Annotated in this window: 118 protein-coding genes (1 of these 118 cut by a window edge); 59 read left to right on the top strand and 59 right to left on the bottom strand. The window is 65.6% G+C overall.

Going from position 1 to position 110,051, the window contains the following annotated elements; translation table 11 throughout:
• From U1738_RS15340 to U1738_RS15330, 3 genes are all read left to right on the top strand, one after another.
• Nucleotides 1-60: the final stretch of a proton-translocating transhydrogenase family protein gene (locus tag U1738_RS15340; RefSeq protein ID WP_332789923.1), read on the top strand. The gene continues 246 nt to the left of window position 1, outside the view; 60 of the gene's 306 nt are visible here — the last part of the coding sequence; its start codon lies off the left edge, out of view; its stop codon occupies nt 58-60.
• Nucleotides 61-169: 109 nt separating this feature from the next.
• Nucleotides 170-1,651 (top strand): NAD(P)(+) transhydrogenase (Re/Si-specific) subunit beta, encoded by a 1,482-nt coding sequence (locus tag U1738_RS15335; protein ID WP_332789922.1) that lies wholly within the window; start codon nt 170-172, stop codon nt 1,649-1,651.
• A 159-nt stretch (nt 1,652-1,810) separates the two neighbouring features.
• Nucleotides 1,811-2,737 carry a winged helix DNA-binding protein gene (locus tag U1738_RS15330; RefSeq protein ID WP_332789921.1) on the top strand — a complete coding sequence of 309 codons (927 nt, stop codon included), beginning with the start codon at nt 1,811-1,813 and terminating at the stop codon, nt 2,735-2,737.
• 2 nt (nt 2,738-2,739) lie between these two features.
• Here the strand turns inward: U1738_RS15330 and U1738_RS15325 are convergent, their stop codons facing one another.
• The gene (locus tag U1738_RS15325; RefSeq protein ID WP_332789920.1) at nt 2,740-4,998 is read right to left on the bottom strand and encodes an NADP-dependent malic enzyme; all 2,259 of its coding nucleotides are present in this window, start codon (nt 4,996-4,998) and stop codon (nt 2,740-2,742) included.
• Nucleotides 4,999-5,149: 151 nt separating this feature from the next.
• Here U1738_RS15325 and mutS point away from each other — a divergent pair, with 151 nt between their 5' ends.
• Nucleotides 5,150-7,726: a DNA mismatch repair protein MutS gene (gene mutS, locus U1738_RS15320; RefSeq protein ID WP_332789919.1), complete on the top strand. Its 2,577-nt coding sequence runs from the start codon at nt 5,150-5,152 to the stop codon at nt 7,724-7,726.
• Between the two features lie 569 nt (nt 7,727-8,295).
• On the opposite strand, the gene U1738_RS15315 is transcribed toward mutS, so the two are convergent.
• Together U1738_RS15315 and U1738_RS15310 are read right to left on the bottom strand one after the other, a co-directional pair.
• On the bottom strand, nt 8,296-8,988 hold the full coding sequence (locus tag U1738_RS15315) for a GNAT family N-acetyltransferase (RefSeq protein WP_332789918.1): 693 nt from the start codon (nt 8,986-8,988) through the stop codon (nt 8,296-8,298).
• A 158-nt stretch (nt 8,989-9,146) separates the two neighbouring features.
• Nucleotides 9,147-9,722, bottom strand: a complete 576-nt coding sequence (locus tag U1738_RS15310; RefSeq protein ID WP_332789917.1) for a glycine zipper 2TM domain-containing protein — start codon at nt 9,720-9,722, stop codon at nt 9,147-9,149.
• 119 nt (nt 9,723-9,841) lie between these two features.
• On the opposite strand from U1738_RS15310, the gene U1738_RS15305 reads away from it, so the two are divergent.
• Both U1738_RS15305 and U1738_RS15300 read left to right on the top strand, forming a co-directional pair.
• A complete protein-coding gene (locus U1738_RS15305; RefSeq protein ID WP_332789916.1) occupies nt 9,842-12,586 on the top strand; it encodes a [protein-PII] uridylyltransferase in 2,745 nt (914 codons plus the stop codon).
• A 15-nt stretch (nt 12,587-12,601) separates the two neighbouring features.
• Nucleotides 12,602-12,988 (top strand): VOC family protein, encoded by a 387-nt coding sequence (locus tag U1738_RS15300; RefSeq protein ID WP_332789915.1) that lies wholly within the window; start codon nt 12,602-12,604, stop codon nt 12,986-12,988.
• Nucleotides 12,989-13,154: 166 nt separating this feature from the next.
• On the opposite strand, the gene U1738_RS15295 is transcribed toward U1738_RS15300, so the two are convergent.
• Nucleotides 13,155-15,920 (bottom strand): TonB-dependent receptor, encoded by a 2,766-nt coding sequence (locus U1738_RS15295; RefSeq protein ID WP_332789914.1) that lies wholly within the window; start codon nt 15,918-15,920, stop codon nt 13,155-13,157.
• 253 nt (nt 15,921-16,173) lie between these two features.
• Nucleotides 16,174-16,677 (bottom strand): translation initiation factor IF-3, encoded by a 504-nt coding sequence (gene infC, locus U1738_RS15290; RefSeq protein WP_055773958.1) that lies wholly within the window; start codon nt 16,675-16,677, stop codon nt 16,174-16,176.
• Between the two features lie 156 nt (nt 16,678-16,833).
• On the opposite strand from infC, the gene U1738_RS15285 reads away from it, so the two are divergent.
• Nucleotides 16,834-18,357 carry an ArnT family glycosyltransferase gene (locus tag U1738_RS15285; RefSeq protein ID WP_332789913.1) on the top strand — a complete coding sequence of 508 codons (1,524 nt, stop codon included), beginning with the start codon at nt 16,834-16,836 and terminating at the stop codon, nt 18,355-18,357.
• On the opposite strand, the gene thrS is transcribed toward U1738_RS15285, so the two are convergent.
• The 3 genes from thrS to U1738_RS15270 all read right to left on the bottom strand — a co-directional run bounded on the left by thrS (nt 18,358) and on the right by U1738_RS15270 (nt 21,870).
• Nucleotides 18,358-20,343 carry a threonine--tRNA ligase gene (thrS, locus tag U1738_RS15280; RefSeq protein ID WP_332789983.1) on the bottom strand — a complete coding sequence of 662 codons (1,986 nt, stop codon included), beginning with the start codon at nt 20,341-20,343 and terminating at the stop codon, nt 18,358-18,360. It lies immediately after the preceding gene.
• Between the two features lie 246 nt (nt 20,344-20,589).
• Nucleotides 20,590-21,003, bottom strand: coding sequence for a hypothetical protein (locus U1738_RS15275; RefSeq protein ID WP_332789912.1), 414 nt, complete (start codon nt 21,001-21,003; stop codon nt 20,590-20,592).
• 51 nt (nt 21,004-21,054) lie between these two features.
• The gene (locus U1738_RS15270) at nt 21,055-21,870 is read right to left on the bottom strand and encodes an LD-carboxypeptidase (protein WP_332789911.1); all 816 of its coding nucleotides are present in this window, start codon (nt 21,868-21,870) and stop codon (nt 21,055-21,057) included.
• A gap of 145 nt (nt 21,871-22,015) precedes the next feature.
• Here U1738_RS15270 and U1738_RS15265 point away from each other — a divergent pair, with 145 nt between their 5' ends.
• The 3 genes from U1738_RS15265 to U1738_RS15255 all read left to right on the top strand — a co-directional run bounded on the left by U1738_RS15265 (nt 22,016) and on the right by U1738_RS15255 (nt 24,432).
• Nucleotides 22,016-23,416 (top strand): glutamate ligase domain-containing protein, encoded by a 1,401-nt coding sequence (locus U1738_RS15265; protein ID WP_332789910.1) that lies wholly within the window; start codon nt 22,016-22,018, stop codon nt 23,414-23,416.
• A 53-nt stretch (nt 23,417-23,469) separates the two neighbouring features.
• Entirely contained in the window at nt 23,470-23,724 is a 255-nt protein-coding gene (locus U1738_RS15260) for a DUF6356 family protein (RefSeq protein ID WP_332789909.1), read from the top strand.
• 159 nt (nt 23,725-23,883) lie between these two features.
• Nucleotides 23,884-24,432, top strand: a complete 549-nt coding sequence (locus tag U1738_RS15255; RefSeq protein ID WP_332789908.1) for a CHAP domain-containing protein — start codon at nt 23,884-23,886, stop codon at nt 24,430-24,432.
• A 131-nt stretch (nt 24,433-24,563) separates the two neighbouring features.
• On the opposite strand, the gene msrB is transcribed toward U1738_RS15255, so the two are convergent.
• Complete coding sequence (gene msrB, locus U1738_RS15250; RefSeq protein WP_332789907.1) at nt 24,564-25,055, bottom strand: peptide-methionine (R)-S-oxide reductase MsrB; 492 nt, start codon at nt 25,053-25,055, stop codon at nt 24,564-24,566.
• A 177-nt stretch (nt 25,056-25,232) separates the two neighbouring features.
• Here msrB and U1738_RS15245 point away from each other — a divergent pair, with 177 nt between their 5' ends.
• Nucleotides 25,233-26,054 carry a hypothetical protein gene (locus tag U1738_RS15245; RefSeq protein WP_332789906.1) on the top strand — a complete coding sequence of 274 codons (822 nt, stop codon included), beginning with the start codon at nt 25,233-25,235 and terminating at the stop codon, nt 26,052-26,054.
• On the opposite strand, the gene U1738_RS15240 is transcribed toward U1738_RS15245, so the two are convergent.
• From U1738_RS15240 to U1738_RS15230, 3 genes are all read right to left on the bottom strand, one after another.
• The gene (locus tag U1738_RS15240) at nt 26,041-27,282 is read right to left on the bottom strand and encodes a cytochrome P450 (RefSeq protein ID WP_332789905.1); all 1,242 of its coding nucleotides are present in this window, start codon (nt 27,280-27,282) and stop codon (nt 26,041-26,043) included. The two genes, U1738_RS15245 and U1738_RS15240, sit on opposite strands and share 14 nt — an antisense overlap.
• Nucleotides 27,283-27,491: 209 nt before the next feature.
• Nucleotides 27,492-28,733 carry an ABC transporter permease gene (locus U1738_RS15235; protein ID WP_332789904.1) on the bottom strand — a complete coding sequence of 414 codons (1,242 nt, stop codon included), beginning with the start codon at nt 28,731-28,733 and terminating at the stop codon, nt 27,492-27,494.
• Entirely contained in the window at nt 28,730-29,668 is a 939-nt protein-coding gene (locus U1738_RS15230; protein WP_332789903.1) for an ABC transporter ATP-binding protein, read from the bottom strand. The genes U1738_RS15235 and U1738_RS15230 overlap by 4 nt, the downstream gene beginning before the upstream one ends.
• Before the next feature lie 42 nt (nt 29,669-29,710).
• On the opposite strand from U1738_RS15230, the gene queG reads away from it, so the two are divergent.
• Nucleotides 29,711-30,751 carry a tRNA epoxyqueuosine(34) reductase QueG gene (gene queG, locus U1738_RS15225; protein ID WP_332789902.1) on the top strand — a complete coding sequence of 347 codons (1,041 nt, stop codon included), beginning with the start codon at nt 29,711-29,713 and terminating at the stop codon, nt 30,749-30,751.
• 121 nt (nt 30,752-30,872) lie between these two features.
• Here queG and U1738_RS15220 read toward each other — a convergent pair whose 3' ends face one another.
• Both U1738_RS15220 and U1738_RS15215 read right to left on the bottom strand, forming a co-directional pair.
• Nucleotides 30,873-31,247 carry a hypothetical protein gene (locus U1738_RS15220; protein WP_332789901.1) on the bottom strand — a complete coding sequence of 125 codons (375 nt, stop codon included), beginning with the start codon at nt 31,245-31,247 and terminating at the stop codon, nt 30,873-30,875.
• On the bottom strand, nt 31,244-31,933 hold the full coding sequence (locus U1738_RS15215) for an EI24 domain-containing protein (protein ID WP_332789900.1): 690 nt from the start codon (nt 31,931-31,933) through the stop codon (nt 31,244-31,246). The genes U1738_RS15220 and U1738_RS15215 overlap by 4 nt, the downstream gene beginning before the upstream one ends.
• A gap of 180 nt (nt 31,934-32,113) precedes the next feature.
• Here U1738_RS15215 and U1738_RS15210 point away from each other — a divergent pair, with 180 nt between their 5' ends.
• Nucleotides 32,114-33,109 carry an adenosine kinase gene (locus U1738_RS15210; RefSeq protein ID WP_332789899.1) on the top strand — a complete coding sequence of 332 codons (996 nt, stop codon included), beginning with the start codon at nt 32,114-32,116 and terminating at the stop codon, nt 33,107-33,109.
• A gap of 155 nt (nt 33,110-33,264) precedes the next feature.
• On the opposite strand, the gene U1738_RS15205 is transcribed toward U1738_RS15210, so the two are convergent.
• The 9 genes from U1738_RS15205 to hisB all read right to left on the bottom strand — a co-directional run bounded on the left by U1738_RS15205 (nt 33,265) and on the right by hisB (nt 39,228).
• The gene (locus U1738_RS15205) at nt 33,265-34,836 is read right to left on the bottom strand and encodes an amino acid permease (RefSeq protein ID WP_332789898.1); all 1,572 of its coding nucleotides are present in this window, start codon (nt 34,834-34,836) and stop codon (nt 33,265-33,267) included.
• Between the two features lie 114 nt (nt 34,837-34,950).
• Nucleotides 34,951-35,331: a histidine triad nucleotide-binding protein gene (locus tag U1738_RS15200; protein WP_332789897.1), complete on the bottom strand. Its 381-nt coding sequence runs from the start codon at nt 35,329-35,331 to the stop codon at nt 34,951-34,953.
• 112 nt (nt 35,332-35,443) lie between these two features.
• Entirely contained in the window at nt 35,444-35,764 is a 321-nt protein-coding gene (locus U1738_RS15195) for a phosphoribosyl-ATP diphosphatase (RefSeq protein ID WP_332789896.1), read from the bottom strand.
• A gap of 31 nt (nt 35,765-35,795) precedes the next feature.
• Nucleotides 35,796-35,984, bottom strand: a complete 189-nt coding sequence (locus U1738_RS15190) for a hypothetical protein (RefSeq protein ID WP_332789895.1) — start codon at nt 35,982-35,984, stop codon at nt 35,796-35,798.
• 115 nt (nt 35,985-36,099) lie between these two features.
• Nucleotides 36,100-36,870, bottom strand: coding sequence for an imidazole glycerol phosphate synthase subunit HisF (hisF, locus tag U1738_RS15185; protein ID WP_332789894.1), 771 nt, complete (start codon nt 36,868-36,870; stop codon nt 36,100-36,102).
• A gap of 136 nt (nt 36,871-37,006) precedes the next feature.
• Nucleotides 37,007-37,744 carry a 1-(5-phosphoribosyl)-5-[(5-phosphoribosylamino)methylideneamino]imidazole-4-carboxamide isomerase gene (gene hisA / locus U1738_RS15180; RefSeq protein WP_332789893.1) on the bottom strand — a complete coding sequence of 246 codons (738 nt, stop codon included), beginning with the start codon at nt 37,742-37,744 and terminating at the stop codon, nt 37,007-37,009.
• Nucleotides 37,732-38,337, bottom strand: a complete 606-nt coding sequence (gene hisH / locus U1738_RS15175) for an imidazole glycerol phosphate synthase subunit HisH (protein ID WP_332789892.1) — start codon at nt 38,335-38,337, stop codon at nt 37,732-37,734. The genes hisA and hisH overlap by 13 nt, the downstream gene beginning before the upstream one ends.
• Nucleotides 38,334-38,639, bottom strand: a complete 306-nt coding sequence (locus tag U1738_RS15170; RefSeq protein ID WP_332789891.1) for a YciI family protein — start codon at nt 38,637-38,639, stop codon at nt 38,334-38,336. Before U1738_RS15170 ends, hisH begins: the two co-directional genes overlap by 4 nt.
• A gap of 1 nt (nt 38,640) precedes the next feature.
• Entirely contained in the window at nt 38,641-39,228 is a 588-nt protein-coding gene (gene hisB, locus U1738_RS15165) for an imidazoleglycerol-phosphate dehydratase HisB (RefSeq protein ID WP_332789890.1), read from the bottom strand.
• A 74-nt stretch (nt 39,229-39,302) separates the two neighbouring features.
• On the opposite strand from hisB, the gene U1738_RS15160 reads away from it, so the two are divergent.
• The 5 genes from U1738_RS15160 (at nt 39,303) to gmk (ending at nt 42,507) form a co-directional block, all read left to right on the top strand.
• Nucleotides 39,303-39,785 (top strand): SspB family protein, encoded by a 483-nt coding sequence (locus tag U1738_RS15160; RefSeq protein ID WP_055773918.1) that lies wholly within the window; start codon nt 39,303-39,305, stop codon nt 39,783-39,785.
• Between the two features lie 95 nt (nt 39,786-39,880).
• Nucleotides 39,881-41,266 (top strand): class II fumarate hydratase, encoded by a 1,386-nt coding sequence (fumC, locus tag U1738_RS15155; RefSeq protein WP_332789889.1) that lies wholly within the window; start codon nt 39,881-39,883, stop codon nt 41,264-41,266.
• Nucleotides 41,267-41,339: 73 nt separating this feature from the next.
• Complete coding sequence (locus U1738_RS15150) at nt 41,340-41,561, top strand: hypothetical protein (protein ID WP_332789888.1); 222 nt, start codon at nt 41,340-41,342, stop codon at nt 41,559-41,561.
• Nucleotides 41,558-41,758, top strand: coding sequence for a hypothetical protein (locus U1738_RS15145; protein WP_332789887.1), 201 nt, complete (start codon nt 41,558-41,560; stop codon nt 41,756-41,758). The genes U1738_RS15150 and U1738_RS15145 overlap by 4 nt, the downstream gene beginning before the upstream one ends.
• Nucleotides 41,759-41,844: 86 nt before the next feature.
• Nucleotides 41,845-42,507 (top strand): guanylate kinase, encoded by a 663-nt coding sequence (gene gmk / locus U1738_RS15140; protein WP_332789886.1) that lies wholly within the window; start codon nt 41,845-41,847, stop codon nt 42,505-42,507.
• Between the two features lie 101 nt (nt 42,508-42,608).
• Here gmk and U1738_RS15135 read toward each other — a convergent pair whose 3' ends face one another.
• The 8 genes from U1738_RS15135 to U1738_RS15100 form a co-directional block, all read right to left on the bottom strand.
• Nucleotides 42,609-43,352, bottom strand: coding sequence for a class I SAM-dependent methyltransferase (locus U1738_RS15135; protein ID WP_332789885.1), 744 nt, complete (start codon nt 43,350-43,352; stop codon nt 42,609-42,611).
• Between the two features lie 2 nt (nt 43,353-43,354).
• Nucleotides 43,355-44,038, bottom strand: a complete 684-nt coding sequence (locus tag U1738_RS15130) for an ATP12 family chaperone protein (RefSeq protein WP_332789884.1) — start codon at nt 44,036-44,038, stop codon at nt 43,355-43,357.
• Nucleotides 44,039-44,043: 5 nt separating this feature from the next.
• Nucleotides 44,044-44,265 carry a hypothetical protein gene (locus U1738_RS15125; protein ID WP_332789883.1) on the bottom strand — a complete coding sequence of 74 codons (222 nt, stop codon included), beginning with the start codon at nt 44,263-44,265 and terminating at the stop codon, nt 44,044-44,046.
• A 12-nt stretch (nt 44,266-44,277) separates the two neighbouring features.
• Nucleotides 44,278-44,946 carry an HAD-IA family hydrolase gene (locus U1738_RS15120; protein WP_332789882.1) on the bottom strand — a complete coding sequence of 223 codons (669 nt, stop codon included), beginning with the start codon at nt 44,944-44,946 and terminating at the stop codon, nt 44,278-44,280.
• Complete coding sequence (locus U1738_RS15115) at nt 44,943-45,545, bottom strand: FMN-binding negative transcriptional regulator (protein WP_332789881.1); 603 nt, start codon at nt 45,543-45,545, stop codon at nt 44,943-44,945. The genes U1738_RS15120 and U1738_RS15115 overlap by 4 nt, the downstream gene beginning before the upstream one ends.
• Nucleotides 45,545-46,747, bottom strand: a complete 1,203-nt coding sequence (locus tag U1738_RS15110; protein ID WP_332789880.1) for an RluA family pseudouridine synthase — start codon at nt 46,745-46,747, stop codon at nt 45,545-45,547. The genes U1738_RS15115 and U1738_RS15110 overlap by 1 nt, the downstream gene beginning before the upstream one ends.
• A complete protein-coding gene (gene crcB / locus U1738_RS15105; protein ID WP_332789879.1) occupies nt 46,744-47,121 on the bottom strand; it encodes a fluoride efflux transporter CrcB in 378 nt (125 codons plus the stop codon). Before crcB ends, U1738_RS15110 begins: the two co-directional genes overlap by 4 nt.
• A gap of 211 nt (nt 47,122-47,332) precedes the next feature.
• Nucleotides 47,333-48,100 (bottom strand): hypothetical protein, encoded by a 768-nt coding sequence (locus tag U1738_RS15100; RefSeq protein ID WP_332789878.1) that lies wholly within the window; start codon nt 48,098-48,100, stop codon nt 47,333-47,335.
• Nucleotides 48,101-48,325: 225 nt separating this feature from the next.
• On the opposite strand from U1738_RS15100, the gene U1738_RS15095 reads away from it, so the two are divergent.
• On the top strand, nt 48,326-48,547 hold the full coding sequence (locus tag U1738_RS15095; RefSeq protein ID WP_332789877.1) for a hypothetical protein: 222 nt from the start codon (nt 48,326-48,328) through the stop codon (nt 48,545-48,547).
• A gap of 64 nt (nt 48,548-48,611) precedes the next feature.
• Here U1738_RS15095 and U1738_RS15090 read toward each other — a convergent pair whose 3' ends face one another.
• Together U1738_RS15090 and U1738_RS15085 are read right to left on the bottom strand one after the other, a co-directional pair.
• A complete protein-coding gene (locus tag U1738_RS15090) occupies nt 48,612-49,208 on the bottom strand; it encodes a glycine zipper 2TM domain-containing protein (RefSeq protein ID WP_332789876.1) in 597 nt (198 codons plus the stop codon).
• Nucleotides 49,209-49,321: 113 nt separating this feature from the next.
• A complete protein-coding gene (locus U1738_RS15085; protein WP_332789875.1) occupies nt 49,322-49,750 on the bottom strand; it encodes an OsmC family protein in 429 nt (142 codons plus the stop codon).
• 684 nt (nt 49,751-50,434) lie between these two features.
• Here U1738_RS15085 and U1738_RS15080 point away from each other — a divergent pair.
• Nucleotides 50,435-51,064 carry a trimeric intracellular cation channel family protein gene (locus tag U1738_RS15080; protein WP_332789874.1) on the top strand — a complete coding sequence of 210 codons (630 nt, stop codon included), beginning with the start codon at nt 50,435-50,437 and terminating at the stop codon, nt 51,062-51,064.
• Between the two features lie 81 nt (nt 51,065-51,145).
• A complete protein-coding gene (locus tag U1738_RS15075; protein WP_332789873.1) occupies nt 51,146-51,844 on the top strand; it encodes a hypothetical protein in 699 nt (232 codons plus the stop codon).
• A 12-nt stretch (nt 51,845-51,856) separates the two neighbouring features.
• Here the strand turns inward: U1738_RS15075 and U1738_RS15070 are convergent, their stop codons facing one another.
• The 4 genes from U1738_RS15070 to sppA form a co-directional block, all read right to left on the bottom strand.
• Nucleotides 51,857-52,312, bottom strand: a complete 456-nt coding sequence (locus tag U1738_RS15070; protein WP_443027032.1) for a GNAT family N-acetyltransferase — start codon at nt 52,310-52,312, stop codon at nt 51,857-51,859.
• A 1-nt stretch (nt 52,313) separates the two neighbouring features.
• Entirely contained in the window at nt 52,314-52,568 is a 255-nt protein-coding gene (locus tag U1738_RS15065) for a hypothetical protein (protein ID WP_332789872.1), read from the bottom strand.
• Between the two features lie 89 nt (nt 52,569-52,657).
• Nucleotides 52,658-53,218 (bottom strand): GNAT family N-acetyltransferase, encoded by a 561-nt coding sequence (locus U1738_RS15060; RefSeq protein ID WP_332789871.1) that lies wholly within the window; start codon nt 53,216-53,218, stop codon nt 52,658-52,660.
• A complete protein-coding gene (gene sppA / locus U1738_RS15055) occupies nt 53,215-55,119 on the bottom strand; it encodes a signal peptide peptidase SppA (RefSeq protein WP_332789870.1) in 1,905 nt (634 codons plus the stop codon). Before sppA ends, U1738_RS15060 begins: the two co-directional genes overlap by 4 nt.
• A 214-nt stretch (nt 55,120-55,333) precedes the next feature.
• On the opposite strand from sppA, the gene U1738_RS15050 reads away from it, so the two are divergent.
• The 3 genes from U1738_RS15050 (at nt 55,334) to groL (ending at nt 58,941) form a co-directional block, all read left to right on the top strand.
• Nucleotides 55,334-56,752: an MATE family efflux transporter gene (locus tag U1738_RS15050; RefSeq protein ID WP_332789869.1), complete on the top strand. Its 1,419-nt coding sequence runs from the start codon at nt 55,334-55,336 to the stop codon at nt 56,750-56,752.
• A gap of 135 nt (nt 56,753-56,887) precedes the next feature.
• Nucleotides 56,888-57,175: a co-chaperone GroES gene (gene groES / locus U1738_RS15045; protein ID WP_332789868.1), complete on the top strand. Its 288-nt coding sequence runs from the start codon at nt 56,888-56,890 to the stop codon at nt 57,173-57,175.
• A gap of 119 nt (nt 57,176-57,294) precedes the next feature.
• Entirely contained in the window at nt 57,295-58,941 is a 1,647-nt protein-coding gene (groL, locus tag U1738_RS15040; protein WP_332789867.1) for a chaperonin GroEL, read from the top strand.
• Between the two features lie 333 nt (nt 58,942-59,274).
• Here the strand turns inward: groL and U1738_RS15035 are convergent, their stop codons facing one another.
• The 12 genes from U1738_RS15035 to coxB form a co-directional block, all read right to left on the bottom strand.
• Entirely contained in the window at nt 59,275-60,471 is a 1,197-nt protein-coding gene (locus tag U1738_RS15035; protein WP_332789866.1) for an acetyl-CoA C-acyltransferase, read from the bottom strand.
• Between the two features lie 60 nt (nt 60,472-60,531).
• Nucleotides 60,532-61,401 carry a class I SAM-dependent methyltransferase gene (locus U1738_RS15030; RefSeq protein WP_332789865.1) on the bottom strand — a complete coding sequence of 290 codons (870 nt, stop codon included), beginning with the start codon at nt 61,399-61,401 and terminating at the stop codon, nt 60,532-60,534.
• Nucleotides 61,398-62,795, bottom strand: coding sequence for a threonine synthase (gene thrC / locus U1738_RS15025; protein ID WP_332789864.1), 1,398 nt, complete (start codon nt 62,793-62,795; stop codon nt 61,398-61,400). The genes U1738_RS15030 and thrC overlap by 4 nt, the downstream gene beginning before the upstream one ends.
• A gap of 145 nt (nt 62,796-62,940) precedes the next feature.
• Nucleotides 62,941-63,576 (bottom strand): SURF1 family protein, encoded by a 636-nt coding sequence (locus U1738_RS15020; protein ID WP_332789863.1) that lies wholly within the window; start codon nt 63,574-63,576, stop codon nt 62,941-62,943.
• Nucleotides 63,577-63,580: 4 nt separating this feature from the next.
• A complete protein-coding gene (locus U1738_RS15015) occupies nt 63,581-63,937 on the bottom strand; it encodes a DUF983 domain-containing protein (RefSeq protein WP_332789981.1) in 357 nt (118 codons plus the stop codon).
• Nucleotides 63,938-64,005: 68 nt separating this feature from the next.
• Nucleotides 64,006-64,929: a cytochrome c oxidase subunit 3 gene (locus U1738_RS15010; RefSeq protein WP_332789862.1), complete on the bottom strand. Its 924-nt coding sequence runs from the start codon at nt 64,927-64,929 to the stop codon at nt 64,006-64,008.
• A gap of 34 nt (nt 64,930-64,963) precedes the next feature.
• Nucleotides 64,964-65,497: a cytochrome c oxidase assembly protein gene (locus tag U1738_RS15005; protein WP_332789861.1), complete on the bottom strand. Its 534-nt coding sequence runs from the start codon at nt 65,495-65,497 to the stop codon at nt 64,964-64,966.
• Nucleotides 65,498-65,508: 11 nt separating this feature from the next.
• Nucleotides 65,509-65,658 carry a cytochrome c oxidase system small membrane protein gene (locus U1738_RS15000; RefSeq protein WP_332789860.1) on the bottom strand — a complete coding sequence of 50 codons (150 nt, stop codon included), beginning with the start codon at nt 65,656-65,658 and terminating at the stop codon, nt 65,509-65,511.
• 5 nt (nt 65,659-65,663) lie between these two features.
• Complete coding sequence (locus U1738_RS14995) at nt 65,664-66,557, bottom strand: heme o synthase (protein WP_332789859.1); 894 nt, start codon at nt 66,555-66,557, stop codon at nt 65,664-65,666.
• A 64-nt stretch (nt 66,558-66,621) separates the two neighbouring features.
• Complete coding sequence (locus tag U1738_RS14990) at nt 66,622-67,548, bottom strand: phosphotransferase enzyme family protein (protein WP_332789858.1); 927 nt, start codon at nt 67,546-67,548, stop codon at nt 66,622-66,624.
• A gap of 267 nt (nt 67,549-67,815) precedes the next feature.
• Nucleotides 67,816-69,480: a cytochrome c oxidase subunit I gene (gene ctaD, locus U1738_RS14985; protein ID WP_332789857.1), complete on the bottom strand. Its 1,665-nt coding sequence runs from the start codon at nt 69,478-69,480 to the stop codon at nt 67,816-67,818.
• Nucleotides 69,481-69,483: 3 nt separating this feature from the next.
• The gene (coxB, locus tag U1738_RS14980; RefSeq protein ID WP_332789856.1) at nt 69,484-70,617 is read right to left on the bottom strand and encodes a cytochrome c oxidase subunit II; all 1,134 of its coding nucleotides are present in this window, start codon (nt 70,615-70,617) and stop codon (nt 69,484-69,486) included.
• Between the two features lie 199 nt (nt 70,618-70,816).
• Between coxB and pyrE the strand changes: the two genes are divergently transcribed.
• The 7 genes from pyrE to maiA are packed head-to-tail and all read left to right on the top strand — an operon-like array spanning nt 70,817 to nt 76,195.
• Nucleotides 70,817-71,398 (top strand): orotate phosphoribosyltransferase, encoded by a 582-nt coding sequence (pyrE, locus tag U1738_RS14975; RefSeq protein ID WP_332789855.1) that lies wholly within the window; start codon nt 70,817-70,819, stop codon nt 71,396-71,398.
• On the top strand, nt 71,395-72,393 hold the full coding sequence (locus U1738_RS14970) for a serine hydrolase domain-containing protein (protein WP_332789854.1): 999 nt from the start codon (nt 71,395-71,397) through the stop codon (nt 72,391-72,393). The genes pyrE and U1738_RS14970 overlap by 4 nt, the downstream gene beginning before the upstream one ends.
• Nucleotides 72,390-73,118: a pyridoxine 5'-phosphate synthase gene (locus U1738_RS14965; RefSeq protein ID WP_332789853.1), complete on the top strand. Its 729-nt coding sequence runs from the start codon at nt 72,390-72,392 to the stop codon at nt 73,116-73,118. The genes U1738_RS14970 and U1738_RS14965 overlap by 4 nt, the downstream gene beginning before the upstream one ends.
• A complete protein-coding gene (gene acpS, locus U1738_RS14960) occupies nt 73,115-73,519 on the top strand; it encodes a holo-ACP synthase (protein WP_332789852.1) in 405 nt (134 codons plus the stop codon). The genes U1738_RS14965 and acpS overlap by 4 nt, the downstream gene beginning before the upstream one ends.
• A 9-nt stretch (nt 73,520-73,528) precedes the next feature.
• Nucleotides 73,529-74,479, top strand: coding sequence for a signal peptidase I (gene lepB / locus U1738_RS14955; RefSeq protein ID WP_332789851.1), 951 nt, complete (start codon nt 73,529-73,531; stop codon nt 74,477-74,479).
• A complete protein-coding gene (locus U1738_RS14950) occupies nt 74,476-75,549 on the top strand; it encodes an AI-2E family transporter (RefSeq protein ID WP_332789850.1) in 1,074 nt (357 codons plus the stop codon). Before lepB ends, U1738_RS14950 begins: the two co-directional genes overlap by 4 nt.
• A gap of 10 nt (nt 75,550-75,559) precedes the next feature.
• Entirely contained in the window at nt 75,560-76,195 is a 636-nt protein-coding gene (gene maiA, locus U1738_RS14945; RefSeq protein ID WP_332789849.1) for a maleylacetoacetate isomerase, read from the top strand.
• Here the strand turns inward: maiA and U1738_RS14940 are convergent.
• Nucleotides 76,192-77,298 (bottom strand): glycosyltransferase, encoded by a 1,107-nt coding sequence (locus U1738_RS14940; protein WP_332789848.1) that lies wholly within the window; start codon nt 77,296-77,298, stop codon nt 76,192-76,194. The two genes, maiA and U1738_RS14940, sit on opposite strands and share 4 nt — an antisense overlap.
• A gap of 194 nt (nt 77,299-77,492) precedes the next feature.
• Here U1738_RS14940 and U1738_RS14935 point away from each other — a divergent pair, with 194 nt between their 5' ends.
• From U1738_RS14935 to U1738_RS14925, 3 genes are read left to right on the top strand one after another with little or no spacing between them, the layout of a single operon-like run.
• A complete protein-coding gene (locus U1738_RS14935; protein WP_332789847.1) occupies nt 77,493-78,425 on the top strand; it encodes a hypothetical protein in 933 nt (310 codons plus the stop codon).
• Nucleotides 78,422-78,943, top strand: a complete 522-nt coding sequence (locus U1738_RS14930; RefSeq protein WP_332789846.1) for a DUF2141 domain-containing protein — start codon at nt 78,422-78,424, stop codon at nt 78,941-78,943. The genes U1738_RS14935 and U1738_RS14930 overlap by 4 nt, the downstream gene beginning before the upstream one ends.
• Before the next feature lie 5 nt (nt 78,944-78,948).
• Nucleotides 78,949-80,151 (top strand): glycosyltransferase, encoded by a 1,203-nt coding sequence (locus U1738_RS14925; protein WP_332789845.1) that lies wholly within the window; start codon nt 78,949-78,951, stop codon nt 80,149-80,151.
• Nucleotides 80,152-80,262: 111 nt separating this feature from the next.
• Here U1738_RS14925 and U1738_RS14920 read toward each other — a convergent pair whose 3' ends face one another.
• The gene (locus tag U1738_RS14920; RefSeq protein ID WP_332789844.1) at nt 80,263-81,723 is read right to left on the bottom strand and encodes a glycosyltransferase family 39 protein; all 1,461 of its coding nucleotides are present in this window, start codon (nt 81,721-81,723) and stop codon (nt 80,263-80,265) included.
• A gap of 122 nt (nt 81,724-81,845) precedes the next feature.
• Between U1738_RS14920 and U1738_RS14915 the strand changes: the two genes are divergently transcribed.
• Nucleotides 81,846-83,471, top strand: a complete 1,626-nt coding sequence (locus U1738_RS14915) for an alkaline phosphatase D family protein (protein ID WP_332789843.1) — start codon at nt 81,846-81,848, stop codon at nt 83,469-83,471.
• Nucleotides 83,472-83,498: 27 nt separating this feature from the next.
• On the opposite strand, the gene ubiG is transcribed toward U1738_RS14915, so the two are convergent.
• Nucleotides 83,499-84,242: a bifunctional 2-polyprenyl-6-hydroxyphenol methylase/3-demethylubiquinol 3-O-methyltransferase UbiG gene (ubiG, locus tag U1738_RS14910; protein ID WP_332789980.1), complete on the bottom strand. Its 744-nt coding sequence runs from the start codon at nt 84,240-84,242 to the stop codon at nt 83,499-83,501.
• A gap of 58 nt (nt 84,243-84,300) precedes the next feature.
• Here ubiG and U1738_RS14905 point away from each other — a divergent pair, with 58 nt between their 5' ends.
• The 13 genes from U1738_RS14905 to U1738_RS14845 all read left to right on the top strand — a co-directional run bounded on the left by U1738_RS14905 (nt 84,301) and on the right by U1738_RS14845 (nt 93,582).
• On the top strand, nt 84,301-85,560 hold the full coding sequence (locus U1738_RS14905; RefSeq protein WP_332789842.1) for an aspartate kinase: 1,260 nt from the start codon (nt 84,301-84,303) through the stop codon (nt 85,558-85,560).
• Nucleotides 85,561-85,600: 40 nt separating this feature from the next.
• The gene (locus U1738_RS14900; protein ID WP_332789841.1) at nt 85,601-86,632 is read left to right on the top strand and encodes an NAD(P)H-dependent flavin oxidoreductase; all 1,032 of its coding nucleotides are present in this window, start codon (nt 85,601-85,603) and stop codon (nt 86,630-86,632) included.
• 37 nt (nt 86,633-86,669) lie between these two features.
• Entirely contained in the window at nt 86,670-86,906 is a 237-nt protein-coding gene (locus U1738_RS14895) for a FitA-like ribbon-helix-helix domain-containing protein (protein WP_332789840.1), read from the top strand.
• The gene (locus tag U1738_RS14890) at nt 86,903-87,331 is read left to right on the top strand and encodes a type II toxin-antitoxin system VapC family toxin (protein WP_332789839.1); all 429 of its coding nucleotides are present in this window, start codon (nt 86,903-86,905) and stop codon (nt 87,329-87,331) included. Before U1738_RS14895 ends, U1738_RS14890 begins: the two co-directional genes overlap by 4 nt.
• 67 nt (nt 87,332-87,398) lie before the next feature.
• Nucleotides 87,399-87,866, top strand: a complete 468-nt coding sequence (locus U1738_RS14885; RefSeq protein WP_332789838.1) for a YbgC/FadM family acyl-CoA thioesterase — start codon at nt 87,399-87,401, stop codon at nt 87,864-87,866.
• On the top strand, nt 87,866-88,564 hold the full coding sequence (gene tolQ / locus U1738_RS14880) for a protein TolQ (protein ID WP_443027031.1): 699 nt from the start codon (nt 87,866-87,868) through the stop codon (nt 88,562-88,564). Before U1738_RS14885 ends, tolQ begins: the two co-directional genes overlap by 1 nt.
• Before the next feature lie 10 nt (nt 88,565-88,574).
• Nucleotides 88,575-89,012 (top strand): protein TolR, encoded by a 438-nt coding sequence (gene tolR / locus U1738_RS14875; protein WP_332789836.1) that lies wholly within the window; start codon nt 88,575-88,577, stop codon nt 89,010-89,012.
• A gap of 16 nt (nt 89,013-89,028) precedes the next feature.
• On the top strand, nt 89,029-89,940 hold the full coding sequence (gene tolA, locus U1738_RS14870; protein WP_332789835.1) for a cell envelope integrity protein TolA: 912 nt from the start codon (nt 89,029-89,031) through the stop codon (nt 89,938-89,940).
• Between the two features lie 8 nt (nt 89,941-89,948).
• Nucleotides 89,949-91,352 carry a Tol-Pal system beta propeller repeat protein TolB gene (gene tolB / locus U1738_RS14865; RefSeq protein ID WP_332789834.1) on the top strand — a complete coding sequence of 468 codons (1,404 nt, stop codon included), beginning with the start codon at nt 89,949-89,951 and terminating at the stop codon, nt 91,350-91,352.
• 101 nt (nt 91,353-91,453) lie between these two features.
• Nucleotides 91,454-91,957 carry a peptidoglycan-associated lipoprotein Pal gene (gene pal / locus U1738_RS14860; protein WP_332789833.1) on the top strand — a complete coding sequence of 168 codons (504 nt, stop codon included), beginning with the start codon at nt 91,454-91,456 and terminating at the stop codon, nt 91,955-91,957.
• Between the two features lie 265 nt (nt 91,958-92,222).
• Nucleotides 92,223-93,125: an SPFH domain-containing protein gene (locus tag U1738_RS14855; protein WP_332789832.1), complete on the top strand. Its 903-nt coding sequence runs from the start codon at nt 92,223-92,225 to the stop codon at nt 93,123-93,125.
• Between the two features lie 9 nt (nt 93,126-93,134).
• Entirely contained in the window at nt 93,135-93,353 is a 219-nt protein-coding gene (locus U1738_RS14850; RefSeq protein ID WP_332789831.1) for a type II toxin-antitoxin system antitoxin, read from the top strand.
• Nucleotides 93,343-93,582 carry a hypothetical protein gene (locus U1738_RS14845; RefSeq protein ID WP_332789830.1) on the top strand — a complete coding sequence of 80 codons (240 nt, stop codon included), beginning with the start codon at nt 93,343-93,345 and terminating at the stop codon, nt 93,580-93,582. Before U1738_RS14850 ends, U1738_RS14845 begins: the two co-directional genes overlap by 11 nt.
• Before the next feature lie 297 nt (nt 93,583-93,879).
• Here the strand turns inward: U1738_RS14845 and U1738_RS14840 are convergent, their stop codons facing one another.
• The 3 genes from U1738_RS14840 to U1738_RS14830 form a co-directional block, all read right to left on the bottom strand.
• Nucleotides 93,880-94,725 (bottom strand): S1/P1 nuclease, encoded by an 846-nt coding sequence (locus U1738_RS14840; RefSeq protein WP_332789829.1) that lies wholly within the window; start codon nt 94,723-94,725, stop codon nt 93,880-93,882.
• 78 nt (nt 94,726-94,803) lie between these two features.
• Nucleotides 94,804-95,724, bottom strand: a complete 921-nt coding sequence (locus U1738_RS14835; protein ID WP_332789828.1) for an isoaspartyl peptidase/L-asparaginase family protein — start codon at nt 95,722-95,724, stop codon at nt 94,804-94,806.
• A 1-nt stretch (nt 95,725) separates the two neighbouring features.
• Nucleotides 95,726-96,895 (bottom strand): acyltransferase family protein, encoded by a 1,170-nt coding sequence (locus tag U1738_RS14830; RefSeq protein ID WP_332789827.1) that lies wholly within the window; start codon nt 96,893-96,895, stop codon nt 95,726-95,728.
• A gap of 90 nt (nt 96,896-96,985) precedes the next feature.
• On the opposite strand from U1738_RS14830, the gene ispG reads away from it, so the two are divergent.
• The 7 genes from ispG to U1738_RS14795 all read left to right on the top strand — a co-directional run bounded on the left by ispG (nt 96,986) and on the right by U1738_RS14795 (nt 100,904).
• Entirely contained in the window at nt 96,986-98,110 is a 1,125-nt protein-coding gene (gene ispG / locus U1738_RS14825) for a flavodoxin-dependent (E)-4-hydroxy-3-methylbut-2-enyl-diphosphate synthase (RefSeq protein ID WP_332789826.1), read from the top strand.
• Between the two features lie 32 nt (nt 98,111-98,142).
• The gene (locus U1738_RS14820; protein WP_332789825.1) at nt 98,143-98,376 is read left to right on the top strand and encodes an AbrB/MazE/SpoVT family DNA-binding domain-containing protein; all 234 of its coding nucleotides are present in this window, start codon (nt 98,143-98,145) and stop codon (nt 98,374-98,376) included.
• The gene (locus U1738_RS14815) at nt 98,373-98,753 is read left to right on the top strand and encodes a type II toxin-antitoxin system VapC family toxin (protein WP_332789824.1); all 381 of its coding nucleotides are present in this window, start codon (nt 98,373-98,375) and stop codon (nt 98,751-98,753) included. Before U1738_RS14820 ends, U1738_RS14815 begins: the two co-directional genes overlap by 4 nt.
• Nucleotides 98,750-99,649 (top strand): DMT family transporter, encoded by a 900-nt coding sequence (locus U1738_RS14810; protein WP_332789823.1) that lies wholly within the window; start codon nt 98,750-98,752, stop codon nt 99,647-99,649. The genes U1738_RS14815 and U1738_RS14810 overlap by 4 nt, the downstream gene beginning before the upstream one ends.
• Nucleotides 99,646-100,128, top strand: a complete 483-nt coding sequence (locus tag U1738_RS14805) for a GNAT family N-acetyltransferase (RefSeq protein WP_332789822.1) — start codon at nt 99,646-99,648, stop codon at nt 100,126-100,128. The genes U1738_RS14810 and U1738_RS14805 overlap by 4 nt, the downstream gene beginning before the upstream one ends.
• Nucleotides 100,128-100,445, top strand: coding sequence for a DMT family transporter (locus tag U1738_RS14800; protein ID WP_332789821.1), 318 nt, complete (start codon nt 100,128-100,130; stop codon nt 100,443-100,445). The genes U1738_RS14805 and U1738_RS14800 overlap by 1 nt, the downstream gene beginning before the upstream one ends.
• A 102-nt stretch (nt 100,446-100,547) precedes the next feature.
• Nucleotides 100,548-100,904, top strand: a complete 357-nt coding sequence (locus U1738_RS14795) for a TfoX/Sxy family protein (protein WP_332789820.1) — start codon at nt 100,548-100,550, stop codon at nt 100,902-100,904.
• A gap of 123 nt (nt 100,905-101,027) precedes the next feature.
• Here U1738_RS14795 and ppa read toward each other — a convergent pair whose 3' ends face one another.
• The 4 genes from ppa to U1738_RS14775 all read right to left on the bottom strand — a co-directional run bounded on the left by ppa (nt 101,028) and on the right by U1738_RS14775 (nt 105,123).
• Complete coding sequence (gene ppa / locus U1738_RS14790; RefSeq protein ID WP_332789819.1) at nt 101,028-101,570, bottom strand: inorganic diphosphatase; 543 nt, start codon at nt 101,568-101,570, stop codon at nt 101,028-101,030.
• Nucleotides 101,571-101,609: 39 nt separating this feature from the next.
• A complete protein-coding gene (locus U1738_RS14785) occupies nt 101,610-103,517 on the bottom strand; it encodes a M61 family metallopeptidase (RefSeq protein ID WP_332789818.1) in 1,908 nt (635 codons plus the stop codon).
• Between the two features lie 73 nt (nt 103,518-103,590).
• On the bottom strand, nt 103,591-104,229 hold the full coding sequence (locus tag U1738_RS14780) for a DUF1345 domain-containing protein (RefSeq protein WP_332789817.1): 639 nt from the start codon (nt 104,227-104,229) through the stop codon (nt 103,591-103,593).
• 66 nt (nt 104,230-104,295) lie between these two features.
• Entirely contained in the window at nt 104,296-105,123 is an 828-nt protein-coding gene (locus U1738_RS14775; protein WP_332789979.1) for a sulfite exporter TauE/SafE family protein, read from the bottom strand.
• 225 nt (nt 105,124-105,348) lie between these two features.
• Here U1738_RS14775 and hisS point away from each other — a divergent pair, with 225 nt between their 5' ends.
• From hisS to U1738_RS14755, 4 genes are all read left to right on the top strand, one after another.
• The gene (gene hisS / locus U1738_RS14770) at nt 105,349-106,686 is read left to right on the top strand and encodes a histidine--tRNA ligase (RefSeq protein WP_332789816.1); all 1,338 of its coding nucleotides are present in this window, start codon (nt 105,349-105,351) and stop codon (nt 106,684-106,686) included.
• On the top strand, nt 106,683-107,756 hold the full coding sequence (gene prfA, locus U1738_RS14765) for a peptide chain release factor 1 (protein WP_332789815.1): 1,074 nt from the start codon (nt 106,683-106,685) through the stop codon (nt 107,754-107,756). Before hisS ends, prfA begins: the two co-directional genes overlap by 4 nt.
• 118 nt (nt 107,757-107,874) lie before the next feature.
• Nucleotides 107,875-108,687: a peptide chain release factor N(5)-glutamine methyltransferase gene (gene prmC, locus U1738_RS14760; protein WP_332789978.1), complete on the top strand. Its 813-nt coding sequence runs from the start codon at nt 107,875-107,877 to the stop codon at nt 108,685-108,687.
• 270 nt (nt 108,688-108,957) lie between these two features.
• Complete coding sequence (locus U1738_RS14755; protein ID WP_443027035.1) at nt 108,958-109,947, top strand: DUF4167 domain-containing protein; 990 nt, start codon at nt 108,958-108,960, stop codon at nt 109,945-109,947.
• The last annotated feature ends 104 nt before the right edge of the window (nt 109,948-110,051 follow it).

The following is a 110,051-nucleotide window of genomic DNA, read 5'->3' as shown; positions in this document are numbered from 1 at the left end:
GCGGTAACGGCGCGGATGCTGGCGATGTACAAGAAGAAGCCGGCAGCGGCTGCGAAGTAACGATATGCCCGTCACCCCAGCACAGGCTGGGGTCTCGTGCCGCAAATGCGCGCGAGCGGACGGGAGATGCCAGCCTTCGCTGGCATGACGAATGGGTTAAGGGGGCAGGATGGAACACGTTGCGGTAAATCCATGGGCGGCACTGGCGTATCTCGTCGCCGGCGTGTGCTTCATCCTGGCCTTGCGCGGCCTGTCGTCCCCGGCGACGTCGCAGCGCGGCAACCGCTACGGCATGATCGGCATGACGATCGCCGTGGTGACGACGCTGGTTACGCATGTGCCGATGAATATAGTGACGCTGGCCGGCCCAGCCTTTCTACTTACTCGAACAGATGTACTTGCGGGTCTAGATTGGCTGACTATCGCAGAAATTCTCGCCGCCATCGTGATCGGTGCCGCAATCGGGCTCGCCACGGCGCGCAAGATTGCAATGACCGATATGCCGCAACTGGTTGCAGCGTTTCACTCGCTGGTCGGCCTCGCCGCCGTATTGGTTGCCGCCGCCGCGTTCCTCAATCCCGCAGCGTTCGGCATCGTCAATGATCTCGGCAATATCCTCACCGTTTCCCGCATCGAAATGGGCCTCGGCGTCGCGATCGGTGCGATCACCTTCTCCGGCTCGGTCATCGCCTTCCTGAAACTCAACGGCAATATGGGCGGCAAGCCGATCATGTTGCCCGGCCGCCACGTCATCAACCTCGCGGTGCTGGCCGCGATCATCGCGCTGGTGGCGTATTTCACGCAGGATCAGAGCCCGTGGGTGTTCTGGACGATCACCGCGCTCAGCTTCGCGATCGGCTTCCTGCTAATCATCCCGATCGGCGGGGCGGACATGCCGGTCGTCGTGTCGATGCTCAATTCCTATTCCGGCTGGGCGGCGGCGGCGATGGGCTTCACGCTGCACAACAGCGCGATGATCATCACCGGCGCTCTGGTCGGATCGTCGGGCGCAATCCTCAGCTACATCATGTGCAAGGCGATGAACCGCAGCTTCATCAGCGTGATCGCCGGCGGCTTCGGCGCGGAGGCGTCCACAGCCGGCGGCGAGGCGAAGGAGCAACGTCCGTGGAAGCGCGGCTCGGCCGAGGATGCCGCGTTCCTGATGAGCCAGGCCGAACAGATCATCATCGTGCCCGGCTACGGCATGGCCGTCGCGCAGGCACAGCACGCTTTGCGCGAAATGGGCGACAAATTGAAGGCGCACGGCGTGCGCGTGAAGTACGCGATCCATCCCGTCGCGGGCCGCATGCCCGGCCATATGAACGTCCTGCTCGCCGAGGCCAACGTGCCCTATGACGACGTGTTCGAGCTGGAGGATATCAACGGCGAATTCGCCCAGACCGACGTCGCCTTCGTGATCGGCGCGAACGACGTGACCAACCCGGCGGCGAAGACCGACAAGACCTCGCCGATCTATGGCATGCCGGTGCTGGACGTCGAAAAGGCCAAGACGGTGTTGTTCATCAAGCGCAGCATGGGCGGCGTAGGCTATGCGGGCGTCGATAACGACGTCTTCTACATGGACAACACGATGATGCTGCTCGCCGACGCCAAGAAGATGGTCGAGGAAATCGTCAAGAATTTGGAATAGAGCGGTGGGCGATCTGTCCATAATGGTGGTATGGCGGCGCGCAAAAGCTGGGATGAATAAGGTTCAGTCAACTGGTTCTGGCCAAAATGGATGTAATCTGACACGCCTCGATCCGTAAAATGCGTACCTCGGCCCCGGGGAACGGCGGGCGGATCGGTGATGAACGACACGACTTACACCATGAAGCCCGGTGCCCTCGTGGTGGCGGGCGATTTGACGGCCGAGCGACTGGCGGTCGAGGCGGTCGAACTGGCCGGTGCCCGGGTGCTGGCGCGGTTCGGCTGGCGCGGTGTCGGCGGGGTGCACGATCATGCCGTGATCGATCTGCTGACGATCGATATGCGGGGCGCGGCGGACGGCGATCTCGATTCCGCGTTACCCGTTTTGGACGCCTTTGCCCGGGATGCGGGGGCGCGGATCGTGGCCGCGCTGGATACCGACCAGATCGATCTCGTCGCCGCCCATCTGTTCGGGCGGCATGTACAATTGCTCTGCGCGCCGACCATGGCGGAGCGGGTTGCGGCGCTGAGTATCGCCGGTGCGGTGCGGCTCGACGGGCAGGTCAACGAGGCTCGCGATGCGGAGGCGGAGCGGCTGCGGCGGCTGAACGAGGAGGTCGCCCGCATCGCCGAGACGCTCGCCCGCCTGACGCGTGGCGAGAGCACGCCGCCGGACCGCCCCGCACCCGGCGTCGGCGATCGCACGCTGGGCTATGGCGCGCCGCCCGGCGACGACACCCCGGTGACGGCGCACGATCTGCGCCAGGCGATCCGCTCGCGCCGGCTGCGCGCGCAATTCTTCGCCGAAGGGCTGTTCGAGGATCCGGCATGGGACATGCTGCTCGATCTCTACGCCGCCGAGATGGAGCGGGCGCAGGTCTCAGTATCGTCGCTCTGCATCGCCGCCGCCGTCGCGCCGACCACCGCGCTGCGCTGGATCGCCAAGATGACCGAGGCCGGCCTGTTCGAACGCCACCCCGACCCGTTCGATCGCCGCCGTGCCTTCATGGCCCTGTCCGGCAAGGCGCGCGAAGGCATGCGCAACTATTGCGCCGCGGCCCGTCGCGCCGGCCTGTCGATCGCCTAAGCTTACCGCGCGATTCCGCCCGCCGCGAGCACCGCCAGCGTCACCAATTCGCTCGCCGTGCTCGTCATCGGCGCGATCTGCACCGGCTTCTCCATGCCGACCAGCATCGGCCCGATCACCGCATCGCCGCCCAGTTCGCGTAGCAGCTTGGCCGAGATGTTGGCGCTCTGCAGCCCCGGCATGATCAGCACGTTGGCCGGGCCGGACAGGCGCGCGAACGGATAATTGGCCAGTTGCTTGGGGTTGAGCGCCACGTCCGGCGCCATCTCGCCCTCATATTCGAAGCCCACCTGACGCGAATCCAGCACCTTCACCGCCTCGCGCAGACTCTCCAGCCAATGCCCCTCGGGATTGCCGAAGGTCGAATAGCTCAGGAACGCAACGCGCGGCTCGTGGCCCATGCGGCGTGCCACGGCGGCGGTCTGCTCAGCGATGTCGGCGAGTTCTTCCGCCGATGGTCGCTCGTTGATCGTCGTATCGGCCATGAACACGGTGTGGGTCTGCCCGACCATCAAATGGATGCCGAATGGCGTGCGCCCGGCTTCGGGATCGATCACACGGCGCACCTCGCGCATCGTGTGCGCATAGGTGCGGGTGATGCCGGTGATCATCGCATCGGCATGGCCGAGCTGCAGCAGCACCGCGCCGAAGATGTTGCGATCCTGGTTGATCATCCGCTCGCAATCGCGGCGCAGATAGCCGCGCCGCTGCAACCGGCCGTACAGGAAGTCGACCATCTGCGGCACCAGCGGCGACTTGCGGCTATTGTGCAGTTCGTAGCTCTCGGGGTCGGACACGCCCAGCGCCTTCAGCCGCTCCGGCACGTCGTCGCGACCGACCAGCACCGGCGTGCCGTATCCGCCATCCTTGAACGCGATTGCGGCGCGCAGCACGACCTCCTCTTCGCCCTCGGCGAACAGCACGCGCTTGGGATGCGCCTTCGCGCCTTCATAGGCGAGGCTCAGCACCGAGGTGGTCGGGTTGAGCCGTGCGCGCAGCTTCGTGCGATACGCGTCCATGTCGATGATCGGCTTGGTCGCCACGCCCGAATCCATCGCCGCCTGTGCGACCGCGACGGAAACGACCTCCATCAGGCGCGGATCGAACGGCGCGGGGATGATGTATTCCGGGCCGAAGCTGTGACGCACGCCGTAGGCGATGGCGACTTCCTCGGGCACCTGCTGGCGGGCGAGGGTGGCGATGGCGTTGGCGGCGGCGATCTTCATCGCATCGTTGATCTCGGTCGCCCGCACGTCGAGCGCGCCGCGGAAGATGAACGGGAAGCCGAGCACGTTGTTGACTTGGTTGGGATAATCCGACCGCCCGGTGGCGACGATCGCGTCGGGCCGTGCCGCCTTGGCCAGTTCGGGGCGGATTTCGGGTTCCGGATTGGCCATCGCGAAGATGATCGGGGCGGGGGCCATGTCCTTGACCATCTCGGGCTTCAGCGCACCCGCGGCGGAGAGGCCCAGGAACACGTCGGCACCGTGCAGCGCTTCCTGCAACGTGCGCCGGTCGGTCTTCGCGGCATGCGCCGACTGCCACTGGTTCACGTTGTCGCGGCCCTGATAGATCACGCCGGTACGGTCGCACATCAAGACATTGTCGTGGCGCACGCCCATCGCCTTCATCAGCTCGGTGCAGGCGATCGCCGCCGCACCCGCGCCGTTCACCGCGACCTTGATGTCCTTCAGGTCGCGCCCGGTCAGCAGGCAGGCGTTGATCAGCCCGGCGGCGGTGATGATCGCGGTGCCGTGCTGGTCGTCATGGAAGACCGGGATGTTCATCCGCTCGCGCAGCGTCTGCTCGATGATGAAGCATTCCGGCGCCTTGATATCCTCCAGGTTGATGCCGCCGAAGGTCGGCTCCATCAGTTCGACCGCATCGATGAAGCGGTTCACGTCCTCGGTCTTCAGCTCGATATCGATCGCATCGACATCGGCGAAGCGCTTGAACAGCACCGCCTTGCCCTCCATCACCGGCTTGGAGGCGAGCGCGCCGAGATTGCCCATGCCCAGGATCGCCGTTCCGTTGGAGATCACCGCGACCAGATTGCCCTTGGCGGTATAATCATATGCGGTGGCCGGATCGTCTGCGATCGCCTGCACCGGCACCGCCACGCCCGGCGAATAGGCCAGCGCCAGATCGCGCTGCGTCGCCATCGGCTTGGAGGCGATGATCTCGATCTTGCCGGGGCGACCCTCCGAATGGAACAGCAGCGCCTCGCGCTCGGAGAATTGCAGGTTGGTTTCGTCGGACATTCGCTTCCTCTCGGGGCTTCGCCCTCTTTAGGTTTGCGTTTGCAATAATGGAACCGTCTTGCCGCAAGCGGTCGCGGGCATTGCGGGATACGGGTGCTGGCCGTAACCGGAGGCGATGTTCTCCGCCCCGACTCCCTCGGCCCCCACGCCCATGATGGCGCAATATCTGTCGCTGAAGGCGGAGGCGCAGGATTGCCTGTTGTTCTACCGCATGGGCGATTTCTTCGAGATGTTCTTCGAAGATGCCAAAGTTGCCGCAAGTTGCCTCGATATCGCACTCACCGCGCGGGGCGAGCATGACGGGGTGCCGATCCCGATGTGCGGCGTGCCGGTCCACAGTGCCGAGGGGTATCTGGCGCGGCTGATCAAGGCGGGGCACCGCGTCGCCATTGCCGAACAGACCGAAAGCCCGGCGGAGGCGAAGAAGCGCGGCGGCAAGACGTTGGTTTCGCGCGGGATCATCCGCGTGGTCACGGCGGGAACGTTGACCGAGGAAGCGCTGCTCGACGCACGCACGGCGAACTGGTGTGTCGCGATCGGGGAAGCGGCGGGGGGTGTGGCGATCGCTGCCGCCGATGTCTCGACCGGGCGGTTCGAATTGATCGAGTGCAATGCGAGCGGCCTCGGCGCGGAACTCGCGCGCCTCGCGCCCGCCGAGACGATCACGTCGGACGCCAGCGCCTTTGCCGAAGCTGCGACGATGCTCCGGCCGCGCGCCGATTTCGACAGCGGCGATGCCGAACGGCGGATCAAGGCGCTGTACGGCGTCGCCACCTTGGACGGCTTCGGCCAGTTCAGCCGCGCGGGGCTGGCGGCGGCAGGCGGGCTGATCGCGTATCTCGACCATACTGCCAAGGGATCGCTCCCGTTCCTGCGCCCGCCACGCATCGCCCATGCGACGCAGGCGATGGCGATCGACGTCGCGACGCGCGAGAGCCTGGAACTGACCCAAACTGCGAGCGGACAGCGTAAAGGCAGTCTGCTCGACGCGATCGACCGCACCGTCACCGGTGGCGGCGCACGCCTGCTCGCCGCCGATATAGGTGCGCCGCTGATGGCGCGGGACGGGATCGAGGCGCGGCTCGATCTGGTGCAATTGCTCGCCGAGGATGCGCACCTGCGCGACGCGCTGCGCAGCACTTTGCGCGGCCTGGCCGATATCGGTCGTGCGCTCGGGCGGCTCGCGGCGGGCAGGGGTAGTCCGCGCGATCTCGGCCAGTTGCGTGACGGGCTCGACGGCGCATGGCATCTGGGCGAGCGGCTCGACCGGGTCGATGCGCTGCCTGCCTTGCTTACCGCGCTCGCGCCGCAGCTTCGCGGTCACGGCGCGCTGATCGACCTGCTGAGGCGAGCGCTGGTCCCTGCGCCGCCGATCGATGCGAGCCAGGGCGGCTACATCGCCGAGGGGTATGACGTAGCGCTCGATGACCTGCGCGATGCCGGTGCTGGGGGGCGGCGCGCGATCGCCGCGCTGGAGGCGGAGTATCGTGCCCGCACCGGCATCGCCGCGCTCAAGATCAAGCATAACGGCGTCCTCGGCTATCATATCGAGGTTGCGGCCAAGAATGCCGATGCGCTGATGAAGCCCGATAGCGGCTTCACGCATCGCCAGACGATGGCCGGCGCGGTGCGCTTCAATGCGCCGGACCTGCACGATGTCGCGCTGAAGGTGACGCAGGCCGGCGCGCACGCGCTGGCGGCGGAGGCGTCGCATCTCGAAGACCTGACCGCCGCCGCGCTCGACGGGCGGGAGCAGATCGCCGCCACCGCCGACGCGCTCGCCCGGCTGGATGTGTCGGCGGCTTTGGCGGAACGCGCGGTCGAGGGCGGCTGGGCGCGGCCCTCCTTGGTCGACCATGCCTGTTTCGAGATCGCCGGCGGGCGGCATCCGGTGGTCGAGGATGCGCTGGCCAAACGCGGCGAACGCTTCGTCGCCAACGATTGCAATCTATCCGAGGACTCGCGGTTGTGGCTCGTCACGGGGCCGAATATGGGCGGCAAATCCACCTTCCTGCGCCAGAACGCGCTGATCGCGGTGCTGGCGCAGGCCGGCAGCTACGTGCCCGCCACCTCGGCGACGCTCGGGCTGGTCGATCGCCTGTTCAGCCGCGTGGGCGCGTCGGACAATCTCGCGCGTGGCCGCTCCACCTTCATGGTCGAAATGGTCGAGACGGCGGCGATCCTGGCGCAGGCGACACCACGCAGCTTCGTGATCCTCGATGAGGTCGGGCGCGGCACCTCTACCTATGACGGGCTGGCCATCGCTTGGGCGGTGGTCGAGGCGATCCATGAGGACAATCGCTGCCGCTGCCTGTTCGCGACGCATTACCACGAACTGACACGACTCGCCGAACGCTGCGAAGCGCTGACCCTCCACCACGTCCGCGCGCGCGAATGGAAGGGCGAACTGGTGCTGCTGCACGAGGTGTCGGAAGGCCCGGCGGACCGAAGCTACGGTCTCGCCGTGGCGCGCCTCGCCGGCTTGCCTCCGGTGACGATCGCGCGGGCGAAATCGGTACTCGCGAAACTGGAAGCGGGCCGCGCCAAGACCGGCGGGCTGGCGGCGGGCCTCGACGATCTGCCGCTGTTCGCCGCGATGGCGGAGGCGGTGGAAGAGGAATGCGACGCCATCCGCGCCGAAGTCGAGCGCATCGACGTAGACGCCCTGACCCCGCGTGAGGCGCTGGAGGTGCTGTACCGGCTGAAGGCGATCAGTCGGGAGGGGTGAGGGTGATCGGCATAAAGAGAACCTTTGTGTCGCAGATCTCATCCTTCTGCCGGTTTTCAACTCGCTTGCGAACATCATATGGCTGCGCCATTTAGAATGTTATGTCGAAAACTGGATATAATCGGCTCATGCATGAGGTGTGCGTTGAGTGGGGTTTTTGCGGTTGCATAAAATACGGCCAGCAATTGCACGTCGATCAGCTAATTCCGTCTGCCGGCCCAGTGACTGCTGACCAGTTCGTTGAGTGGGTCTTCCTCGCGGATGACATGAATCCGAACTCGGAACCCGAACGATGGAGCCGACACAAGGCCGCGATCCGAGCCGCATTCATAGAGCATATGGGCGACGCAGTTGTAGATGCCTCACGGCTGCGCTGGGATGAAGTGGCGCAGGAACCCATTAAGTCCGCTGACAAGTTTAGAGGGCGGTTGACCTGACGTTCGCATCCGCTCGTGCTGAGGCTGTCGAAGCGCAGTGCTTCTGTCTGGCGAAAGGCAGTGCTTCGACAACATGGGCGGATGTAAAACCTAGTTCGGCTTGAAGTCATCGAACGCTAGTCGGAATGCCGATCAACCCACCCCGCCTTCCAGCACCGTGTAGGTCATCGCGTGGCGGAAGCGGAACCCCATCGCCTCGTACATGCCGATCGCGCCTTCATTGTCGGGATAGACGTGCAGGAACGCCGTCTCGCCGCGCGCCAGGATGCGCCCGATCACAACTTGCATTAGCGCGCGCGCATAGCCCTGGCCGCGATGATCGGGGTGGGTGCAGACCGCGCTGACTTCGGTGAAGCCGGTCGGCTTCATGCGCTCTCCGGCCATCGCCACTAGGCGACCATCCAGTTTCACGCCGACGAAATCGCCCAGCCTGTGGGTGTGCGAGAAGAACGGCCCCGGCACGGTGAGCGTCGCGAGCGCCATCATTTCGGGTGCGTCGCCGTCGGTTAGCGGGGCGAAATCGATCGGCGTGACCGGGCCGGTCAGCCGGGTCAGCAGCATCTGGTTGATGATCGCGCGCGAGCGGATCGCCACGCCGGGCGGCGGGGCGAATTCCTCCGCCTCGACCAGCCCGAGCGTGCCGCCAGGTGGCACCAATGCGGCCAGCGCAGTCAGGCTTTCCGGCGTCCGATCCGCCGCCGCGCCGAACAGGTTGATCTCGGGCCGGAAACGCAACGCCGCCGCATCGCCGGTTGCGAAATCGTCCTGCCGCGTGGTCAGCGTGTTCCAGACGGGGCGGTCGAGCGGATGCGGTCGTTCGGTCATGGGCCGATTACATCAGGATTCCGGATAGGCGTCGCCCCGAATCCTGCGCTGAAAGCCCGGCCGGTCGGGTAAAATGCATGGCGGCGATCATCACGCCAGACGCGCGAAAGGGGCAATGTCCGGCCGGACACCGCCCCTTTTCTTTGTTTCGGTGGGGCTTAGCGGCAGCGAATCTGGTTGCTGCTGCTGCCCTGGTCGATCGCCTTGCCAGCCAGCGCGCCCGCCGCGCCGCCGAGCAGCGTGCCGACGATGCGCGAACGGCCGCCGTCGATCACGTTGCCGAGCAATGCACCGCCCGCCGCGCCGACGATCAGGCCGGTGGTTCCGTCGTTGCGCTTGCAATAATAGCGCCCGTCGGTGCCGCGATACACGCGCTCGTCGGCGCTTAGCGTGCGCTCCTGATAATTGCCGGTGCGATAATCGCCGGTGGGATCGTAATAATCGTCGCCGGCGCGGCGATATCCGCCATTGTCGCCATTGTTGTAGCCCGAATTGTCATAGCGGGGATCATTGTAGCGCGGGTCGTTATATTGCTGCTGATAGCCGCCCGAACGGCGCGCCACGGCGGCGCGATAGCGATCCGATTCCTGGCGGAACAGCTGCAACTCGGTGTTGATGCGATCCTGCGCGGCGGTGAAACGCGCGGTTTCCTGCGCGGTCTGTGCGCTGGCGGGCGCGGCGAGCGGCATCAGGCTTGCGGCCGTTGCGGCGGCGGCGATGATCAGTCGGTTCATGGAAACTCTCCCAGTTCGTTGCGGCGTGAGAACGATCATGCCGCGCGGTTCGTTCCTGCACCAGGCGAGATGAACGGAAGCTGGTGACGGCGCGCTCGCCCTTCCCTATCTAGACGCGCATGTCCGGCCGCTTCGATACGCTTCCAAACCGCCGCGCGATCATCGATCGCCGCTCCGTCGCCGATGCGCTCGCCGCGCTGGAGGGCGACGACAAGGTCGCGCTACGCCGCGCGACCGTGCCGGTGCTGAAGGCCGCTCTGGAGACCGGGCGGGTAGAGATCGAGCGCCGCCTGATCGAGCATCCCTCGCGCGGCCTCGAATCCGCCGCGGCGCAGGCATTCCTCACCGATCAGTTGCTGCGGCTGATCTACGATTTCACCGTGCAGCGGCTCTATCCGGTCGGCAATGCGACGGCGGGCGAGCGACTCACGCTGATCGCGGTCGGCGGTTACGGGCGCGGCGAGATGGCGCCTTATTCCGATCTCGACATCGGCTTCCTCACCCCGTGGAAGCAGACCGGCTGGGCCGAGCAGGTGATCGAGACGATGCTCTACACCTTATGGGATCTGGGGTTGAAGGTCGGCCATAGCAGCCGTTCGCTCGACGAGATGGTGCGGCAGGCGAAATCGGACATCACGATCCGCACCGCCTTGCTCGAGGCGCGCTACGTCTGGGGCGACGATGCGTTGTACGAGGAGGCGTCGCGCCGCTTCAAGGCCGAGGTGCAGACCGATACGCGCGGCTTCGTCGCCGACAAATTGGTCGAGCGCGACGTGCGCCACCGCAAGATGGGCGACACGCGCTATGTCGTCGAACCCAACGTGAAGGAAGGCAAGGGCGGCCTGCGCGATCTGCACACGCTTTTCTGGATCGGCAAATACGCGCACAACGTGCAGCGTGCCGCCGAACTGGTCGAAGCCGGGCTGTTGAGCGCGGACGAATATCGCCAGTTCCACCGCGCGGATAATTTTTTGTGGGCGGTGCGATGCCATCTGCACAGCATTGCCGGGCGGGCCGAGGACCGGCTGACCTTCGACCTGCAGCAGGACATCGCCGAGCGGATGCGCTTCGCCGATCGGCCGGGCAAATCGAGCGTCGAGCGCTTCATGCAATATTACTTCCTGCAGGCGAAGACGGTCGGGAATTTGACCGGCGTGTTCCTCGCGCATCTCGACGAGAAGTTCGCCGCGCGGGGGCGACGCTTCAACCTGCCGACGCTGCGCCGCAGCCCGAGCAAGCTCCACGGTTTCAAGCTCGATCGCGGGCGGCTGGCCTTGCCGTCTGACGATTTCCTCGAACAGAAACCTGTGCGCCTGATCGAGATGTTCGCGCTGGCCGACAAGCACGCGCTGGAAATCCACCCGTTGGCGATGCGCGCCGCCGCGCGCGATGCGAAACTGGCCGACGACCTGCGCAAGAATCCGGAGGCCAACGCGCTGTTCCTCGACGTGCTGACGAGCCCGCGCGATCCCGAAACGGTGCTGCGCTGGATGAACGAGGCGGGGGTGTTCGGGCGCTTCATTCCCGATTTCGGCCGCGTCGTCGCGCAGATGCAGTTCGACATGTATCACCACTACACGGTCGACGAACACACGATCCGCGCGATCGGGCTGCTCAGCAAGATCGAACACGGCACGCTGCCCGACGATCATCCGCTCGTCACCGCGATATTCCCGCAGATCGTGTCGCGCCGCGCGCTGTATGTCGCCGTGCTGCTGCACGATATCGCCAAGGGGCGGGGCGGGGATCATTCGATCCTGGGGGCCGAGGTGGCGCAACGGCTATGCCCGCGCTTCGGCTGCACGCCGGCGGAAACAGAGACGGTGGCGTGGCTGGTGCGACATCACCTGCTGATGTCGGCCACCGCGTTCAAGCGCGACCTGTCGGATTTCAAGACGATCCTCGATTTCTGCGATGTGGTGCAGAGCCCGGAACGCCTGCGCCTGCTGCTCGCGCTCACGGTGGTCGATATCCGCGCGGTCGGCCCCGGCGTGTGGAACGGGTGGAAGCGGCAATTGCTGTCCGATCTGTACGAGGCGGCGGAGGAAGTGCTGCGCCTGGGCCACAAGCAAAAGGGCCGCAGCGAGCGCGTCGCGGCCAAGCAGGAGGCGCTGAAGGCGGCGTTGGGGTGGGACGACGAAACCTTTGCGCGGCTGGTGAAGCGCCTGCCCGAACCCTATTGGGTCGCCGAGCCGGAGGATGTGCTGGCGCGCAACGCCCGTCTGGTCGCCGATGCCGGCGACGCGCAACTCTCGATCGCGGCGCAAGTCTATCCCGAACGCGGCGCGACTCTGGTCACGGTCTATGCTGCCGATCACCCGGGGCTGTTCTACCGGATCGCCGGGGCGATCCACGCGGCAGGCGGCAACATCATCGACGCGCGCATCCACACCACGCGCGACGGTATGGCGCTGGACAATTTCCTCGTCCAGGATCCGTTCGGACGGCCGTTCGACGATGCCGGGCAGCTCACGCGGCTGAAGACGGGGATCGAGGATGCGCTGGCCAATCGCGGGCGGCTGAGCGACCGGCTGAAGGCCAAGCCGCTGCCGCGCGCCCGCGCCGAGGCGTTCCAGATCGCGCCCAACGTGCTGATCGATAACAAGGCGTCGAATCGCTTCACCGTGGTCGAGGTCAACGCGCGCGACCGACCGGCCTTGCTCCACCAACTGGCGCACACGCTGTTCCAGTCGAAGGTGACGATCCATTCGTCGCACGTCGCCACCTATGGCGAGCGTGCGGTCGATACCTTCTACCTCACCGATCTGACCGGCGACAAAATCTCGGGCAGTGGCCGGCTGAAGACGCTGGAACGCCGCCTGCTGGACGCGGCGGCGGGTGTGGATATGATGGAGCCAGCCTGAAGCGGGAGAGAGACGATGCCGGTACTGGGAATTGGTGGCCTGTTCTTTCGCGCGCAGGACCCGGACGCGCTGTCGGCCTGGTATCGCGAGCATCTCGGCGTCGGTGCCGGTTGCGTCTCGGCCGAAGGTGCTACGCCGGACGAATGGTCGTGGGCGGCGGAAGGCGGGCCGGTGGTGTTCGCGCCGTTCAAGGCGGACACGGATTATTTGCCGGCAGACAAGCAGTTCATGCTGAACCTGCGCGTCCGCGATCTCGATTCGCTGCTCGAACAGCTGAACGCGGCAGGGATCGAGGTGATCACCAAGCCGGAATGGAACGACCCGCAGACCGGTCAATTCGCCCGCATCCACGATCCCGAAGGCCATGCGATCGAATTGTGGGAGCCGCCGGTCGGAGGTTAATACGGCTTAGAGGCGATGATCCGCTTCGCCCGTTCGTCCTGAGCTTGTCGAAGGGCGTGCCCGAACACGCCCTTCGACAAGCTCAGGACGAACGGGCGAAGCATATACGACAACGGCCCGCCCCTCACATCGAGGGACGGGCCGCCGCCTGTACATTACGCCCGGATCAGAAGCGCGAGCGCAGCGTGATGCCGTAGGTGCGCGGTTCGCCCAGGAAGGCCATGAACAGCTGGTTGCCGGTGCCGCCGAACGCCCGGACGGTGTCGATCGAACCCGAACCTTGGAACGGGGCATTGAACGCGACCTGCTCGTACTTGGTGTTGAGCAGATTCTGCGACCAGAGCTCGATGCTCCAGGCCTGATTGTCCTTATGCAGGCCGACGCGCGCGTTCATCAGGAAGAAGCCGTCCTGCGCCTTCTCGACGTACAGATCGGATCCGGTGTTGTAGTCGCTGGTCAGGCGGCCATCGACATAGAACAACGCGGACAGGCCCGAAGACCCGATCGCGGGCGTCCAACTGGTCGACATCGTCACCACGTTGCGCGGAGCGTTCGACAGCTGCTGGCCCGGCAACAGGAACAAAGCGGAATCGAGCGCCTCGCCGGACTGGCTGCCGACCAGATTGTTCTTATAGTGCGTGTCGGCCAGCGTGTAGCCCATGTTCACCGAGAAGTTGCGCGCCGGATAGATGCCCGCCTCGATCTCGACGCCCTGCGACACCACGCCATACTTGACCTTGCCGGTGCAGACCCCGGTGGTCGAGCTGTTGTCCCGATCGGCCCCGTTCAGGCTGTCCGCGCACGACCCGATATTCTGCACGACATAGTTCGTGCCGTTGAACGTGTTCAGCTGGAAGTTCTGGAATTCCTGGCGGAACCCAGCGACGTTCAGCGAGAACTGGCGCGTCTTGTACTTGAAGCCGATTTCATAGGCGTTGACCGTTTCCGGATCGAAACGCAGCCGCGATGCGCTCGCCGCGGTCGGCGTCGAGAACGCGTTGGCGCTCAGATCCGAACGGTCGAGATTGTAGCCGCCGGCCTTGTAGCCACGCGAATAGCTCGCATAGGTGAGCAGTTCGTCGATCGGCTTCCACGACAGCACGGCGGTGCCGGTGAATTCGCCTTCCTTCAGTTTGTCGCGAAGCGGCACGCCGGTGAGCGCCGAGCTGGAATTGCCGGTGCAGGTCAGCGTGATGATGCCGCCGGCGATCTGCTGCAACGCCGGGCTGGCGAGGAGCGGGCCGAGTGCTGCCTGCTGCGCCGGGCAGATCGTGTTGTTGTTGGCGATGTCGGCGTGGAAATCCTTGACCTCACGCGTGTAGCGCAGGCCGCCGGTCAGGCTCAGCCGGTCGGTGAGCTTGAAGATGTTGTGCGTGAAGAAGGCGAAGTTCCGGCTGTTCTGGTAATAAGCCGAGCGCGTGTCGCCCAGATTGTTGAGCGTGGACAGGCGATCGAGCCCGGCCAGGATCGTACCCGTCGCGGCACCAAAGGCAGGCGTCGTGCCCGGCAGCAGGCCGGCCAGGGTGGCGCGACCGCCGGCGCTGAGGCAGCCCGGTGCGGTCGGGTTGCGCAGCGCCGCAGTCGGGTTGATCGTCGCGACCGTGCGGCACGCGGCAAACGCGCCATACTGGCTGCCGAACTTGAGGTTATCGACGACCACCAGGTCTTCACGCGAATAATATCCGCCGATCAGCCAGTCGAGCTTGCCGCCGAACGCTTCGCCGTTCAGCCGCACTTCCTGGCTGAAGGTGTGGAACTGGCGGTAATTGTTGCCGTCCGCCGGGCGCGAGCCGATGTCCAAATTGCCATAATCGATGTCCGACGCGCCGGCCGATTTGTATTCGCGGTAGGCGGTGATCGAGGTGAGCGCTGCGCCGCCCAGGTTCCAGTCGATCTGCGCCGACCCGCCATAATCCTTGGTGACGTTGCCGTACGCCTGGCCGCGCGTGTTGGCGATGCGGCGGTTGTACGGGTCGCCCGCGCTGGGGAATACCGCGCCCAGGCTGGTCATCACATCGACGATGCGGTTGCTGTTGGCGATCGCATAGCCGCCGCCCGCCACGGCGGTCTTCTCGCGCGTGTCGATATACACCGCGCCGCAGCACTTCTCGTCACGATAGGTGTAATCGCCGATCAGGCGGACCTTGATGTCCGACGAAGGCTCGAACAACAATTGGCCGCGCACGAAATAGCGCTTGCGGTCGTTGTAGTCGGTGTTGTTGACGGTGTCGTGATAAAAGCCGTCGCGCTTGCCGAACACGCCATCGATGCGGAAGGCGAGCTTGTCGGCGATGACCGGGCCGGTCAGGGCACCGGCGATGCGGATATTGTTGTAATTGCCGTAGGTCGCTTCGCCATAACCGCCGAACTCGAATTCGGGCAGCTTGGTGATGACGCTGATCGTGCCGGCCGAAGCGTTACGGCCCGACAGGGTGCCTTGCGGCCCGCGCAACACTTCGATCCGATCGACTTCGCCGAGATCGTTCAGGCCGGCACCGGTGCGGCTGCGATACACGCCGTCGATGAAGGTCGCGACCGAGCTTTCGAGGCCCGGATTGTCGCCGACCGTGCCGATGCCGCGGATACGGGCCGAGGCGTTTGCCTCGCTGCCGGTCGAGGAGACCTGCAGCGACGGGGCGAGCTGTGCCAGCTGGCGGATGTCGGTGGCACCGGAATTCTGCAACGCGGCCTGCGATACGGCGGATACGGCGATCGGCACGTTCGACAGGCGCTCGCTGCGGCGCGTGGCGGTGACGATGATCTCGCCGGCTTCGTTGGCTTCGGGGGTGGCGTCGGCAACCGGCGTGGTCGCTTCGGGTGCGGCTGCTTCTGGGGCGGTCTGGGTGGCGGGAACGGGGGCGACATCCTGCGCAAAGGCGGGTGCGGCGATCGCCATCGTGGCGGCGGACAAAAGCAACGCGGTTTTACGCATCGGTAAACCTCTCCTGGAATTTTTTATCGGTAGGGTCGCGGCTCATAGGGCCATCGACACGCACGTCCACCCCCGGGAATGGCGGAAAACCGCCATTTCGGGCCGGATCGGTCTGGTTTCAGCGGACACGATTGCGCTCTGCGCAATCGTAAGCTCGCATGACGTTAGGGAATGGGGGATTGTGCCGCCGCCGGCTGCAAATCGCGCATGTCGCATTTGCAGCCAGCCGGCGTGTAATATTTTGTGGCCGAGCTTATTTCGGTGCGAGCACCATCAGCATCTGCCGGCCTTCCATGCGCGGATAGGCTTCGATCTTGGCGACTTCGACCACATCGGCCTGCACGCGCTGCAGCAGCGCCATGCCGAGCTGGCCGTGCGAAAGCTCGCGGCCACGGAAGCGCAGGGTGATCTTCACCTTATCGCCCTCGCCGATGAACTCGTTCACCTTCTTCATCTTGGTGTCGTAATCGTGATCGTCGATGTTCGGACGCATCTTGATCTCCTTGATCTCCTGCGTCTTCTGGCTCTTGCGGGCGAGGTTGGCCTTCTTCTGCGCCTCGTACTTGAACTTGCCGACATCGAGGAACTTGGCGACCGGCGGATCGGCGTTGGGCGACACTTCGACCAGGTCGAGACCGACCTCGCGCGCCTGCTCCATCGCTTCGCGGGTATACATCACGCCAAGATTTTCGCCGTCCCCGTCGATTACGCGGACCTTGGGCGACTGGATGAATTCATTGAAGCGAGGGCCGTTCATCGGCGGCGCCTGCCGGTTCATAGGGGGTCGGATAGGTGTAGCTCCTGTGGTTTCAACGTGCCCATATAGTGATTTTCTCGTCGCAGCGAAAGATGGCCACTAACGGCTGGCGATTAAAGCGATGTTAGTCGTGTTGGCGCTAAGGCCCGGGCGGACATGACGGCCACGACCATCCCCTCGTTCGGACATTCGACGGAGCGGCATCGCCGATTGTGGCCGGGGTTGCCGGCGCGGTATCCGCTCCTGGCGGTGCTGGTGCTGACACTGCTGCTCGCGCTGCTTGTCCGCGCGCCTTATGTCGGCGGGGACGGCGACGAATATCATTATCTGGTCGCCGCGCGCTGCGCCGCCGAACACGGCTTCTGCCTGCCCATCGATCATTGGTGGCGGCGTTACCCGATCGTGCTGCCCGTGGCCGGCGCGCTACGATTGTTCGGCGAAGGGCAGGGCAGCCTGATGCTCGCACCGTTGGTATACGGGTTGGCGGCGGTCGGGCTGTTCACCACGCTCGTGCAACGCCAGTTCGGGCGTTCGGAGGCGTTGCTCGCCGGCATCGCGCTGGCCACCACGCCGGCCTTTTCGGTGCGGGTGCCCGAACTCAATATCGATATTCCGGAATTCGCCCTTGTTCTCGCGGCCTTGCTCTGCCTGCAGACGGCGATACGGGGCAATCGGGTGGCCTGGATGATCGGCTGCGGCGTGATGCTGGGCCTAGCGGTGCAGGCGCGGCCGACCGCGCTGGTGCTGTTGCCGATCCTGTGCGGCGCACTGGTTCTGCTGAAACGTCCGCGTTGGGCCGCACCGCTGCTTGTCGGTGTCGTGCTGCCCAACCTGTTCGAGGCGCTCTATTACTGGGCGCAGGCGGGCGACCCGTCGCTGCCGTGGCGGCTGTCGCTGGCGCATAATGCGGTGCCGTCCTCGGCCTTGCTGCCGGGTGTCGATACGAGCCGCAGCCCGTTGTTCAACCTTGCCTATATCGCCGGCTGGAACCGTGCCAACAATTTGCACGTCCATTGGACGATCGACGGGCTGCTCAACCTGATCGTCGATCCGGCGATCGCATTGACGTTGCTGTGTGCGACGATCTTCATAGCGCGCGACTGGCAAAAGATACGGCGCGAACCCGTGCTGCTCGCCAGCCTGGCCGGCGCGGCCTTGCTGTTCGCCGGCCTGACCTACGGCTTCGCGATCAACCCCGAGGCGCGGATGTTCCTGCCCGTCATCGCCGTCGCCTGTGCCTGTTTCGGGGTGCTCGCCGCGCGCAGCCTGCCCCAAGCCCGCCTGCTCGTCGCCGTCGCCGTGCTGTTGCTGGTCGGCAAGGGGCTGATCGCGGCCTGTGATCGCGCCGATCTCACTCCCGCCGCCCTTGCCGCGCCCGCCTGGGTCGCGGGGCAGGCGGATGTAGCGGTCGAGCCGCGCACCGGTCGCTTTCTGGCGCTCGTGCCGCAGATCGAGGCAGTGCCGCGTTATGCCGACCACCATGCCGGGCGCGTATTGCTGATCGGCCAGGAGACTTGCGACAACGCGATGCGAGGTGCCGGCCTGCCCGGCTGGCGAACGGTGCGCGCCGCCTCGATGGCCGCGCCGGACTCCGCACCTATCGCTGCGCTGCGCCGCGCGCACCTGTTCCTTGGTCCGCCGGTGCAGCCGGTAATGTGTCTGCTGGCGCCGTCGCGCTGATCATATCTGGTCGGGGGCCTTCGCACCCTCGACCAGCATGGCGATGGCGGCATCCAGCGTCAGGAACTGCTGCCGGTCGCTGCCCAATTGGCGCAGCGCGACGGTGCCTTCCTCGGCCTCGCGCTTGCCGACGACCAGCAGGTTGGGGACCTTGGCCAGCGAATGTTCGCGCACCTTGTAGTTGATCTTCTCGTTGCGCACGTCCGTCTCGACGCGCAGCCCCGCCGCGCGCAGCTTTTCCGTCACCTCGTTCGCATAATCGTCGGCGTCGGAGACGATTGTCGCCACCACCGCCTGCACCGGCGACAGCCAGAGCGGGAAGCGCCCGGCATGATGCTCGATCAGGATGCCGATAAAGCGTTCGAACGTGCCCAAAATAGCACGGTGCAGCATCACCGGGCGATGCCGCTCGCCGTCCGCGCCGACATAGCTCGCGTCGAGCCGGTCGGGCAGCACGCGATCCGACTGGATCGTGCCGACCTGCCACGTCCGCCCGATCGCGTCGGTCAGGTGGAATTCCAGCTTCGGCGCATAGAAGGCACCTTCGCCGGGCAGTTCCTCGAACTTGGCCTTGATCGGCTCGCTCAGCTTCGACAGCAGCACTGCCTGGCGCAGTTCGTCCTCGGCCTTGTCCCACATCGCATCGTCGCCGAAGCGCTTGTCGGGGCGCAGCGCCAGCTTCACGGCGTAATCCTCGAAGCCGAGATCCTTGTAGACCGAATCGAGCAGTTCGCAGAATTTCTGCACCTCCTCGATCAACTGGTCCTCACGCACGAAGATATGCGCGTCGTCCTGCGTGAACTGGCGCACGCGCATGATGCCGTGCAGCGCGCCATGCGGCTCGTTGCGGTGGCAGCAGCCGAACTCGGCCATGCGCATCGGCAGGTCGCGATAGGATTTGATGCCCTGGCGGAAGATCAGCACGTGTGCCGGACAGTTCATCGGCTTCAGCGCCATTAGGTCGGCCGTGCCGCTGAAGATCGCTGCCTCGTCGTCCGTGTTCGGAATCTCGTCCGGCACTACGAACATGTTCTCGCGATACTTGCCCCAATGCCCGGATTGCTCCCACTGGCGCGCATCCATCAATTGCGGCGTCTTCACCTCGACATAGCCGGCGGCATCCAGCCGACGGCGCATATACGCCTCAAGCTGACGCCAGAGCAGGAAGCCCTTGGGGTGCCAGAATACCGAACCCTGCGCTTCGGATTGCAGGTGGAACAGGTCCATTTCCTGCCCGATCTTGCGATGATCGCGCTTGGCCGCTTCCTCCAGGCGGAACAGATGCTGGTCGAGCTGCTTCTTGTTCAGCCACGCCGTGCCGTAGATGCGGCTGAGCATCGCGTTGTTCTGGTCGCCGCGCCAATAGGCACCCGATACGCGCGTCAGCTTGAATGCCGTGGGATCGAGCTTCCCCGTCGAGATCATGTGCGGGCCGCGGCACATGTCGAGCCACTTGCCCTGGCGATAGATCGTCAGTTCCTCGCCGTCCGGCAGTTCGGCGGCCCATTCGGCCTTGAACGTCTCGCCCTGCTGCTGCCACGTCGCGATCAATTGCTCGCGGCTCCACACTTCGCGCACGAACGGCTCGTTCTTCGCGATGATCTTGCGCATCTCCGCTTCGATCGCCGGCAGGTCCTCGTCGGTAAACGGGCGGTCTTTAGGCGCGAAATCGTAATAGAAGCCGTCGTCCGTCGCCGGGCCGAACGTGATCTGCGTGCCGGGGAACAGGTGCTGCACCGCTTCGGCCATGACGTGCGCGAAATCGTGACGCGCGAGTTCCAGCGCGTCCTTCTCGTCCTTTGCCGTTACCAGCGCGAGGTTCGCATCGCCCTCGAACGGGCGCATGATGTCGCGCAGTTCGCCGTCCACCCGCGCCGCGATCGCCGCCTTGGCCAGGCCTGGGCCGATCGCCGCCGCAATGTCCGCCGGCGTGGTGCCGGGCGCGACTTCGCGCACGGAGCCGTCGGGAAGCGTGATCGAGTACATATTCATGGGTCGAAATCCTGTCGAATGCGTGCGCCTATGCACCGGATGGCAGCCGGAGTGAAGCGGTCAGGAAACAGGAGGGAGCGGCCGTATCTCTCACCCGTTTCGCGGGTGGAGTTTCGGCCGAACGTATCAGTGAACGCGCGTACCGAACTCCCCCCGGAAGACCGGGGTGGTGGTAGTCGGCAGGGGGCTGCGAACGAACATGACGTTCATATAGCGGATCTTTGACATCTCCGCCAGATGTCAGGCCGCGCGCCGCAGCGCGCTACCGGGCGAATTCAATAGCAGAACAACTCCGGCGATATGCCGGCGCACCCGGCCGTTGAACCATTCGATCCGCGCCTGGATCGCATCGTGATCCATCGGTGTCTCCCGCGCGGCAAGCGTCTTCACGCCAGCGCGCAGGTCTTCGCTCAGCGCGATGCACTCCGCCTTCAACGCACAAACCTGCCGTCGAACCTGTTCGTCCGGGCTACCCATCAACGGCTCGAACACTTCGCGATGGATGAACATCTGGTACGATCCGATCAGCAACGCCGCCTCGGTGCATTTCGCCTTCACCGTTCCCGCCAGTGCGGGATCGCGCTTTGCGAGAATCACCTCGCCCGCCACCATCGAGGCTTCGATCCGGTCGAGATAATCCTGAAGCAAACGCAAGGCGGTATTCCCTTCACCCCTTGGCCTAATGCGAAAGCCTTACGAAAAGCTTCAGAAATGGCCGAACGGCACGACCTTGTTTTCGCCGTCATGGCCGATATCGGCGGGGCCGAGATACGGCACCTTCATCGCCGCGCACCAGCGCACGATCATCGTCTCCTGCGCCTCGCCCCATGGCGGATCGTTCGGCTGGATATCGCCGATCCGCCCCAGCCGTACCCCCGCGATGCCTTTCAACTGCGTCGCCTGCGACAGCGTGAACAGCATGCGATCGACGCGGTACATCGGTTCGGAAATCTCCTCGATCATCAGCACATGATCGGTCAGATCGGGCAGCCACTGCGTACCGATCATCGCGGTCAGGATCGACAGGTTGAACGCGGCGACCGGCTGCCGGTCTATGCTGGGTTCCAGCCCGCGCCGGTCCTTGTCCACCATCCAGCCGAGCGACCGCGCGACCACCGCATCGCCGTTCGCGCGCATCACGTCGCCGACCATCGGCGCATGTACCGGCCGCCCAATCCGCCGGGCATAGAGCGCGCCGAGCAGGAACCCCATGTCGGAATAGCCGAGCCAGCTCTTCGCCGCCGCCGCTGGCCCGAGTTTCGGGATCACCGCGTCGAGGATCCGATTCGAGCCATAACCGCCGCGCGCGAACCACAATGCATCGAACGCCGGATCGTTGGCGAATTCCAGAAACGCGGCGGCACGTGTTGCGTCCGGCCCGGCGAAATGCCCCTCGTTCAGGAAGCATTGCGGGTGGAAGACGAGATCGACCGCCGGATAGGCAATCGCGGTCACGGCAATGGCGCGCGCTGCGATCGCCTGCGTGATGGAGCGGGCCGGTGCTACGATTCCGATTCTCATGCTTGCTCCCGACCTTGGGCTATCTCACCATTCGTCCTGAGCTTGTCGAAGGGCGTGTTCGGGACGCGCCCTTCGACAAGCTCAGGACGAACGGTGGAGATATGGTTCTTGCCCCGTTTCCTGAATCTCGCGATAGCGCGCACCCATGGCGGACGGCAAATCCTACTTCTTCGTCGGCGTCGGCGGCAGCGGCATGATGCCGCTCGCCATGATCCTCGCCGGGCGCGGCGCGAGCGTCGCCGGGTCCGATCGCACGCTCGACGCCGCACGCCTGCCTGCCAAGTTCGATGATCTAAAGGCCAAGGGCGTCGCGTTATTCCCGCAGGACGGCAGCGGCATCACCTCCGCCGACCAGATCGTGGTCGCTTCCGCCGCCGTCGAAGCCACGGTCGCCGATATCGTCGCGGCGGAGCGGGTCGGGGCGCAGCGCATGTCGCGGGCCGAACTGCTCAGCACGCTGTTCAACGCCAGCGCGTTGCCGATCGGTGTGGCGGGCACCAGCGGCAAATCGACTGTGACAGGCATGATCGGCTGGATCCTGCATGCGCTGGGCCACGATCCGACCGTGATGAACGGTGCGGTGATGAAGAACTTCGCGCAGGCGGACGCACCGTTCGCCAGCGCGCTGGTCGGGCAGGGTGATGCGTTCGTCAGCGAGGTGGACGAGAGCGACGGATCGATCGCGCTCTATTGGCCGAAGATCGCCGTGCTCAACAATGTCAGCCTCGACCACAAATCGCTGGAGGAACTGCGCGCCCTGTTCGGCACCTTCGCAGCCAAGGCGGAGACCGTAATCGTCAATATCGGCGATGTGGAGTCCGCCGCGCTCGCCATGACGTTGCCACCGGAGCGTCTCATCACCTTCGCGGTCGAGGCCTCGGCGGACCTCAGCGCCGAAAACCTCGCACCCCAACCGTTCGCGATTAGCTTCGATCTGGTCGCAGATGGCGCGCGCCACCCCGTGCGCCTCTCCGTGCCGGGCCGGCACAACGTTTCAAACGCGCTCGCCGCATTGGGTGCTGCCCGCGCCGCTGGCGTGCCACTGGTCGATGCGATCCGCGCGATCGCGGGGTTCACCGGCCTCAAGCGTCGCTTCGAACTGGTCGGCGAGGCGCGCGGCATCGCGGTGATCGACGATTTCGGCCACAACCCGGACAAGATCGCCGCCACGCTGGATACGCTGCACGCCTTTCCCGGTCGCCTGCTGATCCTGTTTCAGCCGCACGGTTACGGCCCGCTAAAGGTGATGCGCCGCGAATTGATGGTCATGTTCGCCACCGAGCTGGGCGTCGAGGACGTTTTGGTCATGCCCGATCCGGTCTATCAGGGCGGCACCGTGTCGCGCGAAGTGACCAGCGCGGATATCGTCGCGGGCATCGCCATTGCCGGTGCGCATGCGCTGCACATCCCGGATCGCGCGGCGGCGGCGGCGCACCTCGCCGCCATCGCCCGGCCCGGCGACCGCATCGTCGTGATGGGCGCGCGCGACGATACGCTGAGCCCGCTCGCGGCGGATATCCTCGCGCAGGTTGCCGCCAAAGGCTGACAGCAGGCACCGTTCGTGATAGCGCGATCCTGCCCCAGCCAAGGATATCGCCCATGTTCCGCCGCCTGTTCCTCGATCACCCCGAATCGGTCGGCGAGAGCTTCGGCGAGCATTTCCATGTTGCGTCCAGCTTCGGCCTGCGCATGATCTGGGGCGGCCTACGCTGTGCCACCCACGCCTGGTTGCCGTTCGCGTGGAAGACCGCCGGCAGCGACACGGTGTTCGCACTGCATCAGGAAATGTTGGCTAAGCGCGCCGCGAAACGCGCCGACGTTACGCAAATGATGACGGTCGAATACGTCATCTGACGACGCGCCCGCCGGTCGCCAAGCGTTCCGGGGGCGTTCATCGTGCGGCAAACTCACTTCGTCCTGAAAGGTTCCGTATTGCAGTGCGGTGGGGTTTTCATCGCCGCCCCGACCTGCTTTCAGACGCTCACGAGTTGAGCGGGACCTGAGGGGGTTTCAATGAATTTTCGGGCTTTGGCAGCGCGTTTTGCGCTGGTGTTATCGTGCGTCCTGATGACGGCCACTCCTGCGTCCGCGCAGTTCTGGCAGTGCGCACCTTATGCCCGCAGCATCTCCGGCATCGACATCCACGGCAATGCCAACACCTGGTGGAGCCAGGCCGCCGGTCGCTACGAGCGCGGCAACACCCCGAAAGTCGGCGCGGTCCTCAGCTTCCAGTCCAGCGGTCGCATGCGCCTCGGCCATGTCGCGATGGTTTCGGGCGTGGTCAGCGACCGCGAAGTCCTGCTGACCCACGCCAACTGGTCGCGTCGCGGCGGCATCGAACATGATGTGCGCGCGGTCGATGTCTCGGCCAAGGGCGACTGGAGCATGGTCAAAGTCTGGTACGCCGGAAACGGCGATCTCGGCACCACCGCTTATGCCGCCAACGGTTTCATCTATTCGGGCACCGCGCCCAAGACCGACACGCTGCCGCCGGTGACGATGGCGTCGAACGATGCCGCGAACGTCGGCATCCTGTCGCTGGTCGATCGGGTCGCGTTTTAACATCAAAGCCCCTCCCCTTCAGGGGAGGGGTTGGGGTGGGGCAGTGCGGCAAACACTACTGCCGGTCTCTGCGAGACATCCCCCACCCCTTCCCCTTCCCCTCACCTGAAGGGGAGGGGCTTAAGTGAGACTTAAGCCGTCCCCACCTTGAACGTCATCGCCACGCCATTCATGCAATAGCGCTTGCCGGTCGGCTTGGGGCCATCATCGAACACATGCCCCAGATGCCCGCCACAGCGGCGGCAATGCACCTCAGTTCGCGCCATCCCCAGCGATCCGTCGTTCCGCGATCGCACCGCGTTGGGCAGGGGTTGCCAGAAACTTGGCCAGCCGGTGCCGCTGTCGAACTTGGTCTTAGACGAGAATGCCGGCAACCCACACCCGGCGCAGGAGAACATACCCACGCGATGCTCGTCGTTCAGCGGGCTGCTGAACGGCCGTTCCGTGTCTTCATGCCGCAGCACCTGATACGCGGCGGGGGACAACTTCGCCTTCCACTGCGCATCGCTCATCGTCACCTCGAACTTCTCCTGCGCGGCGGTCGCATCGCGGCAGCCGAATAGGGCGAAGGCGGCGGCACCGGAGCCGGCCAGGGTGAGGAAGGTGCGTCGATTGTGGGTCATATGAAATCCCGTTCGTTGGCCGCTGCGATATAGTTACGCGAAGACGTGTTTTCGAGATGCAGGAGCTACGCCGGTCCTCAGATTGACTCCGATCGGCCTGCGTCGCATTTTGCAAATGCGGGGCGGGGGCCCTTGATGTCGTCTTCAAGTCGAAGCGGACAAGAGAGGGGGCCGGTCATGCCGTTTCGTCACGCGCATCATTATATTCTCGCGCTGATCGCATTGACGATTTTCGCCTTCTGGCCGACCTATTTCTCGGTTCTGTCCAGTTCGCCTTGGGGCTTCCACTTCCACGGCATCACCGCGACGATGTGGCTGTTCCTGCTCGCGCTGCAAAGCTGGACGATCCACGATCGCCGCGCCGCGTTGCACCGGTCTCTCGGCATCGCGAGCCTCGCGCTATTCCCGTTGTTCCTCGCCGGTGGCGCGGCGGTCGTCTCCAGCATGGCGATGGCCACGGTGGCGGGCAATCCGTTCTACCAGATCTACGGCGCGCGGCTCGGCATCATGGACGGCTCGTCGGTCGTGCTGCTCGGATATCTCTATTATCAGGCGTTGAAGCATCGCCGCAGCGTACAACTGCATGCGCGCTATCTGCTCGCCACGCCGCTTCCGTTGATCATGCCGATCGCCGGGCGCGTCATCAACCATCTGGTGCCGCCGCTGGCGATCCATGGCCCGCAGGATTTCCACCTCTTCGCCTGGGGCGTGCGCTGGGCGAGCCTGATCGGTGTCGCGATCACCGCCTGCCTCTATGCGTCCGCACCGCGCCACGGGCGGCCGTTCCTGATCGCCGGTGGCGTCATCGTCGTCCAACAGATGCTGTTCGACAGCGTTGGTTACACGCCAGCGTGGCAGGGCGTGTTTCTGGCGCTCGGCCGCGTGCCGGTGATCGCCGTGGTGTTCGCAACGCTGGCGGCCGGCGCGGGATTGAGCTGGGCCGGCTGGATCGCCGGTGCCCGCCCGAAGCGCCCCGCTGCCGCACTCAATAGCGGCTGATCTCGACCGGCAGCTTCTTATAGCCATGGACGAAGCATTGCGCGACGCGCTCCGGCTCGCGCAGCACGTTCACGCGCATGCGCCGTTTCGCCATTTCCTCCAGCAGGGTCGCGATCTGCAGCTCCGCCAGCCGCGCGCCGACGCAGCGGTGGATGCCGTGCCCGAACGCCAGATGCCGCCGCGCATTGGGGCGATCGACTATGATCCGGTCGGCATCCTCGAACACGCTCTCGTCGCGATTGGCCGAGAGATACCACATGATCAGCTTGTCGCCCTCGGCGATGTCGTGCTCCATCAGTTCGGCATCGCGCGTCGCGGTACGGCGCATATGCGCCAGCGGCGTCTGCCAGCGGATCAGTTCCTGCACGGCGTTGCCGATCAGCGACGGATCGCCCTCTAGCTGCGCGCGTGCCTCGGGGAATTTGTCGAGTCCGTAGGCCAGCCCGCTCATCGTGTTGCGCGTCGTATCGTTGCCGCCGACGATCAGCAGGATGAGGTTGCCGAGGAATTCCATGTGATCCATCTCGCGCATCGCATCCGAATGGAGCATCATGCTGATCAGGTCCGGCGTCGGCGGCTGGCCGACCTTCTGGTCCCACAGTTTCTGGAAATATCCGCCGCATTCGTACATGTAACCGAGCCGTTCCGCCCGCTTCGTCTCGTCCTTGGCCAGTTCGATATCGCCCGCCCAGTCCGACCAGAAGGTCAGCTTGCGGCGATCCTCCCACGGAAAATCGAACAGGATCGCCAGCATCTGCGTGGTCAGTTCGATCGCCACGGTATCGACCCAGTCGAATTCCTCACCGTAAGGCAGCGAATCGAGAATCTCGGCCGTCCGGCGGCGGATATCGTCGCTCATCCGCACCATCTCGCTCGGCGTGAAGGCGGGGGCGACGGTGCGGCGCTGGCCGGTGTGCTTGGGCCGGTCCATCGCGATGAACATCGGCATTTTCACCGCATCGTCGCGCTCGATGAAGTCGGCGATGGTGATGCCCCCGGCTTGCGAGGAATAGACGTCCGGCAGCGACTCGATCTCTACGATCGGCTTGTAGGACGAGATCGACCAATAGGGGCCGTAATCGCTATGCTCGACACGGTGCACCGGCGCTGTGGCGCGCAAGGTGCGGAACGGCGCATGCCAGGTGTCGTCGCGGTACAATTCCGCCCGGCTGACATCCAGCGGATCGACCGCCGGCCCTTCGGCCACGTCCTTGAGTAAAGTCGCCATCCTGCCTCTCCCGTATTTTCGGGAGAGTGGAGCGCTAACTGACACTAAGGTCAATAGCTTCTTGTAACCGATGGAATTGAGGGGGACTTATCTACTCCCCTCCCTGGAAGGGAGGGGCAGGGGGTGGGTCGGTGTGGGGAGGGGGCGGCGCGCCCTCGAGAGCGACCCACCCCCGACCCCTCCCTTCCAGGGAGGGGAGCAAAAAGAATTTAGCCCCGCCCGAACAACGCCTTCAGGTTCAGCTTGCCCGATCCCGATTGCAACACCCCGCGCCGGAACGCGCGCGCGCCGATCGTGATGACGATGCCGACCCACAGCAATTGCCACGCCAGCGCCAGCATATGCGGCCACACCTCCGGTTCGTTCGCCGCCCGCGCCGCCATCGCGAAGGGGGAGGAGAGCGGGAACCATTCGGCGAACGTCGCCACCGCACTGCCCGGCCGCGATGCCGCGACCGAGGCGAGGCCGAACATCGCCACCTGCACGATGGTGATCGGCAGCGACAGCATCTGGATCTCGCGCATCGTCGAGGCCTGCGCGCCGACGCTCAGGAACACCGCACCGAGCAGCAGATACGCCATCGTGAAATAGGCGAAGAACAGCACGATATAGGTCGGCATCCCCACCGCCGGCCCGATATTGGCGAGGCCCGCCGCCATGCCCGCCGGCATCAACGTGCTGATCTGGCTGACCAACGTCCCCCAGAAGGCGACGAACAGCACCGCCACGCCGAACATGCCGAGCAGCTTGCCGAGGAACACCGATTCGAGCGGCACGGCGGCGGCCAGCACCTCGATCACCTTGTTGCTGCGTTCCTCCGCCATCGTGCCGACCGCCTGTCCGGCGAGCAGCAGGGTCAGGAAGAAGATGCCGAACACGGTGAAGAACGCCGCCTGGTTCTTGCCGCCGATCGAGGCCTTGGCCCGGACGATCGACTGTTTGGTCGCATCGCTCAGCGGCGCGGCGTTGCCCATGCGGCCGACCCGCAACGTCTGTTCCGCCAGTTCGGCGAGATAGTCGGCGGTGCGCGATCCTTGCGCGCCGTACAGGATCGTCGGCTTCTCCAATGGCCCGTACAGGACCGAGGCGACGTCATAATCCTTCGCCTGCAATTCGGCGCGCGCCCTGGCCGCCGGATCGGCATCGGGCGTTTGGGTGGTCAGCGCCGGCGGGCGTTCGTCGCGCCCGCGGAATACGCGGCGCATGCGATCGTCGACCGCTTTCATCACCGTCGCCTGTTCGGGCGACACGATCGCGACGATCCGTTCCTTGCCGTCCGAACCGGACGCGACCGTCGCCGCGCCCAGCCCGCCGATCGCGCCGAACGATCCCATGATCAGCGGCGCGAACAGGAAGATCAGGAAGGTCGGGGTGAATACCGTGGCGATGAAATCGCGCCGCGCGATGGTCAGCGTCTGGCGGATCAGGCGGCGGGTGTTGCTGGTGGTCATGCCGCGCCCTCCAGCGTTCTGGCATCGTCATCGATCGCATCCGCGCCGACGATGCGCACGAACGCATCATGCAGCCCCGGCCGCTCGATCGATAGTCCGGATATGCCGAACCCGGCGTCGATCAGCGTCTTCAATATGCCCTCCGCCCCGTCGTCCGGCACGGTGAAGGTCCAGCCGTCGCTGCCGCGCGCCGCATCGGCGGGTAGCAGGGCGGCGATACCTTCTCCATCGAGCCGCGGCACATAATGTGCGCGCATCGGCAGCGTGCCGCGCGCGTCCGCCACGGTGCCCTCGAAGCGGCGCTTGCCCCCGGCGATGATCGCCAGCCGGTCGCACAGGCGTTCCGCATGCGCCATCACGTGCGTCGAAAACAGGATCGTCGCGCCCCGATCGCGCTCGGCGAGGATCAATGCCTCCAGCCGTTCCTGATTGACCGGGTCCAGCCCCGAAAACGGCTCGTCCAGCACCAGCAGGTCGGGCCGGTGCACCACCGATCCCAGCAACTGCACCAGTTGCGCCATGCCTTTCGAAAGCTTGCGGATCTTCGTATCTACCGCATGACCCAGCCCGGCGGCCTCCAGCAATTCCACCGCGCGCTTGCGCCCGGTCTTCAGGTCCAGCCCGCGCAGCGCGCCGAGAAACGCGATCGCATCCTTCGCCTTCATCGCCGGATACAGGCCGCGCTCCTCGGGCAGATAGCCGACCCGGTCGCTCGCCTCGCGCGGGCGATCATGGCCGAGCAGCGTGCGGCTGCCGCCGTCCGGCTCGATGATGCCGAGCAGCATGCGCAACGTCGTCGTCTTGCCCGCGCCGTTCGGCCCGAGCACGCCGTAGATCGCCCCCTTCGGCACCGCGATATCGACCCCGTCGACCACGCGCCGCCCGCCGAAATTCTTGATCAGCCCGCTCGCGCTGATCGCCAGTTCGCTCGTCAACGAAAATTCCCCTGAAATCACGGTCCGTGGTAGCGGGGCGATGTGCCGCAAGACAAGCCACTCACTGAACGCCTGAAGGCGAAAGCCGCGGAATTCGGCTTCGTCGCCTGCGGCGTGGCGCGCGCCGACGCCGCGCCACAGACCGCCCAGCGTTTGCGCCAATGGCTGTCCGAGGGCCGGCACGGCGACATGATCTGGATGGAGGAGCGCGCCCATCACCGCGAATCCCCCGCCGCTTTGTGGCCCGAGGTACGCTCGGTCATCGCTTTGGGCATGAGTTATGCCCCCGCCACCGATCCGCTCGCGCTGGCGGGCGAGGGGGAGATCGGGCGCATCTCGGTCTATGCCCAGGGCGGCGATTATCACGACGTGGTGAAGCGCAATTTGAAGGCACTCGCCCGCTGGCTGGTCTCAGAGTCTCCGTCCGACCTAAAAGTGTTCGTCGATACCGCGCCGGTGATGGAAAAGCCGCTATCCGAGGCGGCGGGTTTGGGCTGGCAGGGCAAGCACACCAATCTCGTCAGTCGGGATCATGGCAGCTGGCTGTTCCTCGGCGCGATCTACACCACACTCGATCTCGCGCCGGATGTGCCGGGCAGCGACACGTGCGGCAGTTGCGACGCCTGCCAGCGCGCCTGCCCGACCGATGCGTTCCCCGCGCCATACCGCCTCGATGCTCGACGCTGCATCTCGTACCTGACGATCGAGCATACGGGGGCCATCCCGCACGAATTCCGCGAGCAAATCGGCAACCGCATCTACGGCTGCGACGATTGCCTGGCAGTATGCCCGTGGAACAAGTTCGCCGCCTCGGCCAGCGCCAACCTCGCCTTCGCGCCCCGCGCCGAACTCGCGGCACCGGAACTCGCCGATCTGTTGGCGCTGGACGATGCCAGCTTCCGCCAAGTCTTTGCCGGCTCCCCGATCAAACGCATCGGCCGCGACCGGATGGTGCGCAACTGCCTGATCGCGGCGGGTAATAGCGACTCGGCTGTGTTGGTGGTGCCGGTGAGGAGCTTGCTGGACGATCCCTCGCCGGTGATCCGCGAGGCGGCGGAATGGGCACTCGCGCGGTTGATTTAGACCAACCGAACCTCAAACCCCGTCCGTGCTGAGCCTGTCGAAGCACTGCCCTTCTTTTCCACCGTCGAGAAGAAAGGCAGTGCTTCGACAGGCTCAGCACGGACGGTGAATGTTCAAGCAATCACTTCCCGTTGCGCGCCCGCATCGCCAGCGCCGAGACGCAACTCGCCCGGTCCACCGGGCTGCCATCCCCCTGTCGCGTGTCGAGATAGGTGACCACCGGCTCGGCCGATCCCTTGGGGTAGAGATACGCATCCAGCACGCAGGTCGCGCTACTGAACTGCAGTTTGCGCGCATTGCCCTCCATCATGTCCGCGGTCGGCGTGCCGAAGCGGGCGACCAGCCCGCGCGCATTCTGCCCGATCACGCCTTCCAGCCCGAACGTGCCGGTCGGGATCGGCACCGGTGCCGCGCGCGCTGGGCGCGGGGCGGAACCGCCGGACGCGCAACCGGCGAGCACCAGCCCGGGCAGCAATACGATCATCGCGCGCTTCACGTCCGTTTTCCCCGAAATCCAAGATGGAACCAATGCGTGGCCATCGCTGCCACTATAACCGGTGCCGCCAGATTGACGACGGGCAGGACGAACAGTCCGGTGCCGATCAGCCCGAGCACGAAACGGCTGATCGTGGTCGATCCGCGCCACGCCTTCAGGTCCGCTGCCGCGACATGCCGCACCGCGACCATATCACCCAGATCGCGCCCGAGCAGCCAGCCGTTGACGACGAAGAACAGGATCGCCGGCCCCACCCCGGTGAACAGCAGCAACAGATAGATCGGCGACAAGGCGACGTTGACGATCAGGAAGCGCACCGCCGATCCCAGCCCCATCGCGATCGATCGCCCGACGCCCACGGGCCGGGCGGCGGCGAGCATGTCGGGATAATGCCTCGCCTCCACCGCCAGCACGATCTCGTCGGCGAACAGCCCGATCACCAGCATCGCCACCGCGCGGAACAGCACTCCGGCTGCGATCAGCGCGAGGATCGCCGCGACCACGCCGGCGAACTGATACACCACCTCTCCCGCGCCAGACCATGCGATCAGCCACAACATCCCGAACCAGCCCGCCACCCCCAGCACCGCGAGCAGCACTACGGTCAGCATCAGAGACTTAAGGAACACCGCGATGAAGCGCCGGTCGCCGAGCTGCGCGATGGAGAGATAGAGCGCCTGGATCATGGAGGGGGTTTAGAGCGTTTGGATACAGGAAGCGACCACCTCCCAACCTTCGTTCGCCCTGAGCCTGTCGAAGGGCAAGGGCGCAGCGCTTGGCCGAAGTCCGAACGGAGGGGGCAGTTGCGTCCGCGCCCCCCGCCCCCTAGTGCGCAAACATCCAATTCCCGCTCAGGAGCGCCCATTTTGACCACCCCAACTTACGACGTCGTCGCCATCGGCAACGCCATCGTCGATGTCTTGTCGCAGTGCGACGACGCCTTCATCACCTCCGAAGGCATGGCCAAGGGTTCGATGCAGCTGATGTTCTCGCCCGAGGATGCCGATGCGCTCTATGCCAAGATGGGTCCGGGGATCGAGGCGTCGGGCGGTTCGGCGGCGAACACCGTTGCCGGCATCGCGGCTCTGGGCGGCAAATGCGGCTTCATCGGCCAGGTCGCCAAGGACCAGCTCGGCGATGTCTTCGCGCATGACATCCGCGCGATGGGCGTCACCTTCGGCACCACCGCTCGCGACGGCGAGCCGACCACCGCCCGCTGCCTGATCTTCGTCACGCCCGATGGGCAGCGCACGATGAACACCTTTCTCGGCGCGTCGCAATTCCTGCCCCAGGCGGCACTCGATCACGCGCTGATCGCCGATGCCGCGATCCTGTATCTCGAAGGCTATCTCTGGGATCCCGAGGAACCGCGCGCCGCGATGCGCGCCGCTATCGAGGTGTCGCGCAAGGCCGGCCGCAAGGTCGCCTTCACGCTCAGCGACGTATTCTGCATCTCGCGCCACGGCGGCGATTTCCGCAAGCTGATGGCCGACGGCCTGATCGACATCATGTTCGCCAACGAGGCCGAGATCCTCGCGCTGATGGAGGTCGAGGATTTCGACTCCGCGGTTGCAGCAGCGGCGGCGGAAGTGCCGATGCTGGTCGTAACCCGCAGCGAAAAGGGCGCGATCGCGGTCTCCGGCGGCAAGACGACTACCGTGCCCGCCGCGCCGGTCGAGCGCGTCGTCGATACGACTGGTGCCGGCGACTTGTTCGCCGCCGGTTTCCTGTCGGGCCAGGCGAGTGGCAAGAGCATCGAACAGTCGCTGAAACTGGGCGCTCTGTGCGCGGCGGAGATCATCAGCCATGTCGGTGCCCGCCCACAGGTGGATTTGAAGGCGCTGGCTGCAAAGATCGACTGAACCCTCGTCGCCCCGGCGAAGGCCGGGGCCGCCGGATGTGGGGCAGGCGATTGCCGATTGCGCAGCGGCCCCGCCCTCCGCCGGGGTGACGACATAAAGAAAGGGGCCGGGAATTGCTTCCCGGCCCCTTATTCATTCGAAACGCGCGCCCGGAACTACGGCTTCACCGGCGCGACATATTCGCCCATCTCCGGCCCATCTTCCTCGTCCAGCCCCTTGGCAAGCCGGCTGTTGCGCATGCCATAGACGAAATACAGGATGATCGCGCCCAAAGTGTACCAGCCGAAGAATACCAGCACGCGGTATTCGACGGTGAAGATCAGCGCGATGCAGGCGACGATGCCCAGCGCCGGCAGGATCGGGAACAGCGGAACGCGGAACCCGCGCGGGATTTCCGGGTGCGTCTTGCGCAGCCAGATTACCGACAAGCAGACGATCGCGAACGCCGCCAGCGTGCCGACCGAGGTCATGTCGCCCAGCGTGTTGATGTCGAAGAATGCCGCCGCGCTCGCCGTGATCAGGCCGACCAGGATCGTGTTGACCCACGGCGTCTTGAACTTCTGGTGCACCGTCGCGAACACGCGCGGCAACAAGCCGTCGCGCGCCATCGTGTAGAAGATGCGTGTCTGGCCGTACATCAGCACCAATACGACGGAGGTCAGGCCGACGATCGCGCCAGCCTTCACCAGCTTGGCGAACCATGCCCATTGCGGCCCCAGCGCATCGACCGCGACGGCGACGGGATCGGGCACGTTCAACGTCTTGTAGTTGACGATCAACGTCATCACGATCGACACGAGGATGTAAATCACAGTGCAGGCCGCGAGGCTGCCGAGCAGGCCGATCGGCATGTCCTTCTTCGGATCCTTGGCTTCCTGCCCGGCGGTCGAAACCGCCTCGAACCCGATATAGGCGAAGAACACGATCGACGCGGCGCGCAGGATGCCGCCCCAGCCGAACTTGCCGTCCTCACCGGTCGCCGCCGGGATGAACGGATCCCAGTTGGACTTCAGCGTATCGAAATGCGCGATCACGAAACCGCCGCAGATCAGGATGAAGGCGATGATCACGGTCAGCTTCACCGCGACGATGAAGTTGTTGACCTTCGCGCTCTCCGACACGCCGACCACCAGCAAAGCGGTCATCGCCATGCAGATCAGGAAGGCGGGCAGGTTGAACAGATACGTCACCGGTGCGCCATTGACGATCACCGGCACCAGGTCGTTGCCCGCTGCCTGCATAACGGTATGGCCGCTCGGCCCGGTCAATTCGACCGGAATGACGAGGCCGAAATCCCTAAGCAGGCTGACGACGTACCCCGCCCAACCGACCGCCACGACGGACGCCGCCAGGCCGTATTCGAGCAGCAGCAGCGCGCCCATGATCCACGCGGCGAACTCGCCGATCGTGGTGTAGCTATAGGTATAGGCCGAACCGGAAACCGGCAGGGTCGAGGACAATTCGGCGTAGCACAGGCCGGCCAGCCCGCAGACGATGCCGGCAATGACGAACGAGATCAGCACGGCCGGGCCGGCGTGCAAGGACGCCGCGCTGCCGGTCCGGACGAAGATGCCCGCGCCGATGATGCAGCCGATCCCCAGGAAAACCAGGTTCCACGCACCCAAAGTACGTTTGAGTTCGCTCTTCTCCGTCTCGCGCTGCACCTGCTCCACCGTCTTGCGGAGCAACATGCGCGAGAGGATACCCGTCGTGGGCTGTGTCGCCATTCGTTCTTCCCCTTTGCCGCCCCGACCCCGAGACGACGATCCTGATTATGTCGCGGAGCCTAATGGCAAATCGAGGACGTGCAATCCCTTATCGGTGGGCCGAGCGCGTGGCCGCTAGCGCTTGACCAACATCGGCCCCAATGGCTGCCCGGCCAGGATATGGACGTGGAGGTGCGGCACTTCCTGCCCCGATTGCCGCCCGGTATTGGCGAGCAGGCGGTATCCCGGCACGACCAGCCCGGCGTCGCGCGCGACCTTGCCCACCGCGCGGATGAAGCCGGCGATCTCCGCGTCGGACGCCTTGCCGCTGAAATCGTCCCACGAAACATAGGGGCCGCGCGGGATCACCAGAATGTGGATCGGCGCCTGCGCGTTGATATCGTGGAACGCGACCGCCCACTCGTCTTCGTACACGCGCTGCGACGGAATCTCGCCGCGCAGGATCTTCGCGAAGATGTTCTGGTCGTCATACGGCTTGGTGGCGTCGATCGGCATAAACTCCCCTCCCACTTGTGGGAGGGGCAGGGGGAGGGCCTGTCCACAATCCCGGCGGTACGATCAATTCCATGCCCTCCCCCGACCCCTCCCGCAAGCGGGAGGGGAGAGATCATGTGGCCCGCCCCGCCTTTTCGTCGATTCCCGAAACACCCTCGCGGCGCGCGATCTCGGCGCGCACGTCGTCTAGGCTCAGGTCGGCATCGGCCAGCAAGACGAGCAGGTGGAACACGAGGTCCGCCGCCTCCTTGGTCAATTCCGCGTGATCGTCGCTGACGGCGGCGATCACGGTTTCCACCGCCTCCTCGCCCAGTTTCTGCGCGATCTTGGCGCGCCCGCGCGAGAACAATTTAGCGGTGTAGGAGGTCGCCGGATCGGCCCCGCGCCGGGCGCGGATCGTCGCTTCGAGCGTGGTCAGGATATCGTCGGCCATGCGCTTTCGCTGGCGCAACAGGTCGGGAAGGTCAATCCTTCCGCGCTTTCTCGAACCGCCGGCGCATCGCCCGCCGCACGATCCACACCCCCGCTGCCGCCATCACGAACAAAGCGATATCCGACAATTCCGGCATGCTGCGCGTGTGGATCACGCCGCTATGTGGGGTGGCCGCGAGCGCGGTGGGGAGGATGAGCAGGGGAAGTAGCAGCGCGCGCATGTCGTGCGATTAGCGCACTGCCCTTAACATCCCGTCATCCCGGACTTGATCCGGGATCCCGCTACCTCGCCCCGCACCGAGTGGTAGAAGCGGCCCCCGCCCACGCAGCAGTACCCTAAACCGAAACCGGCCGCCGCACCGGAACCCCCGCCGCCGCCAGCGCGGCATGCGCATCGGCGATGCTCGCCTCGCCGAAATGGAAGATGCTCGCCGCCAGCACTGCGCTCGCATGGCCCTCGATCACCCCGGCGACCAGATCGTCCAGCCTTCCGACCCCGCCCGACGCCACCACCGGCACCGCGACCTGATCGGCGATCGTCCGGATCAGGTCCAGATCGTAGCCACCGCGCGTCCCGTCCCGGTCCATCGACGTTACCAGCAATTCGCCCGCGCCCAGCCGCACCAGATTCAGCGCATGCTCGATTGCATCGATCCCGGTCGCGCGCCGTCCGCCATGCGTGAACACCTCCCAGCGCTCGCCCGAGTGCCGCGCATCGACCGAGGCGACGCAGCACTGGCTGCCGAAGCGATCGGCGATCTCCGCCACCAGTTCCGGCCGCGCGACGGCAGCGGAATTCACCGCCACCTTGTCCGCGCCCGCCAGCAGCAAAGCGCGCGCATCGGCCGCGCTGCGCACCCCGCCGCCGACCGTCACCGGCATGAAGCACACCTCCGCCGTCCGCCGCACCACGTCCAGAATCGTGCCCCGCGCCTCATGGCTGGCGGTGATATCGAGGAAGCACAATTCATCCGCCCCTGCCGCGTCATAGGCCCGCGCCTGCTCCACCGGATCGCCGGCATCCTTCAGATCGACGAAGTTCACGCCTTTGACGACGCGGCCATTCGCAACGTCGAGACAGGGAATAACGCGCGCACGAACGGTCATGAAGAGAGCCCCTCCTCTTCAGGGGAGGGGTTGGGGTGGGGCCGTGCCGCAGAAACTAATGCTGGTCTTTTTGAGATGGGACCTCCCCACCCCAACCCCTCCCCTGAAGGGGAGGGGCTTGAGAAAGAAGCACCCCTCACGCCGCCGCCGCCACGCTCAACGCCGCCGCCAGATCCAGCCGCCCGTCATACAGCGCGCGCCCGGTGATCACCCCCTCGACGCCGTCCTTCGCATGCAGCGCCAGCACATGAATTTCGCCGATCCCCTTCACGCCGCCGCTCGCGATCACCGGAATCCGCACCGATCGCGCCAGATCCACCGTCGCCTCGACGTTGCACCCCTTCAGCATCCCGTCGCGGCCCACGTCGGTGAACAGCAAAGACGCCACGCCGGCATCCTCGAAGCGCCGCGCCATGTCGATCACCTCTACCGTCGAGACATCCGCCCAGCCGCGCGTCGCGACCATGCCATCCTTGGCGTCCACCGCCACGACGATGCCGCCGGGAAAATCCTTCGCCGCCTCGCGCACCAGCTCAGGATTCTCCAGCGCCGCGGTGCCGATCACTACGCGCGACACGCCCAGATCGAACCACCGCTCGATCCCCGCCCGGTCGCGGATGCCGCCGCCCAATTGCACATGTCCCGGAAACTGTGCGACGATCGCCGCGACCGCCTCGCCATTCACCGATTTGCCCGCGAACGCGCCGTCCAGATCGACGACATGCAGATATTCCGCGCCTTGCCCGGCGAAGATCATCGCCTGCGCCGCCGGATCGTCGCCATAGACCGTCGCCCGGTCCATATCGCCCTCGGCCAGCCGCACGACCTGCCCGCCTTTCAGGTCGATGGCGGGAAACACGATCAGGGACGCCATGCGAGAAACCTTTCCAGCAGCGCGAGGCCGTAGCGCTGGCTCTTTTCGGGGTGGAACTGCACGCCGAGCATCGTGTCGCGCCCGATCGCGGCGGTGATTTCGCCGTCATGATCGGTCGTCGCGATCACGTCCGCGCCGCGATAAGCGTAGGAATGCAGGAAATACGCTTCGCCCGGTGCGATCAGCGCATGGGGGCGGGCAGGGATCACGTCGTTCCAGCCCATGTGCGGCACCTTAGCCGCCGGGTCGCGCGGCTCGATCAGCGCCACGGTGCCGGCCATCCAGCCGAGCCCGGCATGAACGCCATGTTCCTCGCCCGTCTCGGCCATCAATTGCATGCCCACGCAGATGCCGAGAAACGGCGCACCGTCCCCCCGTACCCGCGTTTCCAGCGCCTCGATCATCCCCGGTACCGCGCGCAGCGCCGATGCGCAGGCACCGAACGCGCCCACGCCCGGCAGCACTATCCGGTCGGCCTTCGCCACCAGATCGGCATCGGCGGTTACGGAAACGTCGCTCGCCCCCGCCGCGCGCAGGGCGTTGTGGACCGAATGGAGATTGCCCGCGCCGTAATCGATCAGCGCGATGTTCATGCCAGAAGTGCGGAGAATCCGTCCGCCGCCATGCTTGCGGTGAAGGCGATCACCTCCGCCGTCGCGGCCCCGCTCGCCACGAACGGATCGCTCGCGACCAGCGCCTCGACTTCGGCCTTGCCCCCACGACACAGGATCACGCCGCCGGTGCGCGGCGTCCGCCGGCCGGAGGCGAGGAACAGCCCGGCATCATAGCCCTGCTCCAGCCACGCGACATGCTCGCGCATTCGCGCATCGATCTGGTCGAGTGGCACGACATAGGTCAGCACGATCGCGCACAAAGGGGCGTCGGGCCGTTCCATCCTACAGCACACCCTTGGTGCTCGGCACCGCATCGGCCTTGCGCGGATCGATCTCCGCCGCCTCGCGCAGCGCCCGCGCCAGCCCCTTGAACGCAGCCTCGGCGATATGGTGGTTGTTCTGCCCGTACAGCGTCTCGATGTGCAGCGTCACCCCGGCGGTCTGCGCGAACGAATGGAAGAAATGCTCGAACATCTCGGTGTCCATTTCCCCCAGTTTCTTCTGCGAGAATTCGGTCTTCCACACCAGATACGGCCGCCCGGAAATGTCGATCGCGACGCGCGTCAGCGTCTCGTCCATCGGCGACAGCGCGTCGGCATAGCGCCGAATCCCGCGCTTCTCGCCCAGTGCCTTGGCGATGCACTCGCCGATCGCCAGGCCGGTATCCTCGACCGTGTGGTGCTGGTCGATATGCAGATCGCCCACCGTTTTGACGTTCAGGTCGATCAGGCCGTGGCGGGAGAGTTGCTCCAGCATATGATCGAAGAAGCCGATTCCGGTCGAAACCTCGTAAATCCCGGTCCCGTCCAGATTGACGGTCACGTCGATGCTGGTCTCGCTGGTGCGGCGGCTGATGGAGGCGATGCGCATGTCCGCGCCTCCATAGCGCGTCTGGAAGTTCGCGCAATCTTGACCCTCTCGCCAATCCCGCTACCCAAGGGGCCATGAGCGATGGAATGCCCGACAGCCTGATTCCCTATGACGAGATCGTCCAGGAGGCGTTGCGCGCCGTGGTCGGCCGCGTGCTTGGTTCTGTCGCGGAGAATGGCGGCTTGCCCGGCGACCACCATTTCTACATCACCTTCAAGACGCAGGCCCCCGGCGTGGACATCCCGCAGCGCCTGATCGAGCGTTTCCCGGACGAGATGACGATCGTCATGCAGAATCGCTACTGGGATCTGGTCGTCGATAACGAGCGCTTCTCGATCGGCCTCAGCTTCAACCAAGTGCCCTCGAAGCTGGTGATTCCCTATTCGTCGGTCACCGGCTTCCACGATCCGAGCGTGAATTTCGAACTCCGCTTCCAGGCGCAGGAAGGCCCCGACGGTCCCGATCCGCACGATGAAGCCGAGAATGACGGCCCGACTGCGGTGCCGGTCGAGGACGGATCGAACGTCGTGGCGGTGGATTTTAAGCGCAAAAAATAGCATTCGTCACCTCAGCGCAGGCTGGGGTCTCGTGCCGCATGGTCGCGCTGTCGTCCTGAGATCCCAGCCTGCGCTGGGATGACGAGGGAGTGCATATGACCGAAACCCGCACCGAAACCGATTCGTTCGGCCCGATAGAGGTCCCCGCCCAAGCCTATTGGGCCGCACAAACCCAACGCTCGATTGAGAACTTCCCGTTCGGCGCGCACGAGCGCATGCCGATCGCGATCGTCCACGCCTTGGCGCTCGTCAAACAGGCCGCCGCCCGCGTGAACCGTACCCACGGCCTCGCCGCTGATCCCGCCGACGCGATCGAAACCGCCGCCGCCGAAGTCGCGTCGGGCAAGCTCGACGATCATTTCCCGCTGGTCATCTGGCAGACCGGCAGCGGCACGCAGAGCAACATGAACGTCAACGAGGTGATCGCCGGCCGCGCCAACGAAATTCTCACCGGCAAACGCGGCGGAAAATCTCCCGTCCATCCCAACGATCACGTCAATATGAGCCAGTCGTCCAACGACAGCTTCCCGACCGCACTCCACATCGCCGCCGCGCTCGCCGCCACGCACCGTCTCGTGCCTGCGCTGCAAAAGCTGGAGGCCAGCCTGCTTGCCAAGGTCGAGGCATGGGGCGATATCGTGAAGATCGGCCGCACCCACCTTCAGGACGCGACGCCGCTGACGCTCGGCCAGGAATTCTCCGGCTATTACGCGCAGATCCGTCTCGCCCGCACGCGCCTCGTGCCGCTGATCGAACACGGTCTCAGCAAACTCGCACAGGGCGGCACCGCCGTCGGCACCGGCCTAAACGCGCCGGACGGGTTCGCCGAGGATTTCGCCGCCGCTGTCTCAGGCCTCACCGGCTTCCCGTTCGAAACCGCGCCGAACAAGTTCGAGGCGCTGGCCAGCCATGACACTCTGGTCGATTTTTCCGGCCGCCTGAACGGCCTCGCCGTCTCGCTCACCAAGATCGCCAACGACATCCGCCTGCTCGGCAGCGGCCCGCGCTCCGGCATCGGCGAACTTCATCTGCCCGAAAACGAACCCGGCAGCTCGATCATGCCCGGCAAGGTCAACCCCACGCAGTGCGAGATGCTGACGATGGTCGCCGCGCAGGTGATCGGCAACCATACCGCCGTCACCGTCGGCGGGATGCAGGGGCATCTCGAACTCAACGTGTTCAAGCCGTTGATCGGGGCGGCGGTGCTGCGCTCGATCGATCTGCTGACCGTCGGCATGGAGAGTTTCGCGGAACGCTGCATCGATGGTCTCGAACCCGATCGCGCGCGCATAGCCGATCTGGTCGCGCGCTCGCTGATGCTGGTGACTGCACTCGCCCCCGAAATCGGCTACGACAATGCCGCCAAGATCGCCAAGCACGCCCATTCCGAAGGACTGACGCTGAAGAAATCCGGCCTCGCTCTCGGACTGGTCGACGAGGCGACATTCGATCGCCTGGTCCGCCCGGAAGACATGACCTGATCCCCCCGGCGGTGGGATTGGAACTCCAAACCGCCTCGCGCGCTTTCACACCGCAAGCGGAGGGATTCATATCATGAGTGCAACGACCATAGGCGCGCTGATCGGCGGCGCGATCGATTCGATGAGCGGCGACGATGGCGCGGTGGACGGCGCGATCAAGGGCGCGATCGTGGCCAACGTGCTGAAGGTCACGCTGCCTTTGGTCGTTACATATGCGGTCGGCTGGGCCGTGCTGCGCGGCGCGACGGAACTCAAGGCCAAGGTGTTTGGCGGACTGCAGGGAGAGAAAGCATGATTCGCGGTATTCTAGGTGCATTGATCGGCGGCGAGATCGATCGTCGCGACGGCAAGGGCGGGTTGAAGGGTGCGGCGATCGGCATCATCGCCAGCCGGCTGATCCCGCGGCTCGGGCCGTTCGGTCTGGCGATCGGCGGTGCCTATGTCGCGAAAAAGGCCTATGATCGCCACCGCGCCGCCAAGACGACGCTCTGATTCGACGCGCCCGCCAACGCGGTTTTGTTGGCGGGCGAGGGCGGGTATGGGTTGACGTGCGCCCCATCCCGCCGCCACTAGCGCCCATGCCGGATTCCGCAAAGCCGATCGACCCCGAAGATCCCCATGGTTTCAAACGCCGTGGCGTGCTCTTCGTCCTGTCCTCGCCCTCCGGCGCGGGCAAATCGACCATAGCGCGCAAGCTGCTCGCGGCCGAGCCCGAACTCAGCATGTCGGTGTCCTACACCACGCGCCCGCCGCGTCCGGGCGAGGTCGAGGGCAAGGATTACCACTTCGTCGATCTCGAAACCTTCCGCGAGATGGTGGCGAACCACGAATTCCTCGAATGGGCGCACGTCTTCAATCATCGTTACGGCACGCCCAAGGCGCAGGTGTGGAACGTGCTGGAACAGGGCAAGGACATCCTGTTCGACATCGATTGGCAGGGCGCGCAGCAATTGCACCAGCTCGCCGGTGGCGACGTGGTCCGCGTGTTCATCCTGCCGCCGTCGATGCCGATCCTGCGCGACCGCCTGGAAAAGCGCGCGACCGATTCGATGGACGTGATCAACGCCCGCATGGATCGCGCCGCAAACGAGGTCAGCCATTGGGACGGCTACGATTACGTGATGGTCAACGACGATGTGGAAGAATGCTTCGACAGCGTGAAGACGATCCTCGCGGCGGAACGCATCAAGCGCTCGCGCCAGACCGGGATCATCGGGTTCATCCGCAAACTGCTGCGCTGAACCGTCACCAGTTCACATTCTAAAATCCGTTCGAGCTGAGCCTGTCGAAGCTCAAGCGCCGCGCCTGCCCTTCGACAAGCTCAGGGCGAATGGAAGGGGCATTATCCAGCGCCCTTGCGCCACTCCATGATCAGGAACCACGGCACCCGCTTATACCGCGCGATGACCTTCTCGTCGCCGCCCACCGGCACCGGCTCCGCGAAATGCGTCAGCACCAGGCCCTGCTCCAGCAGCAACGACATGTAGGTCGATAAGGGCCGGTGCCAGTTCTGGATGCGGATGCCGCGCCAGCTCGCCCAATCGACCCGCTCGTCGAGATAATGGTCGATCGAATAGCGCACCCGCCCGCTAAAGTCGGTTTCCCACCCGCCCGGCATCCCGGCGGTGTTGAAGCTGTTGAGGTTGGCGATCAGCAGGGTGCCGCCCGGTCGCAGCACGCGCGTCATTTCCGCAATCGCCACGGCCACATCGGGAATGTCGATCAGCGAAAGATAACTGACGACCAGATCGAACGATGCATCGGGAAAATCCAACGCCTCTGCCCGCCCGACACGATAGTCGCCGGCACCATGGCGTCCACGCGCATGCTCGATCAGTGCTGGAACCGGATCGATCCCCGTCGTCGCGATGCCCGCCGCCGCCAGCATGCGGCAGAATCGCCCCTCGCCGCACCCGACGTCCAGCGCGTTTCCGAACCCCCCCCCGCGCACCCGCGCCAGCATCGGCGGATCGAGCACGAAGCGCCGCCCGAAATCCCCCGCATCGCCCATGTCGGCGATCCACGCCTGTGCCGATTCGGCCCAGCCGTTCGATCTGTGCGGGCTGCCCCGCTTCGGACCGGCCATGATCAGCCCAGCAGGTCGAGAAAACGCGCACCGGCGAAGAAATCGCGCCGCCGCGATTCGAGCGCGGCGATCGACACTTCGTCGCGGCCCCATTGCTCGGTCTGCCAATCCTCATCAGCCTCGACCGCGCGCCACACCGTTTCCGCCGTCGCCGCATCCTCGATCAGCGCCAGCGCGGCGATCAGCGATCCGCCGATCGTCACGATCGGGGACAGTCCGGCCAGCTCCCACGCCGATCGTGCCGCCATCGCCTCGCCCAGTCGCGCGACGGTCGCCGCCGGTTGCGAGCGATGCATGATGCCATGGACTATCTCGAACGTGACATCGTAGCGCGTGGTGGCCCAGGCGATCAGCGGATCCCACAATTGCGCCTGTCGCGCGACCAGGGCCGGCGGTTCGGGCGCGCGGTAGCAGAGCAGGTCGCTCTCCCCGAACGTCGCCAGGCTGGCGGCGAAGGCGGGCACGTCCGGCGCGATGCGATCGATCGCGGCGTTGGACAGGCCGGTCATCGGCATCGCGCGCGGATCGATCTCGCCCTCAACCGCGCGCCATTCGCCCGCCACAGCCTCGGCCAAGGCCGGGAAGAGCAGGGCCAGCGGCACGCGGCCGGGCGTGCGCACCGGCTTGCCGTCCAGCGCCACGACACCACCGGCATCGACCGTCACGTCCGTCCAGAATCGCTTCATCGCGCTCAGCCCTGTGGCGGCGTGCGCCAGCGCCGCGCCAGCGCCGCCGGCACCACCGCCATCACCACCATTGCCGAAATCACGATCGCCGTGCCCAGGATCTTCTGCTCCAGCGCCACCCCGCGCGACAGCATCACCAGACCGAACACCGCCCCGGCCGCGGCGACGATCCGGCTGGCGACGATCGCGAAATAACGGTTGCGGGCGGTGGTGTCGGGGTCGGTCATGGCTCGCCCTTACTATGCCGTCGCGCGGGGCGCCATCAGCCCCGGCAGATCGGCGACGCTTTCCGCCACCGCATGCGCGCCGGACGCCAGCAATTCCGCTGGCGGATGATACCCCCACGCCACGCCCAGCGCGCGCGTGCCAGCATTGCGGCCCATCATCATGTCGTAACTGGTGTCGCCGATCATCACCGTGGTCTCCGGCGCGGCACCCGCTTCGGCCATGGCCAGTTCGATCATCGACGGATGCGGCTTGGACGGGTGGCGATCGGCGGTCTGCAACGTGACGAAGCGCTGCCGGATGCCGTGCAGGTCCAGCACATGCGCCAGCCCGCGATCCGACTTGCCCGTCGCCACGCCCAGCACCCAGCCATCGGCCTCGAGCGCGTCCAGCGTGGGGAGCATATCTTCGAACAAAGGTTCGTCCGCCAGTGCCCCGGTCGCCCGCATCCGCTGGAACGCCAGCTTATAATCCTCGGCCATCGCGCGGTGTTGCGCCTCGCCGGCGTCCGGCAACAGCCCGCGCATCGCCTCGACCAGGCTGAGCCCGACGATGCGCCGGATCGCCGCGCGCTCCGGGATCGCCATGCCGTGCAGCGCGAATGCTTCCTCGACCGCAGCACAGATGTTCGCTTGGCTATCGACGAGCGTGCCGTCGCAATCGAATAGTGCGAGCTTGTTCATGTGAATGTCCGCATCAGATGCGCGATCGCGCGCCGCCCGGCCGCCTCCGCGCCGTCCGCCGCCGCCAGCCGCGCCGCCTCGGGCTTGGTCTGCCCCAGCTTGCGCGTGCCACGCCAGCCCTGGATCTCCAGCCGATAACCGACGATCGCGCGGGTCATCTGCCCGAACACCTTCGCGTTCATCTTGTCGCGCGTCCACGGTGCTTTCGGGGTAAGCTTGGCCTCATGTTCGGCGGAAAGGCGGTCGAGCTGATCGATCAATCCCGCGTCGTCCATCCGCCGCATCGTGCCTTCCAGTTCTACCGCGACGTAATTCCAGGTCGGCACTTGATCCGGCCCCAGACCGTACCAGTCCGGGCTGATATAGCCGTCCGGCCCCTGCGCCACGAACAGGGCGGTCGCGCCGTCCAGATGCCGCGCGATCCCGTTGCCGCGCGCGATGTGACAGCCGAGCGTGTCGTCATCGAGCCACACCACCGGCACATGCGCGACCCGTGGCCCGTCCGGCGTGGCGGCGAACACGGCCCCGAAGCCGAGCGCGGAGACGAGCTCGCGCATCGCCGCCCGGTCTTCCCAGCGAAAGGCGGCGTTCGGATGCATCAGGCCTTGGGCTTCGGCCCCGGCTTGGGCGCGTGCTTCTTGGGCCCGGGCTTCTTGGCCCCGAGCGTCTTCGCCCCCGGCTTCCTGGCACCAGCCCCCGGACGCGTGGTCGCCGCTTCGCTGCCGCGGTTGCGCCGTTCGCCCTTGCGCTCCTTGCGCACGGTCTTCGCGTGCTGCTTCGCCTGCTGCTTCTTCACCGCCTTGCTCGGCGGAGGAGGCGTTTCGAGCGGCATCGTGTTGCCAAGCATCTCGTCGAAACCAAGCTGCTTCAAACTCTCGGCGAAATGCGGCGGCAGTTCGGCCTGAACGTCGATCTCGCCCCCATCGGGATGATCGACCCGGATGCGGCGCGAATGCAGATGCATCTTGCGGCTGATATTGCCGGTGAGGAACGCGGCCTGCCCGCCATATTTGCCATCGCCGACGATCGGGTGGCCGATCGCGGCCAGATGCACGCGCAACTGATGCGTGCGCCCGGTATAGGGGATCAGTTCCAGCCAAGCAGTGGTCGTGCCCGCCATCTCGATCACGCGGTATCGCGTGCGGGCGGGCGAACCTTCCTTCTCGTCGACATGCATCTTCTCGCCGCCGCTGCCCGGCTGCTTGGCGATCGGCAGTTCGATCGTGCCGTCCTCGATCGAGGGCACGCCGACGACCAGAGCCCAATAGGTCTTGCGCGCGGTGCGCGAGGAAAAGGTCTTGGCGAAATACGCCGCCGCGCGCGTCGTGCGCGCGATCAGCAGCGCGCCGCTCGTATCCTTGTCGAGCCGGTGCACCAGCTTCGGCCTGCTCTCGCCATCGAATTCCAGCCCGTCGAGCAGACCGTCGACATGCTCGGTCGTCTTGGTCCCGCCCTGCGTGGCGAGGCCCGGCGGCTTGTTGATGACGATCGCCTGCGCATCGCGGTGGATCACCATCTCGCGGATGTAGGTGTTCTGCTCGTCGGAAAGCTCGACGCGCTCCTTCTTCTTCGGCGCATCCTCGCGCACCGCCTCGGCCGGCGGCACGCGGATCAGCTGGCCGACGGTCACGCGGTCGCCCGGCGTCGCGCGCGCGCCATCGACGCGCAATTGCCCGGTGCGCGCCCACATCGCCACATTGGTGAAGCTGGTGTCGGGCAAATTGCGCTTGAACCAGCGATCGAGCCGGATGCCGTCGTCATCGGCTCCGACCTTGAAGGTGCGGACGTCCTGGTCGCTCATGCTGCAATTCTCGTAAGGGTAAGGCCGGCGAACACAGCGGCACACGATCCGATGACCGAGGCCAGCACATAGGCCCCGGCGGTGCCGATCTCGCCACGCTGAAGCATCGACACGGTATCGAGCGAAAAGGCCGAAAAGGTGGTGAAGCCGCCGAGCACGCCGACGCCGATCAGCAGCCGCCATTGCTCGCCCGATCCTGCAGTGCGGGCCAGCGTGCCGACGAGCGCACCCATCAGGAGCCCGCCAATCAGATTCACGGTCAGCGTGCCCCAGGGGAAATCGGGACCGAACAGCGAAACCATCGCGCGCCCGGTCAAATACCGCGCACCCGAACCGACCGCGCCGCCGGCCATGACAAGGAAGAGGGAATACATGCCGCCCGCGTTAGCGCGGATAGGGCGGAAAGAGAACCTCGCGTGAATTGGGAACAGGAGCTTACCCTATTTCACTGCCTCCCCGGCGAAGGCCGGGGCCCAGTCGGGACACAGAAATGATCGGGCGCTGCGCGTCTTTACATGGACCTTCGCAACTGGGCCCCGGCCTTCGCCGGGGAAGCGCGATGATTTTTGGGGCCAGAAGGAAGACTCAAACCCCCCGGTTCGCCACGATATCCACATCCGTCCCGCCATCGCCGCGGCTAGTAAGAAACACCGCGAACGCGCCGTCGTCGCTCTTGCGCGTACCGCCCAGCACATGCTCGCCATTATCGGCCTGATGCTCGGCCGAATATCCCGCGTTCGATGCGCGGGTGTAGTAATAATCCAGCACCTTCTGCAGCGGTGCCGAACTCGCGAAGCTCACCGCGCGGATCGCACAGCCCCCGGAATCGTTGCCCGCCGCCTCGGTGACGCGCGCATCTGGATAGAGCGGCAGGTCGCGCGGCAGGCGCTGCGCCCAGCGCGTCGAATATCGCAGGTTGCCCGCGCACGATGCGCCGCCCTTCTGTCGTGACGCCAGCGCCCCCAGCGTCAACGATTCGCGCGCCGCCTTGCAGCCGGGGCAATCGCCTTTGGCCGCCGGGGTGGATTTCAGTTTCTCGCTAGTCGCGGCACCGGTCGTCGCACTCGCGGTCTTGCCCGATGCGGCGATGCCATCGGCCGGCAATGCGCCCGAATAGGGCCGGGCCGGAGGGCGCACCGCATCGGTGTTCGCTTGCGCCGCCAGTGCGGGATCGACCATGATCTGGTCCTGCAACGCCGCCATCATCGCCGGATCGCGTGTATTGCCGCTGGCATTGCCGTCGGTCAGTTCCGCATCCAGCGTATCGAGATTGCGTGTCGGTTCGGCACCGCCGCACGCGGCCAGCGCCACGGGCAGGATCAGAGCAAGGCTCAGTGGGAACAGGCGGACCATCGAAAACTCCCGAACGTGGCGTACGCCATGCCGTAGGAGCGGTTAAGATAGCGTTGGCAATCGCCACCCACCTCCCGTCATCCCCGCGAAGGCGGGGATCCCGCTGCCTTGCCCCGCACCAAGTAGAAGAAGCGGGATCCTCGCCTACGCGAGGATGACGGGGACACTCAGATCGCCGACACTTCGCCCCTTGCGCACCGAAAGTGTAGCGCATATGTAACACACATGCTTAACATTCTTTCGATCCTCGTCGGTCTCGTCGCCCTGATCTTCGCGATCCCAGGGCTCATCCCGCTGCTCGGCTGGCTCAACTGGATGGCCGTGTTCATCGGCGTGATCGGTCTCGCGATCGGCGCGCTGTCGAGCCACAATTCGGGCCGCAACCTCAATATTGCGGTGCTGATCGTCGCCGCGATCCGCCTGTCGCTCGGCGGTGGTTTCTTCTGATCCCAAATGAAAAGGCCCCGGCGATACGATCGCCGGGGCCTCGGTTCCTTTGAGGGCTACACCCTTAGCGGCAGCGCACGTTGCCGCGATCGATCGACGATCCCAGCGCCGCACCCGCGCCTGCACCAAGCAAGGTGCCGAGCGTGCTCGAACGGCCGTTCGACAATACGTTGCCGAGCACGCCGCCCGCCAAACCGCCGACGATCAGGCCGGTCGTGCCGTCGTTGCGGCGGCAATAATATTGTCCGTTGCCGCCGCGATAGATGCGGTCGTTACGGCCCAGTTGGCGCGGCTGGTAATAGCGGCCATCGCGATAATAGCGGTCGGCGTAATAGGTCCGCTGTCCGCCTTCGAAACGGTTGTAATCGTAATTGCGGTACTGCCGCCAATCGCGATTGTCCTGGCGCGCATTGCGGATATCGCCACGGCGATCCTGCCGCGCGTCACGCACATTGTCGCGATAATCCTCACGTGCGTTGCGCACGTCGCGCGGCGAGTCCGCCCGACGCACGTCGCGGCGATAATCGCGCTTCGCATCGCGGACTTCGTCGCGATAGTCGCGGTTTGCGCCCTGAACGGACTGCGCGGCGGCGGGTGCCATTAGCGGAATGGTCGGCAGAACGGTGGCCGCGATGGCTGCGGCAAGCAGAGTGATACGCATCGTCTTTCTCGCTTCTTCTTTGAGATCAGGTGAAGGAAGAACCATCGGGCGGGGGTGGGGGTTGCGTGAACCGCAAACTACCGCCCATTCACCCGCCCGACAGGTCGCTCGCGTCAGCCGTTCAGCGTGTGCGTCAGCGAGACTTCCGCGTTCAGCACCTTGGATACCGGGCAATTCGCCTTGGCATCGGCGGCGATCTCGGCGAACTGGTCGGCATCGATCCCCGGCACCGTCGCCTTCAGGTCGAGCTCGGATTTGGTGATGACGAATCCGTTATCCTTCTGGTCGAGCGTGATCTTCGCATTCGTCTCCAGCGTGCCGTCGCTGAAGCCTGCTTTGGCCAGCGCGAAGCTCAGCGCCATCGTGAAGCAACTCGCATGCGCCGCCGCGATCAGTTCTTCCGGGTTGGTGCCCGGCTCATCCTCGAACCGCGTGTTGAAGCCGTAAGGGCTGTCGTTCAGCACGCCCGACTGGGTCGAGACATGGCCCTTGCCGTCCTTGCCCAGGCCTTCGTAGCGGGCGGAACCCTTGCGCGTCGTCATCGTGTTTCTCCTGTGGTGTGGCCGGGTAACGCGAGGCCGGGCGGTTGGTTCATAAAGCCCCGTTTCAGGTGCAGGCTTCCGGCCGAACTTCTCCACGATATCCACGTTATCCACAGCGGCGTCACGTCGTTTCACCATTGGTGCGACTCGCATTGGGTGACACCATCCATGGGTAGCCGGCAGACGGGAATTGCAGAAAACTGCAAGGAACATCAGCAGGTTATGCTGAGGCAAGGGCTGGTGGCCGCAAGGCAAACCGCCCGTGTCGAGGCAAGCGCCCGGAGTGTCCCCGCGGACAGGAAGGCGTCGGTTTGCGGATGAGCTGGTCAAGCGGTCGTTCCTTCGGGAAAGACCGCTTGGCAGGCACCGAAACAGGCCAAAGGCAATGGTGAGCGATCTTGGTCGCGCGCCGTTGCAGGCCACCGGGGATCCGGGGTTGCCGACGTGTCGCATGGCGCGTCGCCCTCGCTTCCGGTGACCGAACCGCTCTGCCGGACGCCGCTTCGCGGTCGAGGGCAAAGCGTGCCGCCCGGGCGAACGAACCTGCTGGCCATCCCCCTGAAGGATGGACAGCGCGAACCGGAACCGGGGCGACAGAGGGGTCGGCAGCAATGCCGGCCCCTTTTTGCGTTTCGGTAGCCTGGGAATGTCGCTCCGCCACCAAACCCGCTAGACCCGCCCGCTATGATTCCCGTCGCGCACGTCATCCCCGAATTCGCCCCATGGCTCGATATGGCCGGCCTCGCCGTGTTCGCCGCGTCGGGCGGGCTCGCTGCCGCCAAGCGCGGGCAGACGATGGTCACGCTCGCCTTCTTCGCGCTGATCACCGGGGTCGGCGGCGGAACGGTGCGCGATTTGTTGATCGGCGCGCCGGTGTTCTGGATTCACGACAGCCGCCCGGCGGCGGTGTGCCTAATCGTGGCATTCGCGATCTGGGCGACGCCGGAACGCTGGTGGAAGGGTGCGGCGCTCGACTGGTTCGATGCGGTCGGCCTCGCCGCCTATGCCGTTTTCGGCGCGGCCAAGGCGCTGGGCTACGGCATCCCGCCCGTGCCCGCATTCCTGATGGGCGTGGTGACGGCGTGCGTCGGCGGCATCATCCGCGATGTGCTGGCCGGCGAACCCTCGATCCTGATGCGCCCGGAATTGTACGTGACGGCCGGCGCGCTGGCATCCGCACTCTACGTCACCCTGTTCCTGCTCGGCGCGCCGGTCTCGGTGGCGGCCGGCATAGCGGCCACCGCCGGTTTCGCGCTCCGGGCAGCGGCGATCCACTACCGCCTCGCGCTGCCGGCCTATCGCGGGCGGCGGTAAGGCACGGAATTGTTAACCGCGCCCCGTCAGCCCGCTTTAACCGCAGGCTGATAGCCCGTCCGGGTTCAGGGAGAATCGATCATGCGTCCGCTGCATTGCCTGCTGTTTTTCGTCGCCGTCCAATCGTCCGCCGCCTTCGCCGCCGAGCCGCCATTCTACGGCCCGATGAACGCGTGGGACGGCGTCGGTTTCAAGGATAGCCTGCAGAAGGACGGCACGTACCGGATCGTCGCGGGCGTCCGCTCCGGCGAGGCGATCGACATGGCGGTCTATCGCGCCGCCGAACTCGCCGATCAACTGGGCTTCGCCTATGTCGAGCTGCTCGGCGGATCGGAAACGCGCAGCTCCGGCCTCAATTCCGCGACGCTCTATGCGCGCCCCAGCCGCAGCGCCACTCCGCCCGCCGCGTGCCTTTCAAAACGCCCCTATACCTGCTCGACCGCCGACGTACGCCAGTTGCTGCGCGCGGTAGGCGGAACGGGCGGCGCGCAGCCGGGGGTGGCCGTCGCGCATCATGTCGATCGTTATGGCCGGCAGGTCTTCTATTCCGGCCCCGGCATCGGCGCGGTGCTGCCGGCGCGGCCCGTATCGCTTCCCGCCCAAACCCGCCTGGCCCAGTCGCGCGCCTTGCCCGATGCGCCTTACGCGTCGATCGCGATCGTCGGGCGCACCGGCGTTGTGGAATCGTCCGATCCCCAGACGAGATATCAACAGGCGCTGAAAGCCGCTCAGCCGGTCAAGGGTCGCGAACCGCGGCTCGGCTGGACCGTCAGCGACTGATCCCGGGCCGGGTCACAATGCCAGCGTGAAAAACTGGTTGTGCGGGCCGGTCGGGTAATCGGCGAACGCCGCGCAGCTTTCGAAACCAGCCTTGCGATATAGCGCGATCGCCGGGGCGTGGAGCGGCGCGGTGCCCGTCTCCAGGCTCAGCCGGCGATAGTTTCGCGCTTGCGCCTCGGCGACGATATGTTCCAGCAGGGCGCGTCCCACCCCGGTCCCGCGCGCCGCAGGGGCAGCCCGCATCGACTTCACCTCGCCGTGATCGGCCTCGAGCTGCTTGAGCGCGGCAAAGCCCGCCAGCATATTGCCCTGCCACGCCGTCCAGAACGTGACATCGCGCGCCGACAGGCCCGATGCGTCCAGCGTGAAGGCGAAATCGCCCATCGCGTCCTGCAACTCGTTGAGGTGATGAGCCAGCAGGTCCGCGACATATGGCGCGGTCGGATCGTCCTGCCGGATCGCCAGCATCTCAGTCGTCGGCCTGGCCCAAATTGATATTGTCGTACAGCACCAGCAGCGCGCTGACTTCGGCGATCACGGTTTCCTGTTCCGCCCGCCACCGCGCCGTCGCGTCTTCGGTCGGGACGCCGTGCTGGCCGTCATGCATCGTATAGCCCTGATCCATGAGCCAGATCGCGTCGGCGGCGCGCGACCGCTGGCGGCGCAGATGGTAGACCCACTGCTCGATTATGCCCGACGGTACCAATCGATCCAGATCACCCATATGATTGCGTAGCCGAGCCGGCACGTCGGCGCCATCGCGTAAAGCTGTCGGAATGGTCGGCGTGTCGATTACTGCGCGGGCAAGTGTCGTCACGCCCGGATCACGCCCACGGCGCTGAACGGCTTGGGCTCGGTCGGCGGGGTGGTGGATCGGTTGAGTTCGCACTGCCAGAAGCCGACATCGATCCAGCGGCCGTTCTTATAGCCGATCTCGCGATACACGCCCTGCCGCCGGAACCCGACCGCCTCGTGCAGCGAGATTGACGCCTCGTTCGGCAACGAGATCACGCCGATCGCCTGGGTGAAGCCCTGCTGCCGCAGCGTATCGATCAGCGCCTCGTACAGCAGCCGTCCGGTGCCTTGACCTTGCACCATGCCGCTGGCGTAAATCGATGTCTCCACGACATATTTATAGGCCGGCCGGTCGCGGAACTTCGTTGCATAGGCATAGGCCAGTATGCCGCCGTCCGCATCGCCGTTGGTCGCCACGATCCACGGATACAGCCCATCCGACGCGGCCATGCGCGTACGCATCTGGCGCGCGTCCGGCGCGTCGCTCTCGAACGAGACGGTGCCGGTCAGCACATAGGGTGCGTAGATCGCGGCGATGGCGGCGGCATCCTCGGGCCGCGCCGCGCGGATCGCGATCACGCGCCGATCGTCCCGGCGAACTTCGCGATCAGCATGTCGAGCAGGGTCAGATCGCCCTGCGCCGGTGCCGCGACCGGACCCATGCCGCCGCATTCCAAACAGCGTGCCTGGATCGAGGAGGCGCGGGTCAGGCGCTGCATGTCGCCCAGCGCGCGGGCCAGCACCGCCTTGTGATCGGCCGAGATGCGCGCGAACACGTCGCCTCCCGTCGTATCGTCGTCACCGCTGCCGGCGAATTGCGCGGCGAATTTGGCCAGCCAGCCCGGCTCCTTTTCCAGATACACCGCCTGTACCTTGGCCGGATCGAGTTTGGCGCGCTTCGCCGCCTCGGCGATCGCGTCGTTCAGACCGCCGAAGCGATCGACCAGCCCGATCTGCCGCGCCGTCCCGCCGTCCCACACGCGGCCCTGCGCGATCTCGTTGACGCGCTCGGGCGTCATCTTGCGCGCCTTGGAAACGCGATCGATGAACTGCGCATAACCGTGTTCGATCGCGGACTGGAGCAGCCGATCGGTCTCGGCATTCGTGCCGGCATAGATGTCCGGCTGGCCCGACAGCGGCGTGGATTTCACCCCGTCGCTGGTCACGCCGATCTTGGCGAGCGTGTTCTCGAACGTCGGGATGATGCCGAAGATGCCGATCGAACCGGTGATCGTGGTCGGTTCGGCAAAGATCATGTCACCGGCGGTCGAAACCCAATAGCCGCCCGATGCGGCGACCGAACCCATCGATATGACGACCGGCAGGCCCTGCTGCTTGGCCTCGAAGATCGCGCGACGGATCTTCTCGGATGCCAGCGCCGAACCGCCGGGCGAATCGACCCGCACCACCAGCGCCTTCAGCTTGTTCTTGGACAGGCCATCCAGCATCGCCTTGGCGATCGTGTCGCCGCCTGCCGTGCCGGCCTTCGCCTTGCCGTCGACAATCTCGCCCGCCACCGTCAGCACGCCGATCGCATCGCCGCTCTTGGGCAGCGGATTGGCGGCGAGATAGGTGTCGTATTTGATCGTGTTGAAATTGCCCGCCGGCTTCTTCGCGTCGGTGCCCACGATCTGCCCGACGCGTTTGTCGAACTCGATCCGCTCGGCCAGCTTGTCGACGATGCCGGATTGCAAATTGGCCTTGGCGATGTCGCCGCCGGCCGCCGTGATCACGGCGTCGGGCGTGGTCAGCATCGGCTCGAACTTGGCCTTAGGCCGCGCCTTGGACACCTGATCCTTCCACTGCGCGAAGATCACGCTTTGCAGTGCATGGCTCGCTTCCTTCGCCTCGGGCGACTGATCGGCGCGGGTATAGGGTTCGACGAACGACTTGTACTTGCCGACGCGGTAGATGTGCGCGTTGACGCCGAGCTTGTCGATCAGGCCCTTATAGTAAAGCTGCGATCCGCCGGGGCCGCTGAACAACGTGCCGCCCATCGGATTCATCCAGATCTCGGTCGCGCTCGACGCGAGGCGGTAGCCGGAATCGGTATAGGCGGTGGCATAGGCCAGCACCGGCTTGCCCCCCTTACCTCCAACGCCGTCGCGTACCGCGCGGATCGCGTCGGCCACTTCGGTCAACGCCGCCGGGTATCCGCCGACGAAGGAGTCCAGATCGAGCACCACCACCTTCACCCGGTCGTCGGTCTTCGCCTTGTCGAGCAGGCGAACGACATCGCGCAGCCGGTATTCGCGCACCGGGGCGCTGCCGCCGAGCGCCGCGAACGGATCGCTCTCGCTCGGCTGTTCGACGATCTGGCCGTTCAGGTCGAGCACCAGCGCGCCGTCCTTGATCGACGCCGGGCTGGGTCGCGCGTTCAGGCCGGCGAACAGCAGGCCGAAGAACAGCAGCATCACGGCAAGCACCAGCGCGTCCTTGATCCCGACCAGAATCTTCCACGCGCCCCGAACGAGTTTCACAGGCCAGTCTCCTCGCGTGCCGCCCCATCGGCCGCCGTCCCGCACAGCCTTAGCGCGACGTGTGTCGTTTCAGCAATACGCGTCCGGCCGCATAGCGCGACCGGCGTACCAAAAGCTCCGTCATCCTGAAACGAGTTCAGGATGACGGCAATTGTCTGGCGATGTTCGTCCGCCGCGTGACGAACCGCCCGCATCCGGCTAAGCCCCGCCACCCATGGACGCGCCCATCGCCATTCCGGCCCTCACTGGCCCGCCCCCGGCCACGGCAGGCGACGAACTGCGCGCGCTGTTGCGCCTCGCCGTTCCGCTTGCGGCCGCGAATCTGTTGCAGATGGCAGTCTATGCGATCGACGTGATCTTCGTCGCGCGGCTGGGGCCGGTCGAACTCGCCGCCGCCACGCTCGGCGTCTATCTCTATTCGGTTGCGATGTGGGCGCTGTCCGGGCTGGTCGGGGCGTGCGCGCCGGTGATCGCCGCCGAACTGGGCGCGCGCCGCCACGCGGTGCGGCAGGTGCGACGCTCGTTCCGCATGGCGATGTGGCTGTCGGTGCTGGCGACATTGCCGTTCGTCGCTTTGCTGTCGCAGGGCGAACGGCTGATGCTGCTCGCCGATCAGGATCCGGTTGTGGCGGCGCGGGCCGGCGCGTTCCTGCACATCCTGCTGTTCGCGATGATCCCCGCCGTCGCCAGCGCCGCGATGCGCGTCACCGCCTCGGCGCTGGGCCGGCCCGGCTGGGCGACGGCGATCACCGCGCTGGCGCTGGCGGTCAATCTGCTCGGCAATTGGCTGCTGGTGTTCGGCCATGGCGGCTTTCCCGCGCTCGGCCTGGAAGGCTCCGCGATCTCCAGCGTCATCACCAGCGTGGCGATGATGCTCGCCTACGCGCTGATCCTGATCCTCGATCCCAAGATCCGCCGTTACCGCCTGTTCGGAAACTGGTGGCGCAGCGAATGGAGTCGCCTGCGCGAGATCGTGAAGCTCGGCATCCCGATCGCGTTGATCTTCACGCTGGAGGGTGCGTTGTTCAGCACCGCCGGCTTCCTGATGGGGCTGATCGGCGTCGAACAGGTCGGGGCCCACGCGCTCGCACTTCAGATCGCGGCGATCGCGTTTCAGGTGCCGTTCGGCGTCGCGCAGGCCGCCACGATCCGGGTCGGCATGGCGTATGGCGCGGCCGATCGCCGCTGGATCGCGCGGGCAGGGTGGGTCGCATTGGGCGTCGGCATCGGCTTTATGGGCGTCACGGCCAGCCTGCTCTGGGCGTTTCCGCGCCTCGCGCTCGGCCTGTATATCGATGTCGATGCGCCGGCCAACGCGCCGCTCGTCGCGCTGGCGCTGCAATATCTCGTCATCGCCGCGCTCTTCCAACTGTTCGATGGCGGTCAGACCGTGGCGGCGGGCGTGCTGCGCGGGCTGCAGGATACGCGTATGCCGATGGTCATCGCCGCGTTCGGCTATTGGGTGGTCGGCTTCGGCGCGTGCCTCTGGCTCGGCTTCGGGCTGCACTGGCAGGGGATCGGCATCTGGATCGGCCTCGCGATCGGGCTGGCGGTCGTCTCGGCATTATTGGTGTGGCGCTGGTCGATGCGGGCACGGCTCGGCCTGCTTCCGGCACCCGCCGTCCGATCGTGAAGCGCACCTGTCATTTTTGATCGCTAGGGGCGTTGACGTACCGCTACGGCCACCACATATGCGCCGTGCTGGCACTCGACTTGGTTGAGTGCTAACAACGATTTTAAGACCACGAACTAAGAAGGATTGGCACGCATGAGCTTTCGTCCATTGCATGACCGCGTCCTCGTCCGCCGGGTAGAGGCGGAAGAGAAGACGGCAGGCGGGATCATCATTCCGGAAACCGCCAAGGAAAAGCCGCAGGAAGGCGAAGTTGTCTCCGTCGGCACCGGCGCCAAGGGCGAAGACGGCACGATCACTCCGCTGGACGTCAAGGCCGGCGACAAGATCCTGTTCGGCAAATGGTCCGGCACCGAAGTGAAGATCGACGGTGAAGACCTGCTGATCATGAAAGAATCCGACATCCTGGGGATCGTCGGCTGATTGATCCGTCGTCCCGGCGCAGGCCGGGACCGCTGGGTTGCGAGTGCGCAACCGCAGTTCCGAACGAAACATAGCGCCCCCGGCCTCCGCCGGGGTGACGAGATAAAGGAATAGCCAACATGGCAGCCAAGGACGTAAAATTTTCGCGTGACGCACGCGAGCGTATTCTGCGCGGCGTGGACATCCTCGCCGACGCGGTGAAGGTGACTTTGGGGCCGAAGGGCCGCAACGTCGTGATCGACAAGAGCTATGGCGCACCGCGCATCACCAAGGACGGCGTCACCGTCGCCAAGGAAATCGAGCTCAAGGACAAGTTCGAGAACATGGGCGCGCAGATGGTGCGCGAAGTCGCCTCGAAGACCAACGACGTGGCCGGCGACGGCACGACCACCGCGACCGTTCTGGCGCAGGCGATCGTCCGCGAAGGCATGAAGTCGGTTGCCGCCGGCATGAACCCGATGGACCTGAAGCGCGGCATCGATCTTGCCGTGATCAAGGTGATCGAGGACGTGAAGTCGCGTTCGAAGCCCGTCTCCGGCACCGCCGAAGTCGCACAGGTCGGCATCATCTCGGCTAATGGCGACACCGTCGTCGGCGAGAAGATCGCCGAAGCGATGGAGCGCGTCGGCAAGGAAGGCGTGATCACCGTCGAGGAAGCCAAGGGTCTCGATTTCGAGCTGGACGTCGTCGAAGGCATGCAGTTCGACCGCGGCTATCTGTCGCCGTACTTCATCACGAACCCGGAGAAGATGACGGTCGAACTGAACGATCCGTACATCCTGATCCACGAGAAGAAGCTGTCGAACCTGCAAGCGATGCTCCCGATCCTGGAAGCCGTCGTCCAGTCGGGCCGTCCGCTCCTGATCATCGCCGAGGACATCGAGGGTGAGGCTCTGGCCACGCTCGTCGTCAACAAGCTGCGCGGCGGCTTGAAGGTCGCAGCGGTCAAGGCACCGGGCTTCGGCGATCGTCGCAAGGCGATGCTGGAAGACATCGCGATCCTGACCAAGGGCGAGATGATCTCGGAAGACCTCGGCATCAAGCTCGAGTCGGTGACCGTCGGCATGCTCGGCACCGCCAAGCGCGTCACGATCGACAAGGACAACACCACCATCATCGACGGTGCGGGTGAAGCCGATGCGATCAAGGGCCGCACCGATGCGATCCGTCAGCAGATCGAGAACACGACCAGCGACTATGACAAGGAGAAGCTCCAGGAGCGTCTCGCGAAGCTCGCCGGCGGCGTTGCCGTGATTAAGGTCGGCGGTGCTTCGGAAGTCGAAGTGAAGGAGCGCAAGGACCGCGTCGACGACGCGCTGCACGCAACCCGCGCAGCGGTCGAAGAGGGCATCGTCCCCGGTGGCGGCACGGCTTTGCTGTACGCGACCAAGGCGCTCGACGGCATGACCGGTGCCAACGAAGACCAGACGCGCGGCATCGACATCGTCCGCAAGTCGCTGACGTCGCTCGTTCGCCAGATCGCTCAGAACGCCGGCCATGATGGCGCGGTCGTTTCGGGCAAGCTGCTCGATCAGGACAATACGTCGTACGGCTTCAACGCCTCGACCGACGTGTACGAGGATCTGGTGGCAGCCGGCGTGATCGACCCGACCAAGGTCGTCCGCACCGCACTCCAGAACGCGGCTTCGGTCGCCGGCCTGCTCATCACGACGGAAGCCGCGGTGTCCGAGCTGCCGGAAGACAAGCCGGCAATGCCGATGGGCGGCGGCGGCGGCATGGGCGGCATGGGCGGTATGGATTTCTGATCGAGAACGGCCTGATTTAGCGCGAGCTAAATCAGGACTCGTTCCGATCCGGCCGGCGGGCTGGCGGCAATGCTGTCAGCCCTGTCCGACGAAAGACGCGGGCTTTGCCCGCGTCAGGCCAAGGATCCGAACCGACCTAGCCCTCAAGGCTGGACCAAAAAGAAAGGGCCGGGGAGCAATCCCCGGCCCTTTTCATCTCACCCACTCAATCCGTTCGCCCTGAGCTTGTCGAAGGGCCGTTCTTCGTTCCGCAAGTGAAGCACTCGAGGCTCGGTACGGTGCTTCGACGAGCTCAGCACGAACGGGATGGAGGTATGCGCTCCGGCTCCGCGCTCAAACGATCTCAAACAATCCAGCTGCGCCCATCCCACCAGCCGTACACATAGACACCACCACGAACCGCACCCCGCGCTTCTTGCCCTCGATCAGCGCATGACCAACCAGCCGCGATCCCGTCATCCCAAATGGATGCCCGACCGCGATCGCGCCGCCATTGACGTTGTACTTCTCGGGATCGATGCCAAGGTGATCGCGGCAATACAGGCATTGCGACGCGAACGCCTCGTTCAATTCCCACAGCCCGATATCCGCCACCGAGAGCCCGGCGCGATCGAGCAACTTGGGAATCGCGAACACCGGCCCGATGCCCATTTCCTCCGGCCCGCACCCGGCGGCCTGGAAGCCGCGATAGATGCCCAGGATCTGCTTGCCCTCGGCCTCCGCCGTCTTGCGGTCCATCAGGATCTGCGCCGATGCGCCGTCCGACAGCTGGCTGGCATTGCCGGCGGTGATGTTGCTCCCCGGCCCGGTGAACTCACCACCCGGCCATACCGTCTTCAGCCCGGCCAGCCCCTCGGCGGTCGTCCCGTCGCGGATACCCTCGTCCTGGCTGAGCGTGACCATCTCGGTGCCGGTCTGCGTGCCGGCCTTGTCGAAGATCGCCTTCTCCACCGTGATCGGCGCGATCTCCTCCGCGAACGCGCCGGCCTTCAGCCCGGCGACCGCCCGTTGCTGGCTCTGCGCGCCGTACGCGTCCTGCGCCTCGCGACTGATGCCGTAGCGGAGCGCAACGATCTCGGCGGTCTCGATCATCGGAATATAGGCCGCCGGCTCGTTGGCGATCACCGACTGGTTGACGTAGCGCGGCGTTTCCTTGGTCACCGTCAGGCTGATCGATTCCATGCCACCGGCCAGCGCGACATCCATCTCGTCGCAGATGATCGAGCGCGCGGCGAGCGCCACCGCCGTCAGCCCGGAGCCGCATTTCCGGTCGAGCGTGAACGCCGGCACGCTCTGCGGCAGGTTCGCGGCGAACACCGCCATCCGCCCGGCGTTCCCGCCCTGCGTGCCGAACTGCCCGCCGACGCCCCAGAAGATCTCGTCGATCCGCGCCGGATCGATCCCGGCGCGCTCGACCGCCGCGTTCATCACATGGCCGGCCAGCACGGGCGCTTCGGTGATGTTGAACGCGCCGCGATAGGCCTTGCCGATCGGTGTGCGGGCAGTGGCGACGATGGCGGCTTCACGCATGGAACAGACCTCTCCGTTGTTTCGGAGCGGCTTAGGACCGGCGACGCGCCTTTGCAAAGGTCAGCGGTGCCAGCGGGCCCAGATCGCGGTTGGCATAATCAGCCCGCGCGCTTCCTCGCGCACCGCCAGTTCGCCCGCCTCCACCGTACCGCCCAGATCGGCGAAGGTCTGGCGCAGCAATTCGCCGATCGCCAGCGCCGACATGCGTACGGCATAGACGGTGAGGAACAGGAAGCGCGATTCGGCGTCGAGCAGCTTGCGGCAATCCTGGATCAGGCCGGGCAGGCCGTCTTCCAGCTTCCACACCTCGCCATCCGGCCCGCGGCCATATTTCGGCGGATCGAGCAGGATGCCGTCATACCGCCGCCCCCGCCGAACCTCGCGGGCTACGAACTTGGTCGCGTCATCGGTCATCCAGCGGATCGGCTTGTCGGACAGGCCCGAGAGCGCGGCGTTGGCCCGCGCCGCCTCGACCGATTTCTTCGAAGCATCGACATGCACCATCTTAACGCCCCGCGCCGCCATCGCGCAGGTGCCGACCCCGGTATAGCCGAACAGGTTCATGCATTCCGGCTCGGGTTTGTCCGCCACCTGTTCGCGCATCCAGCTCCACACCGGTGCCATGTCAGGGAAGAAACCCAGATGACGGAACGGCGTGTTGTTGGCGGTGAACGACACATCGTCCCATTTCAGCGCCCAACCTTCGCGCGGCACCGTTTCGCTGAACTCCCAGCGTCCGCCGCCATCCTCGTCCGATCCGGGCACGAATTCGCCATGCGCCTTCCAGTCCGGTTTGGCGGGTGCCCATAGTGCCTGCGCCTCGGGGCGAATGAAGCGGAAGCGGCCATAGCGTTCCAGCTTCCGGCCATGGCCCGAATCGATCAGGCCATAATCCGCCCAGGGTTCGCCGATCAGGGTTTCGAGGTTCATGCCGATGGGGTGGCGCGCTCGCCGATATAGGCCGTCACCGCCTCGAACGTGCCGGGCAGGCTGTCATAGCGTTCCTCGCGCTCGAACAGGTCGCCGATCCGTGCGGGCAGGGTGGGACGCGCGCCGGTCGAGCGTTCGACGGCGTCGCGGAACTTGGCCGGATGTGCGGTCGCCAGCGTGACGATCGGCACGTCTCCGAGGTCGATCCGCCGCGCGGCGGCCAGAGCGATCGCGGTGTGCGGGTCGATCACCTCGCCGGCGGAATCGCAGGCCCAGCGCATGGCGAGCGCCATATCGTCGAGATCAATCCGGTCGCTGGCGAACAAGGGTTCCGCGCCCGCCCGCTGCGCATTGGTCAGCCGCATCGCCTTCGAAGCCTCGAAGCCCTTCATCTGCGCCGCCAGCGCCGCGCCATCCCGCCCGCCGAGATCGAACAACAGCCGCTCGAAATTGCTCGACACCTGAATGTCCATCGACGGGGAAGGGGTCGGCACCACCGTGCCTTGCGAATAATCGCCCTCGGACAGCGCACGGTGCAGGATGTCGTTGACGTTGGTCGCCACGATCAGCTTGGCGATCGGCAACCCCATCTTCGCCGCGACATAGCCGGCGAACACGTCGCCGAAATTGCCCGTCGGCACCGAGAACGCCACCGGCCGCTCAGGCGCGCCGAGACGCACGGCGGCGTAGAAGTAATAGACCACCTGCGCCATCAGCCGCGCCCAGTTGATCGAATTGACCGCGGACAGGGTGAATTTGCCGCTGAACTCCGGCGAATTGAACATCGCCTTCACCAGCGCCTGCGCATCGTCGAAGCTGCCGTCGATCGCGATGTTGTGGATGTTGGGTGCCAGCACCGTGGTCATCTGCCGCCGCTGCACGTCCGACACGCGACCCTTCGGATGGAGCATGAAAACATCCACGCCCGCGCGCCCGGCCAACGCGTCGATCGCCGCCGATCCGGTGTCGCCCGATGTCGCGCCGACGACGGTAAGGTGCTTGTCGCTGCCGGTCAGGAAGCGTTCGAACAGCAGGCCGAGGAACTGCAGCGCCACATCCTTGAACGCCAGGGTCGGGCCATGGAACAGTTCGAGCAGCCAATGCTGTCCGTCGAGCTGGACCAATGGCGTGACCGCGGCGTGGCTGAACCGGCCATAAGCTTGCGTGCACAGCGCCTTCAGGTCTTCACGGGTGAGGCTGCCCGCAACGAACGGCGCCATGACCTCGACGGCGGTATCGACATAGGACAGGCCTTGCAGCGCGGCGATCTGCTCGCGGCTCAGCGTCGGCCATGCCTCGGGCAGGTAAAGCCCGCCATCGCTGGCGAGGCCGGCCAGCGTGACCTGCTGGAAATCGAGAACGGGCGCATCGCCCCTGGTGCTTACGTAGCGCATAGGCTGTGGCGACTAGCGGGCGGTGGCCGACTCGGCAACTGCAAGCCCGTCATGCTGAACTTGTTTCAGCATCCAGGCGCGGTCATTTGCCCGGAATAGACGATATCCATATGGCATCCGATCGCGCCTGGATCCTGAAACGAGTTCAGGATGACGGTTTCGGTGGAGATGTCACCCGCCGCCGCAGAGCCAGCACATAGATGATCCCCGCCAACGCGGCGAAAATGAACCATTGCACCGCATAAGCCAGATGATTGTTCGGCACCGCCGACAGGTCCGGCCCCGGATTGGCGTCCAGCCCGGCGGCTGGCGCGTCGCTGACCAGCATCAACGTCTTGGGTCGCGCCTCGCCGATGAGGGACATGATCAGCGGCTGATCGTCGGGCGCGTGCGTGATATAGCCATGCACCTCGCCGCCCTTCCACGCCGGCTTGCCACCCGCCGCGCGCGCGACGCCGATCTGCACCGTCATCCCAGGCCCCTCGGCGCCAGTGCGGCATTGCGCGATCTGACGCCAGCCCGAGCCGCCCTTGGAGTTGCGACCGGAGCGCTCGCGCCATGTCACCGGCTCCAGGCACATCCCGCTCGCCTTGCGGAATAGCAAAGCGTCGTCGACCGGGATGGACGGGAAGGCGATCGGCGGGCGCGTGATATTGGCGGCATATTGGACGAGCAACGCCTCCTTCTCGGCCTTGCGCTGCAATTGCCAGATGCCCAGCGCGATCATCGTCGCGATGGCCAGAGCGACGACGATCGTCGCGATCACCGGTACACGTTTCATGCCTTCAGCCCTCGTCCGGAACGTCGCTGATCCGGCCCTCGCGCGCGGCGTTGCGATATTCGGCGGCGATCAGCGCTCCCTTCGCGGCGCGTAGCGACACGACCACGCCTGCCGCCGTTACCGGGATCCAGATCAGCATGTGCAGCCACAGCGGCGGGTGCAGCGTGAGTTCGAGCGCGATCGCCAGCGCGGTGACGATCGCGCCGAGGATCAGCGTCAGAAACGCCGCCGGGCCATCGCCGACGTTGAAGCTGTTGAAATCGAGGCCGCAGTTCGAACATTTCGGGGCGAAAGTCGCGAACCCGTCGAACAGGGTCTTGGCGCCGCAGCGCGGGCAGAGCGCACCCAATGCCACCTGCATCGGTGTGGGTGAGGGGGTAGGGGATGCGGGCCGGGGCGGCGTTTCCGCCTCGGCCCGCACGGGATCGGTCAACCGCCGTGGACCGGCGCGCCCCAGCCGCCCCAGACGTAGATCGTGACGAACAGGAACAGCCACACCACGTCGACGAAGTGCCAGTACCAGGCTGCTGCCTCGAAGCCGAAATGCTGCTTCGGGGTGAAATCGCCCTTATAGGCGCGCACCAGGCAGACGATCAGGAAGATCGTGCCGATCAGCACGTGGAAGCCGTGGAAGCCCGTCGCCATGAAGAAGGACGCGCCGTAATTGATGCCCTTGAACGGGAACGGTGCCTCCGAATATTCATAGGCCTGGATCGAGCTGAACAGGATGCCGAGCACGATCGTCAGCCACAGGCCCTTCAGCACGCCATCCTTGTTGCCGACGCCGATCAGGCCCCAGAGGCCGGTCTTCTCGCCGCCGCGCTGGCCATGGATCAGGGCGTGGTGCGCCCAGGTGACGGTGGTGCCGCTGGTCAGCAGGATCAGCGTGTTGAGCAGCGGGAACTTGAAGGCGTCGATCACCTCCAGGCCCTTGGGCGGCCACGTCGCCGCACCCTTGGCGGCATCGGCGATCAGGCCTGGCACGCCGGCGGCCAGTTCGACCGGTGCCGGAAACAGCGAGAAATCGAAGAACGCCCAGAACCAGCCGACGAAGAACATAACCTCGGAGGCGATGAACAGGATCATGCCGTAGCGCAGATGCAGCTGCACGACCGGCGTATGATCGCCGGCATGCGCTTCCTTGATCACGTTGCCCCACCAGCAGAACATGGTGGTCAGCACGCCGAGCAGGCCGAGGAAGAACACCACGCCGCCGCCATTGGGATGGCCGACATGCCCGCCATGCATCCACATGATGCCACCCGCCGCCATGGCGAGGGCCGAGAACGAGCCGATGATCGGCCACGGATCGGGCGCGAGAATATGGTAATCGTGGTTCTTGGCGCCGGCCATGGTCGGTCCCCTGTTTAGCCTGTTTGTACCCGCTCTAGCTTGCTGCTTTGCCGGAATCCACCGGGTAAAACGTGTAACTGAGCGTGATCGTGCGGATATCCTTCGCATCCGGGTCCGCCATGATCTTCGGATCGACGAAGAAGATCACCGGCATGCGTGCCGTCTCGCCCGGTTTCAGCGTCTGCTGGGTGAAGCAGAAGCATTGGATCTTGGTGAAATATTTGCCCGCCTGCGCCGGCGTCACGTTGAACGTGGCGGTGCCGGTGATCGGTTTGGCAGAGGTGTTCGTCGCGGTGAAGAACACCATGTCGCGTGCGCCGATATCGACGGTTTCGGATGGATTCTCCGGCTCGAACTTCCACGGCAGCTTCGGGCTGACATTGGTGTCGAAATCGATGCGGATCTTGCCGTCCACCGCGCCCGGCGCGGCAAGCCCGCGCTGCGTCGTGCCGTTCAGGCCCGTCGCCTGGCAGAACAAGCGGTACAGCGGCACGCTGGCCCAGGCGAGCCCGGTCATGAAACAGATGCCCAGCACCGCGAACAAGGCGGTGCGGTTCGTGCCAGTCAACCTTGCGGCGCTCAATGCGGCATCCCCGCCTTGATCTTGGCGATGCTGATCGCGAAGACGAGGATGACGAACGCGCCGAGGATCGCCGCCATCACGATCGCACGGCTGCGCTGGCGGGCGCGGATCAGGTCGGTTTCGCTTTGGATGGGGTCGTTCGGCATGAGCGTCAGATCCAATGGTCGGCGACCAGCGCGCCGAACAGAATGAAGAGGTACAGGATCGAATAGGCGAACAGGCGCTTCTCCGGGCGCATCGTGTCGCCCACCTGCGTGCGCCGCGCCGCGACCTGCGCCGCCATCAGGCCGAACAGCGCCGTCGTCACCATCGCGACCCAGCCATAGATCGCACCGGTCAGCCCCAGCGCCCACGGCGCGATCGCCGCGGCGGCCATCGGGATCGTGTACAGCCCGATCTGCGTCCGCGTCGCGCGCTCACCCGCCACGACGGGCAGCATCGGCACGCCGGCGGCGGCGTAATCGGTCTTCATGAACAGCGCGAGCGCCCAGAAATGCGGCGGCGTCCACAGGAAGACGAGGACGAACAGCAGCACCGGCAACGTCGCGATATCGCCGGTCGCCGCGGCCCAGCCGATCAACGGTGGAAACGCACCCGCCGCCCCGCCGATGACGATGTTCTGCGGCGTGCGGCGCTTCAGCCACACGGTGTAGACCAGCACGTAGAACAGGATCGAGACGGTGAGGATGGCGGCGGCGAGCACATTGGTGGCCAGCCCGAGCAGGATGACCGAGAACGCCGCCAGCCCGACCCCGAAATGCAGCGCCGATCCGCGCTCCATCCGCCCGGCGGGCAGCGGGCGGCCTTGCGTGCGCTTCATCTTGGCGTCGATATCCGCCTCATACCATTGGTTCAGCGCGCCTGCCGCGCCCGCGCCCAATGCGATGCACAGGATCGCGGTGAAGCCCAAAACGGGATCGATCGTGACGGGGGCCGCAAGCATCCCGCACAGCCCGGTGAACACCACGAGCGTCATCACGCGCGGCTTCGTCAGCGCCAGGAAATCGCGCCAGTCGGCGGGCAGGGGGAGAGTCGTCGCGGCCATGATTGCGGGCGCTATAGGCTGTTGAGCGGGCCGGGGAAAGCGGGGAGGTGGACAGAACCCATCGCTATGCGGCTGTCGCGATGGTGAAACGGTTCAGGTCGAGGGTCGCGAGATCGAGCAGATATTGGCGTTCCTTCTGGTTGGCCCAACCCTCGGGCCAGTTTCCCAAAAGCCAGACAGCCTGATCCAGCCATGCAAGATTAAGAACCGCGCTCCAGCTTTCGATTTCGATAGGCGCAAGCGTCACCTTCTCACGATAGGCTTCCACGAAGATGTGCCATTGCCTGTCCGTCCAGACGCGATCCGGTGCTGAAGGTAAATCGCAGTGGAATAGCAACAGGGCCACCGCAAGGTCATACAGGCGGGGCATTCGTGCGGCATGGTCGGGATCTACAAGTGTTGGCTCCGGCCCGAAAACGAGATTCGAGGCTTTGAAGTCGAAGCTGCATCCCGCCAGCGGAAGGCCCTCCACCGTGGTTGCAACGCCTATCCTTTGAGCGGTCAGTACTTCAAGTCGGGAAGCCTCGAAGCCGTAGTCCCGCATTGCCGACATGGCCGAGGCAAGATGCTTTTCGGTCCATTCTAATGCGTGAACTACCGGCCGATCATACGTCAGAAGATCATTAGTTTCCGGCAGGTCGGCCGCATGCATCTGACCAAGCAGTCTGCCCGCATACGCAATTTCGTCGTCAAATGCGTGATAGCCGGTGCCCTCGACGAATGGGTAGACGACCCATTCCTTGCCATCGTCGAGTTGGCGCGGATTGGGGGAAAGATGTGGTGCCGGAGCCACTATGCGCACACCGAGTTGGCGAAGCGCGGTTAGCCATCGACCAATAGCCACACCGCTTGAATGCGCCAGCCCGGTTCTTTTCAGAACCCAATCGCCGCGCCGATCGCGGATTCGCAAGACGGGGGCGTATTCATATAACGAGACGGGCGCGGCCGGATGCTCGAAAGGAAAGGCTGTGATCGCGGTATGCTGGTCCATCCCGTCAGGATAGCCGGGTAAGTCCAAGGAATGGAAGACGGCCAACCGGATGCTGCGTTTCAGCGTCGATGTCTATTGCGGAACGATGGCAAGCGTTGATTGTCGCTTCCAACGAAAAAACGCCCCGGCTCATCACCGGGGCGTTTTTTTGCTTGGCGCGATGCGGGGGCGGCCCCGCATCGTCAGTCCTGACTGCGTCAGGCTGGCCGGCCGTTCGCGTGGCCCCGGCGGGGCCACCGGCGCGCAGCGTGCGCGCCTCGCTCCGGCTCAATCGATCCGCGGCAGGGTCTCGAACTGGTGGAACGGCGGCGGGGAGGACAGGGTCCATTCCAGCGTCGTCGCACCTTCGCCCCAGGGATTGTCGGGGGCCTTCTTGCCCGCAAGCAGCGACCAGAACAGGTTGACGAAGAACACCACCATACCCGCGGCCATGATCATGTAGCCGACCGTGGCGACATAGTTCCAGTGCGCCAACCCATCGGTGTAATCGGGCATGCGGCGCGGCTGGCCCTGCAGCCCCAGGAAGTGCATCGGGAAGAACATCACGTTCACGCCGATGAAGAACACCCAGAAGTGCAGCTGGCCGAGGAACTCGTTGTACATCTTGCCCGTCATCTTCGGGAACCAATAATAGAACCCGGCGAACAGCGAGAAGACCGCACCCAGCGACAGCACATAGTGGAAATGCGCCACCACGTAATACGTGTCCTGCATGTAATCGTCGACGCCACCGTTCGCGAGCACGACGCCGGTCACGCCGCCGACGGTGAACATGAAGATGAAGCCGATCGCCCAGACCATCGGGGTCTTGAAGCTCATCGATCCGCCCCACATCGTCGCGATCCACGAGAAGATCTTGATGCCGGTCGGCACCGCGATCACCATCGTCGCGGCGGTGAAGTACATCTTGGTGTTCACGCTCAGACCGGTCGTAAACATGTGGTGTGCCCACACGACGAACCCGACCACGCCGATCGCGACCATGGCATAGGCCATGCCGAGATAGCCGAACACCGGCTTCTTCGAGAAGGTCGAGATGATGTGGCTGACGATGCCGAAGCCCGGCAGGATCATGATGTACACTTCGGGATGGCCGAAGAACCAGAACAGATGCTGGTAGAGGATCGGATCGCCACCGCCCGAAGGATCGAAGAAAGTGGTGCCGAAGTTGCGATCGGTCAGCAGCATGGTGATCGCCGCGGCCAGCACCGGCAGCGCCAGCAGCAGCAGGAATGCGGTGACCAGCACCGACCAGACGAACAGCGGCATCTTGTGCAGCGTCATGCCCGGTGCGCGCATGTTGAAGATCGTGGTGATGAAGTTGATCGCGCCCAGGATCGACGATGCGCCGGCCAGATGCAGCGACAGGATCGCCATGTCGGTCGACGGCCCCGGCTCGCCATAAGTGGAGAGCGGTGCGTAGAGCGTCCAGCCGTTACCTGCGCCACCGAAGAACGGCGAAGCGAGCAGCAGCGAGAAAGCGGGGACCAGCAGCCAGAACGAAATGTTGTTCATGCGCGGGAAGGCCATGTCCGGCGCGCCGATCATGATCGGGACGAACCAGTTGCCGAAGCCGCCGATCATCGCCGGCATGACCATGAAGAACACCATGATCAGGCCGTGCGCGGTGACGAGGACGTTCCAGAGGTGGAGCGATTCGTCGAGGCTGGCCGGGCCACCGTGCAGCATCGAGGCCCAGCCCTGAAGGTACTGGATGCCCGGATGCGCCAGTTCGGCGCGCATCAGGCCGGAGACCGAGCCGCCGATGATCCCCGCGATGATCGCGAAGATCAGGTACAGCGTGCCGATGTCCTTGTGGTTGGTCGACATGAACCAGCGGGCGAAGAACGCCGGCTTGTGTTCGGTATCGTGCGCATGATCGTCATGGCCGTGGGCCGTGAACGCGGACGAGTGGATGGCGGTATCGGTCATGGCTTACTGTCCCGTGCCGGCGCCGGCGGGGTTGCCCGTCGCGCCCTGGGTGGTGGCAGGAGCGACGGCGGTCGCGTTCTCGACCGCGCCGTCGGTGGTGTTGCTGGCCGGCGCCGCGGCGGCTCCGGCGGCCTGCGGGGTCAGCGCGGCGGGTGCGGTTGAGGGCTTGGCGCCCTTGACCGATCCGCCCTTGGCCAGCACCCAGGCATTGAACTGCGCGAGCGGAACGGCCTCGACCGCGATCGGCATATAGCCGTGGCGCGCGCCGCAGAGTTCGCTGCACTGGCCGAAATAGACGCCCGGCTTCTCGATCGTGAAGCTCGTCTCGTTCAGGCGACCCGGCACCGCGTCCAGCTTGATCCAGAAGGCGGGGACCGCCCAGCTGTGGATCACGTCGTTGGCGGTGGTGATCAGGCGGATCGGCACGCCGACCGGCAGGACGATGCGGTTGTCGGCGGCGAGCAGGCGCGGACCGTCCGCATCGGTGCGGAAGCGCGTGCCGGCCGGCACTTCGCTCTTTTCCTTCAGCAAATTGGCGGTGATCTCGAAGCCGCCATTGTCAGGATATTGATACGACCAATACCATTGGTTGCCGATCGCCTTCAGCGTGATGGCGTTGGCCGGCGCGGGTTTGAACTGCGCCTGCAGCAGGCCGATCGACGGCACCGCGAGCAGCACTAGGATCAGCACCGGGGCCAGCGTCCAGACGATCTCGATCGCGGTGTTGTGGCTGGTCTTGGACGGCACGGCATTCTTCGCCGCGCGGTAGCGATACACCACCCAGAACAGCAGCCCGAGAACGAACAGCGAGACGACGGTGATGACGGGCACGAGGATCGCATCATGGAAATGATGCGCGCGTTCGCCGTTTTTGGTCACCTGCGGCTGGATGCCGTAATGGCCGTTCACCGGCTGGCCGACGCCGGCGGTCGGGGCGATCGCATAGGCACCGTCCTGCGCCAGGGCCAGGCTGGCGGATGCGGGCGCAGCGGCGGGAGTCGCCGCCACCGGAGCGACCGTGGCGGGCGCCGGCGCGGTTACGGCCGGCGCGGTGGGTGCGGCGGGCGGCGCCGCGGCATAGCCCGCGCCAGCCACCAGCAGCCCGGCTGCCAGTGCGATCGATTTGAACCCCGTCATGCGCATATGTGTCGTCACCCCTGGCGATGGTGCTGCGACATTGCACGGCGCAGCACTGGGCAGGATTCCACCCGTTTGACCCGCGCCTATACGCGCGCGGCCTCTATCCCTCAAGCGCCATGCGCGGAGTTTTTTGTGGTGGACGTTGCACTTGGGGGGCACGCGGCCCTATTTGGCGCGCGAAAGGCATGGTGCGCGGATGACGGAAGACGAGGTTCTGGACGAATTCCGCGCGGCCGAGGCGCTGCTGGAGGGGCATTTCATCCTTTCGTCCGGGCTGCGCTCCCCCCGATATTTGCAGTGCGCGCGCGTGCTGATGGATCCGGCGCGGGGCGCACGCCTGGCCGAGGCGCTCGTCGCGCGCCTGCCCGCCGACGTTCGCGGTGCGATCCAGGCGGTCGTCTCGCCCGCGATGGGCGGGGTGATCGCCGGGCATGAAATGGGCCGCGCGCTGGGCGTCGAGGCGATGTTCCTCGAACGGCCCGAGGGGGTGTTCGAGCTGCGGCGTGGCTTCCGGCTGGAACCGGGCGCGCGCGTGTTCATGATGGAGGACGTGGTGACGACCGGCCTGTCCTCGCGCGAGGCGATCGCCGCGATCGCCCGCGCCGGAGGCGACACGGTCGCGGCCGGCGCATTGGTTGATCGCTCGTCGGGCAAGGCGGACCTCGGCGTCCCGTTCTTCCCGCTGATCCGGCTCGACGTGCCGACCTACGCCGCCGATGCGCTGCCGCCCGAACTCGAGGCGATCCCCGCGATCAAGCCGGGGAGTCGGGCGGCGTGAAGGGGCTTTTCCTCGCTGGACTGGTTCTGATCGCGACGCCTGCCGCTGCCGAAACGGTCGATGAGGTCGCCGTGCGGTACAAGCTGGCCGGCGAAGTGCTGGTGGCGCGCGGTAACAAGGTGTTGATCGATAAGGGCTATGGCACGATCAAGCCGAGCGGCGGCGCGAGCCACAAGCCGCGCGAACGCTGGCGGCTGGCTTCGATCACAAAACAGGTGACGGCGGCGCTGGTCATGCAGGACGTTGCGAGCGGAAAGCTGACGTTGGACCAGAATTATCCCTGGGTGGTCGACGCTCCGTTCGTTGGTGCGACGCCGCGCATGTTGCTGACTCATCAAAGCGGCGTGGCAAACCCGGATGACACGCCTCAGAACGCCGTCGGCGTGCCGTCCTTCTATGCCGGTGTCACTCCAGACGTCTCTTATTGTTATTCGGTCGGTGCACGCATCGCGCCGTTCAAATATAATAATTGCGATTACATCCTGCTCGGCGAACTGGCGAGGATCGTTGCGCAGCATCCGATCGAGGCGCGTTGGCCGAAAGGAATGGCGATGGCGCGCACTGGCGAAAAGGGCGTGCCGGGCTTTGTCGGCGGCAAGCTTGATCCGGCATTCGAACTCGCCAGCTGGGGTGCGGCCGGCGGTTTGATGGGCACGGCGCAAGCGGTCTTCGCATTCGACCGGTCCTTGATGACAGGCAGGCTGCTCCCACCATTTGCGCGCGACGCGTTATGGACGCCGGAGGGCAAGGGTAGTTATCAGGCGCTCGGCCAGTGGGTGTTTCCCGGAAAGCTCAAGGGTTGCGTAGCACCCAAGCGGATCGTTCAGCGCGATGGCGAAATCTACGGCGTTCAAGCACGCAACTTCATCTTTCCCGATGACGATCTGGTTGTGATCGTCTTCACCAACCGCAGTTCGGAAGATTTCCAGATGGGCGAGGTCTGGGAAGCCAAGGGTTTCGTCTATGACCTCCTCTCGGCGGCGGCATGTTCATGACCGATCACCTCCGCCTCGGCGTCAACATCGATCACGTCGCCACGGTGCGCAATGCGCGTGGGGCGGGCTATCCCGATCCGGTGCGGGCGGCGTTGCTGGCGGCGCAGGCGGGGGCGGACGGGATCACCGCGCATCTGCGCGAGGATCGGCGGCACATCACCGACGATGATATCGCGCGCCTGTCCGACCAACTGACGATCCCGCTTAACCTGGAGATGGCGGCGACCGACGAGATGCTCGCCATCGCGCTGCGCCACCGCCCGCATGCCGCGTGCATCGTGCCGGAAAAGCGCGAGGAACTGACCACCGAAGGCGGTCTGGACGCGGCCGGGTTGCACGATCGCCTCGCGCCGTTGGTCGGTGAATTGAAGGCGGCGAACATCCGCGTCTCGCTGTTCATCGAACCGGACGCGCGGCAGATCGAGGCCGCGCTGCGGCTCGGCGCGCCGGTGGTCGAACTGCACACCGGGCGTTATGCCGAACTGGACGGGGCAGCGCGCGCGGACGAGCTTCGCCGCCTCGCCGATGCCGCCGCGCTGGCGGCGAAGAACGGCATCGAGGTGCATGCGGGGCACGGCCTGACGTACGACAATGTTGCGCCGATCGCGGCGATTCCGCAGGTGCGCGAATTGAACATCGGCCATTTCCTGATCGGCGAGGCGATGTTCGTCGGGCTGGGTGAGGCGGTGCGGCTGATGCGCGCCGCGATGGATGTGGCGCGGTGATCATCGGTCTCGGTTCCGATCTGTGCAATATCGAGCGCATTCAGGCGTCGCTCGATCGGTTCGGCGAGCGGTTCGAGAACCGCGTCTTCACCGAAACCGAACGCGCCAAGGCCGCGCGGCGGCCGTTCACCAAGGCGGGCACGCTGGCCAAGCGCTTCGCCGCCAAGGAGGCGTTTTCCAAGGCGGTCGGCACCGGCTTCAAGGCCGGCGTGTTCATGAAGGACATCGGCGTCATCAATGCGAAGTCCGGCGCGCCGACCTTGCTGCTGACCGGCGGGGCCAAGGCGAGGCTTGACGCGCTGATACCGGACGGCCACGCCGCTCGGGTACATCTGACGATGACCGACGATCATCCCTGGGCGCAGGCCTTCGTGATCATCGAGGCCATCCCGAGTTACTGAGGATACCGAATGACGGCCGAGACTCCGGTGCCGGGCGAACCCGAAACGGTCACAAAGACCGGACCCGCGCCCACCCCTGCCCAGACGAAATCGGTGTGGTGGGAAGAGGTGAAGGGCATCCTGTGGCTGATCCTCGCCGTGCTCGGCTTCCACAGCTTTATCGCCAAGCCGTTCTACATCCCGTCCGAATCGATGATGCCGATCCTGCGAACCGGCGATCGGCTGGTGGTGACGAAATATCCCTACGGCTGGTCGTTCATCTCGCCGACCATTCCCAATCCGGCGGCGATCTTCCGTAGCCTCGTGCTGCACCAGCCGGAGGAAAGCTGGGGCGTGCAATTGCCGTTCGTGCACGGCCGGCTGTTCGGCCGCCTGCCGATCCGCGGCGACGTGGTGATCGTGACCCCGCCGGGCCGCAACACCGATTACATCAAACGCCTGATCGGCCTGCCCGGAGACCGGTTGCAGGTGCGCGGCGGGGTACTCTACATCAACGGCAAGGCGGTGCGGCGCGGCCCGATCCACGACGTGCTGGTGCCGGTCGATACCAACTTGCCGTGCACCGACAACGAATATCCCGGTGCGCTGGAAACCGCCGCCGACGGCCAGCAATATTGCCGCCTGCCGATCGTCACCGAGACACTGCCGAACGGGCGCCGCTACGACACGGTCGAGCTCGGTTACAGCCCCGGCGACAATTACGGGCCGATCACCATTCCCGCCGGCCATGTCTTCCTGATGGGCGACAATCGCGATCGCAGCTCCGACAGCCGCTTCCCGCTCGGTGAGCCGGATCTCGGCCTCGGCGGCGCGGTGCCGTGGGAATATGTTGGCGGGCGCGCCGAATTCATCACCTTCTCGCTGGACGGCACCGCATCGTGGAACCCGCTGACCTGGTGGGGCGCTCTGCGCTCCGGGCGCGCGGGCAATTCGCTGCATCCGCAGGAGACCGCGAAGTGAATTCAGCCGACGAGAAGGTGCAAGTGATCTCGGGCGCCAGCCCCAACGAGGTTCGCGATCCCGCCGTCCGCGCTGAGATCAAGAAGGCCAGCGTGTGGTTCGGCATCGCCTGTGCGATCGCTTTGGTCGTGCTGCTCGTCCAGCCGTTGCTGATCATCTTCGCCGGCCTGGTCTTCGCCGCGATGCTCGACGGCGGCGTGCGCCTGCTCGGCAAGGTGCTGAAGATCGGGCGCGGCTGGCGGTTGACGATCGTCGTCCTGCTGACGGTCGCCTTCCTGCTCGGCACCTTTTACCTCACCGGTGTGCAGGTCGCGCAGCAATTCACCCAGCTTCGCGCCACGCTGGAGGGGCAGTTCGACAAGGTGTCGGGCTGGCTGTCCAGTATGGGCATCATGCCGGGCAAATCGGACCTCAGCAGCATCGCGCAGCAGGCGTTGGGCTCGGTCGGCAAGATCGGTTCCTATCTCGGCATCGCGCTCGGAGCGTTGACCAGCCTGTTCATGATCCTCGTCCTCGGCCTGTTCATCGCGATGGAGCCGCGGCTTTACGATCGCGGGCTGCAATGGATGATCCCGCAAGCCAATCGCGCCGAATTCGCGCTGACGATGCAGCGCATGGGCGTGACGATGCGTCGCCTGCTCGCCGGGCGTCTGCTGGGCATGGCGCTCGAGGGCGTGCTGACGTTCCTGATCCTGTGGTTCTTCGGCGTGCCGATGGCGCTGGTGCTCGGCATCATCGCCGCGATCCTCGCCTTCATCCCCAATGTCGGCGCATTCATCACCGGCGTGCTGATGACGGCGGTGGGCTTCAGTGCCGGCGCGGATACCGGCATCGCCGCGCTGGCGACCTATTTCGTCGTGCAGACGTTCGACGGTTATGTCGTAATCCCGATGGTCGCCAAGAAGACCGTCGATCTGCCCCCGGCGCTGACGCTCGGCGCGCAGATTCTGGCGAGCACCTTGTTCGGCATTCTCGGGTTGGCGCTGGCCGATCCGATGACCGCGATGATCAAGGTCGCGATGGAACGCAGTTCGGAGCGCGCCGAGGAAGACGAGACCGCCGTCGCATGACCCGCCCGGCATGATCCGCCTCTACGATTACTGGCGCTCGTCCGCCGCCTATCGCGTGCGGATCGTGCTCAATCTCAAGGGCGTGGAGTATGATAGCGTCGCGGTGAACCTGATCGCGGCGGAGCAGGCCGGCCCGGAGAACCGCGCCCGCAACCCGCAGGGTCTTGTGCCGACGCTGGACGTGGACGGGATCCTGCTGACGCAGAGTCTGGCGATCATCGACTATCTCGACGCGACCTGGCCCGATCCGCCGATGGTGCCGCGCGATCCCGTGGCGCGCGCGCAGGTGCTGGCCCGCGCGCTGGTGATCGTCGCCGATATCCACCCGATCGACAATCTGCGCGTGTTGAAGCGGCTGGAGCAGCAGTTCGGGGCCGACCAGCCGGCGAAGGACGATTGGTATCGGCACTGGGTCGGTGTCGGGCTCGATGCGCTGGACGCGATGGCGGCTGGCAGCGGGCCGTTCCTCGGCGGGGTGGCACCGGATCTGTCCGACGTGTGTCTGGTGCCGCAGCTCTACAATGCGCGGCGCTTCGGGCTGGACGTGTCCGCATGGCCGAAACTCGCGGCGGCGGATGCGGCGTGCGCTGACCTGCCGGCCTTTGCGGCGGCGCATCCCGATCGGGTGAAGCCGGAACCGCTTTAGGCCGGAGTGCGCTGCGATCGCCCGACCAGCCGATCGAATAGCGCGAGATACTCGTCCGCCGCTTCCTCCCCGATCTGCGCCACCACAGCCGGTCGTGCCTGCCCCGGGGTCAGCCAGTGATCGAGCGCCGCCACCAGCGCCGCCTCGTCGCCAGCCGCCACGATCGTCCCGAGGTCCAGCCCGGTCACGATCTCGCGCACCGCCACGCTCGATTCGGTCGTCACCACCGGCGTGCCCAGCGCCAGCGCCTCGCGCAGCGCGCCCGGCACGCCTTCGAAATCGGACACCAGCACCACCGCCTCCGCACGCGCGATCGCCGGCAGCGGGTCCGGCGCGTGGCCGGGGAGAGTGACTCGGTCCGTCAATCCAAGCGACGCGATCTGCGTCGACAGCGCGGCGCGCGCGCTCCCCTCGCCCAGAATCACCAGCGCCACATCCGGGTCCGCCAGCAGCGGCAGCGCGGCGATCAGCCGGTCCCAGCGTTTCTGCGCCACCAGCCGCCCGACCCCGAGCACAAAGCGCCCCGTCGGCAGTTCCGGCAACGCCACGCCGGGGATCGGCAGCGCCGGCGGATTGGCGATCACCGCGACCGAGGCGCGCGGCACCGCCATGGCGCAGGCCGCTTCGTCCGCCATGCCCGGCGTCATCGCGACCACGCACGCCAGGAAATGCCGGTGCCATCGCAGCCAGTGCCGATAGGCAACGGACACCGGAAAGCTCTGGTCCGGTCGCGCCAGCGCGTTCGAGACTTTCGCGACGATCGGCGGGCAGGCCCGACCGAGCCTCAATCGCAGCCAGCCCGCCACGCCGGTATAATGATTGCCGGGGCAGAAGATCACATCCGGCTGCCGCCCCGCGACGATGCCCGGCAGCCTGAGCATCAGCCGCATCAGTCCTGGCGATCCGAGTGCCACGATCTCCACGCCGGCCGGCACCTCGTCCGCCAGCGGCCCGCTACCGGTGCCGATCACTAGCGTCACCCGGCGACCCGCCGCGATCCAGCCGCGCGCGAGTCGCAGTTGCACGCGCTCCACCCCGCCGCCGCGCCACGATTCGGCATAGGTCAGGATGTGCCGGGCACCTGGAGGGATGGGGTTGGTCATGCGTTCGGCCCGCCCCTAGGCCGTGATGTGCCGCGGAGGGAAGCGTCTTCGAACGGTCGTACAATATATCGCTTGGCCGCAGATTTGTTGCGATACGGCAACACTGCGGTTATGGGGCGCGCCTAGCCGCAACGGACTGCGCGGCAACAGCGGACAATTTTCGCCAGGTGGACACCCCGAAAACCGGAAGCTCGATGAATACCACGATTATCGATGGTCCGGTTCCGCTCGCCCCCGATATTGCTGGCCTGGAACCGCTGAAACAGATGCGCAGCCGGTGGCCGATGATCATCGGCGGGTTGTTGACGATCGCGATGGTCGTCGGGCTGGGGCGCGAATTGCTCGGGTCGGGCCTTGCCGGCCTGCATCGCGCGGTGCCGACCAGCCCCGCTTTCTACGTTACGTTCACTTTGCTCTATTTCTCCGCGCCGGTCGGCGACTGGATCATCTTCCGCCGTTTGTGGGGCATCCCCTTCGTCGGCGGGATGATCGCGCTGATCAAGAAGCGCATCGCGAACGAAGTGGTGTTCGGCTATTCGGGCGAGGCGTATTTCTACGCCTGGGCACGCAGCAAGGCGCGGATGGTCGCCGCCCCGTTCGGCGCGGTGAAGGATGTCAGCATCCTCTCCGCCATCGCCGGCAACACGATCACGCTGGCGATGTTCGCGATCGTCGTTCCGCTCGGCTATCAATTGCTCAGTGCGGCCGGGTATCTGAAGGAAGTGATCGGATCGATTGCGATCGTGATGTGCACGTCGCTGCCGTTCCTGATCTTCTCCAAGCGGGTCTTCTCGCTGGCGCGGCGCACTTTGTGGTGGATCTTCTCGATCCACTGCCTGCGCCTGATCGCGGGATCGACCTTCATCGCCTTCGCCTGGCATTACGCGCTGCCCACCGTGCCGGTCGGCATGTGGCTGTTCCTCGCCGCGGCGCGTCTTTTGGTGTCGCGTCTGCCGCTTGTGCCCAACAAAGACCTGCTTTTCGCCAACTTTGCGATCCTGATCATCGGGCAGGATCAGGAATTGTCGGAATTGGTCGCGCTCACCGCCGCCATGCAATTGCTGTTTCACGTGGTGCTGATCGCGATGTTCGGTCTCCACGGTCTGGTGACGAGGAAGAAGGGATGAAGTCTGTTCTGGTGGCCGCGATCGTTGCAGCCGCATTGCCGACGATCGCGTCGGCCCAGCCGCGCGTGCTGGGCAGCGACGCGGCGGCGTGTTCGACCGGTGGCCCGGCGATCCGCGTCAACGTGGTCGGGCTGAAGGATCGCACCGGCGATCTGAAACTGGAACTCTATCCCGCGACGGAGGAGGATTTCCTGAAGGACGATCACGATCTGGTCGCGCAGGGCAAGGTGTTCCGCCGCGTCACCGCCGATATGCCGCCGGCGGGCGATATCATGATGTGCATCCGGGTGCCGCGCCCCGGCCGCTATGCCCTGCTGTTCACGCACAATCGTGACGGCCGCAACAAGTTCAACTTCTGGTCCGACGGGGCCGGCTTTCCCAGCAACCAGCGGCTCGGACGCGCCAAGCCGAAACTGGCCCAGGCGGTGATCGACGTGCCGGCCGGCGTCGTCACCACCACGATCCGTGCGCAATATCTGCGCGGCCTCGGCGGCTTTTCTCCCATCAAGGCGGATTGACCCGGATGCGCATCGTCGACGTCAACGAATTCTATTCGCCCACCGGCGGCGGGGTGCGGACCTATATCGACCGCAAGATGGGCATCATGGCCGATCTGGGGCACGAACTGATCGTCATCGCGGCGGGGCGCGAGGACAAGATCGAGGAACGGCCCGGCGGCGGCCGGATCATCTACGTCAAGGCATCGCGCCTGCCGTTCGACAAGAATTACGGCCTGTTCTGGGATGCCACGCCGATCACGCGGCTGCTCGACGAACTGCGGCCCGATCTGGTCGAGACTTCGTCGCCGTGGCGTCCGGCCTGGATCGTCGGCAAATGGGAACCGCAGCCGGGCCATGATCCGGTGCGCGTGTTCTTCATGCATAACGACAATGTCTCGGCCTATGCACTGCGCTGGTTCGAGGGGCTGGCCCCGCAACAGCGGATTGAGCGCGCCTTCGCCTGGTACAGCCGCTATCTCAGCCGCTTCCTGGACAAATACGATGCCGTCGTCACCAACGGCCCGGCGCTGGAAAAACGCCTACGCCTGCGCGGCGTGCATATCGACAAGGCGATGCCGCTGGGCATCGAACGCGGCCATTTCTCGCCCGATTACCGCAGCGAGACGCTGCGTGCGGCCTTGCTCAAGCAATGCGATCTGCCGCCGCATGGCCATCTGCTGTTGGGCCTCGGGCGGCACCACCCGGAAAAGCGCTGGGATCTGGTCACCGATGCGGTGGTGCAGGCGGGGCAGCATGTGCCGGTCGGCATGATCCTGCTCGGCACCGGCGTCGCCAGCAAGAAGATCGATCGCCGCATTGCCGGATCGCCGCACATCCGCATGTTCCAGCCGGTCTATGATCGCGAACGCCTCGCGCGGATCATGGCGAGCTGCGATGCGCTGATCCACGGCAACGAGGCGGAGCCGTTCGGGCTGGTCGCATCGGAGGCGATGGCGGCGGGCCTGCCGCTGATCGCGCCCGACACCGGCGGCGTGGCCGAGGTCGCCGATCCGCTGACATCGGAACTCTACGCCGCGCGCGATCCCGGTGCCTGCGCCGCCGCGATTCGCCGCCTGTTCGCGCGCGATCAGAAGGTGCTGCGTCGCGCCGCTTATGTCGCGGCGGGCCGGGTGCGCAGCGACCGCGAACATACCGAGGATCTGATGGCCTATTATGCCGGGCTGGTCGCGGAAAAGCGCGCAGGGTTGGGCGTTGCTGCGGCCTGACCGGGCCATGCGCGGATAGGCTTGGCACTATTCCGTTCGTTTCGAGCGAAGTCGAGAAACCTGCCCCCGACGCTGGTTTCTCGACTTCGCTCGAAACGAACGGCGGTTGGATTAGCGGATAGCCGATGGCCTGACATATAGTCGAAACGGACCGCCCGGCACCGGCACCTCTCGCCAGCCGTTGCGCTTCGCCCAATCGGCCAGCACGCCATCCAGCGCCGCATCGCCACTTGTCCACGCACCTTCGCCGCCGGTCAGGATCGCGGCGGGCGGATCGCGGAAATGAATTCCGATCGTCCTCTGCGCGATCACGCCGTTCGCCTGTTCCTGATCGGCGTTCAGCAAATGGTGGCTGCGGAAATAGAACGGCCCGGTGGCAAAGCGCGCATCGGGCAGCCTCCCCGTGGCAGGCAGGAATTGCGGCGACAGCGTCGCGACCGGGCCGGTGACGCCCGCAGCATCCATCGTCGCGCGGATCGCCGAGCTTTGCCGCATCGCCGCGACCATCGGCACGCCGGGCACCGCCTGGATCACCGCCTCGATCGAGGGCGCGAGACCGGCGCACGCGAACACCACCAGCGCCATCCGCGCCTGCCGCCCCGGCCATACCGATTGCCAGCCGATCGCGAGCCGCACGAACACCGGCGGCAGCAGCGGCAACAGATATTGCCGCCAGGTCGGCGACGGTATCAAGGCGGCGATCAGCCCGGCCCAGATCATCCAGTCGATCGCCCGCCCGCCCTTCGCCCGCCAGCGGAAGCGGCTCGCCAGCGCAAGGCACAACAAAGCCGGGCCGAGCGCCAGAAATTTAAGCGTATCAAGCAGCTTGGCCCACCAGCTCAGCTTCCACGCCTTGCCGATGCTGCGATAATATTCGTCCGGCGCACGCGCTGGAAAATCGACCACACCGAAGAAAAAGCCGTCCGGCGCGCGCAGCATGATCGCGATCACGAACACCACGATCGGCAGCGCGCCCGCCGCCAGCCACAACGGCCGATGGCGGCGATCGTGCAGCGCGTACAGGCCATACGCGACCGCCGGCAGGGCGTAGGAAATCTTCGCCGCCGCCGCCCCGGCCAGCAGCAGCCCGGCAAGCACTGCGCTCCACCTCGTAACCCGTCCGTTCGCGGCGCGGATCACCAGCGGCAGCGCGGTCGCCAGCAGCGCGACGGGCAGGGCGTCGTTACGCGCCGTGCCCACACTGAACAGCAGGATGTCGCAACACGCGAACAGCGCACAGGCCAGCAGCGCCACCGCGTCGCGCGCACCGCCCTCGCGTGCCGCGCGGTACACGCCCGCCACCGCAACCACCCCGAGCAGCGCGTTGACGATCCGCAGTCCCGGCCACGCCCAGCCGCCGAACAACCAGGCAAACGGCGCGAACAGGAACGGTTGCAGCGGCGTCTGGAGATAGGCGAAATCGCTATACGGCCATTGCCCGTGCGCGGTCAGCACCGCCGCCGCGACATATTGGCTCTCGTCATGATCGAGCGGCCGGATCAGCGCGAGGGCGACGAGCGCCAGTGTCAGCAGCGCAAGACAGGCAAGCGGGGTCGGGCGGGCGCGATCCATGCGCCCCTTTCTCCACGGTATTGCGCCGAGTCGAGCGGTTTCATCGTTTCCCCGGCAAGGGTATTGTCACGCAGACGCCACATAAGCGGCGCAACGGAGCGCCTCAACCCGAGGACAGACCCATGCCATTCACCGTCGATCGCCGTTCCTTGCTGATGACCGGCACGCTCGGCCTGGGCGCATTTGCGGTGCCCGGCTTCACGCAGGCGCTGAGCGTCGCTGCAGCGCGCGGCTTCACCCATTCCGTGGCCAGCGGCGAGCCGGCGAGCGATTCGATGCTGCTCTGGACGCGCTATGTGCCCGCCGATGGCGGTGCGGTGGAACTGAAGGTCGAACTGTCGGAGCAGGCCGATTTCGGCAAGGTCGCGGGCGGCGGCGTGCAGATCACCGGGCCGTGGCGCGATCATACCGCCAAGATCACCGTCGCGGGCCTGAAGCCCGGCACCGACTATCACTACCGCTTCATCGCGCCGGACGGCACCCGCTCGCCGGTCGGACGGACGAAGACGCTGCCCGAGGGCAAGGTCGATCGTTTCCGAGCCGCGATCTTCTCCTGCTCGAACCTCGCCTTCGGCTATTTCAACGCTTACGCCCATGCCGCCGCGCGCGACGATCTCGACCTGACGATCCACCTCGGCGACTATCTCTACGATTATAAGCCGGATGTTTACCCGACGCTGAAGGACAGTGTCGCCGGGCGCATTCCCGAGCCGCGCAACGAACTGCTCATTCTCGCCGATTACCGCCTGCGCTATGGCAGCTACCGCGCCGATCCCGATCTTCAGGCGCTGCACCGGAAATTCCCGATGGTCGTGCAATGGGACGATCACGAATCGGCGAACGACAGCTGGGAAGGTGGCGCGGAGAATCACAGCGCCGACGAAGGCGACTGGAATGCCCGCCGCGCCGCCTCGATGCAGGCGTATCGCGAATGGATGCCGGTGTCGGACGAACCGTGGAAGGCCTATGATATCGGCAGCCTGGCGACATTGTTCCGCACCGAAACCCGCTTGCTCGCACGCACCAAGCAGCCCGATGTCGCCGCCCTGCTCAAGGACAAGGATCCCGCCGCCGCCTTGGCCGCGTTCCGCGACGGCGCGTGGATGGATCCGGGTGCGACGATGATGGGGTCGCAGCAGGAATATTGGCTCGATCACGCCATGCGCGCTTCGGTCAAGGCGGGTCGGACGTGGCAGGTGACGGGCTTCGGCACGATCATGGGCAACACGATGACGCCGCCCGATGCGCTCGGCTGGATCGCGCCGGACGCGTCGGCGCGCACCAAGAGCTATGTGCTGGGCGGTTTGGCGGCGGCAAAAGCGGGCCTGCCGAACAATTACGACAGCTGGGGCGGCTATCCCGCCGCCCGCGCACGCTTCCTGAAGGGGGCGCAAGCGGCGGGCGCGAACCTCGTCGTCATCTCGGGCGACAGCCACAATGGCTGGGCCTATGATCTGGCGCAGGACGGGCATGCGGCGGGTGTCGAGTTCGCCGGCCATGCCGTGACTTCGTCGGGCTATGAAGGCGCCCTGACCGCCGATCCGAAGACGGTCGCAGCCAGCCTGGTGCGCGCCAATCCGGAACTGAAATGGTGCGACGTCTCGCAGCGCGGCTATATGGCGCTGACGCTCACGCCCGATCGCGTCACCAACGACTGGCTGATGACCGACAGCGTGAAGACGAAGTCGGCGCGCGCGACGATCGGCCACACGGCGGTCGTGTCGCGCGGACGGAACGTGATGGCCTGACCCGGTCCTCCCCGTCCCGGGGAGGAGCTACGCGCGCACCGCCGTCAGGAAATAATCCAGCTTCGTGTCGTCGCTCAGCACGAAACCCTTCGCCAGCGAAAACCCCAACCCGCGCGTGTCGATCACCCGCAATCCGGCGGCCTCGATCAGCGGCACCAGTTCCTCGGGCGTCAGGAACTTGTCCCAGTCGTGCGTGCCCCTGGGGATGCCGCCCAAAGTCTCTCCGATGCCGATCATCGCGAGGCGCGACAGCGCGGTGCGGTTCGGCGTGGAAATCACCAGCAGCCCGCTTTCGGTCAGCGCCCCCGCCAGCCCGCGCACGAACGCGCCCGGATCGCTGACATGCTCGATCACCTCCAGCGACGTGACGAGATCGAACGTCTCCGCCCCCAGCCCCTCGACGCTGCCGGTGCGGTAATCGATCGTCAGCCCCGATCGGATGCAATGCGCCCGCGCCGCCGCGATATTCTCCGGCGCCGCGTCCAGCCCGGTCACCGCCGCGCCCATCCGCGCCAGCGGCTCGCACAGCAACCCCGCCCCGCACCCGACATCCAGCGCGCGTCTGCCCGCCAGCGGCGTGAAACTCGTATCGTCACCGTGCCAGTGCGCATCGATCCGCTCCCGCAGATAGCCGAGCCGCACCGGGTTCAGCTTGTGCAGCATCGCGGACGATCCCTTCGGATCCCACCAATCGGCGGCCATCTTGCCGAAATGCTCGGCTTCGGCGGCGTCGATGGTAGTTTCGGGCGTCGTTACGGGTGCGCTTGCCATTGTCATGGACGCTTTCTATCAGCACGCCCTCCAAGCCAAAAGGACATAACCCAAATCCATGTCCCGTATCGTGATGAAATTCGGCGGCACCTCGATGGCCGGTATCGAGCGCATTCGCAGCGTCGCGCTGCGCGTGAAGCGCGAGGTCGAGGCCGGCAACCAGGTCGCGATCGTCGTGTCGGCGATGGCGGGCGAGACCGACCGGCTGGTCAATTTCTGCCGCGAGGCGTCCTCGCTCTACGATCCGCGCGAATATGACGTGGTCGTCTCGGCCGGCGAACAGATCACCAGCGGCCTGCTGGCGATCGCGCTTCAGGCGGTGGGCGTCACCGCGCGCAGCTGGATGGGCTGGCAATTGCCGATCCGCACGTCAGACGGCCATGCCTCGGCGCGGATCGCGGATATCGACACGACCGGCCTGATCGCCTCGCTGGAACGCGGCGAGGTGGCGGTGATCCCGGGCTTTCAGGGCGTGGCGTCGGGCGAGCGCGTCACGACGCTCGGGCGCGGCGGCTCCGATACGTCGGCGGTGGCGATGGCGGCGGCGATGAAGGCCGATCGCTGCGACATCTACACCGATGTGGACGGCGTCTACACCACCGATCCGCGCATCGTGCCGCGCGCCCGCAAGCTGAAGCGCGTGACGTACGAGGAAATGCTGGAACTGGCGAGCGTGGGGGCGAAAGTGCTTCAGACGCGCTCGGTCGGGCTGGCGATGAAGGAAAAGGTCCGCGTGCAGGTGCTGTCGTCGTTCACCGACGCCGATGCACCGATGGCGGATACATTGCCCGGCACGATGATCGTGGGGGAAGAGGAGATTACCGACGTGGAACGGCAGCTGATCACCGGCATCGCGCACGACAAGAACGAAGCGAAGATCACCCTGACGAGCGTGCCGGACAAGCCCGGCGCGGTCGGCGCGATCTTCACGCCACTGGCCGATGCCAGCATCAACGTCGACATGATCGTGCAGAACGTCGCGCATTCGACCGGGTCGACCGACGTCACCTTCACCGTGCCCGCCGCCGATCTGGCGCGGTCGCTCGAAGTGCTGGGCAAGGCGCAGGGCAAGATCGGCTATGCCGAACTGTTCCACGATACCCGCGTCGCCAAGATCTCGGTCGTCGGCGTGGGCATGCGCAGCCATGCCGGCGTCGCCGCGACGATGTTCGAAACCCTGGGCGCGCGCGGCATCAACATCCAGGTCATCACCACCTCCGAAATCAAGGTGTCGGTGCTGATCCACGAGGACGAAACCGAACTCGCCGTGCGCGTGCTGCACACGGCGTACGGGCTGGATGCCGAGGACGCGGCCTGAGCCTTTCTATCCGCCTGCGAAATGTTCTAAGGCGCAGCGCATGAACGAAACATCCTCCATCGGCGCCGAGCGTCTGGCCCGGCGCATGGCGCGCGGCATCGAATTTCTCGGCAGCGAGGTCGCGATCCTATGCGGTGCGATGTCGTGGGTCAGCGAGCGCAACCTCGTCTCGGCCATGTCCAATGCCGGCGGCTTCGGGTTGATCGCGTGCGGTGCGATGACGCCGGAACTGCTCGATACCGAGATCGCGGCGACCAAGGCGCTCACCGCCAAGCCGTTCGGCGTCAACCTCATTACCATGCATCCGCAATTGTTCGATCTGATCGCGGTGTGCGCAAAGCATGAGGTGACGCATGTCGTGCTCGCCGGTGGCCTGCCGCCCAAGGGCGCGCTCGAGGCGATCAAGGCGACGGGAGCCAAGGTTATCTGCTTCGCGCCCGCGCTCAGCCTCGCCAAGAAGCTGATCCGCTCCGGCGTCGATGCTTTGGTGGTCGAGGGCATGGAGGCCGGTGGACATATCGGCCCGGTGTCCACTTCGGTGCTGGCGCAGGAAATCCTGCCCGAAGTCGCCGATCAGGTGCCGGTGTTCGTCGCTGGCGGGATCGGGCGGGGGGAAGCGATCGCCGGCTATCTCGATATGGGCGCGGCCGGCGTACAGCTCGGCACGCGCTTCGTCTGCGCGACCGAAAGCATCGCGCACGCCAATTTCAAGAAGGCGTTCATCCGCGCCTCGGCCCGCGACGCGGTCGCCAGCGTACAGATCGATCCGCGCCTGCCGGTCATCCCCGTGCGCGCGCTGAAGAACGCATCGAGCGAACTCTTCACCGCCAAGCAGCGCGAAGTGGCGCAGGCGCTGGACGAGGGCGCGGTCGCGATGGGCGAGGCGCAATTGCAGATCGAACATTATTGGGCCGGCGCGCTGCGCCGCGCGGTGATCGACGGCGATGTCGAGAACGGATCGCTGATGGCCGGCCAGTCGGTCGGCATGGTGACGAAGGAGGAGCCGCTCGCAGACATCCTCGGCACGCTGATGGCCGAAGCGGCGCACGCGCTGGAGAAGCGCGCGGCCTGATGCTTGCATTTTGCTAGCAGTTTGCTATCGATCGATTATGGCTACCCTTACGATCCGGCAACTCGACGACGGCGTTTACGCAAGTCTGAAACGCGACGCCAAAGTCAATCACAGGTCGATCGAGGCGGAAGCGCGATACCGCCTTGAGCATGGCGGTTCCGCCGCGATCGTGCCGGGCGGATTGGCAAATCGCTTTCGCAAAACGATGATCGATCCTGGTCCGGACTATGAAGGTAGCGTTGCGCTGGTCCGCGCCATTCGCGACGAGGAATGATCGTCGTCGATGCCAGCTTGGCGACAAAATGGCTGCTGACCGAAGATGATAGTGAAGCGGCGCTCGCCTTTCTCGATGCCCGCGAACAGGAGATTGCCGCTCCCGATTTGCTGGCGATCGAGGTTTGCCGCGCGCTGGTGACGGCGGCCAATATGGGTCGCATCGACAAGCGGGCGGGGCGGACGTTAATCGCCGAATGGCTGAAGACGGTCGATCAAGGCAGCTTCAGATTGTACGCGCTCGACACTGGTTTGGTCGGTCGCGGTTCGGATATCGCGCTCGATCTCGGCCATCCATTGGCCGACTGCCTGTATCTCGCATTGGCCATAAACCTGGGCGTTGATTTGGTCACCTGTGACGCAAGGTTCGTTGCGAAGGCCAGGGTTCATCATCCCAATATCCGGCTGCTCGCGGACTTTAGCTGAAGACGGGTCGCGACGTCTGGGCGTACGGGGTTCCTTCTCCGGCACTCGTCCGCTAAGGGCTTATGGGATGCCGTCATCGTCACAGGATCAGCCCGCCGAAGGCCGCTTCGTGGGATCGGAACACCGTTTCCCGGTGCGGGTCTATTTCGAGGACACCGATCTGTCGGGCGTGGTCTATCACGCCAATTACCTGCGCTACATGGAGCGCGGCCGCTCCGATTTCCTGCGCTTGGCCGGGATTGACCAGCGCGCGTTCAACGATGCGGGGGAGGGGGCCTATGCCGTCACCGCGCTCGCGATCCGCTACCGGCGTCCGGCGAAACTGGACGATGCGCTGGTCGTGGTCAGCCGCCTGACGAAGATTCGCGCCGCATCGGTCGATATTCATCAAAGGGTCATGCTGGGTGACGAGATACTCAGCGAGGGCGACGTGACCGCCGCTCTGGTCGCGCCTTCGGGGCGGCCACGGCGGCAACCGCGCGAATGGGTCGCGGCGTTCGAGCGGCTGATGGCCCAAGAGAAAACGGAAGAATGATGGACGCAATCGTGAACACAGACCCTGCCAGCATGTCGATGATCGGCCTGTTCCTGCACGCCAACATCCTGGTGAAGATCGTGATGGTCGGGCTGCTGCTCGCCAGCGTGTGGACCTGGGCGATCATCGTCAGCTTCTGGATGAAGATCGGCTCCACCAAGCGCAAGACCGAGGCGTTCGAGCGCGATTTCTGGAAGGCGGACGATATCGACGCCTTCTACCGCGAGCATAAGGACAGCGATCTGCCGGTCGCCAAGGTGTTCGCCGCCGGCGTGTCCGAATGGCGGCGCTCCACCGTCGGCGGCACGGTCGATCGCGACGGTACGCGCGAGCGGCTGGCGACGGCGATGGGCGCATCGGTCGCGGGCGAGATCGATAAGCTATCGGATCGGCTGAATATCCTGGCGACGGTCGGCTCGGTCGCGCCGTTCGTCGGCCTGTTCGGCACGGTGATCGGCATCATGGACAGCTTCACGCGCATCGCGTCGGCGCAGAACACCTCGCTCGCGGTCGTCGCGCCCGGCATCGCCGAGGCCCTGTTCGCCACCGCGATCGGCCTGTTCGCCGCCATCCCGGCGGTGATCGCGTACAACCGCTTCAGCCACGGCATCAACCGGATCGAGGCCGGTCTGAACCGCTTCGCCGACGGTTTCCACGCGACGCTCAGCCGTCAGCTCGAATCCGAGCATAAACGGTGAGCGCGCCGCAATGTCGATAAACCTTCCCTCGCAGCGCGGTCGCGGGCGGCGCGCGCCGATGGCGGACATCAACGTGACGCCGATGGTCGACGTGATGCTGGTGCTGCTGATCATCTTCATGGTCACCGCGCCGCTGCTGACGGCGGGCGTGCCGGTCAACCTGCCGGACAGCCGCGCCAAGCCGCTCGATCAGGATCAGAAACCGGTGCAGGTCTCGCTCGACGCGACCGGCAAGATCTTCGTCGATCAGGATGAAGTGACCGAGGCGATCCTGCCCGACGTCTTCGCGCAGGTCGCCAAGAAGGCGCAGAACGGCCAGCCGCCGCAGATCTTCCTGCGCGCCGACAAGAAGCTCGATTATGGCCGCGTGATGCGCGTGATGGGCGATCTCAACGCCGCCGGGCTCAACCGCGTCGCGCTGGTGACGGTGGGGGACGAGCCCAAGTGATCGGGCGCGACACCTGATGGAGCGGACGGAAAAGATTGGCCTGGCCGTCGCGGTCGTCGGGCATGTGGCGATCTTCGCGCTGCTGACGGTCGGCTTCCTGTCGGAGCCGGCCCCGGAAGCGCCGAAACCCAAGGCGATCGACATCTCGCTGGTCGACAAGGTCGCGCTCGAAGCCACCGCGCCGCCGGCCGCCGAGCCGCCGACCCAGTCGCGCGCGCCCGAACCCGCGCCGCCGGAAGAAGCCGCGCCACCGGAGGCCGCGCCCGAACCCCAGCCGGAGCCGAAGCCCGCGCCGCCAAAGCCGCCCGAACCAGCGCCCGCGCCGGCCCCAAAGCCCGCGCCCAAGGCCCCGCCGCCGCCCAAGAAGCCGCCGGTCGCGAAACCGGAGACGCCGCCCAAGCCCAAGGCCGCGCCGGTCAAGGCCAGCACCGCGCCGACCAAGCAGCCGGCGACCGCCAAGGGCACCGGCACCAATGCAGCGGCGAAGAAACCCCGCGCCGGCGGCTTCGTGCTCGATCCCGAAACCCTCTCCGGCAAGACCGCCACGCCGACCAAGGCCAAGGCCCCGTCGCCTGCCGCGCCCGCCGCGACGATGGACGCCGCCGCCGCCGCGGATATCGGGTCCGCGATCAAGCGGCAGGTGCAGCCCTGCGCCGATCGTCAGGTCAATCCGGGCCCGGGCGCGTCGCGGATCATCGTCACGATCCGGCTGCAGCTCAACCGCGACGGATCGCTCAACGGCCGCCCGACCGTCGCCGACGCACATGGCGGGGTGGATGCCGAGAACAGCCGCTATGTCGATGCGGTCGATCGCAACGCCATCGCCACCTTCATGGGCTGCGCGCCGCTGCGGGGCCTGCCGCCCGAACTCTACGACGTCGCACGGGGCTGGAAAACCTTCGCCCTGCGCTACAAGCTGCCCGATTGAGGATGACCATGATGCACCATTTCCGCTTCCCGGCACTGGCCGTCGCGTTCTGCCTGGCCGCCACAGCCCAGGCCCAGACCCCGCCCGCACCCGCACCTGCTCCGGCGGCCCCGCAAGGCCAGACGCCGCCGGCCGGCGCGGACCAGTCCGGCGAACTCGTCGTCGATGTCGTCGGCGGCATCTCCGCCCCGCTCGGCATCGCCATCCCGCCGATGCCCGCCGCCGCCGTGACGGAGACGGCGGCCGGCCGCACCGACGAACTCGGCCGGCAACTGGCGCAGATCGTCACCACCGACCTGAAGAATTCCGGCCTGTTCAATCCCGCCGGCGGGCAGGCGATGCGGGCGGTCGAGTTCGGCGAGGTCACCGCGCCCGTATTCGATTACTGGGCCAATGCCCGCGTTTCGGCGCTGGTCCAGGGCTTCGTGCGCGGCAACAGTGACGGCACGCTGACCGTCGGCTGCTACCTCTACGACGTGTTCTCGCGCGCCGAACTGGCGCGGCAGGGCTTCGTCGTGCAGCCGTCCGACTGGCGCCGCGCGGGCCACAAATGCGCCGACATGGTCTATGCCAAGCTCACCGGCGAAGGCCCGTATTTCGACAGCCGCATGGTCTATGTCTCGGAGACGGGGCCAAAGGGCAAGCGCATCAAACGGCTCGCGATCATGGATCAGGACGGTGCCAACCACCGCTTCCTCACCAACGGCCAGTCGATCGTGCTGACGCCGCGGTTCGCGCCGAACCAGCAGTCGATCGTCTATATGAGCTATCTCAACGAACGCCCGGCGATCTACGTCTACGACATCGCCTCGGGCGGGCAGCGCCTGCTGGTCAACAATCCCAGCCTCACTTTTGCGCCAAGAGTCTCGCCCGACGGCAAATGGGTGCTGTTCTCGATGGCGGTGGCCGGCAATACCGATCTGTACCGCGTGCCGATGTCGGGCGGGTCGCCGCAGCGGCTGACCGAATCCCCCGGCATCGATACCGGCGGCAGCTATTCGCCCGATGGCCGCCGCATCGTGTTCGAAAGCGACCGGTCCGGCGGGCAGCAACTCTACACGATGAACGCCGACGGCACGAACCAGCAGCGCATCTCGTTCGGCGGCGGGCGCTATGCCACGCCGGTATGGAGCCCGCGCGGCGACCTGATCGCCTTCACCAAATTGTCCGGCAATTTCCGCATCGGCATCATGAGCCCGAGCGGCGGCGGTGAGAAATTGCTCACCAACGATTGGCAGGACGAAGGCCCGAGCTGGTCGCCCAACGGCCGCGTGCTCAGCTTCTATCGCCAGGGGCAAGGCGGCGGCGGCAAGGCCGATCTGTGGTCGGTCGATCTGACCGGCGTCAACGAACGCAAGATTCCCACCCCGCTCGATGGATCCGATCCGGGCTGGGGACCGTTACGCCCCTGAATCGTTTTTCAAGTCTGTACCGCTTTAAGTTTCAACCCGTCGCACTGTCGGTCGGACAATGCGGCACAACCCCAAGCGCAAAACGCGAAGGAGATGCCATCATGGCAAAACTGACCACCACGCTCTTGCTGGCGAGCGCCCTGCTCGCCACCGCGGCCTGCACCAAGAAGCGGCCAGCCGTGCTTCCGCCCGCGCCGGGCCCGGAAGCCACCGCCCCGGTTAATACCGGGGACACCGTGCGCCCCGGCTCGCGCGCCGATTTCGAACGCTCGGTCACCAGCAACACGGTCAATTTCGCGCTCGACCAGTATGACATCGATCCGCGCGCGCGTGAGATCCTCGACAGCCAGTCGCAATGGCTGGCGCGCTATCCCAATGTCGCCGTCACGCTGGAAGGCCATGCCGACGAACGCGGCACGCGCGAATACAATCTCGCGCTCGGCGATCGCCGCGCCAACGCGACCAAGAATTATCTCGCGGCACGCGGCGTGAACCCGGCGCGCATCTCGACGATCAGCTACGGCAAGGAACGCCCGCTCGCATTGGGTTCCGACGAAGCCAGCTGGGCACAGAACCGCCGCGCGGTGACGATCGTCGTGAACTGATCGATCGCTCTTGGTGACGTGAAGGGGCGGCGTGCACCGGTGGTGCGCGCCGCCTTTTTGTTGTCCTGCCGTCCGCCACCCCACTGCCGTCATGCTGAACTCGTTTCAGCATCCATCGCGCAACAGGCTCAGCCCTTCTCGCGGAGAGATGGATCCTGACCTTCGTCAGGATAACGGCAAGATGGGGTGCAACGGAGACTCCAAACCCCTTGCACCCGAACCAATCCCGATATAAATATGATATCATATTAACGGGAGGGAATCGATGACCGACAGATTATCCGGGGACCGCGCGATCACCCGTTCGGCGGAGCGGGCGGCGCATACGTCGAGCGGCTATCTGATGTTGGCAGTACTGGTCGCCACCATTCTGGGGGGCCTCGGCGGCGGCGCGCTGATCGATTCGAACCCAGCGCTCGGCGGCACGATCATCGTCGCCTGCGCGCTCGTCTTCCTGTTCGTCTCCAGCGGCTTCTACATGCAGCAACCCAATCAGGCGACCGCGATCACCCTGTTCGGGGCCTATAAGGGCACCGATCGCAACGAGGGCCTGCGCTGGCTGCTGCCATGGCTCGGGCGCAAGAAGGTATCGCTGCGCGCCAACAACATGATCTCCGAACGCCTCAAGGTGAACGACCTGCGCGGCAACCCGATCGAGATCGCCGCGCAAGTGGTGTGGCGCGTGACGGATACCGCGCACGCGCTGTTCGATATCGACGATTACAAGGCGTTCGTAATCGTGCAGATCGAAGCGGCGGTGCGCACGATCGGCGCGCGCTACCCTTATGACGATTACGAGCATCAGGAGGTCACGCTGCGCGGCAATCACGATCAGGTCGGCGTGGAACTCCGCCAGGAACTGATCGCGCGGCTGGTGACGGCGGGGCTCACGGTGGACGAATGCGGCTTCACCCATCTCGCTTATGCGCAGGAGATCGCCGGCGCGATGCTCCGCCGGCAACAGGCGCAGGCCGTGGTCGCGGCGCGCCAGACCCTGGTCGAGGGCGCGGTCGGCATGGTCGAGATGGCGCTGACCCTGCTCAGCGAAAAGAACGTGGTCGAACTGGACGACGAACGCCGCGCCGCGATGGTTTCGAACCTGATGGTCGTGCTCTGCGGGGATCGCGATGCGCAGCCGGTGGTGAATGCGGGCACGCTGTATCAATAGGCCCCTGCCTTGAGCGCGCCGGCGAAGAAGGCCTTTCCGCTGCGCCTCGATCCCGCATTGTACGCGGCGGTCGAGCGCGCGGCGGCGGCCGATCTGCGCAGCGTCAACGCCGAACTGGAATGCCTGCTGCGCGAGGCGCTGGCGAAGCGGGGCGTAAAGGTAGCGCAAAGCGCGGCCCCGAAACGCGGACGGCCACCCAAGGAAAAGGAGACCGAAGATGAGCAGTGAAGACGGTATCTGGTTCGAACAGAAACGCGTCGGATACGGCGCGGGATTGCCGGTTGCGTGGCAGGGGTGGGCATTGGTCGGCGGGTATATCGCCGTGGTGGCCGGGCTGAGCTTCGCCCTGATGCCGAAGCATCCGGTGCCCTATTATGCGGTGGTCGCGATCGTCACGATCGCGCTGGCGGTCATCGCCGCGCGCCACACGCGCGGTGGGTGGAAGTGGCGTCGGTAGAATTGTTTCACGCGAAGGCGCGAAGGGAGGAAGAGAAGGGCGCAAAGAGTAAGGCTCGAATAGCAAGGGGAGAAACAGGCGCGTAAATCGCGCTTCCCCCATCCCCGTTCGTGCTGAGCTTGTCGAAGCACTGTCTTTACTTCGTGCCACAATTCCCGCGGGGGGAGGAAAGGCAGCCCTTCGACAAGCTCAGGGCGAACGGAAGGTTGGACGTGCCCAAAAGCACTCTTGCGATCTTCGATCGCTCAAACCCTTCTTAGCGCCTTCCTTCCCTTCGCGCCTTTGCGTGAACACCCTTCACCCCAAAGCCTCGTCCAACAACTTAGCCAATCGCAACCCGCCCCGCTCGACCTCCAGCCGCGCCGCCGGCAGGATCCGCGCGATCGTCGCCTGGTCCAGCTTCGCCCGCTTCGGCACCGGCCCGCACGCATCGCCGCCGAGCGCGCTGGCATAGGCCACGTCGTGCGCGACCTGCCAGCTTTCGCGGCTCCAATCCTCGACGCTGCCGGCCTGCATCTCGGCCTTCTCGCCCGCCGAATAGACCCGCACCGGCGACGGCGGCGTCGAGATCGCGCGCTCCGCCAGATACCCGTCCCAGATCGAATGCAGGTTCAGTTTCTCGGGCGCATAATCGCCATAGGCAGCGCTCACCTGATTGCCGCCGAGGTCGCCGCGGTCGCCGGCATGCAGCGGCTGGTGCAGATCGCCGACGAAATGGATCAGGAACGCCAGCGCCTGCACGCGTTCGCGCACCGGCACCTTTTTGTCCTTCAACAGCTTCACGTCGCGCTCGATCTGCGCCGACACGCAATTGCCGTCCTTGCACGGCCCCTTCAGATCGAACGGCTTGCACACGTTCACGTTCTGATAGTGCCAGATATAGGCATAGCTGAAGCGCGGCCCGAGCGTCTTGATGCAATCCGCCCAGATCGACGCCTGCTCGATCGTCCGCGCCGGACACGCTTCGGTTTCCAGCAGCTTCGACTGGCGCAGCAACGCATCGACCGCATGCCGCGTCTCCGGCTTGATGTTGCGATAGGCGATCTCGCCGACCGTCTCATGGCCATATTCCCAATAAGCCGAGGCCGGAGAGGCGAGGGTGACGGCGATGAGCGCGAACAATGCGGAGAGGATACGGGTCATGCAGGCCTTTTGCCCGATCCAAGTGCGGCGGGGTAGCACCTTCTTTCTCCCCTCCCTGTCGGAGAAGGGAGCCAGAGGTCACTCGTCGTTATAGATCGCCACGATCCGCTCGCCGCCGGATGTCGCCCGCCCGCGATTCATCCCCAGCGTCGTGAAGCTCCACACCGCATCGCCCTCCGGCCCGGTCACGATCACCCCGCCGCTGCCGCCCAGCTCCGCCACGTCCGCCATCACCGCATCCGCCGCCGTCTGTAATGGCTCACCAGCGAGGCGCACCCGCGCGCAAATCTCGTGCGCCACGCCGGCGCGGATGAAGAATTCGCCCGATCCGGTGGCGGAAACCGCGCCCGAACGATCGTCGGCATACGTGCCCGCCCCGATCAGCGGCGAATCGCCGATCCGGCCCCAGCGTTTGCCGGTCACGCCGCCGGTCGAGGTCGCCGCCGCGACATGGCCATGCGCGTCGCAGGCGACCGCGCCGACCGTGCCGTATTTCATCTCGACATCGAACGTGCCGCCGCGCGCCTTCAATTCCTCCAGTTGCGCCGCTCGCTCGGGCAGCACGAACCAGTCGGCCCCCGCCTGCGCCAGTCCGCGCTCCACGGAGAAATCGTCCGCCCCCGCGCCCGACAACAGCACGTGCGCGCCATCCTCCATCACCGCGCGCGCCAGATCGACCGGGTTGCGCGTCGCACCTACGCCCGCCACGGCCCCCGCGCGCCGGTCGCGCCCATCCATGATCGCCGCATCGAGTTCAGCTGCCCCATCCCAGGTCAAAGCCGCCCCCCGCCCTGAATTGAAGTGCGGATCGTCCTCCAGCACGCGCACCGCCGCCGCGACCGCATCGAGCGCCGCGCCGCCGCGCTCAAGCACCGCCGATCCCGCATCCAGCGCGGCGTTCAGCCCCGCGCGCGTGCCGGCATCCTGCTCCGGGGTGAGCCGCTCGCGCGTCATCATCCCCGCGCCGCCATGCACCAGCAATGTCCAGCGATCGCTCATTTCAACTCTCCTCGGTCGCCAGTGTCGCGGTGCGCGGCGGACGCACCGGCCCACGTTTGCGCAGGCCGATCAGCGGCCGCAGCCAGTCGACCTCACGCCCGATCGCATAGAAAGCCCAGCACCCGATCACGGTTGCCGCCACCAATATGGCGAATTCGACGATTGCGGACAGGTGATAGGGCAACAGGACCCACTCGCCCGCGACGATGATCGTCTGGTGGATGATGTAGAACGGGAACACCGCCTCGGTCAGCGTCGCGCGCCACGGCGTGTCGCGGTTCCAGTAGCGGTCGGCGATTCCGATCAACGCGACGATCGCGCTCCACCCCTGCACCGCGCGCGCGGCGGAGAAAATCAGCCCGAACGGGTAGGGCGGGACGACATCGACCGGCCATGCCATCTCGATCCCGACGACCATCGCATAGGAAAGCAAAGCCACGCCCGCCGCCCACGGCCAGATCCGCGCGACGCTGGCGAACCCCTTGTCCGATCCTGCAAAGGCGAATCCGAACAGAAAGGCGGGAAAATAGCTCGCATGCGCCAGCCAGTCGTCGACCAACGCATGCGTTTCGCGCCCACCGGGAAACAGCCAGGCCGATACGGCGATCAGCCACAGGCTCGGCCAGATCCACAGCCACACGCCACCGAACATTCGGTCGAACACACCCTGCAGACTGCGCCCACGCAAAACCGCCCCGACGATCGCGATCAGCATCGTGTACAACCACAGATACATCACGAACCACAGATGCTGCCAGTTCGGCAGGATGATCCCGTCGATCGACCAGAAACCGAAATAATCGTGGCGGTAGAAGTTCCAGAAACCGCCGGCATACCCATGCTGCCCCGCCAGTTCGATCCACGGTTGCACCGGCACGATCACGACGATGCCGAACAGCAAGGGAATCAGCAGCCGCGCGCTCCGCGACCGGACGAACCCACCGACGCCCCCGCCCTTGGCGAGCAATGTCCGGCTGGCATAACCCGAGACGACGAACAACAGGATCAGCCGCCAGGCATTGATCGCCATCATCGGGATCGCGATCCAGTCGGCGGGATCGGCCGTCTTCACATGATATGGCCAGGGCACGAAAACCAAAGCGACGTGATAGAGGATCAGCAACGCGAACGCGCCGACGCGAAGCCAGTCCAGACCGTAATGCCGTGCCATGATGCGAAGCCTTTAGACGAAGCTGGCGGCATGACCAGTGCGGCGTCACCGGCGTTGCCGCAGCGCAGCGGCATCACTATAAGGGTTCGCATGTCCATTCGTCCGTGGCGTGATATCACGCGTCGTCAAAGCCGCCAGATCATGGTCGGCAACGTCCCCGTCGGCGGCGATGCCCCGGTCACCGTGCAGACGATGACCAACACGCCGACCAGCGATGCGAAGGCGACGATCGCGCAGATCCGCCGCTGCGAGGATGCCGGCGTCGACATCATCCGCGTTTCCTGCCCGGATGTGGAGAGCACGGCGGCGTTGAAGCAGATCGTTCGCGCCAGCCGCGTGCCGATCGTCGCGGACATCCATTTCCACTACAAGCGCGCGCTGGAAGCCGCCGATGCGGGTGCGGCGTGCCTGCGCATCAACCCCGGCAATATCGGCTCGTCGGCGCGCGTGAAGGAGGTCGTCAACGCGGCCAAGGCCAATGGCTGCGCGATCCGCATCGGCGTAAACGCGGGTTCGCTCGAAAAGGACCTGCTCGAAAAATATGGCGAGCCATGCCCGGACGCGTTGGTCGAAAGCGCGCTCGATCATATCAAGCTGTTGCAGGATCACGACTTCCACGAATTCAAGGTCGCGGTGAAGGCCAGCGACCTGTTCCTGGCGGTGGCCGCCTATCAGCAACTCGCCGAAGCGGTCGATTGCCCGCTGCACCTCGGCATCACCGAAGCGGGCGGGTTCGTCGGCGGCACGGTGAAGTCGGCGATCGGCATGGGCAGCCTGCTCTGGTACGGCATCGGCGACACGATCCGCGTCTCGCTCTCCGCCGAACCGGAAGAGGAAGTGCGCGTCGGGTTCGAGATCCTGAAGGCGCTCGGCATCCGCAACCGCGGCGTCCGCGTCGTCTCCTGCCCCAGCTGCGCGCGCCAGGGCTTCGACGTGATCCGCACCGTGCAGGCACTGGAAGAACGCCTCCAGCACATCCGCACCCCGATGTCGCTCTCCGTTCTCGGCTGCGTCGTCAACGGTCCGGGCGAAGCGCGCGAAACCGATATCGGCCTCACCGGCGGCGGCAACGGCAAGCACATGGTCTACCTTTCTGGTGTCACCGACCACACGGTCTCCAGCGAGGACATGCTCGAACACATCGTCCAGTTGGTCGAGGCGAAGGCGGCGGAGATCGAGGCGCACGACGAGGCACAGGCGGTGGCGGCTGAGTGAACCACATGCTATCTTCCATTCCGGAGGACGGTATGGGTTATCACGCACGAGTTCTTGACGATGGCCAGATCGTCTTGCCGGCGGAATTGAGCCGAGACATCGGCTTCCGCCTTGGAGATGTTCTCTCGGTCGAGCGCGATGGCGAATCCGTCGTCTTGAAGCTGGAAAAATCTCCGGATCACGCACGCGCGCGATTGCGCGAGGCCATGCGTGGTTACAGCGTGGATCAGTTCATCGCCGAACGTGCGACAGACTGGGGCGAATGACGGTCGTTCTCGACGCTTCGGCGCTGTTGGCAGTCATTCTGGAAGAATCCGGTGCGGACAGGGTGCTCGAGGCTGGACCCAACTATCTCATGTCGGCGGTCAATTTTGGCGAGGTGCTGACCAAGATCGTTGAGCGCGGCGGCGCGGTTGCGGACGTGCAGGCGCGGATAGCGCCATTGGCCATCCGGCTGCAGGCATTCGGCGAAGTCGATGCGATCGAGGTGGCCCGATTGCGTCCCCTCACAAGGCATCTCGGGCGATCTTTCGGTGATCGCGCCTGTCTGGGCTTGGCCGGGACGCTGGGTCTTCCGCTGCTCACGGCGGACGGCAAATGGTCGGCATTGGATATCGGCGTCGATATCATCCAGATCCGTTGAACCGCCGCACCCCCACCTCCGCGACCGCCTTTGCGGTCGCCGCGATCGGCATTGCCAGTTATTCGGTGATGGATGCGGTGATGAAGGGCATGTCGATCGCGCACGGCGCGTATAGCGCGGTGCTGTGGCGGTCTGTCGCAGGCGTCGTCCTGATGCTGCCGATCTTCTTCGCGCGGCGGCGGCCCTGGCCGGGGCGGGAGGCGTTGGTGCTGCATGTCTCGCGCGGTGCTGTCGCTGGCGCGTCGGTGCTGTTGTTCTTCTGGGGGCTGGTGCGCGTGCCGATGGCGCAGGGCGTGGCGCTGACCTTCCTCGCGCCGCTGATCGCCCTGTTCCTCGCCGCCGCGACGTTGGGCGAGACGATCCGGCGCACCGCGATCGGCGGCTCGATCATCGCCAGCCTCGGCGTGCTGGCGATCGCGGCGGGCCAGTGGCAGGCGCACGCCTCGACCGAAATCGTGCTGGGATCGCTGGCGATCGTCGCCGCCTCGATCCTCTACGCGGGCAGCCTAATCCTGCTCCGGCGACAGGCGCAGGTCGCCGATCCGCTGGAGGTCGCCTTGTTCACCAGCATCGTGCTCGCCGGGCTGCTGCTGATCGGTGCGCCGTGGTTTTCGTCGATGCCGGCGGTCGCCCTTTGGCCCGGCATCTTCGGCGCGGCCCTGCTCGGCTCGGTGTCCGCGATCCTGCTCGCCTGGGCGTATCGCCATGCCGAGGCGCAGGTGCTCGCCCCGGTCGAATATACCGCCTTCGTCTGGTCGGCGATTCTCGGCTATGTCGTGTTCGGCGAGCATGTCACCGCGTGGACGGTGGCGGGCGCGCTGCTCATCATCGCCGGGTGCCTGTTCGCGATTCGCGGCAAGGCTGCCCCCGCACCGCAAACCGAGGCCGCTGCATGACCGTTTCCATCCGACCTGCCACCCCGTCCGACGTGCCGACGATCCTGGGCTTCGTACGCGAACTCGCCGCGTTCGAGCGGGAACCCGATGCCGTCACCGCGACCGAGACGATCATGCACGAGGCGCTGTTCGGCGCGCGACCGGCAGCCGAGGCGATCATCGCCGAAATGGACGGCGCGTCCGTCGGCATGGCGGTATTCTACCACAATTTCTCGACCTGGACGGGCCTGCGCGGCATCTGGCTCGACGATCTGTATATCACGCCGGATGCGCGCGGATCGGGCGCGGGGCGGGCGCTGCTGTCGCACCTCGCCGGCATCGCGGTCGATCGGGGCTGCGCGCGCTTCGAATGGTGGGTGCTGGACTGGAACGAACGCGCGATCGAATTCTACCGTAAGGTCGGCGCGGAGGCGATGGACGAATGGACCACGCAGCGCGTCACCGGCGCTGCGCTTCTGAAACTGGCGGGCCGAGCCTGATGGCGTGGCTGCTGCTGGTGATCGGCGGGCTGTTCGAGATCGGCTTCACCACCTGCCTGCGCTACGTTGATGGCTTCCGCAATATCGGCTGGACCGCGGGGTTCCTCGCCTCGGTCGGCTGTTCGATGGCGCTGCTGGAGGTCGCGTCGCGTTCGATCCCGATGGGCACGGCCTATGCGGTGTGGGGCGGCATCGGCGCGCTCGGCACGGTGATCGTCGGCATCGCGTGGTTCGGCGAACCGGCCAGCCTGCCGCGCCTGCTGCTGATCCTGGGCGTGGTGCTGTGCATCGCTGGCTTGAAGCTGACGGCACACTGAAAAAGAGACATCCGTTCGTTTCGAGCGCAGTCGAGAAACTGCCCGCAACGCTCGAGGCTTGTTTCTCGACTGCGCTCGAAACGAACGGAGAAAGGGGCGTCAATGCCGGTGGACCAGGGCCTGATCGATTGGGTGACCGAAGCGATGGAGTCGATCGGCACCGTCACCAAACGCGCGATGATGGGCGGCGCGACGCTCTATTGCGACGGCACGATCTTCGCGATCGTCGGGCTGGATGCGCTGTGGTTCAAGGCCGATGCGGTCAGCGACGCCGAATGGGATGCGGCGGGATGCCCGCGCTTCACCTACGAAATGGGCGAGGGCCGCACCGGATCGATGAATTATCGCCGCGCGCCGGATGACGTTTATGACGACCCGGAGGAACTGCGGCGCTGGGCGTTGCTCGGCCTGGCGGCGGGGAAACGCGCGCCGGTGAAGAAACCCAAAACCAAAAAATAGCGCTTCCCCGGCGAAGGCCGGGGCCCAGTCGCGAAGGTGGAATTGATCGGGCGCAGCGCCCGTTTCCTCCCGTCCCGCGACTGGGCCCCGGCCTCCGCCGGGGAAGCAACTCATAGTAACTGATTAAGCCGCAGCCTTCGCAGCCTTGGCCGCGTCGATCGCTTCCAGCACGATGCGCTTCGCCTCTTCGGCATCGCCCCATTCGCCGATCCGCACCCACTTTTCGGATTCCAGATCCTTATAGTGTTTGAAGAAATGCTCGATCTGCGCGAGCACGATCGACGGCAAATCGCCGCGTTCGCCGATGTCCGAATAATACGGGAAGGTGGTGTCGACCGGCACGCAGACCAGCTTCTCGTCGCCGCCAGCTTCGTCTTCCAGCTTCAGCACCGCGATCGGGCGCGCCCGCACGACGCAGCCCGGCACGAACGGCGAGCGCGCGATCACCAGCGCGTCGAGCGGATCGCCGTCCGGCGACAGGGTGTGCGGCACGAAGCCGTAATTCGCCGGATAGCGCATCGGCGTGTGCAGGATGCGATCGACGAACAGAGCGCCGCTCGCCTTGTCGAATTCGTACTTCACCGGCTCGCCGCCGACCGGCACTTCGATGATGACGTTCAGGCTGTTGGGGGGATCGTCGCCGATCGGAATCAAATCGATGCGCATGATGTTCCTCTGATTAACCTCGTTGCGCCCGCCCTCGCTTCAGCGGGGTGCGAGCAGCCGATCCAGCCCACCCTCTCCGGTGCCGATCTTTTCGAGGCGCGGATAGCGGAGGCCGCCGTGATAGTCGATGGCCGCCGGACTGATCTTCTCGCCGGTCTTGATCAGCAGCTGGATCGGATCCTTCGTGGCCTTTGCCGCCACGATCGCCGCCTTGATCGCGGTGTCGCTATAGGCGGTGCCGTTCACCGCGACGATCTTGGTGCCGACATCCAGCCCGGCCTTGAACCCGGCACTGTCCCAACCGACGCCGAAGATCTCGCCATCCTTGTCCAGCGTGATGCCGATCGAATAGGTCAGGTCGGTGCGCTTCGCCGTCGTTTCCTGCGATTTGAACGCCTTGGTCGGCTCGGTGGAATAGACCAGTCGGTAGCCGTTATCGACGAACCCCTTCAGCGGCGCGGGCGCGCCCGTTTCGGTCAGGCGGGTCTTCAGGAAGCCGTTCCAGTCATAGGGCTGGATCCCGTTCAGCGTCGCGACGACATCGTCGAACGTGTACGTCACCTGGCCCCAGTCGCCATCGTTGATGCCGAAGAATGCATGCGCGAAATCGTCGATCGACTTGGTGCCACCCGATTGCTTGCGCAGGATCGAATCGACCTCCATCCATACGAGCAAGCCCTCGTTGTAATAATCCTCGCTGCGTTCGTAGCTGACCCAGCCCTTGGGCTTGCGCTGCGCTATCACCGGATCGTTGGTCGTATCGACCAGATTGCGCCACTCGCGCGCCGGGCGATTGTCGAGGCTGGCAAGGATCGAGGCGTACATGTCGAGCGTATCCTGCTTCGACACGATGCCGCTGCGCGCCTGTAGAACATAGCCCCAGAACTGCGTCTGCCCTTCATACACCCACAGCAGCGAACCGCGCATCGGCGTGCGATAATCCGGCGTCCACAGATCCGCGCCGCGCCGGAACTTGCCGTCCCAGCTATGGGTATATTCGTGCGGCAACAGGTTGCGGCGGCCCGGCCCGTCGGCCCATTTGGTGAAATATCCCGGCGTCACGCCATCCTCGGACGACCGATGATGCTCCAGGCCGATCCCGCCCAGCTGATCGCTGATCGAGAACAGGAATTCGTACGTGTCGTAATGCTGCGCGCCGAACGTCTTCACCGCCTGCGTGACGAGGTTCTTGTGCGCGTCGATCTGCTCCGGCGTCGCGGCCAGTTCCTCGGGCGTGTCGGCGAAGATGTTCAGGTTCACGCGCGGTGACAGCGCGACCTTGCGATAATAGCGCCCGGCCAGGATCGGCGAATCGACCAGCACCTCGTAATTGGTCTTGTCGTAGACGAAGGTCGCGCCCGTGGCCTTGGCCGCCACGGCGGACGCGGCGCTCCAGCCGTCGGGATATTTCACCGTCGCCTTCACCGGAATCTGCCGCGTGAAATAGCCCGCCGGATACAGACTCATCGAATTGAACTGCAGGCTCAGCAGGTTGGGCGTCATCACGATACGCCCCTGATCCGCCTTGGTCGCCGAGAGGAATTTCAGGTCGATATCGATCGTCTTCGCACCCTTCGGCACCTCGATGTGGAACGCGAACACGTCCACCGGATCGCGCGTCCACGGCACCGGCTTGCCGTTCGCGGTGATCACCAGACCGGCCAGCTTCTCGATCTCGCCACGCGGGCTATGCGCGCCGGGCAGCCATTTCGGGTAGAGCAACGTCATCGGACCCGAGGCGGCGACCGGGATCGTCTGCTTCACCGTGAAGATTCCGCGCGTCACGTCGGTCGCGTCCACCGCGATCGTCATCGTGCCGGGATAGGGGATGTCGCGCGCCTGCGGGATCGTATCGACGAACGGAACGGGTTGCGGCTTGGAATTCTCGGCCAAAGCGGGCGTGGCAACGGCGGCGAGCAGACTGGCGATCGAAGCGAAACGGGACATGGTGGCCTTTCGGCAAAAGGGCGGATGCACAGGGCTTAAGCGGTTGATGTCGCTTGCGTCCAGCCTTTCGCTATCAGCCCCCGCCGCCCAGCACGTTGATCGTGAACGCCAGCACACCGATGTTGAACACGAACGCCGCCAGGCAGTGGCCGATCACCACGCGGCGGATCGCCGGTGCGGTGATCTCCACGTCGGAGGTCTGGAACGTCATGCCCAATGTGAAGCTGAAATAGACGAAATCCCAATAATCCGGCTCGTCGCAGCCCGGTATGTCGATCCCGCCGCGATCCTTGCCCTTGGCATCGCCGAGATAGAAGATGTGGGCATAGTGCAAAGCGTAGATCGTGTTCGAGAACAGCCACGCCAGCACCAGGGTGGCGACGATCAGCGCGATGCCGAGCATCGTGCTCTTGCCGCCCATCATCTCGCTCGCGACCGAGACCAGGATCATCCCCATCACGATCGCGGTCACCGCCAGCAGCAGCGCGCGGTTCGCGTCGTTCGACTTGGCGATCGCCCGCATGTCCGCCGCGCGCTTGCCCAGCAGCGGCACCACCGCGCCGAGGAACACCAGAGCGGCGATGTCAAACGCCGCCATTGCCCCGCGCCCGCGCCCGAGGATCGGGATCAACACAGGGAGGCCTGCCACGAACAGCAGGACGAAGACGACGAACCGCGTCGGCGCGATTCGGTGACCGAGATTGAGTTTCATGGCCGAAGGCTAGTCCGGCGGCCTCGTGCCTGTCACGTGACATCGCCGTCACGTGGGTGCGGCCCACTACATCGTCAGCGCATGCCGGAACATCACGCAGGCGATGAACACCAGATACACCCCGAACACACGCTTCAGCGGTTCCGCCGGTAAAGCATGCGCGGCCGCCACGCCGAGCGGCGCGGTCAGGATCGACATCGACGTGATGATCAGCGCCCCCAGCACGTTGACGAAACCGAGCGATGCCAGCGGCAGGCCCGGCTTGCCCAGCCCGATCAGTGCCCAGCCGATCATCCCCGGCACCGCGATGATGAAGCCGAAGCCCGCCGCCGTCGCGATCGCCTTGTGGATCGTCCGCCCGCACAATGTCATCACGATCACCGCCACCGTCCCGCCGCCGATCCCGAGCAGCGAACTGAACAGCCCCAGCCCCCCGGCGATCCCGGCGCGCGCCGGGCCTGTCGGCATCGTATCGCGCAGCTTCATCTTGCCGAAGCGCGGCACGAGGAAGTTGACCGACATCAGCAATATGCCGGTGGCGAAGATGAAGGTCAGCGTCTGCCCGGTCATCACCCGCGCCAGCAGCACGCCGATGCCCACCCCGCCGACGATCCACGGTGCCCAGCTTTTCAGGATCTGGAAATCAACCGCGCCGCGCTTGTGGTGCGACAAAGTGGAGCGCAGCGACGTGATCACGATCGTCGCGAACGACGTGCCGATCGCGACATGGGTATATTCCGCCTTGTCCCCGCCGAGCAGAGGCAACAGCGCGATCATCGCCGGCACGACGACGAATCCCCCGCCGATGCCGAACAATCCGGCGGCGAATCCGGCGAACAGCCCGGCGGCCAGCATGGCGAGGATGGCGGGCGCCCAGGCGGCAACCTGGTTCATGAACTGCACGGGTGGCGGGAGGAGAAAACGGACGGGCAGGGGCTATGGATCAGGCGCATGTCATCCTTTCGGTCGCGGCGCGGCCGGGGTGGTTCCTGCGGGGTGTGATCGGGGGCTGTGTCCGCCCCCATTGTCGGCAATGCTGCGGCGCACAAACGTCCAAGTCAAGCACGCATAACGCGCGGCTTTCCCTTCGCGCGGCTCTCGCATAAGACGCACGCGATCATGGCCCGTATCGAAACCCCAAAACGCATCCGCGGCACGCAGGATATCTTCGGCGACGAACAGCGCAGGTTCGCGCGCGTGCTGGAGGCGTTCGAGAAGGTGCGGCGGCTCTATTGCTTCCAGCGCGTTGATATTCCGGTGTTCGAAAGCACCGCCGTCTTCGCCCGCTCGCTCGGCGAAACCACCGACGTCGTCTCGAAGGAGATGTACACGTTCGAGGATCGCGGCGGCGATTCGATCACGCTGCGCCCGGAATTCACCGCCGGCATCGCCCGCGCGTATTTGACCGAAGGCTGGCAGCAATATGCCCCGCTGAAGCTCGCCACGCACGGCCCGGTGTTCCGCTACGAACGGCCCCAGAAGGGCCGCTTCCGCCAGTTCCACCAGATCGACGCCGAAGTGATCGGTGCGCCCGAACCGGCGGCGGATGTCGAACTGCTCGTGCTGGCCGATCAGCTGCTGCACGAACTCGGCATATCCGACGGCGTGACGTTGCAACTCAACACCTTGGGCGACGCGGAAACCCGCGACGCGTGGCGCGCGGCTCTGGTCGCGCATTTCGAGGCGCACCGCGCCGACCTGTCCGAAGACAGCGTCGCGCGGCTCGACAAGAACCCGTTGCGCATCCTCGATTCGAAAGACCCGCGCGACCGCCCGATCGCCGACAGCGCGCCGGATATCGATGCGTACCTCACCCCCGAAGCCCGCGCCTTCTTCGACGCGGTGACGGCCGGCCTGGACGCGGCCGGCGTGGCATGGACCCGCAACGCCCGCCTGGTCCGCGGCCTGGACTATTACCGCCACACCGCGTTCGAATTCGTCACCGACCGGCTTGGCGCGCAAGGGACCGTGCTGGCCGGCGGACGTTATGATGGGCTGATCGAGAGTCTGGGTGGACCCGCGACGGCAGGTGTAGGCTGGGCGGCGGGCGTCGAGCGGCTGGCGATGTTGCTGGAGGAGCAGCAGGCAGAAATTCCCCAAGTCACGGTTATTCCTGAAGTCTTGGGTGCCAATGAATTGGCGTTAGCGATCATCACTGCACTGAGAGCGGACGGATTGTCTGGCGAAATGGCTTTCCGTGGAAACGCAAAAAAGCGTTTTGAGCTAGCATCCAAGGCGCGAAGCCGCGGACGCGTAATTGTGACTGATTGGCGCATCCTCGACGATGGATCGTCGAATGCGGGTTTATCGATCCGTGCGAATCAAGACCATGAGGCGGGTGAAGAATTGGTACTCAGCATCCTCAATACGTTGAGAGGCAAATTCACGATCAGCAGCCACATGCTGAAGCCGCAAGCCAGTCAGTTTGACGGAACGATCCTTCGGACTAAGAAATGACCACCATCTCCCCCGAACGGATCGCGCAGATCGAGGCGCGGCGGGATGAGTTGCAGGCGCAGATGGCGACCGGCGATCTGCCCTCCGACCGCTTCGTCGCGGTGTCCAAGGAATATGCCGAACTCGAACCCGTCGCGCGCGCGGCGGGCGAGGTGCGGCGGCTGCGCGCGGAACTGGACGTCCTGTCGGGCATGGACGCCGACGACGATCCCGAGATCCGCACGATGGCGCGCGAAGAGATCGCGGTGATCCAGAGCACGCTGCCACAGGCCGAACGCGCGCTCGCCCTCGCGCTTCTCCCGCGCGACGCCGCCGACGAGCGCGCCGCGATGCTCGAAATCCGCCCCGGCACCGGCGGCGACGAGGCGGCGTTGTTCGTCGGCGATCTGCTGCGCATGTATCAGCGCTTCGCCGAGAGCCAGGGCTGGCGCGTCGAACTGATCTCCGCCAGCAGCTCCGAAGCCGGCGGCTACAAGGAAGTCGTCGCCAGCATTACCGGGCAGGGCGTGTTCGCGCGGCTGAAGTTCGAGGCCGGGGTCCACCGCGTGCAGCGCGTGCCCGCCACCGAAACGCAGGGCCGCATCCACACCTCCGCCGCCACCGTCGCGGTGCTGCCCGAGGCGGAGGAGGTCGATGTGAAGATCGAGGACAAGGATCTGCGCATCGACGTCTATCGCTCGTCCGGTCCCGGCGGCCAGTCGGTCAACACCACCGACAGCGCGGTGCGCATCGTCCACATCCCGACCGGCCTCACCGTGATCCAGCAGGACGAGAAATCGCAGCACAAGAACAAGGCCAAGGCGCTGAAGGTCCTGCGCACCCGCCTGTACGAGGCGGAACGCGAACGCCTGCATCAGGAACGCGCCGGCGCGCGCAAATCGATGGTCGGCAGCGGCGATCGCTCCGAACGCATCCGCACCTACAATTACCCGCAAGGCCGTGTGACCGATCACCGCATCAATCTGACGCTGCACCGCCTGCCGGAAATCCTCGAAGGCGAGATGGGCGACCTGATCGGCGCCCTGATCGCCGAGGACGAAGCGGAGCGGCTGGCGACGCTGAATGACTGAACTACCCGAAAAGCCCCTCCCCTTCAGGGGAGGGGTTGGGGTGGGGCAGTCCAGCAATGCCGGTCTCGGTGAGACATCCCCCACCCCCAACCCCTCCCCTGAAGGGGAGGAGCTAAGAATAAGAACAGCCCTCGCCAACGCCGCCGCCCAACTCGCACCCGTAACCGAAACCCCCCGCCTCGACGCCGAACTCCTCATGGCCCACGCCCTCGGCATCTCCCGCGAGACACTCCTACTCAACCACCTCGACGCGCCCGTTCCCCCGGCCTTCGCCCCCCTCATCGCCCGCCGCCTCGCGCACGAGCCGGTCGCCTATATCACCGGCACCCGCGCGTTCTGGACGATCGACCTGCACGTCGGCCCCGGCGTCCTCATCCCGCGCCCGGACAGCGAGACGCTGATCGAGGCGGCGGTCGCGCATTTCAAAGACCGCCCGCCCGCGACGATCCTCGATCTCGGCACCGGCCCCGGCACCCTGCTGCTCGCCGCATTGTCCGAATGGCCCGAAGCGACCGGGCTGGGCGTGGACGCCTCGGATGCCGCGCTCGATTATGCCCGACGCAACGCCGCTGATCTCGGCATGGCGGACCGGGCGCGCTTCGCACCCGGCGATTGGGCGCGAGGAGTGGAAGACCGGTTCGACCTGATCCTTTGCAACCCGCCTTACATCGGCACCGCCGAAGACCTGCCCGACGAAGTCCGCGCCCACGAACCGGGTTCCGCTTTGTTCGCCGGGGTGGACGGGCTCGACGATTATCGTCTCCTCGCGCCTCAACTCCCGCCGCTGCTCGCACCCGGCGGCGCGGCGATTCTGGAGATCGGCCATACCCAGGCGGTGCCCGTCACCGCTTTGCTCGAAGCGCAAGGTTTCGCCGTCACGCTCGCCCGCGATCTTGCGCGGCGGCCGCGCGCGCTCATCGCGACGTTTTAGAGGCGGAACTGCGACACAATATTCCGCTTGGAGATTGCCGCGCCAGCCGCTATTGGCTGGGCAGGGGCATACGTTTTCATCTTAACGCGCTGAAAACGGGCAGTTGCCTACTTCTCAAGTCATGCAGTCGCTGTTGTCCGGCGACCGTGGCAGGCCTTTCCCCCTGATGGTCGGGGGGAAGCGGGCCGGGGAAGATTCGCACCACATCGCTTGCGGAGCACGGTTGGTTACTACGGACCCAAAATTGAAGATCAGGGATAAGCACAGTTGATCAACAACAATCGTCAGGCCGGCCGCCGTCGCGGTCGGGGCGGGCAGCAACAGCGCCCGCAGGGTAATTCCGGTGCGCGCGATAACGGCAATCGCATCGACAACCGTTCGCGCGGCAATGCCGCCCAGTTGCTCGAGAAATACAAGGCGCTCGCTCGCGACTCCCAGATGTCCGGCGACCGGGTCAACACCGAATATTATCTGCAATTCGCGGATCATTATTTCCGTGTCCTCGCCGAAACCCGCTCGCGGTTCGAGGAAAACAACCGCCCGCCGCAGCAGGGCGGCGCGAACACCTTCCAGGACGACGAGACGGAATATGACGATGACGGCGCGCCGATCGTCGCCGAACAGTCGCGTCAGAATGGTGGCCAGCAGAACGGCAACCAGAATTACCAGGCCGACCGTCAGCAGGATGGCGATCGTCAGCAGAATAACGGCAACCAGCAGCAGGATCGCCAGGATCGCCAGGCGAACGATCGCGGCGACCGGGGCGATCGTCCCAATCGCGGCCAGCAGAATGAAGATCGCCCGCGCCGCACTGTGAATGCCAATGACGGCAACAGCTATGGCAACGAAGGCGAGCGTTACGTTCGCGAGGATCGCGGCAATCGCAACGACAATCGCGGCAACGAAGCGCGCGGTAACGAAGCACGCGGCGAAGGTCGCAACGAAAGCCGCCCGAACCGCAGCGAGCGGTACCAGACCGAGGACCGCGCACCCGCTCCGCAGGTCGCAGCCCCCGAAGTGGCCGCACCCGTTGCCGAGGAACAGCCGCAGGAGGCGCCGCGCCGCCGTGGCCGCCCGCGTCGCGAACCCGTTGCCGAAGCGCCCGCCGCCTTCGATTCCGCCACCTTGCCGCCGTCGCTCACCATCTCGGCGGTGACTCCGGCCAAAGCCGACAGCACGCCCGCGAACGATGAAGCGGAGGAAAAACCCCGCCGCCGCCGCGGCCGTCCGCCAGCGAGCGAAGCCTCGACCGTCAGCTGAGGCGAGGCCGACATAAGATTAGAAGGGGTTCCGGGCCGAATGGTTCGGAACCCCTTTTCGTTTGCGCTTTTGCCCGCAAAGGTGGAATCCTTGTAACGGGGCGG

The organism is Parasphingomonas caseinilytica, from assembly GCF_036663755.1.
Taxonomy (GTDB): Bacteria; Pseudomonadota; Alphaproteobacteria; order Sphingomonadales; family Sphingomonadaceae; genus Sphingomonas.
Note: the sequence above shows the minus strand (reverse complement) of the source record. Positions and strands in the feature narration are given on the sequence as shown.

Bases quoted from the DNA above. Each gene is read 5' to 3' on its own strand.
- U1738_RS15245 (WP_332789906.1), top strand. From the start codon at position 25,233: ATGCCGTTTCGTCACGCGCATCATTATATTCTCGCGCTGATCGCATTG.
- U1738_RS15170 (WP_332789891.1), bottom strand. From the start codon at position 38,639: ATGGAACGGCCCGACGCCCCTTTGTGCGCGATCGTGCTGACCTATGTC.
- hisF (WP_332789894.1), bottom strand. From the start codon at position 36,870: ATGACCGTTCGTGCGCGCGTTATTCCCTGTCTCGACGTTGCGAATGGC.
- U1738_RS15070 (WP_443027032.1), bottom strand. From the start codon at position 52,312: ATGCTGGCGATCCGGCAGGACGATCCGACCGCGCCATATGTCGCGGAC.
- U1738_RS15200 (WP_332789897.1), bottom strand. From the start codon at position 35,331: ATGCCGATCGACGCCACCAAGCCGTATGACGACCAGAACATCTTCGCG.
- U1738_RS15160 (WP_055773918.1), top strand. From the start codon at position 39,303: ATGAGCGATGGAATGCCCGACAGCCTGATTCCCTATGACGAGATCGTC.
- ispG (WP_332789826.1), top strand. From the start codon at position 96,986: ATGTCCATTCGTCCGTGGCGTGATATCACGCGTCGTCAAAGCCGCCAG.
- U1738_RS15065 (WP_332789872.1), bottom strand. From the start codon at position 52,568: ATGGGTGATCTGGATCGATTGGTACCGTCGGGCATAATCGAGCAGTGG.
- U1738_RS14915 (WP_332789843.1), top strand. From the start codon at position 81,846: ATGCCATTCACCGTCGATCGCCGTTCCTTGCTGATGACCGGCACGCTC.
- U1738_RS15085 (WP_332789875.1), bottom strand. From the start codon at position 49,750: ATGACGACGCGCAAGGGTTCCGCCCGCTACGAAGGCCTGGGCAAGGAC.
- tolR (WP_332789836.1), top strand. From the start codon at position 88,575: ATGTCGATAAACCTTCCCTCGCAGCGCGGTCGCGGGCGGCGCGCGCCG.
- U1738_RS15235 (WP_332789904.1), bottom strand. From the start codon at position 28,733: ATGACCACCAGCAACACCCGCCGCCTGATCCGCCAGACGCTGACCATC.
- U1738_RS15015 (WP_332789981.1), bottom strand. From the start codon at position 63,937: ATGCAGGTGGCATTGGGTGCGCTCTGCCCGCGCTGCGGCGCCAAGACC.
- U1738_RS14835 (WP_332789828.1), bottom strand. From the start codon at position 95,724: ATGAGCGATCGCTGGACATTGCTGGTGCATGGCGGCGCGGGGATGATG.
- U1738_RS14820 (WP_332789825.1), top strand. From the start codon at position 98,143: ATGGGTTATCACGCACGAGTTCTTGACGATGGCCAGATCGTCTTGCCG.
- U1738_RS15330 (WP_332789921.1), top strand. From the start codon at position 1,811: ATGAACGACACGACTTACACCATGAAGCCCGGTGCCCTCGTGGTGGCG.
- tolQ (WP_443027031.1), top strand. From the start codon at position 87,866: ATGGACGCAATCGTGAACACAGACCCTGCCAGCATGTCGATGATCGGC.
- lepB (WP_332789851.1), top strand. From the start codon at position 73,529: ATGACGGCCGAGACTCCGGTGCCGGGCGAACCCGAAACGGTCACAAAG.
- U1738_RS14930 (WP_332789846.1), top strand. From the start codon at position 78,422: ATGAAGTCTGTTCTGGTGGCCGCGATCGTTGCAGCCGCATTGCCGACG.
- U1738_RS14895 (WP_332789840.1), top strand. From the start codon at position 86,670: ATGGCTACCCTTACGATCCGGCAACTCGACGACGGCGTTTACGCAAGT.
- hisB (WP_332789890.1), bottom strand. From the start codon at position 39,228: ATGCGCATCGCCTCCATCAGCCGCCGCACCAGCGAGACCAGCATCGAC.
- prfA (WP_332789815.1), top strand. From the start codon at position 106,683: ATGACCACCATCTCCCCCGAACGGATCGCGCAGATCGAGGCGCGGCGG.
- U1738_RS15010 (WP_332789862.1), bottom strand. From the start codon at position 64,929: ATGGCCGGCGCCAAGAACCACGATTACCATATTCTCGCGCCCGATCCG.
- U1738_RS15125 (WP_332789883.1), bottom strand. From the start codon at position 44,265: ATGACCGACCCCGACACCACCGCCCGCAACCGTTATTTCGCGATCGTC.
- thrC (WP_332789864.1), bottom strand. From the start codon at position 62,795: ATGCGCTACGTAAGCACCAGGGGCGATGCGCCCGTTCTCGATTTCCAG.
- U1738_RS15000 (WP_332789860.1), bottom strand. From the start codon at position 65,658: ATGCCGAACGACCCCATCCAAAGCGAAACCGACCTGATCCGCGCCCGC.
- hisA (WP_332789893.1), bottom strand. From the start codon at position 37,744: ATGGCGTCCCTGATCGTGTTTCCCGCCATCGACCTGAAAGGCGGGCAG.
- U1738_RS14785 (WP_332789818.1), bottom strand. From the start codon at position 103,517: ATGTCCCGTTTCGCTTCGATCGCCAGTCTGCTCGCCGCCGTTGCCACG.
- U1738_RS15130 (WP_332789884.1), bottom strand. From the start codon at position 44,038: ATGAAGCGATTCTGGACGGACGTGACGGTCGATGCCGGTGGTGTCGTG.
- U1738_RS14935 (WP_332789847.1), top strand. From the start codon at position 77,493: ATGAATACCACGATTATCGATGGTCCGGTTCCGCTCGCCCCCGATATT.
- U1738_RS15190 (WP_332789895.1), bottom strand. From the start codon at position 35,984: ATGCGCGCGCTGCTACTTCCCCTGCTCATCCTCCCCACCGCGCTCGCG.
- groES (WP_332789868.1), top strand. From the start codon at position 56,888: ATGAGCTTTCGTCCATTGCATGACCGCGTCCTCGTCCGCCGGGTAGAG.
- U1738_RS15150 (WP_332789888.1), top strand. From the start codon at position 41,340: ATGAGTGCAACGACCATAGGCGCGCTGATCGGCGGCGCGATCGATTCG.
- U1738_RS14990 (WP_332789858.1), bottom strand. From the start codon at position 67,548: ATGGACCAGCATACCGCGATCACAGCCTTTCCTTTCGAGCATCCGGCC.
- U1738_RS14855 (WP_332789832.1), top strand. From the start codon at position 92,223: ATGACCGACAGATTATCCGGGGACCGCGCGATCACCCGTTCGGCGGAG.
- U1738_RS15050 (WP_332789869.1), top strand. From the start codon at position 55,334: ATGGACGCGCCCATCGCCATTCCGGCCCTCACTGGCCCGCCCCCGGCC.
- U1738_RS14890 (WP_332789839.1), top strand. From the start codon at position 86,903: ATGATCGTCGTCGATGCCAGCTTGGCGACAAAATGGCTGCTGACCGAA.
- U1738_RS14905 (WP_332789842.1), top strand. From the start codon at position 84,301: ATGTCCCGTATCGTGATGAAATTCGGCGGCACCTCGATGGCCGGTATC.
- U1738_RS15270 (WP_332789911.1), bottom strand. From the start codon at position 21,870: ATGAGAATCGGAATCGTAGCACCGGCCCGCTCCATCACGCAGGCGATC.
- U1738_RS14775 (WP_332789979.1), bottom strand. From the start codon at position 105,123: ATGAACCAGGTTGCCGCCTGGGCGCCCGCCATCCTCGCCATGCTGGCC.
- U1738_RS14885 (WP_332789838.1), top strand. From the start codon at position 87,399: ATGCCGTCATCGTCACAGGATCAGCCCGCCGAAGGCCGCTTCGTGGGA.
- U1738_RS14830 (WP_332789827.1), bottom strand. From the start codon at position 96,895: ATGGCACGGCATTACGGTCTGGACTGGCTTCGCGTCGGCGCGTTCGCG.
- U1738_RS14920 (WP_332789844.1), bottom strand. From the start codon at position 81,723: ATGGATCGCGCCCGCCCGACCCCGCTTGCCTGTCTTGCGCTGCTGACA.
- U1738_RS15265 (WP_332789910.1), top strand. From the start codon at position 22,016: ATGGCGGACGGCAAATCCTACTTCTTCGTCGGCGTCGGCGGCAGCGGC.
- pal (WP_332789833.1), top strand. From the start codon at position 91,454: ATGGCAAAACTGACCACCACGCTCTTGCTGGCGAGCGCCCTGCTCGCC.
- U1738_RS15115 (WP_332789881.1), bottom strand. From the start codon at position 45,545: ATGCATCCGAACGCCGCCTTTCGCTGGGAAGACCGGGCGGCGATGCGC.
- mutS (WP_332789919.1), top strand. From the start codon at position 5,150: ATGATGGCGCAATATCTGTCGCTGAAGGCGGAGGCGCAGGATTGCCTG.
- U1738_RS14900 (WP_332789841.1), top strand. From the start codon at position 85,601: ATGAACGAAACATCCTCCATCGGCGCCGAGCGTCTGGCCCGGCGCATG.
- U1738_RS15135 (WP_332789885.1), bottom strand. From the start codon at position 43,352: ATGGCCGGTCCGAAGCGGGGCAGCCCGCACAGATCGAACGGCTGGGCC.
- U1738_RS15305 (WP_332789916.1), top strand. From the start codon at position 9,842: ATGTCCGGCCGCTTCGATACGCTTCCAAACCGCCGCGCGATCATCGAT.
- U1738_RS14780 (WP_332789817.1), bottom strand. From the start codon at position 104,229: ATGAAACTCAATCTCGGTCACCGAATCGCGCCGACGCGGTTCGTCGTC.
- hisH (WP_332789892.1), bottom strand. From the start codon at position 38,337: ATGAACATCGCGCTGATCGATTACGGCGCGGGCAATCTCCATTCGGTC.
- coxB (WP_332789856.1), bottom strand. From the start codon at position 70,617: ATGACGGGGTTCAAATCGATCGCACTGGCAGCCGGGCTGCTGGTGGCT.
- U1738_RS14795 (WP_332789820.1), top strand. From the start codon at position 100,548: ATGCCGGTGGACCAGGGCCTGATCGATTGGGTGACCGAAGCGATGGAG.
- U1738_RS15090 (WP_332789876.1), bottom strand. From the start codon at position 49,208: ATGCGTATCACTCTGCTTGCCGCAGCCATCGCGGCCACCGTTCTGCCG.
- U1738_RS15205 (WP_332789898.1), bottom strand. From the start codon at position 34,836: ATGGCGACACAGCCCACGACGGGTATCCTCTCGCGCATGTTGCTCCGC.
- U1738_RS14925 (WP_332789845.1), top strand. From the start codon at position 78,949: ATGCGCATCGTCGACGTCAACGAATTCTATTCGCCCACCGGCGGCGGG.
- U1738_RS15100 (WP_332789878.1), bottom strand. From the start codon at position 48,100: ATGGTCCGCCTGTTCCCACTGAGCCTTGCTCTGATCCTGCCCGTGGCG.
- U1738_RS15310 (WP_332789917.1), bottom strand. From the start codon at position 9,722: ATGAACCGACTGATCATCGCCGCCGCCGCAACGGCCGCAAGCCTGATG.
- U1738_RS15035 (WP_332789866.1), bottom strand. From the start codon at position 60,471: ATGCGTGAAGCCGCCATCGTCGCCACTGCCCGCACACCGATCGGCAAG.
- U1738_RS15120 (WP_332789882.1), bottom strand. From the start codon at position 44,946: ATGAACAAGCTCGCACTATTCGATTGCGACGGCACGCTCGTCGATAGC.
- groL (WP_332789867.1), top strand. From the start codon at position 57,295: ATGGCAGCCAAGGACGTAAAATTTTCGCGTGACGCACGCGAGCGTATT.
- maiA (WP_332789849.1), top strand. From the start codon at position 75,560: ATGATCCGCCTCTACGATTACTGGCGCTCGTCCGCCGCCTATCGCGTG.
- U1738_RS14805 (WP_332789822.1), top strand. From the start codon at position 99,646: ATGACCGTTTCCATCCGACCTGCCACCCCGTCCGACGTGCCGACGATC.
- U1738_RS15300 (WP_332789915.1), top strand. From the start codon at position 12,602: ATGCCGGTACTGGGAATTGGTGGCCTGTTCTTTCGCGCGCAGGACCCG.
- U1738_RS15095 (WP_332789877.1), top strand. From the start codon at position 48,326: ATGCTTAACATTCTTTCGATCCTCGTCGGTCTCGTCGCCCTGATCTTC.
- U1738_RS15080 (WP_332789874.1), top strand. From the start codon at position 50,435: ATGATTCCCGTCGCGCACGTCATCCCCGAATTCGCCCCATGGCTCGAT.
- U1738_RS15020 (WP_332789863.1), bottom strand. From the start codon at position 63,576: ATGAAACGTGTACCGGTGATCGCGACGATCGTCGTCGCTCTGGCCATC.
- U1738_RS15285 (WP_332789913.1), top strand. From the start codon at position 16,834: ATGACGGCCACGACCATCCCCTCGTTCGGACATTCGACGGAGCGGCAT.
- U1738_RS15335 (WP_332789922.1), top strand. From the start codon at position 170: ATGGAACACGTTGCGGTAAATCCATGGGCGGCACTGGCGTATCTCGTC.
- U1738_RS15260 (WP_332789909.1), top strand. From the start codon at position 23,470: ATGTTCCGCCGCCTGTTCCTCGATCACCCCGAATCGGTCGGCGAGAGC.
- U1738_RS14840 (WP_332789829.1), bottom strand. From the start codon at position 94,725: ATGACCCGTATCCTCTCCGCATTGTTCGCGCTCATCGCCGTCACCCTC.
- ctaD (WP_332789857.1), bottom strand. From the start codon at position 69,480: ATGACCGATACCGCCATCCACTCGTCCGCGTTCACGGCCCACGGCCAT.
- msrB (WP_332789907.1), bottom strand. From the start codon at position 25,055: ATGACCCACAATCGACGCACCTTCCTCACCCTGGCCGGCTCCGGTGCC.
- U1738_RS15255 (WP_332789908.1), top strand. From the start codon at position 23,884: ATGAATTTTCGGGCTTTGGCAGCGCGTTTTGCGCTGGTGTTATCGTGC.
- U1738_RS15215 (WP_332789900.1), bottom strand. From the start codon at position 31,933: ATGATCCAGGCGCTCTATCTCTCCATCGCGCAGCTCGGCGACCGGCGC.
- U1738_RS15325 (WP_332789920.1), bottom strand. From the start codon at position 4,998: ATGTCCGACGAAACCAACCTGCAATTCTCCGAGCGCGAGGCGCTGCTG.
- U1738_RS14800 (WP_332789821.1), top strand. From the start codon at position 100,128: ATGGCGTGGCTGCTGCTGGTGATCGGCGGGCTGTTCGAGATCGGCTTC.
- U1738_RS15240 (WP_332789905.1), bottom strand. From the start codon at position 27,282: ATGGCGACTTTACTCAAGGACGTGGCCGAAGGGCCGGCGGTCGATCCG.
- U1738_RS14845 (WP_332789830.1), top strand. From the start codon at position 93,343: ATGAGCAGTGAAGACGGTATCTGGTTCGAACAGAAACGCGTCGGATAC.
- U1738_RS14940 (WP_332789848.1), bottom strand. From the start codon at position 77,298: ATGACCAACCCCATCCCTCCAGGTGCCCGGCACATCCTGACCTATGCC.
- U1738_RS14995 (WP_332789859.1), bottom strand. From the start codon at position 66,557: ATGGCCGCGACGACTCTCCCCCTGCCCGCCGACTGGCGCGATTTCCTG.
- tolA (WP_332789835.1), top strand. From the start codon at position 89,029: ATGGAGCGGACGGAAAAGATTGGCCTGGCCGTCGCGGTCGTCGGGCAT.
- fumC (WP_332789889.1), top strand. From the start codon at position 39,881: ATGACCGAAACCCGCACCGAAACCGATTCGTTCGGCCCGATAGAGGTC.
- U1738_RS15110 (WP_332789880.1), bottom strand. From the start codon at position 46,747: ATGAGCGACCAGGACGTCCGCACCTTCAAGGTCGGAGCCGATGACGAC.
- U1738_RS14965 (WP_332789853.1), top strand. From the start codon at position 72,390: ATGACCGATCACCTCCGCCTCGGCGTCAACATCGATCACGTCGCCACG.
- U1738_RS14815 (WP_332789824.1), top strand. From the start codon at position 98,373: ATGACGGTCGTTCTCGACGCTTCGGCGCTGTTGGCAGTCATTCTGGAA.
- U1738_RS15030 (WP_332789865.1), bottom strand. From the start codon at position 61,401: ATGAACCTCGAAACCCTGATCGGCGAACCCTGGGCGGATTATGGCCTG.
- ppa (WP_332789819.1), bottom strand. From the start codon at position 101,570: ATGCGCATCGATTTGATTCCGATCGGCGACGATCCCCCCAACAGCCTG.
- U1738_RS15315 (WP_332789918.1), bottom strand. From the start codon at position 8,988: ATGACCGAACGACCGCATCCGCTCGACCGCCCCGTCTGGAACACGCTG.
- U1738_RS15075 (WP_332789873.1), top strand. From the start codon at position 51,146: ATGCGTCCGCTGCATTGCCTGCTGTTTTTCGTCGCCGTCCAATCGTCC.
- hisS (WP_332789816.1), top strand. From the start codon at position 105,349: ATGGCCCGTATCGAAACCCCAAAACGCATCCGCGGCACGCAGGATATC.
- U1738_RS15195 (WP_332789896.1), bottom strand. From the start codon at position 35,764: ATGGCCGACGATATCCTGACCACGCTCGAAGCGACGATCCGCGCCCGG.
- U1738_RS15145 (WP_332789887.1), top strand. From the start codon at position 41,558: ATGATTCGCGGTATTCTAGGTGCATTGATCGGCGGCGAGATCGATCGT.
- thrS (WP_332789983.1), bottom strand. From the start codon at position 20,343: ATGTACTCGATCACGCTTCCCGACGGCTCCGTGCGCGAAGTCGCGCCC.
- crcB (WP_332789879.1), bottom strand. From the start codon at position 47,121: ATGTATTCCCTCTTCCTTGTCATGGCCGGCGGCGCGGTCGGTTCGGGT.
- ubiG (WP_332789980.1), bottom strand. From the start codon at position 84,242: ATGGCAAGCGCACCCGTAACGACGCCCGAAACTACCATCGACGCCGCC.
- gmk (WP_332789886.1), top strand. From the start codon at position 41,845: ATGCCGGATTCCGCAAAGCCGATCGACCCCGAAGATCCCCATGGTTTC.
- pyrE (WP_332789855.1), top strand. From the start codon at position 70,817: ATGACGGAAGACGAGGTTCTGGACGAATTCCGCGCGGCCGAGGCGCTG.
- tolB (WP_332789834.1), top strand. From the start codon at position 89,949: ATGATGCACCATTTCCGCTTCCCGGCACTGGCCGTCGCGTTCTGCCTG.
- U1738_RS15295 (WP_332789914.1), bottom strand. From the start codon at position 15,920: ATGCGTAAAACCGCGTTGCTTTTGTCCGCCGCCACGATGGCGATCGCC.
- infC (WP_055773958.1), bottom strand. From the start codon at position 16,677: ATGAACGGCCCTCGCTTCAATGAATTCATCCAGTCGCCCAAGGTCCGC.